The 113,716-nt window shown below is 73.2% G+C and carries 99 protein-coding genes (1 of these 99 cut by a window edge); 37 read left to right on the top strand and 62 right to left on the bottom strand.

The annotated features are described in order from the left end of the window. Positions 1–1,097, top strand: partial view of a GntP family permease gene (locus BF93_RS07360; protein WP_038371663.1) — the 3' portion only. It extends 304 nt beyond the left edge of the window; only the last 1,097 of its 1,401 coding nucleotides appear in the window; the start codon falls outside the window, past its left edge; it ends in the stop codon at positions 1,095–1,097. 468 nt (positions 1,098–1,565) lie between these two features. Here BF93_RS07360 and BF93_RS07355 read toward each other — a convergent pair whose 3' ends face one another. Continuing rightward, positions 1,566–2,933 (bottom strand): MFS transporter, encoded by a 1,368-nt coding sequence (locus tag BF93_RS07355; RefSeq protein ID WP_038371662.1) that lies wholly within the window; start codon positions 2,931–2,933, stop codon positions 1,566–1,568. A 222-nt stretch (positions 2,934–3,155) separates the two neighbouring features. Between BF93_RS07355 and BF93_RS07350 the strand changes: the two genes are divergently transcribed. The 3 genes from BF93_RS07350 to BF93_RS19280 all read left to right on the top strand — a co-directional run bounded on the left by BF93_RS07350 (position 3,156) and on the right by BF93_RS19280 (position 6,432). Beyond that, a complete protein-coding gene (locus BF93_RS07350; protein WP_051486660.1) occupies positions 3,156–4,484 on the top strand; it encodes a hemolysin family protein in 1,329 nt (442 codons plus the stop codon). 136 nt (positions 4,485–4,620) lie between these two features. Then, a complete protein-coding gene (locus tag BF93_RS07345; protein ID WP_198025378.1) occupies positions 4,621–5,955 on the top strand; it encodes an ABC transporter substrate-binding protein in 1,335 nt (444 codons plus the stop codon). Positions 5,956–6,066: 111 nt separating this feature from the next. Further along, positions 6,067–6,432, top strand: coding sequence for a helix-turn-helix domain-containing protein (locus BF93_RS19280; protein ID WP_084148351.1), 366 nt, complete (start codon positions 6,067–6,069; stop codon positions 6,430–6,432). A 91-nt stretch (positions 6,433–6,523) separates the two neighbouring features. Here BF93_RS19280 and BF93_RS07335 read toward each other — a convergent pair whose 3' ends face one another. Together BF93_RS07335 and BF93_RS07330 are read right to left on the bottom strand one after the other, a co-directional pair. Beyond that, a complete protein-coding gene (locus tag BF93_RS07335; RefSeq protein ID WP_038371661.1) occupies positions 6,524–7,123 on the bottom strand; it encodes a ClpP family protease in 600 nt (199 codons plus the stop codon). Continuing rightward, on the bottom strand, positions 7,120–7,737 hold the full coding sequence (locus tag BF93_RS07330) for a ClpP family protease (protein ID WP_038371660.1): 618 nt from the start codon (positions 7,735–7,737) through the stop codon (positions 7,120–7,122). The genes BF93_RS07335 and BF93_RS07330 overlap by 4 nt, the downstream gene beginning before the upstream one ends. Before the next feature lie 114 nt (positions 7,738–7,851). On the opposite strand from BF93_RS07330, the gene BF93_RS19530 reads away from it, so the two are divergent. Next, positions 7,852–8,955, top strand: coding sequence for a hypothetical protein (locus BF93_RS19530; protein ID WP_156954077.1), 1,104 nt, complete (start codon positions 7,852–7,854; stop codon positions 8,953–8,955). A gap of 25 nt (positions 8,956–8,980) precedes the next feature. On the opposite strand, the gene dnaB is transcribed toward BF93_RS19530, so the two are convergent. Next, entirely contained in the window at positions 8,981–10,381 is a 1,401-nt protein-coding gene (dnaB, locus tag BF93_RS07325; protein ID WP_038371659.1) for a replicative DNA helicase, read from the bottom strand. A gap of 158 nt (positions 10,382–10,539) precedes the next feature. On the opposite strand from dnaB, the gene BF93_RS07320 reads away from it, so the two are divergent. The 4 genes from BF93_RS07320 (at position 10,540) to BF93_RS07305 (ending at position 13,657) form a co-directional block, all read left to right on the top strand. Then, a complete protein-coding gene (locus tag BF93_RS07320) occupies positions 10,540–11,001 on the top strand; it encodes a hypothetical protein (protein ID WP_038371658.1) in 462 nt (153 codons plus the stop codon). Continuing rightward, positions 10,998–11,411 carry a helix-turn-helix domain-containing protein gene (locus BF93_RS07315; RefSeq protein ID WP_051486659.1) on the top strand — a complete coding sequence of 138 codons (414 nt, stop codon included), beginning with the start codon at positions 10,998–11,000 and terminating at the stop codon, positions 11,409–11,411. The genes BF93_RS07320 and BF93_RS07315 overlap by 4 nt, the downstream gene beginning before the upstream one ends. A 92-nt stretch (positions 11,412–11,503) precedes the next feature. Continuing rightward, the gene (locus tag BF93_RS07310; RefSeq protein ID WP_051486658.1) at positions 11,504–11,977 is read left to right on the top strand and encodes a DoxX family protein; all 474 of its coding nucleotides are present in this window, start codon (positions 11,504–11,506) and stop codon (positions 11,975–11,977) included. 159 nt (positions 11,978–12,136) lie between these two features. After that, positions 12,137–13,657 carry a peptide MFS transporter gene (locus tag BF93_RS07305; RefSeq protein WP_051486657.1) on the top strand — a complete coding sequence of 507 codons (1,521 nt, stop codon included), beginning with the start codon at positions 12,137–12,139 and terminating at the stop codon, positions 13,655–13,657. Positions 13,658–13,659: 2 nt separating this feature from the next. Here BF93_RS07305 and BF93_RS07300 read toward each other — a convergent pair whose 3' ends face one another. From BF93_RS07300 to BF93_RS07270, 7 genes are all read right to left on the bottom strand, one after another. Then, positions 13,660–14,445, bottom strand: a complete 786-nt coding sequence (locus BF93_RS07300) for a MerR family transcriptional regulator (protein ID WP_038371655.1) — start codon at positions 14,443–14,445, stop codon at positions 13,660–13,662. A 7-nt stretch (positions 14,446–14,452) separates the two neighbouring features. Continuing rightward, positions 14,453–15,604, bottom strand: coding sequence for a serine hydrolase domain-containing protein (locus BF93_RS07295; RefSeq protein WP_084148350.1), 1,152 nt, complete (start codon positions 15,602–15,604; stop codon positions 14,453–14,455). Between the two features lie 117 nt (positions 15,605–15,721). Continuing rightward, a complete protein-coding gene (locus BF93_RS07290; protein WP_038371654.1) occupies positions 15,722–16,225 on the bottom strand; it encodes a mycothiol transferase in 504 nt (167 codons plus the stop codon). A 69-nt stretch (positions 16,226–16,294) separates the two neighbouring features. Next, the gene (locus BF93_RS07285; RefSeq protein WP_038371652.1) at positions 16,295–16,597 is read right to left on the bottom strand and encodes a GNAT family N-acetyltransferase; all 303 of its coding nucleotides are present in this window, start codon (positions 16,595–16,597) and stop codon (positions 16,295–16,297) included. A 73-nt stretch (positions 16,598–16,670) separates the two neighbouring features. Then, a complete protein-coding gene (locus BF93_RS07280) occupies positions 16,671–17,612 on the bottom strand; it encodes a DUF4097 family beta strand repeat-containing protein (protein WP_038371651.1) in 942 nt (313 codons plus the stop codon). A gap of 13 nt (positions 17,613–17,625) precedes the next feature. Next, positions 17,626–18,237 carry a hypothetical protein gene (locus BF93_RS07275; RefSeq protein ID WP_038371650.1) on the bottom strand — a complete coding sequence of 204 codons (612 nt, stop codon included), beginning with the start codon at positions 18,235–18,237 and terminating at the stop codon, positions 17,626–17,628. A gap of 212 nt (positions 18,238–18,449) precedes the next feature. Beyond that, complete coding sequence (locus tag BF93_RS07270; RefSeq protein ID WP_156954076.1) at positions 18,450–20,261, bottom strand: hypothetical protein; 1,812 nt, start codon at positions 20,259–20,261, stop codon at positions 18,450–18,452. Positions 20,262–20,406: 145 nt separating this feature from the next. Between BF93_RS07270 and BF93_RS07265 the strand changes: the two genes are divergently transcribed. Together BF93_RS07265 and BF93_RS07260 are read left to right on the top strand one after the other, a co-directional pair. Next, on the top strand, positions 20,407–21,414 hold the full coding sequence (locus BF93_RS07265) for a hypothetical protein (protein WP_051486655.1): 1,008 nt from the start codon (positions 20,407–20,409) through the stop codon (positions 21,412–21,414). 60 nt (positions 21,415–21,474) lie between these two features. Then, positions 21,475–22,260 carry a ferritin-like domain-containing protein gene (locus BF93_RS07260; protein WP_038371649.1) on the top strand — a complete coding sequence of 262 codons (786 nt, stop codon included), beginning with the start codon at positions 21,475–21,477 and terminating at the stop codon, positions 22,258–22,260. A gap of 96 nt (positions 22,261–22,356) precedes the next feature. Here the strand turns inward: BF93_RS07260 and BF93_RS07255 are convergent, their stop codons facing one another. Both BF93_RS07255 and BF93_RS20205 read right to left on the bottom strand, forming a co-directional pair. Further along, on the bottom strand, positions 22,357–23,193 hold the full coding sequence (locus BF93_RS07255; RefSeq protein WP_038371862.1) for an endonuclease/exonuclease/phosphatase family protein: 837 nt from the start codon (positions 23,191–23,193) through the stop codon (positions 22,357–22,359). A 301-nt stretch (positions 23,194–23,494) separates the two neighbouring features. Next, positions 23,495–25,081, bottom strand: coding sequence for a M48 family metallopeptidase (locus BF93_RS20205; protein ID WP_084148349.1), 1,587 nt, complete (start codon positions 25,079–25,081; stop codon positions 23,495–23,497). 256 nt (positions 25,082–25,337) lie between these two features. Between BF93_RS20205 and BF93_RS07245 the strand changes: the two genes are divergently transcribed. Further along, positions 25,338–26,642 carry an MATE family efflux transporter gene (locus BF93_RS07245; protein WP_156954092.1) on the top strand — a complete coding sequence of 435 codons (1,305 nt, stop codon included), beginning with the start codon at positions 25,338–25,340 and terminating at the stop codon, positions 26,640–26,642. A gap of 7 nt (positions 26,643–26,649) precedes the next feature. Here BF93_RS07245 and BF93_RS20200 read toward each other — a convergent pair whose 3' ends face one another. From BF93_RS20200 to BF93_RS07230, 3 genes are all read right to left on the bottom strand, one after another. Further along, complete coding sequence (locus BF93_RS20200) at positions 26,650–27,948, bottom strand: RNA polymerase sigma factor (protein WP_051486654.1); 1,299 nt, start codon at positions 27,946–27,948, stop codon at positions 26,650–26,652. Continuing rightward, entirely contained in the window at positions 27,927–28,289 is a 363-nt protein-coding gene (locus BF93_RS07235) for a YciI family protein (protein ID WP_232226245.1), read from the bottom strand. The genes BF93_RS20200 and BF93_RS07235 overlap by 22 nt, the downstream gene beginning before the upstream one ends. A gap of 163 nt (positions 28,290–28,452) precedes the next feature. Next, positions 28,453–29,391, bottom strand: a complete 939-nt coding sequence (locus tag BF93_RS07230; RefSeq protein WP_084148347.1) for a TetR/AcrR family transcriptional regulator — start codon at positions 29,389–29,391, stop codon at positions 28,453–28,455. Between the two features lie 110 nt (positions 29,392–29,501). Here BF93_RS07230 and BF93_RS07225 point away from each other — a divergent pair, with 110 nt between their 5' ends. Together BF93_RS07225 and BF93_RS07220 are read left to right on the top strand one after the other, a co-directional pair. Continuing rightward, the gene (locus BF93_RS07225) at positions 29,502–30,476 is read left to right on the top strand and encodes an NAD(P)H-binding protein (RefSeq protein WP_038371647.1); all 975 of its coding nucleotides are present in this window, start codon (positions 29,502–29,504) and stop codon (positions 30,474–30,476) included. A gap of 122 nt (positions 30,477–30,598) precedes the next feature. Beyond that, positions 30,599–31,201 carry a short chain dehydrogenase gene (locus tag BF93_RS07220; RefSeq protein WP_038371646.1) on the top strand — a complete coding sequence of 201 codons (603 nt, stop codon included), beginning with the start codon at positions 30,599–30,601 and terminating at the stop codon, positions 31,199–31,201. Positions 31,202–31,296: 95 nt separating this feature from the next. Here BF93_RS07220 and BF93_RS07215 read toward each other — a convergent pair whose 3' ends face one another. Then, positions 31,297–33,843 (bottom strand): threonine/serine exporter family protein, encoded by a 2,547-nt coding sequence (locus BF93_RS07215; RefSeq protein WP_038371644.1) that lies wholly within the window; start codon positions 33,841–33,843, stop codon positions 31,297–31,299. A gap of 442 nt (positions 33,844–34,285) precedes the next feature. Beyond that, positions 34,286–35,140 (bottom strand): PHP domain-containing protein, encoded by an 855-nt coding sequence (locus BF93_RS07210; RefSeq protein ID WP_038371643.1) that lies wholly within the window; start codon positions 35,138–35,140, stop codon positions 34,286–34,288. Between the two features lie 186 nt (positions 35,141–35,326). Here BF93_RS07210 and BF93_RS07205 point away from each other — a divergent pair, with 186 nt between their 5' ends. Then, positions 35,327–37,012 carry a glycoside hydrolase domain-containing protein gene (locus tag BF93_RS07205; RefSeq protein ID WP_038371642.1) on the top strand — a complete coding sequence of 562 codons (1,686 nt, stop codon included), beginning with the start codon at positions 35,327–35,329 and terminating at the stop codon, positions 37,010–37,012. Between the two features lie 176 nt (positions 37,013–37,188). After that, positions 37,189–37,380 (top strand): hypothetical protein, encoded by a 192-nt coding sequence (locus BF93_RS07200; protein WP_038371641.1) that lies wholly within the window; start codon positions 37,189–37,191, stop codon positions 37,378–37,380. A 111-nt stretch (positions 37,381–37,491) separates the two neighbouring features. On the opposite strand, the gene BF93_RS07195 is transcribed toward BF93_RS07200, so the two are convergent. The 4 genes from BF93_RS07195 to BF93_RS07180 all read right to left on the bottom strand — a co-directional run bounded on the left by BF93_RS07195 (position 37,492) and on the right by BF93_RS07180 (position 43,733). Further along, positions 37,492–38,829 (bottom strand): hypothetical protein, encoded by a 1,338-nt coding sequence (locus BF93_RS07195; RefSeq protein ID WP_038371640.1) that lies wholly within the window; start codon positions 38,827–38,829, stop codon positions 37,492–37,494. A gap of 321 nt (positions 38,830–39,150) precedes the next feature. Then, positions 39,151–41,478 carry a 5-methyltetrahydropteroyltriglutamate--homocysteine S-methyltransferase gene (gene metE, locus BF93_RS07190; RefSeq protein ID WP_038371638.1) on the bottom strand — a complete coding sequence of 776 codons (2,328 nt, stop codon included), beginning with the start codon at positions 41,476–41,478 and terminating at the stop codon, positions 39,151–39,153. A gap of 126 nt (positions 41,479–41,604) precedes the next feature. Further along, on the bottom strand, positions 41,605–42,582 hold the full coding sequence (locus BF93_RS07185; protein ID WP_084148346.1) for a methylenetetrahydrofolate reductase: 978 nt from the start codon (positions 42,580–42,582) through the stop codon (positions 41,605–41,607). A gap of 122 nt (positions 42,583–42,704) precedes the next feature. Then, positions 42,705–43,733 carry a hypothetical protein gene (locus BF93_RS07180; RefSeq protein WP_038371636.1) on the bottom strand — a complete coding sequence of 343 codons (1,029 nt, stop codon included), beginning with the start codon at positions 43,731–43,733 and terminating at the stop codon, positions 42,705–42,707. Between the two features lie 278 nt (positions 43,734–44,011). On the opposite strand from BF93_RS07180, the gene BF93_RS07175 reads away from it, so the two are divergent. Continuing rightward, the gene (locus BF93_RS07175; RefSeq protein ID WP_084148345.1) at positions 44,012–45,538 is read left to right on the top strand and encodes a DHA2 family efflux MFS transporter permease subunit; all 1,527 of its coding nucleotides are present in this window, start codon (positions 44,012–44,014) and stop codon (positions 45,536–45,538) included. 212 nt (positions 45,539–45,750) lie between these two features. Continuing rightward, positions 45,751–46,998 (top strand): ATP-binding protein, encoded by a 1,248-nt coding sequence (locus BF93_RS07170; RefSeq protein WP_038371635.1) that lies wholly within the window; start codon positions 45,751–45,753, stop codon positions 46,996–46,998. An 81-nt stretch (positions 46,999–47,079) separates the two neighbouring features. Here the strand turns inward: BF93_RS07170 and BF93_RS07165 are convergent, their stop codons facing one another. From BF93_RS07165 to BF93_RS07140, 6 genes are all read right to left on the bottom strand, one after another. After that, positions 47,080–49,050: a BCCT family transporter gene (locus tag BF93_RS07165; RefSeq protein WP_269519468.1), complete on the bottom strand. Its 1,971-nt coding sequence runs from the start codon at positions 49,048–49,050 to the stop codon at positions 47,080–47,082. 228 nt (positions 49,051–49,278) lie between these two features. After that, positions 49,279–50,010 carry a molybdenum cofactor guanylyltransferase gene (gene mobA / locus BF93_RS07160; RefSeq protein WP_051486653.1) on the bottom strand — a complete coding sequence of 244 codons (732 nt, stop codon included), beginning with the start codon at positions 50,008–50,010 and terminating at the stop codon, positions 49,279–49,281. A gap of 9 nt (positions 50,011–50,019) precedes the next feature. Beyond that, entirely contained in the window at positions 50,020–51,459 is a 1,440-nt protein-coding gene (locus BF93_RS07155; RefSeq protein ID WP_038371633.1) for an MFS transporter, read from the bottom strand. Positions 51,460–51,537: 78 nt separating this feature from the next. Then, positions 51,538–52,128, bottom strand: coding sequence for a hypothetical protein (locus tag BF93_RS07150; RefSeq protein WP_038371632.1), 591 nt, complete (start codon positions 52,126–52,128; stop codon positions 51,538–51,540). 166 nt (positions 52,129–52,294) lie between these two features. Beyond that, positions 52,295–53,716 (bottom strand): aldehyde dehydrogenase family protein, encoded by a 1,422-nt coding sequence (locus tag BF93_RS07145; RefSeq protein WP_038371631.1) that lies wholly within the window; start codon positions 53,714–53,716, stop codon positions 52,295–52,297. Between the two features lie 130 nt (positions 53,717–53,846). Further along, positions 53,847–55,460, bottom strand: coding sequence for a choice-of-anchor G family protein (locus tag BF93_RS07140; RefSeq protein ID WP_198025377.1), 1,614 nt, complete (start codon positions 55,458–55,460; stop codon positions 53,847–53,849). 456 nt (positions 55,461–55,916) lie between these two features. On the opposite strand from BF93_RS07140, the gene BF93_RS18905 reads away from it, so the two are divergent. Together BF93_RS18905 and BF93_RS07130 are read left to right on the top strand one after the other, a co-directional pair. Further along, positions 55,917–56,483, top strand: coding sequence for an arsenate reductase/protein-tyrosine-phosphatase family protein (locus BF93_RS18905; RefSeq protein ID WP_051486652.1), 567 nt, complete (start codon positions 55,917–55,919; stop codon positions 56,481–56,483). Further along, positions 56,480–57,547: a MauE/DoxX family redox-associated membrane protein gene (locus BF93_RS07130; protein WP_038371627.1), complete on the top strand. Its 1,068-nt coding sequence runs from the start codon at positions 56,480–56,482 to the stop codon at positions 57,545–57,547. Before BF93_RS18905 ends, BF93_RS07130 begins: the two co-directional genes overlap by 4 nt. A gap of 66 nt (positions 57,548–57,613) precedes the next feature. Here the strand turns inward: BF93_RS07130 and BF93_RS07125 are convergent, their stop codons facing one another. Genes BF93_RS07125 through manA form a run of 3 tightly spaced genes read right to left on the bottom strand, consistent with a single transcriptional unit; the run spans position 57,614 to position 60,302 of the window. Next, positions 57,614–58,804 carry a hypothetical protein gene (locus BF93_RS07125; protein ID WP_038371625.1) on the bottom strand — a complete coding sequence of 397 codons (1,191 nt, stop codon included), beginning with the start codon at positions 58,802–58,804 and terminating at the stop codon, positions 57,614–57,616. Beyond that, positions 58,801–59,103, bottom strand: a complete 303-nt coding sequence (locus tag BF93_RS07120; RefSeq protein ID WP_156954075.1) for a PqqD family peptide modification chaperone — start codon at positions 59,101–59,103, stop codon at positions 58,801–58,803. Before BF93_RS07120 ends, BF93_RS07125 begins: the two co-directional genes overlap by 4 nt. Continuing rightward, the gene (manA, locus tag BF93_RS07115) at positions 59,100–60,302 is read right to left on the bottom strand and encodes a mannose-6-phosphate isomerase, class I (RefSeq protein WP_038371623.1); all 1,203 of its coding nucleotides are present in this window, start codon (positions 60,300–60,302) and stop codon (positions 59,100–59,102) included. Before manA ends, BF93_RS07120 begins: the two co-directional genes overlap by 4 nt. An 89-nt stretch (positions 60,303–60,391) precedes the next feature. Here manA and BF93_RS07110 point away from each other — a divergent pair, with 89 nt between their 5' ends. Continuing rightward, the gene (locus BF93_RS07110; protein WP_084148344.1) at positions 60,392–61,231 is read left to right on the top strand and encodes a nucleotidyltransferase family protein; all 840 of its coding nucleotides are present in this window, start codon (positions 60,392–60,394) and stop codon (positions 61,229–61,231) included. Here BF93_RS07110 and BF93_RS07105 read toward each other — a convergent pair. Together BF93_RS07105 and BF93_RS07100 are read right to left on the bottom strand one after the other, a co-directional pair. Further along, positions 61,128–61,628 (bottom strand): VanZ family protein, encoded by a 501-nt coding sequence (locus BF93_RS07105; RefSeq protein ID WP_038371622.1) that lies wholly within the window; start codon positions 61,626–61,628, stop codon positions 61,128–61,130. The two genes, BF93_RS07110 and BF93_RS07105, sit on opposite strands and share 104 nt — an antisense overlap. Before the next feature lie 53 nt (positions 61,629–61,681). Continuing rightward, on the bottom strand, positions 61,682–63,064 hold the full coding sequence (locus tag BF93_RS07100) for a sugar transferase (RefSeq protein ID WP_038371620.1): 1,383 nt from the start codon (positions 63,062–63,064) through the stop codon (positions 61,682–61,684). On the opposite strand from BF93_RS07100, the gene BF93_RS20010 reads away from it, so the two are divergent. Continuing rightward, positions 63,021–63,425, top strand: coding sequence for a hypothetical protein (locus BF93_RS20010; protein ID WP_232226243.1), 405 nt, complete (start codon positions 63,021–63,023; stop codon positions 63,423–63,425). The two genes, BF93_RS07100 and BF93_RS20010, sit on opposite strands and share 44 nt — an antisense overlap. A 51-nt stretch (positions 63,426–63,476) precedes the next feature. On the opposite strand, the gene BF93_RS07090 is transcribed toward BF93_RS20010, so the two are convergent. Continuing rightward, a complete protein-coding gene (locus tag BF93_RS07090; RefSeq protein ID WP_198025376.1) occupies positions 63,477–65,060 on the bottom strand; it encodes a helix-turn-helix transcriptional regulator in 1,584 nt (527 codons plus the stop codon). 494 nt (positions 65,061–65,554) lie between these two features. On the opposite strand from BF93_RS07090, the gene BF93_RS07085 reads away from it, so the two are divergent. Continuing rightward, positions 65,555–65,848 carry a hypothetical protein gene (locus BF93_RS07085; protein ID WP_038371615.1) on the top strand — a complete coding sequence of 98 codons (294 nt, stop codon included), beginning with the start codon at positions 65,555–65,557 and terminating at the stop codon, positions 65,846–65,848. A 65-nt stretch (positions 65,849–65,913) separates the two neighbouring features. Here the strand turns inward: BF93_RS07085 and BF93_RS07080 are convergent, their stop codons facing one another. Beyond that, positions 65,914–67,059, bottom strand: coding sequence for a glycosyltransferase (locus tag BF93_RS07080; protein WP_038371613.1), 1,146 nt, complete (start codon positions 67,057–67,059; stop codon positions 65,914–65,916). 202 nt (positions 67,060–67,261) lie between these two features. Between BF93_RS07080 and BF93_RS07075 the strand changes: the two genes are divergently transcribed. The 4 genes from BF93_RS07075 to BF93_RS18900 all read left to right on the top strand — a co-directional run bounded on the left by BF93_RS07075 (position 67,262) and on the right by BF93_RS18900 (position 71,292). After that, positions 67,262–68,359: an acyltransferase family protein gene (locus BF93_RS07075; protein WP_038371612.1), complete on the top strand. Its 1,098-nt coding sequence runs from the start codon at positions 67,262–67,264 to the stop codon at positions 68,357–68,359. A 130-nt stretch (positions 68,360–68,489) separates the two neighbouring features. Then, positions 68,490–69,440 (top strand): glycosyltransferase family 2 protein, encoded by a 951-nt coding sequence (locus BF93_RS07070; protein WP_038371611.1) that lies wholly within the window; start codon positions 68,490–68,492, stop codon positions 69,438–69,440. Between the two features lie 194 nt (positions 69,441–69,634). Further along, positions 69,635–70,282: an alpha-1,2-fucosyltransferase gene (locus tag BF93_RS19750; RefSeq protein WP_198025375.1), complete on the top strand. Its 648-nt coding sequence runs from the start codon at positions 69,635–69,637 to the stop codon at positions 70,280–70,282. Further along, a complete protein-coding gene (locus BF93_RS18900) occupies positions 70,282–71,292 on the top strand; it encodes a glycosyltransferase family 2 protein (RefSeq protein WP_051486651.1) in 1,011 nt (336 codons plus the stop codon). Before BF93_RS19750 ends, BF93_RS18900 begins: the two co-directional genes overlap by 1 nt. Here the strand turns inward: BF93_RS18900 and BF93_RS18895 are convergent. From BF93_RS18895 to BF93_RS06960, 20 genes are all read right to left on the bottom strand, one after another. After that, positions 71,270–73,081, bottom strand: a complete 1,812-nt coding sequence (locus BF93_RS18895; protein ID WP_084148341.1) for an ABC transporter ATP-binding protein — start codon at positions 73,079–73,081, stop codon at positions 71,270–71,272. The two genes, BF93_RS18900 and BF93_RS18895, sit on opposite strands and share 23 nt — an antisense overlap. After that, positions 73,074–74,243, bottom strand: coding sequence for a glycosyltransferase (locus tag BF93_RS07055; RefSeq protein WP_084148340.1), 1,170 nt, complete (start codon positions 74,241–74,243; stop codon positions 73,074–73,076). Before BF93_RS07055 ends, BF93_RS18895 begins: the two co-directional genes overlap by 8 nt. Beyond that, a complete protein-coding gene (locus BF93_RS07050) occupies positions 74,243–75,193 on the bottom strand; it encodes a glycosyltransferase family 2 protein (protein WP_051486649.1) in 951 nt (316 codons plus the stop codon). Before BF93_RS07050 ends, BF93_RS07055 begins: the two co-directional genes overlap by 1 nt. After that, a complete protein-coding gene (locus tag BF93_RS07045) occupies positions 75,190–76,032 on the bottom strand; it encodes a hypothetical protein (RefSeq protein WP_038371609.1) in 843 nt (280 codons plus the stop codon). Before BF93_RS07045 ends, BF93_RS07050 begins: the two co-directional genes overlap by 4 nt. Then, positions 76,029–77,078, bottom strand: coding sequence for a glycosyltransferase family 4 protein (locus BF93_RS07040; RefSeq protein ID WP_051486648.1), 1,050 nt, complete (start codon positions 77,076–77,078; stop codon positions 76,029–76,031). The genes BF93_RS07045 and BF93_RS07040 overlap by 4 nt, the downstream gene beginning before the upstream one ends. Continuing rightward, on the bottom strand, positions 77,075–78,322 hold the full coding sequence (locus BF93_RS07035) for an ABC transporter permease (RefSeq protein WP_156954072.1): 1,248 nt from the start codon (positions 78,320–78,322) through the stop codon (positions 77,075–77,077). The genes BF93_RS07040 and BF93_RS07035 overlap by 4 nt, the downstream gene beginning before the upstream one ends. Positions 78,323–78,527: 205 nt before the next feature. Then, positions 78,528–79,664 carry a glycosyltransferase family 4 protein gene (locus BF93_RS07025; RefSeq protein WP_084148339.1) on the bottom strand — a complete coding sequence of 379 codons (1,137 nt, stop codon included), beginning with the start codon at positions 79,662–79,664 and terminating at the stop codon, positions 78,528–78,530. Next, positions 79,655–81,907, bottom strand: coding sequence for an N-acetylneuraminate synthase family protein (locus tag BF93_RS07020; RefSeq protein ID WP_038371607.1), 2,253 nt, complete (start codon positions 81,905–81,907; stop codon positions 79,655–79,657). The genes BF93_RS07025 and BF93_RS07020 overlap by 10 nt, the downstream gene beginning before the upstream one ends. Then, positions 81,904–82,617, bottom strand: coding sequence for an acylneuraminate cytidylyltransferase family protein (locus tag BF93_RS07015; protein WP_038371605.1), 714 nt, complete (start codon positions 82,615–82,617; stop codon positions 81,904–81,906). The genes BF93_RS07020 and BF93_RS07015 overlap by 4 nt, the downstream gene beginning before the upstream one ends. Continuing rightward, positions 82,614–83,735, bottom strand: coding sequence for a hypothetical protein (locus BF93_RS07010; RefSeq protein ID WP_038371604.1), 1,122 nt, complete (start codon positions 83,733–83,735; stop codon positions 82,614–82,616). Before BF93_RS07010 ends, BF93_RS07015 begins: the two co-directional genes overlap by 4 nt. Beyond that, a complete protein-coding gene (locus BF93_RS07005) occupies positions 83,726–84,745 on the bottom strand; it encodes a CgeB family protein (RefSeq protein ID WP_038371602.1) in 1,020 nt (339 codons plus the stop codon). The genes BF93_RS07010 and BF93_RS07005 overlap by 10 nt, the downstream gene beginning before the upstream one ends. Further along, positions 84,742–85,689, bottom strand: a complete 948-nt coding sequence (locus BF93_RS07000) for a glycosyltransferase family 2 protein (RefSeq protein ID WP_038371601.1) — start codon at positions 85,687–85,689, stop codon at positions 84,742–84,744. The genes BF93_RS07005 and BF93_RS07000 overlap by 4 nt, the downstream gene beginning before the upstream one ends. Continuing rightward, positions 85,686–87,422 carry a tyrosine-protein kinase domain-containing protein gene (locus BF93_RS06995; RefSeq protein ID WP_051486646.1) on the bottom strand — a complete coding sequence of 579 codons (1,737 nt, stop codon included), beginning with the start codon at positions 87,420–87,422 and terminating at the stop codon, positions 85,686–85,688. The genes BF93_RS07000 and BF93_RS06995 overlap by 4 nt, the downstream gene beginning before the upstream one ends. Positions 87,423–87,718: 296 nt before the next feature. Further along, positions 87,719–88,804: a transglycosylase family protein gene (locus tag BF93_RS06990; RefSeq protein WP_038371600.1), complete on the bottom strand. Its 1,086-nt coding sequence runs from the start codon at positions 88,802–88,804 to the stop codon at positions 87,719–87,721. A gap of 212 nt (positions 88,805–89,016) precedes the next feature. Further along, positions 89,017–90,663: a molybdopterin-dependent oxidoreductase gene (locus BF93_RS06985; protein ID WP_084148338.1), complete on the bottom strand. Its 1,647-nt coding sequence runs from the start codon at positions 90,661–90,663 to the stop codon at positions 89,017–89,019. Further along, on the bottom strand, positions 90,660–91,640 hold the full coding sequence (locus BF93_RS06980) for an anti-sigma factor (RefSeq protein ID WP_038371598.1): 981 nt from the start codon (positions 91,638–91,640) through the stop codon (positions 90,660–90,662). The genes BF93_RS06985 and BF93_RS06980 overlap by 4 nt, the downstream gene beginning before the upstream one ends. After that, the gene (sigK, locus tag BF93_RS06975) at positions 91,637–92,254 is read right to left on the bottom strand and encodes an ECF RNA polymerase sigma factor SigK (RefSeq protein ID WP_084148337.1); all 618 of its coding nucleotides are present in this window, start codon (positions 92,252–92,254) and stop codon (positions 91,637–91,639) included. The genes BF93_RS06980 and sigK overlap by 4 nt, the downstream gene beginning before the upstream one ends. A gap of 75 nt (positions 92,255–92,329) precedes the next feature. After that, entirely contained in the window at positions 92,330–93,034 is a 705-nt protein-coding gene (locus BF93_RS06970) for a fasciclin domain-containing protein (protein WP_038371596.1), read from the bottom strand. A gap of 153 nt (positions 93,035–93,187) precedes the next feature. Then, positions 93,188–94,930, bottom strand: coding sequence for a pyruvate dehydrogenase (locus BF93_RS06965; protein WP_038371594.1), 1,743 nt, complete (start codon positions 94,928–94,930; stop codon positions 93,188–93,190). Positions 94,931–95,206: 276 nt separating this feature from the next. Continuing rightward, the gene (locus tag BF93_RS06960) at positions 95,207–96,256 is read right to left on the bottom strand and encodes a serine hydrolase domain-containing protein (RefSeq protein ID WP_038371834.1); all 1,050 of its coding nucleotides are present in this window, start codon (positions 96,254–96,256) and stop codon (positions 95,207–95,209) included. A 130-nt stretch (positions 96,257–96,386) separates the two neighbouring features. On the opposite strand from BF93_RS06960, the gene BF93_RS06955 reads away from it, so the two are divergent. The 4 genes from BF93_RS06955 to BF93_RS06940 all read left to right on the top strand — a co-directional run bounded on the left by BF93_RS06955 (position 96,387) and on the right by BF93_RS06940 (position 100,223). Then, positions 96,387–97,508: an efflux RND transporter periplasmic adaptor subunit gene (locus tag BF93_RS06955; protein ID WP_038371592.1), complete on the top strand. Its 1,122-nt coding sequence runs from the start codon at positions 96,387–96,389 to the stop codon at positions 97,506–97,508. A gap of 14 nt (positions 97,509–97,522) precedes the next feature. Then, entirely contained in the window at positions 97,523–98,329 is an 807-nt protein-coding gene (locus tag BF93_RS06950) for an ABC transporter ATP-binding protein (protein ID WP_051486645.1), read from the top strand. Then, positions 98,326–99,537: an ABC transporter permease gene (locus tag BF93_RS06945; protein ID WP_038371591.1), complete on the top strand. Its 1,212-nt coding sequence runs from the start codon at positions 98,326–98,328 to the stop codon at positions 99,535–99,537. The genes BF93_RS06950 and BF93_RS06945 overlap by 4 nt, the downstream gene beginning before the upstream one ends. Positions 99,538–99,695: 158 nt before the next feature. Next, positions 99,696–100,223 carry a Dps family protein gene (locus BF93_RS06940; RefSeq protein WP_038371590.1) on the top strand — a complete coding sequence of 176 codons (528 nt, stop codon included), beginning with the start codon at positions 99,696–99,698 and terminating at the stop codon, positions 100,221–100,223. A gap of 113 nt (positions 100,224–100,336) precedes the next feature. On the opposite strand, the gene BF93_RS06935 is transcribed toward BF93_RS06940, so the two are convergent. Next, the gene (locus BF93_RS06935; protein ID WP_051486644.1) at positions 100,337–101,533 is read right to left on the bottom strand and encodes a cytochrome P450; all 1,197 of its coding nucleotides are present in this window, start codon (positions 101,531–101,533) and stop codon (positions 100,337–100,339) included. Between the two features lie 76 nt (positions 101,534–101,609). After that, positions 101,610–102,779, bottom strand: coding sequence for a polyprenyl synthetase family protein (locus tag BF93_RS06930; RefSeq protein ID WP_051486643.1), 1,170 nt, complete (start codon positions 102,777–102,779; stop codon positions 101,610–101,612). Between the two features lie 115 nt (positions 102,780–102,894). Between BF93_RS06930 and BF93_RS06925 the strand changes: the two genes are divergently transcribed. The 4 genes from BF93_RS06925 to BF93_RS06910 are packed head-to-tail and all read left to right on the top strand — an operon-like array spanning position 102,895 to position 105,727. After that, complete coding sequence (locus BF93_RS06925; protein WP_038371588.1) at positions 102,895–103,482, top strand: MarR family winged helix-turn-helix transcriptional regulator; 588 nt, start codon at positions 102,895–102,897, stop codon at positions 103,480–103,482. After that, entirely contained in the window at positions 103,472–103,852 is a 381-nt protein-coding gene (locus tag BF93_RS06920) for a lycopene cyclase domain-containing protein (protein WP_038371587.1), read from the top strand. Before BF93_RS06925 ends, BF93_RS06920 begins: the two co-directional genes overlap by 11 nt. Continuing rightward, positions 103,845–104,177: a lycopene cyclase domain-containing protein gene (locus BF93_RS06915; RefSeq protein WP_038371586.1), complete on the top strand. Its 333-nt coding sequence runs from the start codon at positions 103,845–103,847 to the stop codon at positions 104,175–104,177. The genes BF93_RS06920 and BF93_RS06915 overlap by 8 nt, the downstream gene beginning before the upstream one ends. Further along, positions 104,174–105,727 carry a hydroxysqualene dehydroxylase gene (locus BF93_RS06910; RefSeq protein WP_038371585.1) on the top strand — a complete coding sequence of 518 codons (1,554 nt, stop codon included), beginning with the start codon at positions 104,174–104,176 and terminating at the stop codon, positions 105,725–105,727. Before BF93_RS06915 ends, BF93_RS06910 begins: the two co-directional genes overlap by 4 nt. Here the strand turns inward: BF93_RS06910 and crtI are convergent. From crtI to BF93_RS06895, 3 genes are read right to left on the bottom strand one after another with little or no spacing between them, the layout of a single operon-like run. Then, positions 105,672–107,357, bottom strand: coding sequence for a phytoene desaturase family protein (gene crtI / locus BF93_RS06905; RefSeq protein ID WP_084148335.1), 1,686 nt, complete (start codon positions 107,355–107,357; stop codon positions 105,672–105,674). The genes BF93_RS06910 and crtI overlap by 56 nt on opposite strands. Then, a complete protein-coding gene (locus tag BF93_RS06900; RefSeq protein ID WP_038371584.1) occupies positions 107,357–108,247 on the bottom strand; it encodes a squalene/phytoene synthase family protein in 891 nt (296 codons plus the stop codon). The genes crtI and BF93_RS06900 overlap by 1 nt, the downstream gene beginning before the upstream one ends. Further along, complete coding sequence (locus tag BF93_RS06895; protein WP_038371583.1) at positions 108,244–108,756, bottom strand: MarR family winged helix-turn-helix transcriptional regulator; 513 nt, start codon at positions 108,754–108,756, stop codon at positions 108,244–108,246. Before BF93_RS06895 ends, BF93_RS06900 begins: the two co-directional genes overlap by 4 nt. A 120-nt stretch (positions 108,757–108,876) precedes the next feature. Between BF93_RS06895 and BF93_RS06890 the strand changes: the two genes are divergently transcribed. Both BF93_RS06890 and BF93_RS06885 read left to right on the top strand, forming a co-directional pair. Continuing rightward, positions 108,877–110,187: a ferrochelatase gene (locus tag BF93_RS06890; protein WP_051486642.1), complete on the top strand. Its 1,311-nt coding sequence runs from the start codon at positions 108,877–108,879 to the stop codon at positions 110,185–110,187. Beyond that, positions 110,184–111,674: an SDR family oxidoreductase gene (locus BF93_RS06885; protein ID WP_038371582.1), complete on the top strand. Its 1,491-nt coding sequence runs from the start codon at positions 110,184–110,186 to the stop codon at positions 111,672–111,674. Before BF93_RS06890 ends, BF93_RS06885 begins: the two co-directional genes overlap by 4 nt. A 115-nt stretch (positions 111,675–111,789) precedes the next feature. Here BF93_RS06885 and BF93_RS06880 read toward each other — a convergent pair whose 3' ends face one another. Further along, entirely contained in the window at positions 111,790–112,341 is a 552-nt protein-coding gene (locus BF93_RS06880; RefSeq protein ID WP_084148334.1) for a TspO/MBR family protein, read from the bottom strand. Beyond that, the coding region (locus BF93_RS20005) for an MMPL family transporter (protein WP_232226239.1) at positions 112,322–113,716 on the bottom strand (1,395 nt) is incomplete at its 5' end. The genes BF93_RS06880 and BF93_RS20005, both read right to left, overlap by 20 nt.

The following is a 113,716-nucleotide window of genomic DNA, read 5'->3' as shown; positions in this document are numbered from 1 at the left end:
ACACCTTCGGCGAGAAGAAGGCGCCGCTGGCGCTCGGCGTCGCCTCGATGTTCTACGCGTTCCCGATCTTCCTGGACGCCGGCTTCATCGTCATGCTGCCGATCATCTACACGGTCGCCCGGCGCCTGCGCGGCTCCTTCATGCTGTACGTGCTGCCCTCGATCGGCGCGTTCCTCACCATGCACGCCCTCACCCCGCCCCACCCCGGCCCGACCGCCGCGGCCACGGTCATGGGCGCCGACATCGGCGTGGTCACCATCGTCGCAATCCTCATCGCGATCCCGACGTTCTACCTCGCCGGCTACCGCCTGTCGCTGATCATCGCCAAGCGCTACCCGGACATGCCGGTCCCCACCCTGCTGGGCGAGCCGGCCGATGTCCCCGCCGCGCAGCGCCCCGCCTTCGGCACCGTCATCGTGACCCTGCTGCTGCCGCTGGTGCTGATCTGCTTCAACACCGTCATGTCCACCCTCGAGGCCGGCGGCACCGTCGATGCCGACAACGGGATCTACCAGCTCTCCCGCCTGGTGGGCACCACCTCGATGGCGCTGCTCATCTCCGCCCTGGCGGCGATGCTGCTGCTGTACATCCTGCCCCGCAAGGGCGAGAAGGCCGGCGCGGCCCTGTCCTCCCTGGTGGACGACGCCCTCGCCCCCGTCTGCTCGATCATCCTCATCACCGGTGCCGGCGGCGCCTTCGGCCGCGTGCTGACCGAGACGGGCATCGGCGACACCGTCGCCGGCGGCCTGGATGCGGTGGGCCTGCCCGTGATCGTCGCGGCGTTCCTCGTCGCCGCCGCCTTCCGCATCGCGCAGGGCTCGGCGACGGTCGCCGCCACCACGGCCGGCTCCATCATGGCCCCGGCGGTGATGGCCATGGACCTCAACCCCGTCGCCATCGCCGCGATCATCGTCGCCATCGGCGCCGGATCCATCGGCTTCTCCCACGTCAACGACTCCGGCTTCTGGCTGATCGGCCGGTTCTGCGGCTTCGACACCACGACCACGCTGAAGACCTGGTCCGTCGTCGGCACCGCGATCGCCCTGGTCGCCTTCGCGGTCTCGAGCATCGTCTACGTGGTGGCCTCCCAGATCTGATCCCGCCCCCACCCTCCCGGCCCGGTCCGGCCCCGCTTCGGCGCGGCCCGGACCGGGCCGTCTTGGTCTGGTCTGGTCTGGTCTGGTCTGGTCTGGCCCCGCCTGGCCTGGCCCGGCTCGACTCGGCCCGGCCCATCCCGGCCCGGCCCATCCCGGCCCGGTTCGACTCGGCTCGGCCCGGCTCGGCCCGCTCGGCCCGCTCGGCACCTACCCAGCGTCGTTCTGCCTGGCCCGGCCAATCGACCGGATTGATTCTGTCGCTTCCCCGTCGGGAAGCGACGGAATCAATCCGGTCGATGGCGTTGCGACGGAATCACTCCGGTCGATCGCGCTGCGACGGAATCACTCCGGTCGATCGCGCTGCGACGGAATCACTCCGGTCGATGGCGCGGCAACGGAGTCGCCCCGGTCGATCGCGGCGCGCTCGGGCCGTACCGCAGGACCCCACAGGGCGTCGCGGACGACTCCTCAGCGCCGCGGACGGCGGGGACGGCGTGCGGTCAGCACCAGGCCAGTCGCGGCGGCGAGCAGCACGATCCCCTGGGCGGCCAGCGCGACACGGTAGTCGTCCAGGCTCGGCGTGCCGACGCCGCCGGTGCGCAGGTCCAGCACGACGCCGACGATGAGCACGCACAGCAGCGCGCCGCCGAAGCCGCCGATGTTCACGAATCCGGAGGCCGTGCCGATCGCCGAGCGGTGCACCGACGTGCGGGCGAGGTCGAAGCCCACCGAGCAGGTCGCCGAGCCGAACGCCAGGCCGATCACCAGCGGGAGGAAGCCGAGCATGCCGTAGGGCGTCGGCACGGCGAGGCTTCCCGCCCACACCAGCGCGACGATGCCCCCGGCGATCAGGCCGAGCAGCGGCCGATGCTGCGGCACGAGCCCGGTCACGAAGCCGATGCACGGCCCGACCACCACCATGACCAGCACGTTCACCGTCAGGAGGACGGAGACGGCGCTGTGGTCCAGGCCGTGCCCGTTCTGCAGGAAAGGCACGCCCCACAAGTACAGGAAGCTGTTCACGCCGGCCAGGGTCAGGCAGTGCAGGAACAGGCCGGACCACACCCCGCGGGAGGTGACCACCTCGCGGAGGATCGCCGTCGCCGACGGTGCCGGCCGCGGCGCCGGGGCGACCGCCTCGCCGTCGTGCCCGGCGCGCAGCGCCTCCAGCTCCTCGTCGATCCCCCGCTCCCCCGGCGGATGGTCCGCGCCGGCGATAGCGCCGCCGGCCCCGTCCTCCTCGGCCGCGCCGCGGGCATCGGCGCCCTCGGCTCCGTCGGCCGGACCGTCGCGGACGACGGCCAGGGCGAGCAGGCCCGAGACCAGCAGCAGCGCCCCGAGGCTGAGGAAGCCCGCCGGCCAGCCGACGCCGATAACGATGCCGAGGAAGGGCACGGCGGCCACCGCCTGGCCGAGCTGTCCGACCATCGTGGCCAGCTGCGTGAACAGCGGCACCTGCCGGGAGGGGAACCACACCGCCGTCAGCCGCAGGATCGACACGAGGGTCGCGGCATCGCCGGCGCCGGTGAGCAGCCGGGCCAGCAGTGCGAGGGGGACGCCGTCGGCGACGGCCATGAGCAGCTGCCCGGATCCCATGGTCAGCGCCCCGAGGACCATCATCGTGCGCGGTCCCCAGCGGTCCAGCAGCAGCCCGGCGGGGATCTGGGCGGCGGCGTACGTGCCCAGCTGCACGACGCCGAACAGTCCCAGCACCGTCCCCTCGACGCCGAAGCGGACCGACGCCTCGACGCTGACGACGCCGAAGGAGGCGCGCGCGGCGACCGCGGAGAGATACGCCAGGACGCCGACGGCCCAGATCAGGTGGGCTCGGGTCACGCGCGGACCGGGACGGACCGCCCCAGCCGGTCCATCCTCGAAATCCTGCATGATCCCACTGTGCTCCGTCGTCCGGGTCACGGGTCGAGGCTTCCATCAGCTGGATGCAGGCAGGATTCCGTACACTTCTCCCATGCCCAGAACAGGTGAGCAAGACAGCCCCGGACACAGTCCCAGGACCCCCCTCCCGCGCCAGAGCGCCGAAGGGGGGTCGGTCCTCCGATGATCGGTGAGCTCGCGCTCAACATCGTCCTGGTCGTGCTGTTCGTGCTCATCGGCGGCGTCTTCGCGGCGACCGAGATGGCCCTGGTGACGCTGCGCGACGGCCAGGTCACCATGCTCGCCCAGCGCGGCGCCCGTGGGCGGAAGGTCGCCGACCTCGCCCGCAACCCCAACACCTTCCTCTCGGCCGTGCAGATCGGCGTGACCGTGGCCGGGTTCTTCTCCGCCGCCTACGGCGCCTCCTCGATCGCGCCGGCGGTCGTCCCCGTCCTGACCGGCTGGGGAGTCTCCGAGTCCTTCGCGAGCACCCTCGCCACGGTCGTGCTCACGCTGCTGATCGCCTACCTGTCGCTGGTGCTGGGCGAGCTCGCCCCGAAGCGGCTGGCGATCCAGCGCAACGAGTCCTTCGCCTACGTCGTCGCGCCGGTGCTGGCGGGCTTCGCCACGCTCATGCGACCGGTCATCTGGCTGCTCTCGGTGTCCACCAACACGGTGGTGCGGCTGCTGGGCGGGGACCCCGACAAGGCCTCCGAGCAGATGAGCGAGGAGGAGCTGCGCGACATGGTCTCCTCCCACGAGGGGCTGCCGGAGGACGAGCGCCGCATGCTCGACGACGTCCTCTCGCTGCGCGACCGCGAGATCAGCGAGGTCATGCGGCCGCGCCCCGAGGTGGTCAGCCTCGATGCCGAGGAGACGGTGCAGGCGGCCGCCGCGCGCGTCCGCGACCTCCCGTACTCCCGCTACCCGGTCACCGAGCGGTCCATCGACGACCTCCTCGGGTTCGTGCACGTGCGCGACCTGTTCGATGCGGAGCACGAACGGCCCACGGCCCCCATCTCGCAGATCGTCCGCGAGATCGCGTTCTACCCGGCCACCGCGCGGGTCCTGCCCACGCTCACCGACATGCGCGCCGAGGGCCACCACATCGCGGTGGTCGTGGACGAGTACGGCGGCACCGACGGCATCGTCACCCTCGAGGACATCATCGAGGAGGTCGTCGGCGAGATCTTCGACGAGCACGACGAGGAGACCCCGGTCGGGGCGATCGCCGAGTCCGGCGGGCGCGTGGACGGGCGGCTGAACCTGCAGGACTTCGAGGAGGCCACCGGCATCGCCCTGCCGCGCGGCACCTACGACACCGCCGCGGGCTTCTTCATCGAGCGCCTGGGCCGCCTGCCCGTCGAGGGCGACTCGATCGTCGTGGACGGGGTGAAGCTGCAGGTCGCCCGCATGGACCGGCGCCGCGTCGCGGAGATCGACGTCGCCCGCCTGCCCGCCCTCACGGCCGATGCGCCGCAGACCCCGGGGGCTGAGGACCCGGCCGGCTGAGCCGCCGGGACCACGCACCGGAAAGCGCTTGACCGCCTCGAGGGGCCGTCGTACCGTTCCCGCATCCCGGACGGTCCGCCGGCCCCTCGACGGTGAGGCGCCGCGCCGCCCTCTCGACGACGAGCAGGAGTCCGCCATGCCCACCCCCGGTCCCCTCCCCCGACGCCCTCGGTCCTCCGGGGGCGTCGCCCGCCGCACCCTGCTCGCCGGAGGCATCGGCGGCCTGATCGCCCCGGCGCTGCTCAGCGCCTGCGGCCCCTCCGCCGGCGGCGGCGCCGGCACGCCGGGCGGCGGCGTCTCCTTCACCTTCTGGGGCCCGGACTTCTACCAGCAGTTCACGACGAAGATGGTCGACGCGTTCACCGCCGCCCACCCCGAGGTCCCCGTCAGCCTGCAGCCCGCGGAGTGGGGCGGCTACTGGGACAAGCTCGCCATCTCCGTGGCCGGAGGCACCACGCCGGACGTCATCAACATGGACGGCAAGTACATCGCCGAGTACTCCGGGCGCGGCGTGCTCGCCGATCTCGAGGCGCTCGAGGGCCTGGACCTCTCCGGCATCGACGATGCGGACCTCGACGCCGGCCGCGTGGACGGCACCCTGACCGGCATCTCCACCGGATCCAACGCGTGGGTGGTCGTGGTCAACCCGCAGCTGTTCGCCGATGCAGGCGTGGAGATCCCCGACGACACGACCTGGACCTGGGACGACTACCTGCAGATCGCGACGCGGATCAGCGAGTCCGGGGTCGCCACCGGGGTCACCGGCGGCGGCAGCTACGCGGACCTCACCGTCTTCCTGCGCCAGCGCGGCGAGGACCTCTGGGCGGCCGATGGCATGGGCTGCCGCGAGGAGTCCCTGGCCGCCTGGTTCCAGCTGTACAAGGACCTGCAGGACTCCGGCGCGACCCTCGCCGCGGACGCCGCCGTCGAGGACGGCTCCGCGACCCTCGAGCAGCAGGCCTTCAGCACCGCGCGCTCGGCGATGAGCTGGACCTGGACCAACCAGCTCGCCGCCGTGCGCGACGCCGCCGGGAACCCGGAGATCGCCATGCTCCGCGCCCCCTCGGCCGCCGGCTCGGCGCAGGAGAACGGCATGTTCAAGAAGGCCTCCATGTACTGGTCGATCGCCGCGGACTCCGCGGACCCCGACGGCGCCGCCGCCCTCGTGGACTTCCTCCTCAACGCGCCGGAGGCGCAGGCGATCCAGCTGCTCAACCGCGGCGTCCCCTCGAACCCCGAGGCCATCGAGGCGATGGGCGAGGACCTCACCGACACCGACCGCGAGGTGATCGACTTCCTCGACGCCATCACCCCGGAGCTGGGCGCGGCGCCCGCAGTCCAGCCGATGGGCACCGCCGATGCGCAGAACACCTTCACGCGCCTGCTCACCGACGTCCGCTTCGGCAGCGCCACCCCGGCGGAGGCCGCCGCGGCGACCCTCGCCGAAGTCAACGGCATGGTCGAGGGCTGAGCAACGGCATGGTCGAGGCCTGAGCACCGGCGCCGGCCCCCGGCCGCCCCTGCGGTTCCGCTCACAGCGGAGGACGGCGCGGCGCCCGGGGCGGCGTCGTAGATTCGGCCCATGGAACGCTCCGGCCCCGCCCCTCTCGCCCCGCTCCTGCGCGAGCTGATCGGACAGGCGCTGCGCGAGGAGCGCCACGCGCAGGGCCGGACCCTCGCCGACGTCGCCGCCCGCAGCGGGGTGAGCATGCAGCACCTCTCCGAGGTGGAGCGCGGGCTCAAGGATCCCTCGAGCGAGGTGCTCGCCGCCGTGCTGGGCGCCCTGGGGCTGTCCGCCTGGGACCTGCCGGCCCTGCTCGCACCGCGGCCGGTGCTGCTGGACCTCACCGCGGACGGGCCGGACGAGCTCGACGCACGCCGCCATCGCAGCATCACCGCAGGCCACAGCGCTTCCGGCACGCGAGGCGTCTCGCTCCTCGCCGCCTGACCTGCGCCGCCCGACCCACCGCATCGGCCGGGACTCGGGCCGGCCGGGCCGCGAGCCCGACCACCCCGATCCCGCCCGGTCCGAGCTCGCGTCACCCGGCCCGGCGCCGCTCCAGGACGGTGTCGGCGAGGCCGTAGGCGATCGCGGCGCGGGCATCGAGGACCCGCTCCCGCTCGAGGTCGTGGCGCACCGCGGCGAGGTCCCGCCCGGAGTGCTCGGCCAGCAGGGACTCGATCTCGCGACGGATCCGCTCGACCTCCTCCGCGGCGAGGATCAGGTCCGGGATCGCCCCGCGCCCGCTCGCCTCGAGGGGCCGCAGCACGACCCGCGCATGCGGGAGCACGGCGCGCATGCCGGGGGTGCCGGCGGCCAGCAGCAGCACGGGCGCCGCCACCACCTGGCCGATCACCGTCACCGCCACCGGACAGCGCACGTAGGCGAGGGCGTCGTGGATCGCCAGGACGGACTGCACGTCCCCGCCCGCGGAGTTGATGTACAGCTGGATGGGCGACTCGGGGGCCTGGTTCTCGAGGTGGAGGACCTGGGCGATGATCGTGTTGGCGACGCCGTCGTCCACCGGCGTGCCGAGGTAGACGATGCGGTCGCTGAGCAGGCGGGAGAAGACGTCGGCCGTGCGCTCGGCCCCGGTGGAGGTGCGCTCGATGACGCTGGGGATCGTGTAGCTGCTCATCGCAGGCCTCCCGCCCGGCCGGTGGCCGCACCCAGCGGCAGGACGTCGGCCAGGGAGTCGACGGTGCGATCGCAGAAGCCGTAGGCGATCGCGTCCTGCGCGTCCCAGAAGCGGTCGCGCTCGGAGTCCACGGCGATGCGCTCGACGTCCTGGCCGGTGCGCTCGGCGGTGATGCGGATCAGCAGGTCGCGGTTCTTGCGCAGGTCCTCGGCCTGGATCTCGATGTCGGCGGCGCTGCCCCCGAAGCCCGCGGAGCCCTGGTGCATGAGCACCCGGCCGTGCGGGAGGATGAGCCGCTTGCCCGGGGTGCCGTGGGTGAGCAGGTACTGCCCGGCGCTGTAGGCCATGCCGAGGCACACGGTGCGCACGTCGCAGGGGATCAGGTCCATGAGGTCGCCGATGGCGAGCATCGCCGGGACCAGCCCGCCGGGAGAGTTGATGAGCAGGGTGATGTCCGCCGAGGGGTCCTCGGCGGCGAGCAGGAGGAGCCCGGCGCTGAGCTGCGCGCCGTTGTCCATGTCGAGCTCGCGGTCCAGGATCAGGACCCGCTGGTGCAGCAGGCCCAGTCCGGTGCGGTCCGCGAGGGCGGTTCCAGGTTGCGTGGTGGTGTTCATGCTCCGAGCCTGCCGCGGCCGGGGCTCCAAATAGGGCGACTCCACCCAGAGCAGATCAGCGTCGAGCGGAGCGGAGACGTTGCCTCGACCCCGCCGCTCGAGTTGACTTGAGGAATGAACGACGTGAACGACAACGGGGACCAGACGCAGCTCTCGCCCGGCGACTCAGAGAAGCGCAACACCCATCGCCGTTTGAAGCAACGACTGGACCCATCACTAGGCCTCACTTTGTCGCTGACCCTCGGAGCGATTTTTTGGCTGGCACTGGGGCCATTCATTAGAATCTACATGGCGATTGCGCCGCCCGGGGTGCCAAACATCCTGGACACCGATTATCCACTCGTCCATGACTCTCGAGGACTCACCCTCACCCTCGCCCCCATGCTTGTCGCCTTCGCAGTGGCGGTTGGCCTGCATCGATGGCAACCCAACATCGATGACTACCGCACAATAGGCACTCTCGGTACGGCCGTAATCCTGACGGAGTTCGCGTTAGCATTCCTGGTCGTCGACGCATCAGTCGGCGCACTCCAAGCGAGCAGCATCCGTCCCGCCGAAGTAGTGGTGCCGGCAGCGGTCGGCGCCATCGCGATCTATACAGCGAACGCCGCGCTGAGCGCCAGCGACATATTCGGCGAGATCCATTTTCCCCTGCAACTTAAGAGCCTCGAACGCACAGAACGAGAAATCCTCCGGCCATGGCTCGAGAGGCCCGCCCCTTCGGTCACTAAAGCTCGCCTGGCATTGCGTCTGCTCGCCTGGAATGCGATTCCTGGATTGATCTACGGGTTCGGACTGGGGGTGACCCTCAATGACACCGGGACACTCATCGCAATTCCCCTACTGACCACGCTTGCGTCCGTCGGAGCATGCCTGATCGTTTCATTGCCCGCCAGCGTCCCCAAGCGATCGGCGGGGGCCTATGCCGTTCTATCTTCGATAGTCTCAACACTCACCCCGACATTCTTGATCCTCCTGGGAGTTTCTCTATTCCCGCTTACCGAGGATGCAATGGACAAGGGTGCGTTGATCGTCGGAATTGCTGCCATTGGCGCACAGGGAATACTCTACGTTCTTGTGAGCTTTGAAAGGCCGGTCGCCGCCCGCACCACTGGACTCATTCTTCTCTGTAGAGCCTGGAATCACCGCTCCATCCGTCGCTATAAGAAGAACATAGCTTCACTACGGAAGAAGCTAGACGCCCTAGAACCTCAGTGAACCCGAAAGTGCTCGTAGAACCACCTCAGCCCGAGAACCCGCCCCCGCCGCCGGCGGGCATGTCCTTGAACCGGGAGTAGCGGCCCTCGAAGGCGACCGGGATGGTGGCGGTGGCGCCGTTGCGGTGCTTGGCGACGATGAGATCCGCCTCGCCGGCGCGGGGGGACTCCTTCTCGTAGTAGTCCTCGCGGTGGATCAGGATGATGAGGTCGGCGTCCTGCTCGATCGAGCCGGACTCGCGCAGGTCGCTCATCATCGGGGTCTTGTCGGTGCGCTGCTCGCTGCCACGGTTCAGCTGCGAGATGGCGATCACGGGGACCTCGATCTCCTTGGCCAGCAGCTTGAGGGCTCGCGAGAACTCGGAGACCTCCTGCTGGCGGGACTCGACCTTCTTGCCCGAGCTCATGAGCTGCAGGTAGTCGATGACCACGAGCTTGATGTCGTGCTTCTGCTTCAGGCGGCGGCACTTGGCGCGGATCTCCATCAGCGACATGTTCGCGGAGTCGTCCATGAACAGCGGGGCGTCGCCGATCCGGCTCATGGCGCGGGCCATGGCCTGCCAGTCGCGGTCGTCCATGGAGCCGTCGCGCATGCGGTTCATCGGGACCTGGGACTCGGCCGAGAGCAGACGCATGGTGATCTCGGTCTTGTCCATCTCCAGGGAGAAGATGACGCTGGCCATGCCGTTGTGGATCGAGGCGGAGCGCAGCACGTCCATGCCGAGGGTCGTCTTGCCCATGGCGGGACGGCCGGCGAAGATGATCATCTGCCCGGGGTGCAGGCCCTGGGTGAGCTCGTCGAACTCGTGGAAGCCCGTGGGCACGCCGGTGACCTGGCCGCCGCGGTTCTGGGTGGCCTCGATGGCGTTGAGGGTGTCGTCGATGACCTCGCCCAGCGGGAGGAAGTCCTCGCTGCGGCCGCGCTCGGTGACGGCGTACACCTGGGCCTGGGCCTCGTTGATGGCCTCCTCGATCTCGCCGCCGTCGGCCGCATAGCCGAGCTGGACGATGCGGGTGCCGGCCTCGACCAGGCGCCGCAGGGTCGCGCGCTCGACGACGATCTCCGCGTAGTAGCCGGCGTTCGCGGCGGTGGGGACCATGTCGATGAGGTCGGCGAGGTAGGCGCCGCCGCCCACGCGCTGCAGCTCGCCCTTCTTGGTCAGCTCGTCGGAGACGGTGACCAGGTCCGCGGGCTCACCGCGGGAGTACAGGCTCGTGATCGCATCGAAGATGATCTCGTGCGCGGGGCGGTAGAAGTCGTTGCTCTTGACGATCTCGATGACGTCCGCGATCGCGTCCTTGGACAGCATCATGCCGCCGAGCACTCCGCGCTCCGCGGCGAGGTCCTGCGGCGGGGTGCGCTCGAGCCCGCGGTCGGGCCCGGACTCGTACGCCTGGTTCTCGAAGGTCTCGCTCTGCGTGCTCACCGGTCCAGTGTAGGGACCGCGGAAGACCTCTCGGCACGGCCCACATCCGCTCCTCCTCCCCATCGGCCCCGCGACCGCCGCCCCTCTTGACAGCCGGTACTGCACCATAGGTACAGTACTGATGTCACAGACCGCTGGATCCGACGGAGGAGCCCGCCATGACCTCGACCTCCCACCCCCTGCCCTCCGATCCCCGCCCGGCGCGGCCGCCGGCCGGGTCGACCGACGCCGCCCTGCACAGCCTGCTGCCCTATCTCGGTGCGCTCGTCCTGGCCTGCCTCGCGCTGCAGGTCACGATCGCGCTCACCGGCGGGCGCATCGCCCTGCTGGCGGCCCTGCTCACCGCGGTGATCGCAGCCGGCGCCGCGATCTACCTCGGCACCCGGGGCCGGGCGCTGGGCCGCCTGCGCTTCGGGCTCCTGATCGCCCATGCCCTGCTCTACGTGAGCGTGAACGGGTCCTTCGCCCTGCATGCCTTCGTCCGCTCGGCCCTCGGCGAGGGGCTCGACCCCAGCTGGGGCGGGCCGATGCTCGCCATGCCCGGGATCTGGGCCCTGGGGTTCCTGGCCCACGCGGCCGGCTCCCTCGCCGGGCGCGGGTTCGAGGCGGGGCGCGCATGAGCCGCGAGCCCGCATCGGCCGAGGCGACCTCGGCCGATGCGGAGTGGGCGCGGGAGCTCACCGCGAGCTGGGTCGAGACGTACAAGAAGTCGGCGACGACGCTCGCCCTGCTGCGGATCGTCCGGGCGCACGGCCCGGTCCCCGCCGCCGAGGTCGCCGCCCGCCTCGAGGAGGCGACCGGATGGAGCGTCACCGAGCGCGGGCTGTACCGGACGCTGCGGCGTCTGGCGGAGGCGCAGGTGCTCGCCGTCCACCGGGTGGACGTGGCCCGCACCGGCATGAAGCGCCAGGACTTCACCCTGACCTCGATCGGGGCGGCCTATCTCGCCGGGATCGAGCAGGCCCACGCCCGCCTCGCCGCCGCCCCGGCCCCCGCGATCAGCCCGGACGCGCCGCCGGCCCCGGAGTGACCCGCGACTCCCGCGACGGAGCACCCCCTGGGCATTGGTTGAACTTTCCTCTACCGTGAGGGCAACGATCCCCTTCGACCCAGGAGTCACCCATGGCCCCCTCGACCCCCGCCGGCCGATCCGCCCTGAGCGATCTCGGCCTCCTCCTCGCCCGCGTCGCGCTCGGCGTCATCTTCGCCGCGCACGGCTACCAGAAGGTCTTCCAGTTCGGCATGCCCGGCGTGGCCGAGAGCTTCTCCGGCATGGGCGTGCCCTTCGCCCAGGTCGCGGCGCCCGTGGTCGCCTACGCCGAGCTCATCGGCGGCGTGCTGCTCGTGCTCGGCGCGTTCACGCCGATCGTCGGCCTCGTGCTCACGGTCGACATGCTCGTCGCCGCCCTGCTGGTCCACCTCCCCCAGGGCCTGTTCGTCGACCAGGGCGGCTGGGAGCTGGTCGGCGCGCTCGGCGCCGGCGCGCTCGCCCTCGCCGCCGTCGGCGCAGGACGCTACTCGGCCGATGCCACCGTGCTGGGCCGCCGCCGCTCCGCGCGCGGCCGCGCCCGCAGCTCCGCGGCCGCGGAGGTCTGACCCCGCACGGCCCGATCACCCCGGCGAGGGCGTCGACGCAGGTCTCCTGACCTGCCTCGACGCCCTCGTCGTCGGCCCCGCCGACGTGCTGCGGGGGCGTGATCGCGCCCCCGGACGGCGCGAGGAACTCGTCACAGGATCGGCCGCAGCGATGTACAGATGACGCCCCGCGGCGAACGATGTCTCTCCGTGAACGACTCAGGCCCCCTCCCGACGGCGCCCGCCGCTCCCCCGGCGGACGCGCACAACCCCTCCGGCAAGACCTTCTTCGGCCAGCCGCGGCCGCTCGCGAACCTGTTCAGCGTCGAGACGTGGGAGCGCTTCAGCTTCTACGGCATGCAGGGCATCCTCGCGATCTACATGTACTTCCAGGTCGCCGAGGGCGGCCTGGGCATCTCGAAGTCCGTCGCCACCGGCATCGTCGGCGCGTACGGCGGCGCGGTGTACGTGTTCTGCATCCTCGGCGCGCTGGTCTCGGACCGCCTCGTCGGCCCGGAGCGGACCCTCTTCTTCAGCGGCGCGCTGATCATGGTCGGGCACATCGCCCTGGCCCTGCTGCCCGGCGTGCCCGGCCTCGTCGTGGGCCTGCTGTGCGTGGCCATCGGCTCCGGCGGCCTCAAGGCCACCGCGGCGACGCTGGTCGGATCGCTGTACGAGGTCAACGACGCCCGCCGCGACGCCGGCTTCTCGATCTATTACATGGGCGTGAACATCGGCGGCCTGTTCGGTCCGCTGCTGACCGGCCTGCTGCAGAAGGAATGGGGCTTCCACCTGGGCTTCGGCCTCGCCGCCGTCGGCATGGCCATCGGCCTGACCCAGTACGCGCTGACCCGCCGGAACCTGCCGGCGACCGCCTCCCGCGTGCCGGACCCGCTGCCCGCCGGGAAGTACCCGCTGTGGATCTCGGTCGCCCTGTTCGCGGTGCTGCTGGTCGGCGGACTGGTCCTCACCGGCGCCATCACCCCGGCGAACCTCGCCGGCATCGTCGTGGGCATCTCCGCCGTCGGCGCGATCGTGCTGTTCGCCCTGCTGCTGACCTCCTCGAAGATCACCGCCGACGAGCGCTCCCGCGTCATCGCGTTCATCCCGATGTTCATCGGCACCGCCGCGTTCTTCGCCCTGTTCCAGCAGCAGTTCACGGTGATCACCCTGTACTCCGACACCCGCATGAACCGCAGCGTGCTGGGCTGGGAGATGCCGATCTCGTGGGTGCAGTCCTTCAACCCCTTCTTCATCATCGTCCTCGCCCCGATCTTCGCCGCGCTGTGGACGAAGCTGGGGCCGCGCCAGCCGACCACCCCGGCGAAGTTCGGGCTCGGCATCATCCTCATGGGCGCCGCCTTCGTGCTGTTCCTGCCGATGGTCCCCTTCGCCTCCGTGCCGGTGCTGTGGGTCGCGATGATCATGCTGGTCGCGACGATGGGCGAGCTGTCCATCTCCCCCGTGGGCCTGTCCCTGGCCACGCGCCTGGCCCCCTCGGCCTTCCCGGTGATGATGATGGCGCTGTACAACCTGTCCGTGGCCCTGGGCACCGCGCTGTCCGGCTCGCTGGCCGGCTTCTACTCCGCCGAGAACGAGGGCGCCTACTTCGGCACCCTCGGGGCGGTGACCATCGGCATCGGCGTGCTCATGCTGCTCATCGCCCGCCCCATCGGCCGCGGCATGCGCGGGGTGCGCTGAGCTCAGGCCTCCCGGGGACCGGGCACGCGCACGCCGGCGCGGCGCAGACCCGCCTCGACCAGCGCCTGCAGACGCTCCCCGGCCGATCCGGGAGCGACGCCCGCGTCCCGGACCACCTGGTACCGGGCCGCGGTGTCGCTGCGGGCCTGCATGCCGGTGACGATCGCGAGGTGCTCGGGCCGGGCCAGGTAGTGCGCCACGACCTCCTCCGCCAGGCCGGGCAGGCGCGGGTCCTCCGGCGACCAGGTGGCCGCCTCCGCGGCGCGACGGCTCAGCGCGACGAACTGCTCGTCGGCCAGGGCGTTCTCGACGTGCCCCAGGTGCGCCTCGAAGGCCTCGGGGACCATCGCCCGGGCCAGGACCAGGCCCTCCCGGGCGACGGCCACCTCGGCCTCCGAGAAGCCCAGGCCGGGCATCCGCGCCAGGAGGTCCGCCGCCCGATCGGGCAGCAGGGTCCGGTCGCCGTCCCGCAGGCGGCGCAGCACCGACCGTCGCGCCGTCAGCTCCCGGATCCGTGCGGTGACCTGGCGCTCCACCCCGTCGATCGCGCGGGAGAACTCGTCATCGTCGGCCGCGAGCAGCGGGCCGACCTCGGCCAGGGGCACCCCGGCGCCGGCGAGGGCGCGCACCTGGACCAGTCGCAGCAGCTCCGCCGGGCCGTAGCGCCGGTAGCCGGAGACGTCGCGCTCCGGCTCCGGCACCAGGCCCAGGCGGTGGTAGTGCCGCACCGTCTTGATGGTCACCCCGGCGAACGCCGCCGCCTGTCCGATCGTCACCCCGGTGCTCATCGGCCCATCATCCCTGCGCGGGAGCTTCCCCGGCGAAGACGGCCCGCACCAGCGACTGCGAGAGCCGCTGGAAGGGGACAGCCAGGGAGAGCCCGGCGTCGTCGACGTAGTTCATCGTCCCGGTCATCACCCGGCTCCCGTCCGGGGTGATGGCCATCAGCGCGCCGTGGCCGGCGGCGCCGCCGTGGTGGGTGACCACGGTGCCGTGGGCGCCGAGATCCTCGACGAAGACCCCGAGCCCGTACCCCGAGCCGGGGATCGGGGTGGGGCGCGGCGTGAGCATCTCCTCCCGCAGGGCCGGGGGCAGCAGCTGCCCGCCCATCAGGGCGCGCAGGAAGGTCTGCAGGTCGCGGGCGGTGGAGATCATGTCGCCGCCGCTGGAGATCCACGAGGGGTTCTGCCGGGTGACGTCGATGATCTGCTGCGCGCCGTCCTCCTCGATGCGGAAGCCGGCGCGGGCGTGCGGGGCGGGGACGTCCGTCTGGGTGGTCGGCTGCAGGGTCCCGGTGAGTCCGAGCGGGGAGATGATCCGGCGCTCCATCGCCGCGGCGACGGTCTCGCCGGTGAGCGCCTCGACGAGGAGGCGGGCGATCACGTAGTTGGTGTTGGAGTAGCTCCAGTCGGTGCCGGGCTCGAAGCGGGCGGGGCGGGACAGGGCCAGCCGGGCGAGGTCCCGCGGGTCGTGGTCGTCGAAGCGGTGCTCGACCCATTCCCGGCCGGCGGTGGTGGCGGGGATCCCGGGGACCACGCTCCCGTCGGGGTAGTACTCGCCCGTGTGGTTGAAGATGCCGCTGGTGTGCTGGAGCAGCATCCGCAGGCTCACGCGCGGGTCGAGCTCCAGGTCCGGCAGCACCGGGCCCACCGGGTCGTCCAGGGCGATGCGCCCCTCGGCGACGAGGCTCAGCGCGAGGGTCGCGATGAAGGTCTTCGTGCTGCTGCCGATGCGCACGTGGCCGTCGATCGGCGGGGCGCCCGTGGCCCCCTCCCAGTCGCCGTGGCCGGCGGCTCCGGTCCATGCGCCGTGCTCGTCCCGCACCCGCAGGGTGATGCCGGTGATGCCGGCCGCGACCGCGTCGTCGAGGATCTGCTGCAGGGCGTCGCGCCCGTCGTCGGCTGCGCGGGGCGCGGCGGGGGTGCGGTGGTGGTCGGTGGTCGTCATGGCGATCTGCTCCCTCGTGAGGTCCTGCCGCGGCCGGTTCCGTGCCGCGGAGGCGAGTGTGGACCCTGACCTCGGGTCAACCTCAAGGGGGCGATGCAGGATGCGCCGGGCCGATGCTCAGCGCCGGGCGCCGACGGCGTAGGCCGCCTGTCCCACGTGCTGCGCGGCATCGTCGATGATGCTGATCAGGCGCACGCCACGGGTCACGGGCGGCTCCCATGACGTGTCGATGACCGCGTCCAGATCGTCGGCATCGAGGGTGCGCAGGTAGCGGATCAGCTCGTCGGTGACGGCGGCGAGATGCTCGAGCAGCAGGTCCGCATCCGTGACCGAGACGGCCCGGGCCTGCTCGGGGGTGTGGCCGTAGCCGATCCCGTCGCCCAGCTCCCCCAGCGCGAACCGCTCGCGGAACCCCTGCGCCGTCCACACCTGCTCGGTGCCGGAGAGGTCCGCGCGCTGGGCGTCGATCTCCCGCGCGGTGTGCCACAGCAGCCAGGCCGGGGAGTTGTCGTGGCCGCCCGGATGCGCGGCGAGCACCTCCGGGGTGAGCTGCTCGCGCAGGGCGGTCGCCGCCTCCACGGGACGGGCGGCGGCATCGATCAGGACATCGAGGGCATCCATGCCCCGACTCTACGCGGCAGGTCCCCGCTGCGGCAGGCCCCCGCCGCGGCAGGGCCGGCACGTCGCCGATCAGTCGTCCAGGACGATGTCCGCATGCTCGGGGTGGCGGTCCAGCCAGCTCTCCACGAAGGGGCAGATGATCAGCACCTCGCTGCCGCGCGCCCGGGCGTCGGCGAAGGCCGCGCCGGCCAGGGCGGAGGCGACGCCCTGCCCGCGCCGGGCGGGGTCGGTGACCGTATGGATGATCTCGGTGCGCCGGCGCCGCCGCTCGTAGGTGAGGATCCCCCATTGCTCGTCGCCGACGTACGCCTCGAAGCGCGAAGCCCGCGGATTGTCGCGGACCTCGATGGTCACCGCGCGCTGTGCGCTCATCTCGATCACCTCCGACCCTGATTCTCCCACCCGGGCGGGCCGAGCGGCAGGGCCGATCCGGCCGCCGCGGCGCTCAGTCCCGCACGCGCTCGACGCGGATGCTCCCGGTCCCGGCGCGGGCCTCGATCTCGAGGGTGCGGCCGGCATCGGGCACGCCGTCCGTGGGCGTGAGGTCGACGCTGCGATCGCCCAGCCCGGTGGCGAGGTCCAGCCGCGTGGCCGTGCCCTCGAGGACCCGGATCTGGATGTCGCCGACCCCGGTGCGGGTGCGCAGGGTGCCCCGCTCGGCCCGGCTGATCCTCACCGATCCGGTGCCGGTGGTCGCGGTGGCCTGGCCGCGCAGGGCGCCGATGGTGACGCTCCCGGTCCCGGTGACGAGCTGGGCGGTGCCGTCGACGTCGGACAGCTCGACGTCCCCGGTGGCGCCCTTGAGGTCGGCGCGCCCGAAGCTGCCGTGGAGGCGGATGTCGCCGACACCCACCGAGACGACCGCGCGGCTGTCCACGGGCACGACGATGTCGAGGTCCAGGCCGCTGCCGATCTCCCCGGCCGTGCGCGTCAGGGTGCGCAGCGCCGCGCCGAGCCGGTCGGCGAAGGAGCCGCCCGATCCGCCGGGCTCCGCGTCGCCGCCGGAGCCGCGGAAGAGGTCGCCGACGGTCGCCGAGAGGTTCCCGGCCTCGTCGGCCGGGGCGTCCACGCGCAGGTGCCCGCCGGAGAAGTCGATGCGCATCCGCGCGGCGAGCTCGCGCCCGGCCTCGCCGCGCGGCCGCAGCTCGACCCGCACCGCATGGCCGTGCTCGGCCCGCACGCTCACGTTCCCGCGCACGTGCTGGACGTTCATGTCGATGGGGCCGTCGGCGGAGAAGGAATGCACCAGGGGCGGGGCCGGGGCGGGCTCCTCCGCCGGATGCGGCGGGGCCGATGCGGCCGGGGGCGGGGGCGGGGTCGGGGCTCCGCCCGGCGCGGAGCCGTGGCCAGGTCCGAACGAGGGTCCGGGATTCTCGGGGATGTTCATGGGGTCCTCCTGATCAGATGAACCAGCCGCTGGTGCGGCCGGTGCCTCGGGGGTCCTGCGACCCGGTGGCGGGGTAGGACTGCTGGGCGGCGCCGTCCAGGTGCGCGGTCAGAGCACGGACCAGGTAGGCGTTCAGGCTCAGGCCCTCACGGTTCGCGGCGTCCTCGAGCCGGGCCTTGAGGTGCTGGGGCGGGCGGAAGGAGACGCGGGTGGTGGAACCGTCGTCCTCGCCCTCGGGCGGTGCGGGCGGGACGGGGGGCACCGGCGGGACGGCGCCCTCAGGCGGAGGCGGGAAGCCCGGCGCAGGGACTCCCCCGGGCGGCGGGGCGAACCCGCCGGGCGCAGCCCCGAAGCCCCCGGGCGGCACCGCCGCCGAAGGCGGCGCCGGCGGGACCACGCGGACCTCGACCTCGCTGCCGCGCAGGCCGATGTCCACGCGCCCCGGGGCGATCTCGCGGGAGATCTCGGCGGCGAGGGCGCCGATGAGGTCCTGCATGGCCAGGCGGACGGCGGGCTCGACGGTGACGGCGAGCAGGCCCGCCGCCCGCCGCACGTCCTCGTCGCCCACCGCGGCGCTGGCGGCGAGCTGCTCGTGCACGGTGCGGGATGCATGTCGAAGATCCATGGCATCATGCTGGCGCCATCGTGGCGCCACGTCAAGGGGGTTCGGGAGCGGATCTGGCACCACTTCGCGGATCCCGCCCAGGATATGGCTGCTGCCTGCAGGTTCGATGCGGGGTTCCGGTCGGAAGAGATGCCACGGTGGCGCCACCGTCGCCTCGGATCGGCGCGGCGGCGCGCCCTCCTGCGGAGGGAGAGGCGGTCCCCGGAGGGCGCTCAGGCCTCGAGCGCGGCGATCTGCGCCCGCAGCCGGGCGGCGTCGTCCGTGCGACCCAGGTGCTCCCAGCCGGCGAGCGCCCGGCGCGCGGCGCGCAGCGCCCGCTCCGCCTCGCCGCGGGAGGCGAGCATGGTCGCGTGGCGATCGTCGAGATAGGCGGCCCAGTAGCGTGCCCGCTCCTCGTGGCCCGCCGGGACCTCGCCGATCACCCGGATGGCCTCGCGGCGCCGCTCCTCGTACAGCGCCTCGGTGACATCCTCGTCGCCTCGGGCGAGGCCTACCCCGGCGGCGATCACCCGGCCCACCCGGGCATCGACCCGGTAGTCCCACATGAGCGGGGCCGGCAGCTCCTCGGGTGCGGCGCCGGGCCGGGTGCGGCGCTCCATGGCGGCCGCGGCGGCATCGGCCACGCGCCGTTCCCCGAGGTCCACGGCGTGGCGCAGCACCAGCGCCTGCGCCTGGATCTCCTCCTGGATCAGGCGCGCCCGATCGGCGCCGCTGGTGTCGAGGTCGTCGGCGAGCCAGCGGGCATCGGCGGCCATCCGGCGCAGCTCCGCCATCGCCCCCTCGGCGTCGCCGGTGAGCTGATGGATCCGCGCGGACAGCCGCGAGGCCTCCATGGCGGCGCGGCGGTCGCGCCCCTCCTGGGCGATCCGGCGGACCTCCGCCACGGGGATCGCGGCGGCCTCGAAGCGCTGGGCGACGATCCGCTGGGTGGCGACCGCCAGCAGCGGCTGCACGCGGTGCGCGTCGCGCTGGATCCCGCGCTGCAGGGCGGCCAGGCGCCCGGAGACGAAGCCGGCATGATCGGCGAGCTCGGCCCGCATCAGGGCGCGCAGCAGGTCGGTGATGATGCCGATGCGCAGCACCGGATCGTCCACCCGGCGCAGGGAGCGCAGCGCCGCGAGCGCGTGGCGCACCGCCTCGAGCGGGCTCGGGCCGGCGAGGGTGCGGGCCAGCACCGCGTGGGCGGCGGTCTCCGCGCGCTGCGGGTCCAGCAGGGTGCGGCCCTCGACGGCGCCCGTCTGCGCGAGCTCGAGCACGTCCAGCGCCTGACGGGTGGCCCCGGCGCGGTCGCCCATGCCCTCGAGCGCCTGGGCGCTGCGCATGCGGAGGGTCATCTCGACCACGACCGGGTCGCCCAGCAGCTGGTCCTGCACCCGAGGGAGGGATTCGAGGGAGCGGCGCAGGTCCCGCGCCTCCCGCGCCGGGTCGGCCTGCTCGCCCAGCGGCACGATCTCCAGGGCGCGCACCACGCGCAGCAGATCCTCGGAGGCGACGGGCGCCTCGCCGCGACGCCGGCCGCCGCGGGCCGGGGAGCGTCCCGGCGCGCCGGCATCGGCCGCGGCGGCCGGGCCGGAGCCGCCCTCGCCCGGCCTGCCGCGACGGGCCGCACCGCGGTGCGGGGCCGCGGCCAGCGCCTCGGCGACCACGGAGGCGGCGGCCGCGGCATGAGCGGGATGCCCGCTGCGGCGCAGCAGGCCCACGAGCTCCGCGGCGGCATCGGCCCACTGGTCCACCAGCCCGGAGGCGGCCAGGGCCGCGATCCGGGCCTGCAGGAGAGAGGCGCGCTCCGCGGCGGGGGCGGGGACCTCCGCGAAGGAGTCGGCGATGTAGCGCGCCTCGAAGAACCGCTCGGCGTGGATCAGGTCGCGGACCCGATGCGCGGCCTCGGGCACGCTGCGCGGGGCCGGGAGGGGGATGTCCGGGGAGCGCAGCGCCGTGCGCACCTCCGCGAGGGAGGGGATCCGCGCCGGGTCGTCCGCGAGACCGGGCCCGGTCTCGTCGGGCACGGGCGGGGGCGCAGTCATGGAGGGAAGATACCAAGGCGCGCTGGCGGGACCCCGGGGGGAATCCTGCGGCCGAGGTGCGGCATACCCCCTGCCCGTTCGCAGGCGCAGGACCGTAGGATATGCAGGGGCCAGCAGAGGCGCCCGCGCGAGGAGAGGTGAGGGGATGGCGATGGCCACCGGTGCCGCGAGCACGCCGTCGGATCTCGTGGCCGACGCCCCCGCCGCGAGCCCCGACGCCGCCCCCGACGCCCCCGGCCTCGGCGCGCGAGCCGAGCGCCCCGGCGCCGCCGCAGGGAGCGGGAGGCCCGCCGCGGAGCTCCCGCCGCACCTGCGCCCCCACCTGCACGCCGACGGCACCGTCGCGCCCGTGCTGGTGACGGACTTCGACGTCGCCGAGTACACCCGCACCGCCCCCGGCCGTCTGCCGCTGGACCATGCCGCCCTCGCCGCGGATCCCGGCGGCCTGGACGAGGCGGATCTGCGCCGCGACCTCGCCTTCCTGCATCGGCTGCAGTCCTCGGCCCTGGCCGAGGCCCGCTCCATGCTGAGCACCTGGACCGGGAACGAGGCCCGCATCACCGCCTTCCTCGCGACCTGGCTGTACGAGCGGCACTGGGCGGCCGCGGCGCTGGCCGAGCTGCTGGAGGCGACCGGGCCGATGCCGGCCGTGCCGGCCTCCGACGGCGCGGCGCTGTCCGCCCGGCGCCTGGGCACCCGCGCCCGCGCCCTGTACGCGGCCCGGGCGCTGCCGGTGCTCGCGCCGCTGTGGACGGGCACCCTCGGCGAGAACGTCACCGCCGGCCACATGGCGCGGATGGCGATCCTGGAGTCCTCCCTCGCCGCCGCCCATCGGGCGCTGCTGCCCCGCACCCGCGGCGAGGCGCGCCGGGCCCTGGAGCAGCTGCTCGAGCGCACCGGTCCCGCCCGCCGGTTCTTCCGCCTGGAGGCCCACGCCCGCCTGACCCGCTCGCGGGCGGAGGCCCTGACCGCCCGTGCCATGCTCGCCCTGGCCGGGCCGGTGTGGCGTCCCGTCGGCGTGGCCGATCCGGCCGAGCACGCCGCCCTGACCAGCATCCTCTCCTCCCCCGAGTCCCGCGCCGAGGTGCGCCGGGCGCACGAGGACGTGACCCGGCTGCTGCCGGGGCCGCGCCCCCGCGTCCCGATGCGCTGAGACCCCTCCCGTCCCTCCCGTCCCCCGCTCTGCGCCCGCACGCCCCCGAAGGAGGCACCGTTGGCCTTCGACCTCGATCGCTTCGCCGAGTCCTCGCAGCCCGTGGCATGGGCGGACCTCGACTTCGACAGCTTCGACAGCCAGCCGCTGGACGAGCAGACCCTGCGCTCCCTGCGCTACATGTGCGACGTCGAGTACCACACCTCCTGCTTCCTGCGGGACATGCTCGTGACGCCCTCGCACCGGCAGGAGGACGTCGGCGGCTTCATGACCATGTGGAACCGTGAGGAGTTCTGGCACGGTGAGGCCCTCGCCGCGGTGCTGGCGCGCCACGGGATCCTCGTGGACTACGACGAGCTCAAGGCCAAGCGGGTGAAGCTGGGCTGGCAGTCCGCGCTCGGGCCGATGAAGCAGTCCGTGCTCACCAGCCTCGCCGGCACCGACTTCGTGGCCGTGCACATGGTGTGGGGCGCCGCCAACGAGCTCTCCGCCGTGGCCGCCTACCGCCGCCTGTCCCAGATGACCTCGCACCCGGCGCTCTCCCCGCTGCTGAAGCGGATCGCCCAGCAGGAGACCCGCCACGTCGCCTTCTACACCACGCAGGGCCGCGAGCGGCTCGAGGCCAGCGCGAAGGCCCGATCGATCGTCCGGCTGATCCTCTCGCGGGTGTGGCGCCCGGTGGGCTCGGGGATGATGGACGACTCCGAGGTCCGCCACGTGATGGGCCACCTCTTCGAGGGCCGCGCCGAGGACCTCGACAGCCTCGACCACCGGATCCAGAAGCTTCCGGGGCTGGAGGGGCTGACCATCTTCCGCAATGCCTTCGCCCGCATGGGCATCGCCTGAGCCGATCCGCCGGCCGCCGTGGAGCGCCCCGGGACCGGAGTCCAGAGCTACGGCCCCGGCGCCCCGCGCTGCGGGGACCGGGCACCGCCCGCCGGGTCAGGGAGCGAGGACCAGCTGGCTGAGGACCGGCAGGTGGTCGGAGGCCTCGGGGACGTCCGCCAGCACCATGGCCCGGACGGGACGGAAGCTCTCGGTGACGAAGATGTCGTCGATCCGCGCATCAGGGTCCTGGACCGGATAGGTCGCCCCGGTGCCGTGCCCGGCCGCGTCCCAGGTGTCGACGAGGACGTCGTCGATGATCTGGATCTCGGGGGTTCCCGGGCGGGCGTTGAGGTCGCCCATCAGGATCGTGGCCCCGTCCGTGTCGATCCGCTCGATGATCTGCCGCGCCTGCTCGAGGCGGTCGACGGCGGAGCTCGCGGCGAGGTGGGTGCAGCAGACGTCGACCGGGGTCCCGGCGACGTCGAGCGAGGCCCGCAGCAGGCCGCGCTGCTCCTGGTCCGGGGACCGGAACAGGGGGATGTTCTCGGACTCGAGGATCGGGTGCCGCGAGAGGATCGCGGTCCCGTACTGGATCCGCTGAACGCCGGAGACGGGCGGGTCCCGGTCGATGTTCGCCCCGAAGACCACGTGCATGCCCAGCAGATCGGCCAGCTCGGCGGGCTGATCCGCCCAGTCGCTGCGCTCGGAGTAGTGGCGGTCGACCTCCTGCAGGCCGATGACGTCCGCGCCGCTGTCGCGGATCACGGCGGCGATGCGCTCGAGGTCCAGCACGCCGTCGGAGCCCTCGCCGTGATGGATGTTGAAGGTCATGACGGTGAGCACCCGGGCTCCGGGACGGGCGGGGGCGGGCCCGGCCGCCCCGGCCGGCGCGACCGCCAGCGTGGACGATGCCAGGGCGAGGGGAACGGTCAGAAGGGTTCTGCGCAGCATGACGGTGTCGCCTCTCGGGAGATGCACGGCTCGGGGGAGCCCGATGTCCGATCCACCGTAGGGCGAGGGACCCCGCCTCGGAGAGGGCTGCGCGGGGATTCGGGCGACGTTCGGGAGCCGTTCACCCGGTCGTCCCGGCCCCCGCCGACCGCGCCGCACAGCGGGAGACGGCCCGGCCGGGCGCCTGCCGGCCGCCGGCCGGCCTCCCTCACACGAACAGTCACCCTGCGTGCCATCGGGGGTCCCGATCTGGCAGGCAGGGTGACTGTTCGTGGAGGGCGGGGTTCGCACCCCGGGCCGGTCAGGAGCGCGGCGGCATGCCCCAGGGGTTGTCGGCGGAGGCGGTGCCCTGCGGGCCCTGCGTGTAGGGGTCGGTGCCCGCAGGATCGGCCGCGCCGGAGGGACGCGCCGGCGGTGCCAGCGGGCTCGGACCCGCCGCGGACTGCGCTGACGCGCTGTAGCCGCCCTGCGGGGCGGAGCCGTAACCGCCCTGCGAGGCGGGGCTCCCGTAGCCGCTCTGCGGGGCGGGGCCCGCGGAACCGTAGCCGCCCTGCGGGGCGGGGCCCGCGGAGCCGCCGGAGCTCTTCGGCCCCATCGGACCGGCGGGACCGCGCGGCGGGCCGACCGGGCCGGACGGGGACGCGCCCGGGCCGGACGGACCCTGCGGCGGGCCTCCCACGGGCGTGGACAGCAGCGGCGGGGACAGCTGCAGCTGGCGCATGGGCATGCGGTCGGAGTAGTCGGCGCCGTTGAACCGGCCGAACTGCCCCAGGGTGCCGGCGGGCCGGACCGCATCGGCCGCATCCAGCATGGCCAGGACCTGCTCCGGCGTCGGGTACGGGCCCGAGAAGGTGCTGCCGGCCGGGAGCGGCCCGCGGTACCAGGCGCCGGGCGAGGTGTAGAGGCCGAAGATCGCGTCCCCGGGGCGGAACCACAGGTGTCCCCGGCGGCTGCGGTCGCGCAGCGCGTGGGCGCGCCAGGTGATGATCGGGTGGGAGGAGCGCCAGTTGACGATGTGGACCCACAGGCCCTTCTCCGTCGCGGCGCGGTCGGCGAGCTCGTGGACGTTGACCTCGGCGTTGAGGTACTTGCCGCCGGAGAGCACGCCCATCGCCCCGAGGGAGCCGCCGGGGCAGTAGGAGTGGCCGAAGTTGTCCGCCGTGTACTCCTGGGAGCGGGAGAACGCGCTGCCCAGCAGCGGCACGTAGGAGATGAGGTTGGCCAGCACCAGACGGAAGTAGGACACGTGGCCGGCGGCGATGTGCCCGACCTCGTGGCCGATCACGAAGCGCAGCGCCTCCGGGTCGCGCGGGGCGCCGCCGACCTCGAACATGTCGGAGTACAGCACCACCGAGCGGCGGAAGCCGTGTCCGAAGGCGAAGGCGTTGATGACGCCGTTGCCGGAGGCGACGTAGGCATCGGGCACGCGCCGCAGCCCGAACTGCGAGGCGGCCTCGGCCACGATCCGGTATCCCTCGGGGAACTGGGTGGGGCTCATGCGCAGCGCGGTGGCCCGCTGCTGCGCATACATCAGCGCGCGGGCGATCCAGATGATGAGGGGGAAGACCAGCAGGATCACGAACAGCTGCACCAGGTAGGAGCCGATCAGGGTGTCGCCCAGCGTGAAGATCGTCGGGCCGGTGCCGCGGATCAGGTTGACGATCGTCATGATCACGAAGATCAGCCAGATCAGGTAGCCGATCCCGGTGACGGCGACGCCCACGCCCAGCAGCGGCAGCTCCCACGGGTGGCGGATCCGCTTCTGCCCCAGGATCCCGTGACGCGTCGCGCCGTTGATGAGGTTCGGCGCCTCGTCCCTGCGGGCGGGCGGAGCGGCGGGGCCCGAGGGCGGGCCGACCGGCCCCGGGTGCGGCGACGGATGGGTCATGGGGGTGCTCCTCGGTCCTGCGGTTCGAGCTGTGCAGGGCCGACGCTACCGCCTTGCGCTCTACGCGCCCTCCGGATATCCACAAAGCCCGCCCGGCGCGTCGGCGCGGACCCGCCGTCGCGGACCGTCCCTCGCGGACCCGCCGGCGCGACCCGGACCGCGCCCGAGGGCGGTTCTCGACCACAATGGGCAGGTGCCCTCCTCCCCTGCCTCGCCGACCGCATCCGGCTCCCCCGTCCCCTCCGCGCGCCGCCTGGTGGACCGCGACATCCTCCGCCTGGCGGTGCCGAGCCTCGGGGCGCTGATCGCCGAGCCGCTGTTCCTGCTGGCGGACTCCGCCTTCGTGGCCCGGGTGGGCACCACCTCGCTCGCCGGTCTCGGGCTGGCCTCCGCGATCCTCACCACCGTGGTGGGGCTGTCGATCTTCCTGGCGTACTCCACGACGGCAGCCGTGGCCCGGGCCGTCGGCGCCGGCCGCATGCGCGAGGCGATCGCCCGCGGGGTGGACGCCTGCTGGCTGGCGCTGCTGATCGGCGCCGGCAGCGTGGTGCTGCTGCTGGTGGGCGGCCGATGGCTGCCGGGGCTGTTCGGCCCCTCCCCCGAGGTCCTCGCCGAGGCGACCGTCTACCTGCGCATCAGCGCCTTCGGGGTGCCGGCGATGCTGCTGGTGCAGGCGGCGACGGGGCTGGTGCGCGGCCTGCAGGACGCCCGCCTGCCGCTGTACGTCGCCGTCGGCGGGGCGGTCGCGAACATCCCGCTGAACGCGACGCTGATCTTCGTGCTGGACCTCGGGATCGCCGGCAGCGCGATCGGCACCGTGATCGCCCAGTGGGGCATGGCCCTGGTGCTGCTGGCGGTGGTGGTGCGCGGCGCCCGCGCCCATCGGGTGCCGCTGCGCCTGCACGGCGGGCAGGTCGCCACCGCCGGGCGCGATGCGCTGCCGATGCTGGTGCGCACCCTGTCCCTGCGCGTGGTGCTGCTGGCGGGGACGCTGGTGGCCACCCGGCTGGGCGATGTGCAGCTGGCCGCCCACCAGATCGCCATGACCGTGTTCACCCTGCTCTCGCTGGCGCTGGACGCCCTGGCGATCGCGGGCCAGGCCCTCACCGGCCGCTTCCTCGGCGCGCGCGACGCGGCGAGCGTGCATGCGGTGACCCGCCGCCTGATGGTGTGGGGCGTCGGCGGCGGCATGGTGACCGGGGTGCTGCTGCTCGCGGCGAGCTACGTGATCCCGGCGGTCTTCACGCCCGATGCCGCGGTGCAGGAGTCGCTGCGGGCGGCGCTGTGGGTGCTGATGATCGCCCAGCCGATCGCGGGGTACGTGTTCGTGCTGGACGGGGTGCTGATGGGGGCGGGCGATGCCCCGTACCTCGCCCGCGCCGGGATCATCAACGCCCTGGTCACCCTGCCGTGCGCGGCGGTCGTGTGGTTCTCGCCCTGGCAGGGGCCGATGGGCCTGGCGGCGCTGTGGGTGGCGTGCACGCTGATCTTCCTCGTGGCGCGGTCGGTGACGCTGGGGCTGCGGGTGCGCGGGGACGCCTGGATGCGCCTGGGCGGCTGAGCGCAGGTCAGGGCGCCGGGGGCGTCTGCTCCTCGAGCTCGGCGAGGCGGCGCTGCAGGTGGCGGCGCGCGGCGGCGCCGGGAGTGGCCTGCAGAGCGCGGCGGTGGGCGGCGATCGCCGCGGGCACGTCCCCGGCGCGGCGCAGGAGATCCGCCTCGATCGCCGTCACCTCCGGGACCTGCCCGGCGCGCGGGTCCTCCCGCGCGGCGGCGAGCGCCGCGAGGCCCGCCCGCGGACCGTCCCGCTGGCCGATGGCGACCGCCCGGTTCACGGCGACCGCCGGGGACCCGCCCGCCGCGTACAGGGCGTCGTACCAGGTGACGATGCCGTCCCAGTCGGTCTGCGCCACGGAGGCGGCGCGCGCGTGCCGGGCGGCGATCTCGGCCTGCGCACGGTAGGGGCCGACCTCCCCGTCACGGGAGTCGGGGGCGCGGCGCGCGGCGGCGAGCGCCTGCAGGCCCTCGGCGATCAGCGCCCGGTCCCATCGGCCGCGGTCCTGCTCCTCGAGGGGGACCAGGTCGCCCGCGCCGTCGCGCCGGGCGGGGCTGCGGGCGTGCGTGAGCGTCAGCAGGGCCCGCAGCGCCTGCGCCTCGCCGTGATCGGGGAGCACGGCGCTGACCAGCCGCGACAGCTCGATCGCCTCGCGGGCGGGCGGCTCGCGCGGGCCGTCCTCGCCGGTCGCGCCGTAGCCGTGGGTGAAGATCAGGAAGACCACCCCGAGCACCGCGGCCGCCCGCGGGGCGATCTGCTCGGGCGGGGGCGCCTGCAGGCGCAGGTCCTCGCGGCGGATCCGCTCCCGGGCGCGCTGCAGGCGTTTGCCGAGCGTCCCCTCCGGCACCAGCAGCAGCGCGGCGATCTCCCGGACGGACAGCCCGCCGACGGCCTTCAGGGTCAGCGCCACCTGGTCCTGCAGCGGAAGATCGGGATGGGCGCAGGCCAGCAGCAGGCGCAGCCGATCATCGAGCTCGCCGTCCTCGGCCGGCGGCCCCGGGGCGGGCATCGCCGCGATCCGCGCGAGGATCTCCGCCTCCCGCCCGCCGCGGCGCAGGACGTCGACCGCGCGGCGGCGGGCCACCGTCATCAGCCAGGCGGCCGGGTTCGCGGGCACGCCGTCGCGCTCCCAGGCGAGCAGGGCCCGCTCGGCGGCGTCCTGCGCGCAGTCCTCGGCGAGCTCCCACTCCCCCGTGGCGCGGATCAGCGCCGCGACGATGCGCGGGCGCTGCTCGCGCAGCGCCCCGGCGAGCGCCTCCGCCGCGGAGGCGGCCGGGTCCCGGGGCGCGCCGATCAGCCCTCGCCCATCGGCCACAGCGCCCGCAGCTCGAGCACGCCCTCGTGGGCCATCGGGTGCCCGGTCGCGATGCGGACGGCCTCCTCCGCGCTCTCGCACTCGAGCACGTCGAAGCCGAGCACCAGCTCGCCGCCCTCGGCGAAGGGGCCCTGGCTGACCAGGGTCTCCCCGCCGCGCACCCGCACGGCCATCGCCTCACCCGGAGGGCGCAGCCGGTCGCCCATCACGTAGTTCCCGGACGCGTTCGCGGCGTTCCACCAGGCCTCGACGTCGGGGGCGCCGTCCCGGTCGGCCTGCGTGGGCGGCGTCGCCGAGTCCTGCACGTCCTCGCACACCAGCATCAGATACCTCATCGTCATCCCTCTCCTGCATCCGGTTCTCTGTCATCCTCGCCGCCGAACGCCGGCGAGTCACCCCTACGACGAACGGGAGGACGCGGATCGGACATCCGCGGCGAAGGAATCCGGCGACTCCCGGCCTCGGGGTCCAGGATCGCGCGGATCGGGGCGCTGCGGCAGGGGCTCAGCGCGGGCAGATCAGATCGGCCACGATCTGCGCCTGCAGGCCGATGAGCTCCTCGCCGACGGCCACGGCATCCGGCCCGAGCTGGCCGAACACGTGCGCGCTGATGATCCCGACCAGCGCGCTCCAGGCGGCCACGGCCCGCAGGGCCACCTCCGGCGGGACGTCCACGCCGAGCTCGGCGGCCGCGTCCTCGAGGAGGCGAACCGCCTCGGCCGGGAGGGGCTGCGGCGCGTCGGCGCCGGCACCCGTCGCGGCGTCGGCACCCGTCGCGGCGTCGGCACCCGTCGCGGCGTCGGCACCCGTCGCGGCGTCGGCACCCGTCGCGGCGTCGTCCAGGCGGGCATCGGCCGCATCGGCGGCGTCGGCGGCGTCGGCGGCGTCGGCGGCGATCTCCAGCAGCCGCGCCATCACCCGGGTGCCGGGGGCGGTGGTGGACTCCGCGGGCGCCGCGTAGCCCCGCACCGGCGTGCCGTAGAGCAGGGTCCAGCGCTCGGGATGGGCCAGCGCCCAGGCGGTCATCGTGCCGGCCAGGGCGAGGAACCGGGTGCGGGGGTCGGGGCTCGCCGGGCCAGGGCCCGCCGGGGCGGGGGCGTCCGGGTCGAGGCTCCCATGGTCGCGGTCTGCCTGGTCGAGGGCGGCGTCCACGCGGTCCGCGAGCTCGGTGAAGGCATCGGCGATCAGCAGGGTCAGCAGCGCGTCACGGCTGTCGACGTAGCGGTAGATCGCGGAGGAGACCATGCCCAGGCCGCGGGCGATCTCGCGGACGCTGAGCTCCGCCGGGCCGCGCTCGACGAGCTGCGCGCGGCCCAGCGCGAGGATCCGGGCCATGGTGCGCTCGCGGGCCTGCGCCCTGCTCATGCCGGAGGGCTGCCGGGTCGAGCGGGACGGGGCGGAGCCCTCGGGCGGGTCGGCGGGCGGGTCGGCGGGAGCGGTCATCGCCCCATCGTGCCACACACCGAGAGCAGTGCTCTTGACTCCGCAGCGAGAGCGGTGTTCACTGAACCCGTCACAACCGAGAGCACTGCTCACAGTTTCTGGAGGCTCCCATGCACCACCTCGTCATCGGCGAAGGCCAGATCGGCCGCGCGATCATCGAGCACGCCCTCGCAGACGGCGACCAGGTCACCATCCTGCGACGCCGCGACGCCGCCCCCGAGCCGCCGCTGCGCCGGGTGCGCGGCGATGTGCAGGACCCGGCGGCGCTGTCCGCCGCGCTCGAGGGCGTCGAGGCGATCCACGCCTGCTTCCACGCCCCCTACGACGCCCGCATCTGGCGGCGCGACCTGCCGCCGCGCGAGCTCGCCGTGCTCGACGCCGCCGCCGAGCGCGGCATCCCCGTCGTCTTCCCCGAGTCGATGTACGGCTTCCAGGGCGCGGCGCGGCGGCTGTCCGAGGGGGCCGCGTACAGCCCGCAGGACGCCAAGGGCGAGGTGCGGGTCGCGCTGATGGAGCAGCGGCGCCGGCACCCGGCGCGCACGCTGAGCATCGTCGCCGCGGACCTCCTCGGCCCCACGGCGGTGGGGACCGGCGCCGCGGTGGTGTGCACCCTGCTCATCGAGCGCATGGTCGCCGGGGCGCGGCCGATCGTCTTCGGCGACCCGGCGGCGCCGCACGTGCTGACCTTCATCCCCGACCTGGCCGTGGCGATGCTGCACGCCGCGCGCCATGCCGAGCGCCTGGCCGGCGCCGCGGGCGACGCGGTGCTGCATGCACCCTCCGCCCCGGCCCGCTCGCAGGCGGAGCTCATCGCGGCGACCGCCGCGCAGCTCGGGACGCCCGCGCGGTGGGCCCTGCGGATCCCCCGCACCGCCCTGCGCGCCGCCGCCCCGGTCAGCACCTTCGCGCGCGAGCTCGCCGGGATCTCGGGCCTCTGGTACGCGCCGTGCACCCTCGAGCCCGGGATCCTCCAGGAGCAGGAGGGGCTGCGGCCCACGAGCTGGGAGGAGGCACTGCGCCGGACCGTCGCCGCCGCCGTTGCCCCGGCGGGCGCCGAGGCCGGGCCGGTCCCCGCGGCGCGCTGATCCCGGCGGGCCCCACGCCGGCCGGGGCCTGCCGGCACGGCCCGTGCCCGGATGCGGCATGCTGGGAGGCGGGCCCGTCCCGCTCGGACCCGCCCCGCAGCCCGCTCGGAAGGAATCCCGCCATGTCCCGTTCCCGCGTCCTCGTCGTCGGAGCCAGCGGCCTGATCGGCTCCACCGTCGCCGATCTCCTGGACCAGCGCGGCCACGAGGTCGTGCGCTCGTCCCGGTCCTCGGGCGAGCGCGCGGACCTCACCGACCCCGCCTCGATCGAGGCGCTGTTCGAGCGCATCGGCCCGGTGGACGCCGTGATCGCCGCGACCGGCTCCGTGCCGTTCAAGCCCCTCCCGGAGCTGGGCGTGGAGGACTTCCGGGCCGGGATCCTGGACAAGGCGCTCGGGCAGATCGCCCTGGTCACCCTCGGTGCGCCCCGGCTGCGTCCGGGCGCGTCGTTCACGCTGACCAGCGGAATCCTGGCACAGAGCCCCGTGGCCACGGGCGCAGTGGCCTCCGCCGCCAACGGGGCGATCGACGCCTTCGTGCGCGCCGCGGCGACGACCCTCCCCGGCGGCGCCCGCATCAACGCGGTCAGCCCGACCGTGCTCGCCGAGGCCGAGGGCTATCACGCGAGCTTCCCCGGCTTCGTGCCGGTGCCCGCCGCCACGGTCGCCCAGGCCTTCGTCCGCTCCGTGGAGGGCGTGGAGACGGGTCAGGTCTTCGCGGTCTGAGCGCTCGGCCGGACGCCGACGGGCTCACCACGATGGCCGACGGGCCCTGACGATCTGCCTCGCGGCGACCGCCAGGGCCCGACGGCACGAGCGGATCACATGTAGTCGATCGCGATGGACCCGTCCGCCGCGAAGACGACGGACGCCGAGATCGAGAAGGACGTCGTGCGCGTCTCCTCCGTCGTCGTCCCGTCCCACTGCTCGTACTGATAGGTGAAGACGGCCTCGCCCGATCCGTACTCGGATTCCGCGTAGAAGTACCCCTCGCCCATGTTCGTGAGCGTGACCTCCGGATAGGTGGTGATGCTCCAGGTCCCCGAGTCCGCGCCGTAGACATAGGTGCTGAACGGGCACCCGTCGGGCTCGGTGACCTCCTGCTGCGCGCACTCGTCGAGATCGGCGACGACCTGGGCGGAGACCGCCTTCTCGCCCTCCGCGTTGACCTCGTAGCTGGGGAACGCGTAGGCGGGCTCGACCGGATCCCCGCCGGCCGAGATCGAGAACTCGATGGGCATCTGGTCGAGGTAGGGGCTGTCGTTCGGGTACGTGACGGTGTAGCGGCCGGGGAGGACGGGCAGCCGTGCCATCTCGAAGCCCTCCTCGTCGATCTCCGTCGGAACGTCCTGGAGATCGACGCTCACCCCGTTGACCTCGATGACGCGCGACCCGTCCATCGGGAGGTAGGTGTAGACCTCCGCGAGCTGCACGTCCTCGAGCTCCCAGTGCGGGAAGAGCAGGAACGAGCGCCCGGTCCGCTCCAGGACGAAGACCTGCTCGGAGCGCACACCGTCCTGCTCGAGCGTCGCGGTCACCGTGGCGATCTCCCCCTCGGTCTCGACGCTGTCGATCGTGTACCCGCTGATCCCGCCCTCGGTCGCAGCCCCGATCTGATCGGAGAGCAGCACGCGCTGGCCGTGGGACACGTTGGGCGGCGAGATCGAGACGGCCTGGCCGTAGTCGCCATCCTGCACGGCGCCGAGATAGGCCTCGACCTGCTTGCCCGGGCTGAAGAACATCGAGCTCACGACACCGATCGCGATGGTCGCCGCCACGGCGAGGACAGCGAGCGTCCCCACCGCGATACCCCCGGCGAGCACGCGCCGCCGTGCCTTCGCAGACAGCGGACGGGCGACGGCGGCGGGCGCCGGGACGGGAGCGGCGACCGGGACGGCCGCTCGCTGATGCGGTGCCGCAGACGCAGGGGTCGCAGGATCTGCAGCCGGACCTGCGTCGCCCGGCATGATCCCGTACTGCCCCGGCGCCGGCGGCTCGGTCTCCGGGACGGGCACGGGACCGCTCGGGGCCGTCGCCGCGGACGCGGCGGGACGGCGGAACCAGGACAGCATCGCCGCCGGGACGAAGGGGGCGAGGATCGGAGCGAGGAATCGTGAGGAGACCTCGACGACTGCTCCGGCGATCCCGAACAGCACCGGGGTCCAGGGCGCGAGCGAGAGGGCGGCGCGGCCGTCCCCGACGGTGCTCGCCTGGACGGAGATGCCGACGTGTGCGAGGACCAGCGCGATGATGCCGCCGACGAAGAACACGACGGGCAGCGCGGTCCACGAGATGAGGAGGGCCGCAACGCTTCCGGGCACGATGCTGCGGGCGTGGTTCCAGAGGACGGAGACGCCGACGACCACGGCCAGGCTCAGCAGCAGCGTCGGAAGCCACACGTACCACTCCAGGTCGAAGACGGTGAACCACTCCGTCGCTGCGCCGCCGCCGACGAGGTCCACCACGCTGCCGGAGATTCCGGCCGAACCGCTGGAGAGCGCGCTGAGCCCGGTGGCGTAGGCGAGGAGATGGCCGAGCAGGAGCGGCACGGCGAAGAGAGGCGCGAAGACGGCGCCGATCTCTCCGTCGGCGATCGAGGTCACGGCGTGGGCGAGCCAGATCCAGATCCCGACGACGACCATCAGCGCGAGGGCGTGCACGGCCATGAGGCGGGCCCCTGCGGAGAGATCGGCGACCACGGGCCACCAGGCCGGCCTGGGGGCCCCGCGCAGCTGCCCGAGCAGGAGCGACGCCGACCCCAGCAGCCATGCACCGAAGAACGCGTCCGGGCCGGCGGCATGGACGCTGAAGTCGCCGATCCCCCCGGTCGGGATGGGCTGCGCCGCGATTCGGGCCGCGACGAGGACGACCAGCGCCAGGACCAGGCCCCCGAGGACCGAGTTCACTGCGACCCCCAGCAGGCGCGAGGCCGGCTGGCGCCTGCGGACGAAGCTGCCGCCCAGGAGGCACGTGACGACGAGCGCCGCGGTGACCAGGAACGGCAGGAACCGCAGGCTCATGGACACCTCGCCGGCGAACGGAATCATGGCGTCGAGGCCGTAGGAGCCGAAGGTCCCCAGCGCGACGACCTGGAACGGGAGGCGGATGAGCGCCCCGATGCCGGTGAACGCCTCCTCCGCGCCGAGGACCTCCTGGCCGAGGTCGCCGGTCGCCTCGCCGCCTCCGACGATCGCGACACCGATCCCCGCGGAGAGGAGAGCGAACACGGCGGCGATGAAGGCCACCAGATACCCGACCCCGGCGACGGCGAGCGACGGCAGGGGGTTGACCAGCCCGATCGCGCTCAGCTGGCGACCCAGCTGTGCGGCGGCATCGGCGGCCTGTCTGCTGGCATCCGCTCCCGTCACGCCGGGTCCGGAGGCGGGGGTCCCCGCGGCGCCGGCGACTCCGACCGCGGGAGCGGGGGCCGGGCCCGTCGTCGGCCCCGGCGGCCCGGGCGGCCCAGGCATCGCAGCAGGCGCGGGACCCGGTGCCGGAGCCGGCGTCGGTGCGGATGCGCCGGCGTCCGGCTGTCCGCTGCCGGGCGAGGACCAGTCGTACGGATCGTCGGGCCCCGTGCGGCCTCCTGGACCAGGCTCGGCGCGTTCGGGCATGTTGTGGTCGTCGTTCATCGTCTCCCTTTCCCACCAGGGTCCCCTGAGCATCCGATTCCCCCGGATGCCTCGCCGTGTCGGCGTGTTCGCAGGGCGCTCCCTGCTCGTCACCAAGTACCTCACAGGAACGGCGGCGAAGGGAAGTCGCGACGACGGATGTGGACGGGCGCCGGCCCGCCGCGCTGAGAGCCCCGGCTCAGCGCCGCCAGAGGTCCCAGGGCTGCGCGCCGGGCCGGAAGCCGAAGGCCTCGACCATGGCCATCGCCTCGGGGAAGCCGTGGGCCAGGGTGCGCGCCTCGTGGGAGTCGCTGCCGATGCTCACGGCGCGGCCGCCCTCCTCGCTCCACCACTGCGGCATCCACGGCTGCAGGCGGCGGGTGTTCATCTCCAGCGCCCGGCCGCTCGCCGCGATGGCCCGCATGGCCGTGCGGAACTCCTCCTCGAAGCGGCGCGGGTCGAAGGGGCCGGCCTCCTCCTCGGGCCAGTACCGCACCGCGTAGTCGAGGTGGGTGACGATCTCGAAGGGCTCGTCCCCGGCGACGAGGGCGGGGACCTCGGCGAGGTAGCGGCGCATCACCGCATCGGCCGGCATCCGGCGGTAGAGCGTGTTGGGCTCGGCGCGCAGGCCGTCGAACTCCAGGGTGTGCAGGGAGCCGATGATCCGGTCGAACATGTCCAGGTCCAGCTGCGCCCGGGCGGCCTGGATGCGCAGATGCGGCTGCCCGAACTCGAGGCCGGTGCCGATGCGCAGCTGCGGGAACGCGGCGCGGCAGCGCTCGATGCTCTCGAGATAGCCGTCGACGTCGAAGCGGGGGACGGCGACGATTCCGTCGGCGCCCAGCAGGTGGCGCTCGTGGTCGCCGAAGTCCTCCGCGTCGCTCATCCACGCATCCTCGAGGTCGAGGTGCTCGGTGAAGAACAGGGCGGGCAGGCCGATGCGCACGGCGCGGGCGCACGTCGCCTCCATCGTCCCGCGGGCGGCGGAGCCGGGACCGCCGGTGTCCCAGGAGAACTCGCTGTGGACGTGGCTGTCGGCGCTCAGGCTGGTCATCGCCCCAGCGTGCCACAGCGCGGGGCGGGCTCCCGGGCACGGGCCCGCGCGCGGACGGAAGTTCGCCGAGCGCCCGCGCACCGCGGTGACTGCCGGTTCGTGAGCAGATCTTGATCCTCCGCTCATTTTCGCCCAGGATTGTCGGACTGCCCGCCCGCCCCCTTCCCCCCCTCCAGGAGCGACCCCGTGCTCTCCCGTCTCGCCGACTCCCTCGAGAAGGTGCTGGGTCCGGACGCCCCGCGCCCCGCCGCCGCCCCCGCCGGTTTCCACGCCTCCGGCTTCCTCGGGGAGACCCTGTCCTTCCAGATCGCCCTGCAGCTCGAGGACGGCGACCCGGCCGACGGCGCCCTGCGCCTCGAGCTGGACGGCCCGCTGGCCGAGCATGCGCAGATCAGCGTGGTGCGGCGGGTGCCGGTCTCCTTCCCCGCCCCCGCCCCCGAGCGGGCCGATGAGCACTACCTCGTCACCGAGCCCGGCGAGTACCCCGACCTGCTGGAGCCGGTGGAGGACGGCCGGGTCCGCGTGGGCACCGGCGTCTGGGAGGCGCTGTGGATCGATGTGCGCGTCGAGGACGAGGCCGCGGCGGGCGAGCACGAGCTGGCCGTGCATCTGCATGCCGCGGACGCATCGGCCGCGCAGCCGCTCGCGTCCCATCGGGCGCGGATCCAGATCCATCCGCACCGCCTGCCGGAGCTGTCGATCCTCAACACCCACTGGCTGCACGCGGACAGCCTCGCGGTGCGCTACGGCGTCGAGGTGCTCTCCGAGGAGCACTGGCGGCTGCTGGAGGCCTACCTCGCCGCGGCGCGCGCGATGGACGTGAACTCGGTGCTCACGCCGGTGTGGACGCCGCCGCTGGACACCGCCGTCGGGCACACCCGGCCCACCGTGCAGCTGGTGGGGATCCGCGAGGACGCCCCCGGGCAGTACTCCTTCGACCTCTCGCAGCTGGACCGCTGGCTGCAGATCTGCGCCGATGCCGGATTCCGGGCGCTGGAGATGGCGCACCTGTTCACCCAGTGGGGCGCCCGATGCACCCCGAAGATCGTCGTCCAGACGCCGCAGGGCCCGCAGGAGCGCTTCGGCTGGCACGTCGAGGCGACCGATCCCGCGTACCGGCAGCTGCTCGAGCAGCTCCTGCCCGCGCTGCGCGCCCACCTGGACGCCCGATGGGACGGGCAGGTGCTGTGGCACATCAGCGACGAGCCTGGCGAGGAGGATCTCGCCCCCTACGAGGCGGCGCGGGCGCAGGTCACCGACCTCCTCGAGGGGGCGCAGGTGGTCGACGCGCTGAGCTCCTTCGAGTACGCCTCGCGCGGACTGGTCGACACGCCGATCGTCGCGACGAACCACGTCGAGCCGTTCCTCGCCGCCGGTCGCCGCCCGTGGGTGTACTACTGCGTCTCGCAGGGGAAGGACGTCTCCAACCGCTTCATCGCCCTGCCCTCCGTGCGCAACCGCGTGCTGGGGCGGCAGCTGTTCGTGCACGGCGCGCCCGGATTCCTGCACTGGGGCTTCAACTTCTGGTGGGCCCAGCACTCCCTGCACGCCATCGACCCGTTCGAGGACACCTGCGCCGGCGGCGCCTTCCCCGGCGGCGACCCCTTCGCCGTGTACCCGGGCCCCGACGGCACGCCCTGGCTCTCGATCCGCTACCGGGTCCTCGCCCAGGCCATGGCCGATCACCGCGCGCTGAGCCTGCTCGCCTCCCTCGCCGGGGCCGATGTCGCCACCCGGCTCGTCGACGAGGGCGGCACGCTCACCTACTCCTCCTTCTCCTACGACGTCGACGCACACCTGGCGGCACGACGGGCCGTCGACGAGGAGATCGTGGCGCGCCTCGCCATCGCCGGGAGCGAGAACGGCCGCTGAGGAAGGGGGCAGGATGGGCGTCTCGCGCGAGTCCGCCTCTTTCCGGGCGACGCTCGAGAGACGGAAGACCCTGGCGCTCGGGATCCTGGCGATCGTGGCCGTCGGCGCGTGCGTGATCAGCCCCGTGACGGACAGACGCGCCTACCTGCCGCGACAGCGATCATGGGGGCTGCGAGATGAGCACGGCGCGCGAGGGCTTCGGAAGGTCTCTTCTGCTCACAGCCATCAGCTACCCCCTGTTCGCACTGGGGCTGGTCATCCTGTTCGCCGGCCCGGAGGTCGCCGGAGCGGTGCTGACGGCGTGCGGGACCTTTCTGATCGCCACCACAGAGGTCTGCTACAGCATTCAGAAGCTCCGCGCGACATAGCGCGTGCGGCGAAGGCGCACCGGGCGGAGTGCGGACCGAATCGGGGGAAGTGCGGACAGAGAGGTTCCCGGGTTCTTCCGAGCCGCCGTCGCACCCATGAGGTCCTCCGGCTCAGCTCCCGCCCAGCAGCAGGGCCATCTCCCCGGTGTCGCTCCACTGGATCGTCCCGGTGACGGTGAATGGAACCGTCACCGAGATGCGCGGGTCGTAGAGCCCGGAGGTCGTGTCGAGATACGTGAAGGTCGCGCTGCCGGCCTCGGGCTGGGAGCGCACGGTGAGCAGGCCGTCCAGGTTCTTCTCGATCTCCACCTCCGGGACCACGTCCACCGTCCAGCTGCCCTCGGTGACGTGCGCTGGGACATCGGCGGCGAAGGGGCAGCCCAGCGGCGCCGGGGAGGTCGATGCCGCGCAGGCGTCGAGCTTCTCGGCGAGCTTCACGCGCGCCTGATCCTGCCCCTGCTCGCTGAGCTCCCACTCCGGCCAGGTGTCGTAGGGCAGCCCCGCCCACTCCCCCGTGGCGTGGACCGTGGTGGGCAGGGACGTGATCAGCTCGCTGTCCTCGATGTCGTACAGGATCTCGTAGTCGCCGGGGAAGACCGGCAGCAGGGCGACGTCGAGCTGGTACTCGACGTCGGTCTGCGTCACCAGCCCGGCCAGGCCCACGCTCACCCCGTTGACGGTGAGGCTGTCGACCTCGCTGCTGATGAAGACCTTCAGCATGTCGTGGGCCGGCGGCTCCAGCACCCAGCGGGGGAAGAACGCCACCGCCGAGCGGAGGCGATGCAGCGTGAACTCGTGGATCGTGACCACCCCGTCCTGCTCGACGCGCGCGGTGACCTGGGCGTCGTCGCCGCTGCGATCGACCTCGAGGATCTCGTGGCCGCTCAGGCGGTGGCTGGTCGAGGCACCGATCGCATCGGTCAGCAGCAGGCCGTTGGTGACCCCGTCGGGCCCGGCGAGATGCGCTGCGGCGTCCGAGAACCTGCCCTCCTCCAGAGCGGTCAGGTACGCCGCGACCTGGGCGCGCGGGCTGTGCAGGCCGCGGTTGAGCGCGCCGAGCGCGAGGGCGGCGCCGGCGACCAGCACGATCGCCATGCCCAGCACCGCGACGCGCAGCAGCAGGCGCGGGCCGCGGGGCTCCGTCGCGGACGGGTCGGCGCGGACCTCCGGTGCGCGGCCCTCGGGTGCGCGGGCCGAGCCCGGAGGATGAGCGCCGGGCAGGTCGCCGTGCGGATCGCCGGGCAGGGCGAGGCGACGATCGCCGGGCGGGGCGGCGAGGGGAGCCCCCGGCAGCGCGTGGGGTGCGCCCGATCCGATGATCGGATCCGGGGATATCGGGGTGCCCGGGTCCCACGGGTAGGCATGCGTGGCCTCCGGGGCCGAGGAACCAGCCTGTCCCGGGCGGTCGCTCGTCCCGTCCGCATCCGTGCCCGGCTCCTGATCTGTCATCGCACCCCCTGCGCGGACGCCCCCGCTCCCCTCCGGCCATCGTGCCCGCTGCCCGCGCGCCCGACAAGGGACGCAACCGGATCGTGAACGAAGGTCGGCCCTGCCGGGTCCTGCGGCATCGCTGCAGGCAGACCGCGAACGCACGGCCCATCGGCGACGGCCGGGAGCATGGCTGCCCGTCCGCGACGACGCGGCGGGGTGCCGCGCGCGCGACGATGCGGCCTGCACGGCACGCCCCGGGTGACCGGGGCGATGCCGCACAGGCCGCATCGTCTTGGGCGTCGTTCACGCCCCCTCCGCCATCGGCGGAAGGATCCTGCGTCAGACGAGCGCCGGCTCCTGGGCGGCCGCGCGGACCTGGAGGGTGGCCTCGACGAGGTTCTTCAGGCTGGCCTCGGTCTCGGCGTAGCCGCGGGTCTTCAGGCCGCAGTCGGGGTTGACCCACAGGCGCTCGGCGCCCACGGCCGCGCGGGCGCGGGTGAGCTGCTCGGCGATCTCCTCGACCGAGGGCACGCGCGGGGAGTGGATGTCCCACACGCCCGGGCCGATGCCGCGGGGGAAGGCCTCCGGGTCCAGCGCCTCGACGATCTCGCCGCGCGAGCGCGCCGACTCGATCGAGGTGACGTCCGCGTTCAGGGCGTCGATCGCGTCGACGACGACGTTGAACTCCGAGTAGCACAGGTGGGTATGGATCTGCGTGGCCTCGGCGACCCCGGAGGTGGCCAGGCGGAACGAGGCCACCGACCAGTCCAGGTAGGCGTCGTGGTCGCGCGTGCGCAGCGGCAGCAGCTCGCGCAGGGCGGGCTCGTCCACCTGGACGATGCCGATGCCGGCGGCCTCGAGGTCGTTCACCTCGTCGCGCAGGGCCAGGCCCACCTGGGCGGCGGTGTCGCCGAGGGGCTGGTCGTCGCGCACGAAGGACCAGGCGAGGATGGTCACCGGGCCGGTGAGCATGCCCTTGACGGGGCGCTGCGTGAGGGACTGCGCATAGGTCGCCCAGTCCACCGTGATCGGGGCGGCGCGGTGCACGTCGCCGAACAGGATCGACGGGCGGGTGCAGCGCGAGCCGTAGGACTGGACCCAGCCGTGCTCGGTGGTGGCGAAGCCCTCGAGGTTCTCGGCGAAGTACTGGACCATGTCGTTGCGCTCGGGCTCGCCGTGGACGAGGACGTCCAGGCCCAGCTCCTCCTGCAGCGCGATGACGCGGGCGATCTCGTCCTTCATCGCCTGCGTGTAGGCGGCGTCGTCGATCTGGCCCTTCCGGTGGGCGGCGCGGGCCTTGCGGACCTCGCCGACCTGCGGGAAGGAGCCGATGGTCGTCGTCGGCAGCTCCGGCAGGCCGAGGGCCTCCTGCTGTGCGGCGGCGCGGACGGAGAACGCGGCGCGCTCGGTGTCGGCGGCGGTGACGGCGGCGGCGCGCTCGCGCACGGCCGGGACCTGCACGCCCGCGAAGGTCCGGGCCACGGACAGCGGGCCGTCCACCGACCCGGCCGCGACCGAGCCGGAGGCGAGCTCGACGACCTCGGTGACCTTCTGGTCGGCGAAGGCGAGGGTCTCGCGCAGCTCGGCGGGGAGCTTCGTCTCGAGGGTGACGTCGTGGGGGACGTGCTGGAGGCTGGTGGAGGTGCCGACCACGACGCCGCCGGTGCCGCCCGCCTGCTCGAGGCGGGAGGCGAGCTCGGCCACGCGGGCCGCGGCGGTGCCCAGCTCCGCGCGCCAGATGTTGCGGCCGTTGATCACGCCCGCGACGAGCTGGGTGGCGCCGGCGCCGGCGAGGTCCTCCACCGCGGGCAGCTGTCCCTTGACGAGGTCGAGGTGCAGGGCCTCGACGCCGGAGGCCAGCAGCGCCGGCAGCACGCCCTCGGGGTGGCCGTAGCCGGTGGTCACGAGGATCGCGGGACGGTCCGCGGCGGCCGCGAGGACCGCGGTGGACTGTGCGACCAGCTCGGACAGCTCGGCCGGGGTCAGACGCTGATCGGCCGAGAGCGCGGGCTCGTCGATCTGGACCCAGGCGGCGCCGGCCGCGCGCAGGGCGGCCAGCAGCTCGACGTACACGGGCACGAGGTCCGCGAGGCGGGTGATCGGGTCGAAGCCCTCGGGGGCGTCATCGGCCGCCTTGGCCAGCAGCAGGAGGGTCAGCGGGCCCACGATCACGGGGCGCACGGAGTCGCCGGCCGCGGCGGCCTCGCGCACCCAGCGCACCAGCTGGTCGCCGGCGAGATCGAAGGCGGTGTCGGGGCCGATCTCCGGCACCAGGTAGTGGTAGTTCGTGTCGAACCACTTGGTCATCTCCAGCGGCGGGCGCTGCTCGTCGCCGCGGGCGAGGACGAAGGTGGAGGCCAGGGAGATGCTGCCGTCCTCTCCCTGGAGGTCGGCGAAGCGGGAGGGGAGGGCGCCGACGGTGACCGCGGCATCGAGCACCTGGTCGTACCAGGAGAAGGACTCGGGGATCGCGCCCTCGCCGGCGAGTCCCAGCTCGGCCAGGCGGGCACGGGTGGCGGCGCGCAGGGTGCGGCCGGTCTCCTCGAGGGCGGCGAGGTCGCTGCGGCCGGCCCAGTAGGACTCCTCGGCCTTCTTCAGCTCGCGGTTCGGGCCGATCCGCGGGTAGCCGAGGATGGTCGCTGCGGGCAGGGCAGGGGTGCTGGTCATCGGGGGTTTCCTTCGGTGGGGTCGATCGGACGCGCGGTCCGGGGGTGGACGTGCCGGCCCGCCCTCACGACCGGGCGGCCGTGCGGGTGGGGACGGGAGCAGATGCGGCGGGGGCCGCCGGGAGGGTCAGACGCCGACGGGCTCGCGGGCCCATCGGCCCAGGTCCAGCCGGTCGAGCACGCCCAGGGCGTCGACGTGCTCGTTGAAGGTGAACAGGTGGACGCCGGGGGCGCCGTCGTCGAGGACGGCACGGATCAGGTCGACGCTCGCAGCGATGCCGATCCGCCGCCGCTCCTCGGGGCCGGAGGCCGTCTCCAGGGCGTGCAGGTGCTCGGCCGGGGCGTGGACACCGGAGAGCTCGGCGAAGCGGGTGAGGCGGCGCACCGAGGTCATCGGCACGAAGCCGGGGATGATCGGGATGGTCACGCCGGCGCGGCGGGCGCGGCGCACCAGGTCGCTGTACTCGGCGGGATCGAAGAACGCCTGCGTGATGGCGAAGTCCGCGCCGGAGCGCTCCTTGGTCAGCAGCACCTCGATGTCGTGCTGGTGGGTGGGCGACTCGGGGTGGCGCTGGGCGTAGGTCGCCACGCCCACCGCGAGGCGGCCGGCGGCGAGCGTCGCCGTCTCCTCCCGCTCGATGCGGCGGATCAGCTCCACCAGGTAGCGGGCGAAGGGGAACTCGTCGTCCCGGGTGTCGTAGCCCGGGGGGATGTCGCCGCGCAGGGCGAGGATCCCGCGCACCCCGAGCTGCATCAGGGTGCGGATGGACACGGAGAGATCCGCGGCGCTCGAGCCGACGCTGGTCAGGTGCACCAGCGGCCGCAGCCCGGTCTCGGAGAGGATGTGGTCGGTCAGCTCGAGCACCCGCGGGAAGTTGGTGCGCGCGGACGCGCAGGTGACCGACACGTAGTCGGGCTGGGTGCATTCGAGGGCGGCGACGGTGCGCCGGACCTTCTCGAGCGAGGCGTCCCCGCGGGCGGGGAACAGCTCGTAGCTGAGCGCAGGACGGCGCGACCGGGGGGCGGGGGCCTCGGCGCGCGATGCGGCCGGGGCGGCCCCGGCGCCGGCGGCGGCGTCGTGGGGGACCTGCGGAGCGATGGACATGTCGGCGACGATATGCGGAAGGCGCGCCGCAGCACACCCATCATGACGGACCGTGAACCTGACCGGTGTCATCCGGCCCGGGCATCAGCTGTCCCGTCGCCACTGCCCGGGGGCGGCTGCTCTCAGGAGGTGTGGACGTCGTGCGGGATCGGCCGCGTGTCGTCCTCGAGGTGGACCCAGGCGCAGGGGGTGTACCCGCCCTCGATGACCTCCGGGCCGCCGACGGGGTTGTCGAAGCCCACGTGGACCAGCATCCAGTGCGGACGGAACAGCCACGGCGTGCCCCACACGTCCACCTCGCCGAAGGTCAGCGGCGGAGGATCGGTGAGCGCGGCGCCGCCCTCCGCCGGGGCGTCCTGCAGCACGTAGTCCTCGACCGGGAACTGGGCGTCCGTGCCGTCGCGCTGCGGGCAGATCCCACCGTGCCCCTGCATCCCCCCGGTCAGCACCGGCCATCCGTCCACGACCGTGACCTGTCGCGTGACCTGCACCGGCCCGTCGGAGGCGCAATCCTGCTCCAGGCCGTCCTGGAGACGCAGCGACTCGGTGACGACGAACGCCCCCTCCGCGGAGGAGATCTCATGGATGCTGTCGCCGCAGCGGGCCATCCGGGCGATGGGGTTCTCCACCTGGACGGGCTCCTCGGCCTCCGGATCCCACAGCCAGATGTACCAGATCTGCTCGAACCCCTGGCCGTCGGTGATCTCGAGAGCGGCGAAAGCGTCCTCGTGCCCGTCGCCGTCGACGTCCGTGTACTCGATCTGCGGGGCGACGACGATGGTGCGCAGCCCCTCGTGGGTCGCCGGCGTCAGCACCATCTCGTGCACGCTCTCCCGCCACGGGACGGAGGCCAGGTCGGCGTCGCGGATGGTCGGGCCGTCCGGGCTCTCGGCCGGGGAGGACGCCGGATCGTCCGCGCCCGGCGACGTCGCATCCGGCTCGGCATCGGCCGGGGAGGACGTGGACCCGCCCGCGTCGGAGGACTCGGCCGCGATGATGCCCGGGGGCCCGGAGGAGCAGGCCGCGGCCGTCAGGCAGAGCGCCGCGAGCAGGGCGATGCCTCGCGGGGCGGAGCCTCGCGCTCGGGAGCGGCGTGCCCGGGCCCCGCGCGACCGGGGGCGGGCTGGTCGGGAACGGGACGAGCTGATCATGGCGGGTCCTCCCTGCGCCCCGGCATCCGCAGCCGCGACGTGCAGCCAGGATAGGGAGACGGCCCCGTCGCGACCCTCCGGTACGGGTCACCATCGGGCAACGATCGGCGCCGCCGGACGGGCATCGGCCGGCGGATCGGCGGGCCGGACGCCGGCGGGCCGCGGGCGACCGGTGCGGGGAATGCGGCGAGGACCGGTTCTATTCCCGCCTGTGCGGAGAGGGATACCACCGGGGAAATCCCTGGCCGGTCCCGCCCCGGCGTCCCTAGACTGCGGGCGTGCAGACCTCGCCCGCTCCCGCCCCGCAGGCCCTCGCCTCAGACACCATCTCCCCCCGTGACCGCAGCGTGATCGCCCTGCTGCTGATCAGCGCCTTCGTCGTGATCCTCAACGAGACGGTGCTGTCCGTCGCGCTGCCGCCGATCATGGACGACCTCGGCATCACCGAGACCACCGCCCAGTGGCTCACGACCGGGTTCATGCTGACGATGGCCGTGGTCATCCCGATCACCGGCTTCCTCATGGGCCGCTTCTCGACCCGGCAGGTCTTCACCCTGGCGATGACGACGTTCAGCGTCGGCACCCTCATCTGCGCGATCTCCCCGACGTTCCTGCCGCTGCTGCTGGGCCGCATCGTGCAGGCCTCCGGCACCGCGATCATGATGCCGCTGCTCATGACCACCGTGATGAACCTGGTGCCGGCCTCCCAGCGCGGCCGCACCATGGGCAACATCTCGATCGTCATCGCCGTGGCCCCGGCCGTCGGCCCGACGATCTCCGGGCTGATCCTCTCCCTGGCCCCCTGGCGCTTCCTGTTCATCGCGGTGCTCCCCATCGCGCTGATCGCGCTGCTGCTGGGCCTGCGCCGCATCGAGAACGTCCAGGAGTCCACGGCGACCCGCGTCGACCCGCTGTCGGTGGTGCTCTCGGCGATCGGCTTCGGCCCCCTCGTCTACGGCCTGACGGGCATCAGCGGCGGCGGGCACGGCGCCACCGAGGCGGCCACCGCGGGCGGCCCGCCCGTCGCGGCGATCGTGGCCCTGGTGATCGGCGTCGTCTCGCTGCTCCTGTTCGTGCTGCGCCAGCGGAGCCTCCAGCAGGCCGATCGCGCCCTGCTGGACCTGCGCACCTTCGCCTCGCGCAACTTCACCGTCGCGATCGCGCTGATGGTCGTCATGATGGGCGCCATGTTCGGCACCATCGTGCTGCTGCCGATCTTCCTGCAGCGCGTGCAGGAGCTGAACACCCTGACCGTGGGCCTCATGCTGCTGCCCGGCGGCCTGCTGCAGGGCCTCGCCGCCCCGTTCGTGGGACGCCTCTTCGACAAGGTCGGCCCGCGCCCGCTGCTGATCCCGGGCCTGGCCGCGGTGACCGTCGGCATCCTCGTGCTCTCCCGCGTGCCCGAGCAGATCTGGATGATCGTGGCCGGACACATCATCATGTCCGTCGGCCTGGCCTTCGTGTTCACGCCGCTGTTCACCACCGCGCTGGGCTCGCTGCCGCGCCACCTGTACCCGCACGGCTCCGCGATCGTCGGCACCGTGCAGCAGGTCGCCGGTGCGGCGGGTGCGGCGCTGATGGTCTCCGTCATGGCGCGCATCTCCGCGGGGACGATCTCCGACGGCGGCACCGCCCTCGAGGGCATCTCCGCGGGGACGTCCTTCGCCTTCACCATCTCGGCGGTGCTGGCCGTGATCACGGTGGTCATCGCGTTCTTCGTGCGCCGCGCGCCGGAGGAGGCCCCCGCCTCCCCCGCGGCCCATGCCGAGGACGTGGAGCTCGCCGGGCCTGCCGACCAGGGCTGACCTCCCTCACCGCCGGCCTCCGCAGCTCGTCGCTCGCGCGAGATCGACCCCCGCTCCCCTCGGGGCGCGCCACATCGACCAGAGCTTCCCGTCGCGGGAAGCTCTGGTCGATCTCGCGTGGTGCGAAGAGCAGCGAGGAAATCATGCGGATGGTAGCGCACAAGGCATGCGAATGGTAGTGCAGGAAGCTTGCGAATGGTAGCGTAGCCGCCATGGAATACCTTCCTCGAGCAGTGGACCGGGTGCTGGACGAGCTCATGGAGGATGCTGCAGCGATCTCCCTCGACGGGGCCAAGGGCGTCGGGAAGTCCGGCACCGCCCTTCGGCGCGCAGACCACGCGTGGTTCCTCGACGACCCGGACCAGGCGATGCAGCTCCAGGCGGACCCGCGGTTCATCTCGGCGCCGGAGGGCACCCTCCTCCTCGACGAATGGCAGCTGGACCCGCCCATCTGGGACTCCGTCCGGCGACGCGTGGACGAGGGAGCCCCTGCCGGCCGATTCCTCCTCACCGGGAGCGCGTCCCCCGCGTCCGCACGAGGCACCCACAGCGGCGCAGGGCGGATCCTCTCGCTGCACATGCGGCCGATGGCCCTGCACGAGCGTCGCGGCGCCGCGACGACCGTCCGGCTCGCGGATCTGATGGCCGGCGACGCCGAGATCGCCGGTCGCTCCTCCTGGTCCCTCGCGGACTATGTCGACGCGATCGTGGCGAGCGGGTTCCCCGGCATCGCCTCGGGGCCCGCGCGCAGCATCGGGCGCCAGCTCGACTCGTACCTCGCCCGCATCATCGACCGCGGGATCCCCGACCTGGGGGCATCGGTGAGGCGACCGCAGACCTTCCGGAGGTGGCTCGCGGCATACGCGGCGGCATCCTCGACCACGACGAGCCACGCGAAGATCCTGGAGACGGCAGCGAGCGAGGACGGGTCACGGCCCGCCAAGACCACCGCGATCGCCTACCGGGATCATCTCGCGCAGCTGTGGGTGCTGGACGAGGTCCCGGCCTGGGAGCCCTTCCGGGTGTCCCTCGGCCGCATCTCGCAGAGCCCCAAGCATCAGCTCGTCGATCCCGCGCTGGCGGCACGAGCGCTGGGCCTCTCCTCGTCCGCGCTGCTGTCGGCGCGCGGGGCGCACATGATCGGACCGCTGTTCGAATCGCTCGCCACGCTCAGCGTGCGCGCGGCCGCGCAGGTCGTCGACGGGAGGGTCGGTCACCTGCGCAGCCGCAACGGGGACCGCGAGGTCGACCTGGTCGTGGAAGGGCCGGACGGCCGCGTGGTCGCGTTCGAGGTGAAGCTGTCGACGACGGTCCGTGATGACGACGTGCGCCACCTGCTCTGGCTCCGCCGGCAGCTCAGGGACGATGTCGCCGATCTGGTCGTCCTCACGACGGGCGAAGCCGCCTATCGCCGGCCCGATGGCGTCGCGGTCATCCCCCTGGCGCTCCTCGGACACTGATGCCCCCGGGCCCGACCTGGTGCCGCCGACCGGACGGCTGGCCGGTCGGCGGCGGGACGGGACGGACCGTCGGGCGCGGGCTCAGACCTCGGGGCCGGCGCCGTCCCGGTGATGGCGCTCGCGGCGCTCCTCCCCCACGGTGAGGGAGGCGTCGCCGGAGGCGGTGTGGTGGGGGTCGCCGGGCCCCTTGGGCTGGATGTGCCCGGGGTCGAGGGTGCGCGTGACGTCCTCGGCCGTGAGGGCCGGGATCTGCCCGGTGGCGGTCTCGTACCAGTCGGACAGCGCCGGGTCCTCGCTGTCGATGCCGGCGCCGGCGCCCTCCTCGGCCGCGACCTCGGTGGCCTCGAAGACGAAGTCGTCCCCGTGCTCGGCGATGCCGCGCCGCACGCCCTGGGCGATGGCGGCCCGGGCGTAGCGCTGGCGCAGCATGTACGGGTCCGAGTTCAGCTCCTTGGCCCAGGAGACCATAATGCCGATGACCACCAGCGCGAACGGCAGGGCGGAGACGACCATGATCGACTGCAGCCCGGACAGGGCGGTCTCCCCGCCGGCCAGCAGCAGGGCGAGGGCGGCGGCGCCCAGCAGCACGCCCCACGTGATGGTGACCCAGGTGGAGGGCTCCGGGCGGCCGCGCTGGCTCATCGAGCCCATGACGATCGCGGCGGAATCGGCCGAGGTCACGAAGAACAGGATGATCGAGATCATCGCCAGGACGGAGAAGATGATCCCGAAGGGCAGGTTCGAGAACACCGCGAAGAGGATCGCCTCGGACCCGCCGGCGTCGCTGATCCCGCGCCCCTGGGACTCGAACAGCATGGTGGTGCCGCCCATGACGCCGAACCACACGACGCACACGGCCGAGGGCACCATGATCACGACGGTCACGAACTCGCGCAGGGTGCGGCCGCGGGAGATCTTCGCGATGAACATGCCCACGAACGGCGTCCAGGAGATCCACCACGCCCAGTAGTAGTTGGTCCACGAGGCGAGGAAGGAGGCGGCCTCGTCTCCCTGGGACGGGTTGCGCATGAGCATCAGCCACAGGTCGCCGAGGAAGGCGGAGATGCTGGCCGGGATCATGTTCAGCAGGAACAGGGTGGGGCCGGCGACGAAGACGAACACGCCGATCACGGCGGCGATGACCATGTTGATGTTGGACAGCGCCCGGATCCCGCGCTTGATGCCGGAGACGGCCGAGGCGACGAAGGCGATGGTCAGGACCGTGATGATGACGATCAGCGCGCCGTTGCCCAGCGGGCCGATGCCGGAGACGTGCTCGACGCCGCTGGCGATCTGCAGGGCGCCCATGCCCAGGGTGACGCCGGTGCCGAAGAGGGTCACGATAATGGCGAAGACGTCGATCACCGCGCCCAGCCAGCCCTCGGTCCGCTCGCCGAAGATCGGACGGAAGATCGCCGAGATCAGCGGGGCGCGGCCGCGGCGGTAGGCGGCGTAGGCGATGGCGCCGCCGACCAGGGCATAGAACGCCCAGGCCATCGGCCCCCAGTGGAGGACGGACTGGGCCAGGGAGACGAGCATCGCGTCCCGCGTGCCGGCCTCGGCGTCGGCCCCCGGCGGGACGTCGTTGAAGTAGGTCAGCGGCTCGGCGGGGCCCCAGAACAGCAGGCCGATGCCCATGCCGGCGGAGAACAGCATGGCGATCCAGGAGACGGTGGAGAACTCCGGGGACTCGTCGTCCGCGCCCAGGCGGATCCCGCCGGTGCGCCCGTAGCCGGCCACCAGCATGAACACGATGGCGAGCACGGCCAGCAGCGAGAACAGCCAGCCGAAGTGCTCGGTGACCCAGGCGAGCGAGGCGGTGCCCGCGTCGCTGATGCTCTGCGGGGCCAGGAAGCCCCACAGCACGACGCCGAGGACCATGCCGCCGGCGATGCCGAAGACGGCCCAGTTGGTCCCGAAGACGCGCGGCGTGTCCTCCACCCCGATGCCGGGGATCAGGGCAGGGTGGGTGACCTCCTGGAGGATCTTCTTGGGGCCGGGGCCGTGCGGGTGCTCGCCCGGGGGCTGGGGCGGTTCGTCGAGGCGCGTCACAATGACCTTTCCTGGCGCCGCGCACCGTCGCCGGAGGCTCGAGCGGCAGCACGCTCGTGTCGATTCGGCGTCCCAACCTAGTCGCGCGCGGGCGCGCGGGAGGGCGTCCGGCCCCGCCCGGCCCCCTCGGGATCGGCGTCCGGCCTGGCCACGGGCATGCTGGGAGGCCGCTGACCGTCCGGTCACCTCGCGGGGGGATCCTCGGCGCCGGGCGCGCGGGAGGAGCGGCTACGGGCCTCCGTGCTCCCAGCGGGCGTGCTGCTCCCAGGTGTCGACGTCCTCGGTCGCGCGCGCCGGGACGGGGACCTCCGCGAGGTCGAGGCCGGCCAGGACGGAGCGGACGGACCGGTCCCGGTCCCCGCCGCGGCGCAGCTCCTCCTCGAGCGCCGTGCGGGCGACGAGGATCGCGAGCATCTCCCGCCGCCCGTCGGGGCGGGCGGCGATCACGCCGTCGGGCGCCCCGCCCGTCCGCTCGCGGAGCCGCGGGGCGCCGCGGGCTGCGAGCAGGGGCGCGGCGAGCTCGGCGGCGCCGGGCAGGTCGCAGGCGAGGACGAGAACGTCGGGGACCTCGCGGGTCGAGGCCCGGCCGCGCAGGGCGGCCAGACCTGCGGCGATCCCCGCGACGGGCCCGCCGTGGGGCGGGTCCTCCAGGGTGCGCAGCACCCCGTCCGGGACGGCGACCGCCTCCGGGGCGACCACCACGCGCGGCGCGCACCGGGCCCCGGCCTCGAGGACGATGTCCAGCAGGCGACGGCCGTGCACGCGGACATCGGGCTTGGAGACCCCGCCCAGGCGCACCGCCCCTCCCCCGGCGAGGACGATCAGGGCGGTGGGCTCGCCCCCGGCCGCATCGACCTCGGCCGCACCGGCCCGTCCCGCACCGGACGGGCCCGCATCGATCGGGCCGGCATCGGCAGGGCCCCTCGGACCCGCCGGCCGGTTCGGCGCATTCCCGGGCATCGGCCGCTCCTACCGCGCCCCGGGAGCGGAGCGCTCGCGCGCACGATCCCGGACGCTGACCAGCATCGCGGCGAGGGTGAGCGCCATGATGATCACCAGGGCGATGATGAACGCCTCCTGCCAGGCGGTGCCGGACTCGGTGAGCGAGAAGATGACGCCGGGGATCAGCGCGGTGCCCACCGCCGCGCCCAGGCGCTGCCCCAGCTGCAGCACGCCGCCGGCGACGCCGCCGAAGCGCGGGTCCACGGAGTTGAGGGTGAGGGTCTGGTTCGGGGAGATGGTCATGCCCTGGCTGACGCCCATCAGCGTGAGCGGCACGGCGAGCACCCAGAACGGGACCGCCCCCGACTCGACGAAGCCCACCAGCAGCGCCACCCCCAGCAGCCCGGTGAAGGAGACCATGAAGCCATAGATGACCAGCCGCCGCCCCAGCGTGAGCACGTAGCGGCCGGCGATCTGGGAGGAGAAGGCGGCGGCGATCGAGGACGGCAGGCCCAGCAGCGAGGCCTCGAAGGCGGTGTGGTGCAGGTGCATCTGCAGGAACAGCGGGACGATGATCCACACGCTGGTCGCGCCGAGGAAGTACACCGAGACGATGATGATGCCGTTGCGGAAGGCGGCGCCGGCGAAGATCTCCGGGTCGACCATCGGCGGGCGGCCGGCGCGCTTGTAGCGGTGCTCCCAGGACCACCACAGCGCCAGGACCAGCAGACCGGCGGGGATGCACAGCCAGATCAGCGGGTTCACGCCGCGCTCGAGGAAGGGCAGCATCACCCCGAGGATCGCGAGGGTCAGCAGCACCGTGCCGACGGGGTCGAGGTCGACGCGCCGCCCGCGGACCCTGTCGTCCGGGATCCAGAGCAGGGCGCCGACCACGGCGATCACGCCGATGGGCACGTTCATGAAGAACATCCAGCGCCAGCCGACGTCCTCCCCGAGGACCTGGATCAGCAGGCCGCCGATCACGGGGCCGATGGCGGTGGCGACGGCGACGGTGGTCCCCAGCAGTGCGAAGGCCTTGGCGCGCGCCTGCCCGCGGAAGTGCTGCTGGATGAGGGCGACGGTCTGCGGGTTCAGCAGGCCGGAGCCGATGCCCTGCAGGACGCGGGCGGCGTTGAGGACCTCGACGCTCGGGGCGAGGCCGCTCAGCAGCGAGCCGAGGGTGAAGATCGAGACGCCGACGATGAGGATGCGCCGGCGTCCGGTCGCATCGCCGAGGCGGCCGGCGGGCACCAGCAGCACGCCGAAGGAGAGGGCGTACCCGGAGATCACCCACTGCAGGCCCTCGGACGTCGCGTCGAGGGAGTGGCCGATGGCCGTGAGAGCGACGTTGATGACGGACACCGCGATGAGGGCCATGAACAGCGGCACCAGCAGCACCAGCAGCAGGCGACGACGGTGGACGGTCCTCTCGGGGAAGTCGGCGGTGGCCGCGGGATCATCAGTCATTTGCCCAAGAGTAGGCCGGGAGCGCTCCCGGCCTCGGCGAGACATGCCGGGACCGCAGGCCCGACGGGGCGGCGGGGCTCAGGAGAGGGTCGAGGGACCGCGGCGCACGGAGTAGGCCTGGCCGCTGAGGGTCACCTGACGCTGCACGTAGATGGTCACGGGCGTCACGCACGTGCGCCCGGACCGCACCGCCTGGAAGTGGGGCCGCGCGGCGTTGTAGAAGCGCCGGTTCGGGGTGTCGTAGGTCCAGGCGCCGGAGTAGGTGGAGGAGTAGGCCGTGTACCCGCTGATCTGCGCAACGCTCGTATCGACGACCGGCACGGTCCAGGCCGGGCTGCCGGTCCCGAGGCGGGTCCAGGTCAGCGGGGCGAGGTCCGTCGGGTAGTACGCGGTCAGCGTCGCCGAGGTGGGGGCCGGGGCGGACGGGACGTTCGAGATCCAAGTCCCCTGCGAGGGGTAGCTACCCGTGCCGTTGATCGTGAGCGTCTGCGTCGTCCCGGAGCAGGACGACTGGAACTGGGTGGAGCCGCCGACCTCGGGCCCGAGCTGGGAGGCGGCGACGGCCGGGGCCGCCACGCTGACCGCGAGGGTCGGCACGGCCCATGCGACGCCTCGCATCAGGCGCCGCCGCGTCATCGCACGGTCGTCCCCATGGATCTGATCCACCATCACGTCTCCTCGCCCCCTGAGCGGAATCCTTCCGCCGGCGTCGAAGCCTATCCCCGGGCCGGGCGCGACGATACACATCCGGGCCGCATGGGACGACGAACACACCGCCAGGCGCTGCGCCCGGGAGGACGGCGGCCGCCATGACCGGCCGCCCTCCCCGGGGCGGTCACCGCTGCAGGATCCGTTGGACCATCCGGGCCCGCAGGCCCGTGTAGGGCGGCTGGACCAGGCGCAGGGTGTCCGGGCTCAGCGGCTTCTTCACCACGGGCTTGGCGTGCGTGAACGTCTCCAGTGAGGCGCGGCCGTGGTAGGCGCCGCTGCCGGAGGCGCCGACCCCGCCGAAGGGCATCTCTCGCGCGCCGAGGTGGGCGAGGGTGACGTCCAGCGCGAGCGACCCGGAGCGGGTCTCGCGCACGAAGCGCTCCTGGACCTGCGGATCGGGCGAGAAGACGTAGGCGGTCAGCGGCGCCTCTCCCGCCCCGATCCGGGCGATCGCCTCATCGGCCGAGGAGACCTCGAGCAGCGGGAGGATCGGCCCGAAGATCTCCTCGCCCATGCACGGGTCGGTAGGGCGGACGCCGTCCAGGACGGTCGGGGCGACGTAGCGGGACGGGACGTCGACCTGCCCGCCGATGACGACCTGGGCCGGGTCGATGAGCGCGGCCAGGCGCTCGGTCTGTCGCTGGTTCACGATGCGCCCGTAGGCGCGGCTGTGGCGGGGGTCGGCGCCGTGCTGGGCGCGGATCGCGTCGCGCAGGTGCGGCAGGAGGGCGTCGAGGGTGGCGCGGGTGGCCATCAGGTGGTCGGGGGCGACGCAGGTCTGGCCGGCGTTGGTGAGCTTGCCCCAGACGATCCGCCGGGCGGCGGCGGCGAGGTCGACGCCCTCGTCCACGAAGGCGGGGCTCTTGCCGCCCAGCTCGAGGACGGTCGGGGTGAGGTGCTCGGCCGCGGCGCGCGCGACGATGCGGGCGACGGGCCCGCCGCCGGTGTAGAAGATGAGGTCGAAGCGCTGCTCGAGCAGGGCGGTGGTCTCGGGGATGCCGCCCTCGACCACGCGCACCCAGCCGGGATCGAGATGCTCGCTCACCAGGGCGGCGAGGGCCGCGCTGGTCGCGGGGGCCGTCTCGCTGGGCGTGAGGATGGCCGTGTTCCCGCCGGCGATGGCGCCCACCAGCGGCATCAGCGAGAGGTTCACGGGGTAGTTCCACGGAGCGATGATCAGCACGGTGCCCAGCGGCTCGCGGTGCAGGCTGCCGCGGGCGGGTGTGAGCATCGCCCCCAGCGGGATCGGTTCGGGGCGCAGCCAGCGGTGCAGGCTGCGGCGCACGTGGGCGATCTCCGCCAGCACGGTGCCGATCTCGGTGACGTCCGATTCCACGGGATGCTTGCCGAGGTCCTCGCGCAGCGCCTCTCGCAGCGCGTCGCCGTGCGCCCGGATCCCGGCCGCGAGGGCGTCGAGGGCTGCGCGGCGGGCGGCGACGTCCCGTGTGATGCCCCGGGCGTAGGAGGCGCGCAGCGCGGCGACCTCCCCGGCGATGCGCTCGCGCAGCTGCGCGGTGGGCTCGTTCTGCGAGGGGGTTTCGCTCATGCGCTCACGCTACGCGGACTCCGCGGCCGATGCAGGCCCGGAAGCCCCGGCCCGGCGCCGCAGGAGCGCGGATGCGGAACGCCCCGGCGCTGCGCGCAGCAGCACCGGGGCGTTCCGAGATGGTCGCGGGTCAGCGGGGGGTGTTCTCCCCGACGGAGCCGCGCGCGAGGGAGAGGTTCAGCAGGTTCGCGATGCCGAGGATCTCCAGGTGCAGGGCGGCGACGTCGTACCGGCCGGCCGGAGTGATGGCCTGGTAGTACGACGGGATCGTGCCGCTCGCGTCGTTCTGGGCGTTGACCGTGATCGAGAGGACGCCCGAGAGCACGTCGAACAGCGCCGCCAGCAGCTCGTTGACTCCGCCGAGGGCGGTGTCCAGCAGGGCGCTGTCGTTCAGCAGGGTGTCGAGAGTGTCCTGGACCAGGTCGCCGATGCTGGCGAGCAGCGGGTTCAGCAGTGCGCCGAGGTTGATCGACGCTCCGAGCAGCCGGAAGGTCGCCGTCGCGCCGCCCTCGAGGAACTGGCGGAGGGTGCCTTCGATGAGCAGACCGGTCGCGCCGAGACCGGTCACGCTGCCCGCCCGGACGGACACGAAGACGAGGTCCTTCAGCCGCTCGATGAGGCCGTCGACCCAGCTGTCGGTGAGCGCCACGACGGCGCCACCGGGCAGCCCGGCGTCGACGAAGAGGCGCGTGTTCGGGGAGAGCTCGTTGAGGAACTCGGAGATGTCACCCGTGTACGCACCGCCCAGCAAGGATGCGACGTCGAGCGTGATGGTCCCGTCCTCGAAATCGATCCGCAGCGCGGAGTTGACGTCATCGGGGATGGGCTCGCCGGTCAGCTGCGCGAGGTCGACGGTGGCGGTGACCTCGAGGGCGCTCTGGCCGAGGGCGGACAGGAGACCGCCGAGCAGCGGGACGCCCTGGAGGATGCTCCACACGGCCGAGGTGGAGATCGTCAGCGTCGGCAGCACCTCGTTGAGGGTGGTGAGGAGCTGGCCGACGAGGTCCGACTCCACGACCAGCCGCAGGTAGGCGATGAGGTAGTCGCGCTCGACCTGGTCCACGTCGGGCTCGACGCACAGGGAGTCCATGTAGGCGCGACCCGCGAGGGCGCCGATGTTCAGGCGGAGGTCCGAGATGTAGGAGAGCAGCTGGGTGACGCTGTTGTCCCCGGCGACCTGCTGCAGGAGCGAGCGCAGGTCAATGCTGCCCAGCTCGGGCGGGTTCGAGGAGCCGGTGTCCAGAGTCAGCGCACCGCTCGCCTGGTTGACGGCGCCCGAGGCGCCGATCTCGCCGGTGTTAGTGCCCTCCGCGGCCTCGTTCGCGTAGGCGTACTGGTTCAGCACACCGGCGTCCTGAGCGGCCACGATGGTGAGGATGTCCGAGACGGCGCCGGTGAGGCCGCCCAGGCTCAGGTTCAGCGTGTTCAGGACGCTGACGTCCAGACCCGCGGACTCCTCGTCGATGGGGGTGCCGGCGACGGCCTGGGCGTGAGCGCCTTCGACGGCGGCCACGTTGTCGAGGTTCACGCCGCCGATCGCGCCGCTGAGGAAGCGGCCGCGTGCCTGCGCGTCGAACAGCGTGCCCACGGGGGCGCACTGGGTGGGGCTGGCGGCCATCGCGGGCGCGGCGACGGACGCTGCTGCGACCGGCGCGGCCCAGGCGGCGCCCTTGACGATCGCGCGACGCGACGGGTGGAGACGGGGAGTGGTCTCCCGAGTCTCGGGGGAAACTCCGGTGCTCATCTGAACCTCTTTCGAAAACCAAGGGAAATAGGGAAAGCCGTAATACAGGGCAGCGCGAGGCATACTGCTGAAATCACCCCTGTCGCGGACTCCGCGACTCCCTGCCCGTCGGCGCGACCACAGAACCCCTGGCGTCCGGCGGGCAGCGAGAGACCCGTGCCGATCCTCGCATGCCCAGCGCGGATGCACATCCTCTCAGGCGCACAAGAATCCATTCGTCACCGGTTCGTGACCTTACTGTCAGGTAGGCCGCTGCGGCGGCCTCCCGGCACGTTCCGAGCACTTCTCGGCCCGACGCGCCACCCCCCTTTTTCGGGGGTCCGTACCGGCGGCTCGATCGTCCCGCGATGCGGACATCGTGCCGATTCCCCGGCCTCCCTCACTCCCTGCCGCGGGGAAAGCCGCATCGCGGCCCGGGCCCAGCTCGCCACGATGCCCGCCGAGTAGCCTGGAGGCATGACCGAACCCCTCACGCCGCGCTCTGCGGACGATCCCGTGCGCTCGGTGCTGTTCGTCTGCACGGGCAACGTCTGCCGCTCCCCCTTCGCCGAGCTCCTGCTGCGCGATCGCGTGCCGGGGCTCGCGGTGAGCAGCCGCGGCACCTACGCGCTCGTCGGGCAGGGGATGGAGCGGCAGATGGCCGGGCAGCTCGCCCTGCTCGGAGTGGGCAGCGACGGCTTCCGCTCCCGGCAGCTGCAGGTCGAGGACCTCTCGGCCGATCTGGTCCTGGTCATGTCCGGGCGCCAGCGCAACCTGGTGCTCGAGGAGTCTCCCGCCGCCGCGCGCCGCACCGGTCTGCTGGGCCACCTGCCCGAGCTCACGGCGCAGGTCGGCGACAGGCCGCTGAACCGCGGAGCCGTCGCCGCCTGGACCCGGGCGTCCGCGCCGGCGGGGCGCGATATCCCCGATCCCTACCGCCGCTCGGAGCAGGCCGCGGCGCAGTCCGCGAGGATGATCCAGGAGCACGTGACGGCGCTGGCCGCTCTGCTGCGGCGGAGCGGGACGGAGGACACCGCCCGATGACCGTGCTGCTCGCCGCGCAGGCGCTGATCTCCCTCACGCTCCTGGTCAGCGGCCTGGCGAAGCTCTCCGACCGGACCGCCACGGCCGATGCGATGCTCTCGCTGCGCCTGCCCGCCCGCTCCCTGCACCCCGCCGCCGCGACCGCCCTGCCCCTCGCGGAGATCGTCCTCGCCCTGGCGGTGTGGATCCCGGTGCCGGGGCTGCAGGGCGTCCTCGCCGCCGCGACGCTGCTGCTGATGCTCGCCTATCTCGTCATCATCGCGCGGGCGCTGACCTTCGGGGAGGCCGTGACGTGCTCGTGCTTCGGCACGCTCGGCTCCCCCACCGTCTCGCGCACCACGCTGGGCCGCAACATCCTGCTGGTCGTCCTCGCCGCGCTGGCGCTGGGCTCCGCGGCCTCGGGCACGACCGCGCAGGCGCTGCGGGCCGAGGCTCCCTCCACCCTCGCTCTGCTGCTGGCGCTGTCCCTCGCGGTGCTGCTCACCGCTCTGACCCTCGGAGGATCGCGCCGCCCCGCCCCGGAGGGCGGCACCCCGGCCGACCAGGCCACCGGCGACGATCCGGCACTGCCCTCGGATCTCCCGGCCGATGCCGCCGCCATGGACGCCGAGCTCGACTACCAGCGCTCCTCCACGCCCTACGGCATGCTCCGCATGGCCGGACAGGAGCCGATCACGCTGAAGACCCTGACGCGCGAGCGGGCGGCCCTGCTGATCTGGGTGCAGCCCGGCTGCGGCCCCTGCGAGCGCGTGCTCTCCTCCGTCCCGGGATGGCTCGAGGAGATCGGGGATGTGATCACGATCCGCACCCTGTTCCGCGTGCCGCCGGAGGAGCTGCCCGCCTCCGTCCTGGAGCGCGCCGGGGAGACCGCCGCCCAGGACATCGACCGCAACCTCATGGACGTCTTCCGCGCCCGTCACTCCCCCTCGGCCGTCCTGCTGGGTGCCGATGGCATGCTCGCCGGCGGACCGGTGCGCGGCGGCAACGACGTGATCCGCTTCGTGGAGGAGATCATCGAGCAGCTCGCCGAGGCCCGCGAGACGGGTGACCTCCCCGCTGTCTGACCGGCCGCACGCGCCCAGGGCGCCCGGGGATCGCCCGCGCCCCGGTCGGGTCCTGGATGCTGACGCTCAGCCGCGGCGGATCCAGCCGTCCTCGACGAGGGTGTCGACGGCCGCGGCCAGCATGGCGGCGCTGTCGGGGTGGGGGCCGGCGAACGCGACGACCCGCTGCTCGAGCTCCTCGATGCCGAGGGAGCCGACGGCGGCGAGCTCCTCCCAGATGACGGCCCCGAGCCCGACCAGGTGCGTGGCGCGGCCCTCGGCGAGCAGCACCAGCCCGTCCTCCACGGCGAGCGCCTGCGCGAGCGGTGCCAGCGCGAGGGCTCCCTCGGTCGGCGCCTCGAGATCGGGCACCGGGATCTCCTCCCATGCCTCCTCGCAGGGCGGCGGAGGGTCGGCCAGGAGGGCGGCGAGCTGCGTGGCCTCCGCGTATCGGGCGCGCAGCGCGCCGCCGGCGCGGCGGAGGATCTCCGCGAGGGAGGCCAGGCCGTGCGGGACCGCCCAGAGGGACGAGGACTGCTCGACCAGCGCCAGCAGGGCCTCGGCCTGGGGCACGCGCTCGAGGCCCGGCGAGGCGTCCTCGGCCCGGTCCAGCAGCACGAGGACGTCGATGCCCGTGGCGCCGGGGGCCGGTTCCAGCCCCAGCGCGTCGAGGGCGTGATCCTGCTTCCGCCCGGAGGCGGCGGAGATCCGGGAGACGGGCTTGGCGTACGCGGTGACGGCGCGGCTCACCGGGTCGATGATCGCGAGCTCGTCGGTGAGATAGGCGCCCTCGCGTCCCAGCGTGAGCGTCGCGGTGGACTTCCCGGCGCCCGATGCCCCGACCATCGCCACGACGCCCCGCTGCGGGTGCGCGACGACGCCGGCGTGCAGCAGGATCCGGGTGCCGAGCAGCCGGCCGATGATCTCGCGCGTCACGTCGCCGGAGAGCGCGTAGGCCGCCCCGGGGCCGGGGGCGAGGATCACCGCGTCCGGGCGGGTGAGCAGCGGGCCGAGCGCCTCGACCCGCCCGTCGGCGATCCAGCGCGCCGCCTCGGCGCGGGCGTCCTCGGGCGGGACGAGGTAGGTGCGGCGGGTCGTCGGGACCTCGGGGCCGATCGGGACGGTCCCCGCCTCGGGGTCCGCGGCCAGGTGCGCCCACAGGCGCGCCGCCTCCTCCGCGAGGGCCTCGTGGCCGGGACCGAAGTCGAGCTGGAGCCCGAGACCGGCGATGCGCAGATGCAGGGTGTGCAGGTCGATCTCGGCGGGTGCCGGGGTCATGGGTTCTCCTGGTCGGGTGGGGCGTCGTCGACGGTCTCGACGAGGCCGAGGTCGGCGAGCTGGTCGAGGAAGCCGCGGATGACGTGCTCGGCGTCCTCGGGCATGCCCTCGACCTCCGCGCGCATCCGGTCGGCGATGCCGGCGGCGTCCAGGGCGTCCTCCTGCTCGGCGAGCACGGCCAGCAGCGGCGCCGCGGCCCCGCCGAGGCGGAGGATCGGGCCGTCGGGCAGGACGCCGGCCCACACCTCGCCGTCCTCGACCTCGTGGACCATCGGCCGCAGGCGGAAGCGTCGGCTCACGGGACGCACGCCTGGGCGAAGCGCCCCCGGCCGCCGGCGCGCAGGGCGCCGTCGGCCGCGGGGACGAACACGGCGCGCCCGGCGGGCAGCACGTGCCGGCCCGCGTCGGTCTCCAGCAGCACCTCGCCCTCCAGGCCCAGCACGATCCGCGGCCCGCTGCCGGGGACGGCGTGGCGGCGCCCGAAGACGCCGGGCGGATCCTCGAGGGTGGTCATCGACAGCTCGAAATCGTCCACCGGGGCGTAGTAGGCCACCGAGGTGGCGTTCTGGCGCTCGGGGGCGACGCGCAGCGGCGGGGCGGCGGCGACGCTCACGCACTGGAGCATCTCGTCGGCATCGACCCGCTTGGGGGTCAGCCCGGCGCGCAGCACGTTGTCGCTAGCCGCCATGATCTCCACCCCCACGCCGTGCAGGTAGGCGTGCAGCGCCCCGGCGGGCACGAACATGGCCTCGCCGGGCTGCAGGGTGACCGGGTTCAGCAGCAGCGCCGCGGCGACGCCGGGATCGCCCGGGTGGTGCTCGGCCAGCAGCGACACGATCCGGTCGATGCGCGGGGACGGGGACGCCCCGGCCTCGTGGCGTGCGCGGCACGCGGCGACGACCTCCTCGACGGCGCGGGCCGGCGGACGCATCGACGAGGAGACGAGGGTGCGGAACGCCGCGCGCATGCCGTGGGCGGTCGGGTTGCGCACCAGCAGGGAATGGAGGCGATCGGTGAGGTCGGTGCCCAGCCCCTCGAGGATCGCGGCGGCGCGGCGCGGGGTGCGGAAGCCGCACAGGGCGGTGAAGCGGGTCAGGGCCACCAGCATCTCGGGCTTGTGGTTGTCGTCGCGGTAGTTGCGGTGCGGGGAGTCCAGGGCCAGCCCGGCGGCGTTCTCCGCGGCGAAGGACTCGGCGGCGTGCTCGCGCGTGGGATGGACCTGCAGGGACAGCGGCCGTTCGGGGGCGATGATCTTCAGCAGGAAGGGCAGGCGGTCCTCGAAGGCCCGGGCGACGCCGTCGCCGAGGGTGCGCCGCGGGTCCGCGGCGATCGCCGCGTCCAGGTCCAGCCCTCCGGGCAGCTGCGAGGGCGCCAGGGGGTGCGCGCCGTACCAGACCTCCGCCCACGGCGTACCGTCCGCGTCGCGGCCCAGGAACTGGGGGATGGCGGTCGCCGATCCCCAGGCGTAGTGCTGGATCCGTCCGTCGAGCTCGTGCATCCCTCGTCCCCTCCTTCCTGGCCGTGCATCCTGTGGACCTGTTCCTCCCGACACCCCCGATCATGCCGTGAGTCTCTAGAGTGGGCCGCATGGAACCCTCCACGGCCCAGGTGCCGACGCTGACGCGTCTGCGGCTCGCGCACGGCGTCCTCGAGCACCTCGCCCGGGAGGCGCAGGTGCCCATCCTGCACGTCAAGGGCGTGGCCCTGCATCCCGTGCTCGCCGAGGGCCGCCGCCCGTCGACGGACTGCGATCTGCTGGTGCACCCGGCGCATGTGGACACGCTGGTCCCGGCGCTGGTGGCCGCCGGCTGGGGGCAGGTCACGAGCTTCCGCCACGGCAGCGTGTTCGCCCATGCGGCGACCTTCCACCATCCCGTCTGGGGCACGGTCGACGTGCACCGCTCCTTCCCGGGGCTGGACCGCGACCCGGAGGAGACCTTCGCACTGATGTGGGCGGGCGCGCATGCCGTCGACCTGGGCGGGGCCTCCTGCGCGGTGCCGGATCTGCTGGCCCAGCGCCTGCTGCTGCTCGTGCATGCGGCTCGCGACGCCTCCGGTCACGCCCGTCATGACGTGCGGGTCTGCTGGACGGAGGCCGATGCCGCGGAGCGGGAGCGGCTGGATGCGCTGGCCGCCCGCCTGGGGGCGACGGTGCCGCTGGTCATCGCGACCGGCCGTCCGGAGCTGGCCCGCGGGCTGCCGGGCGAGCACATCTGGAGCGCTCTGCATGCCCGGGCCGATTCCCGGGGGATCCGCCGGGCGCGCTGGCGCGACGCCGCGGGCGTGCGGGAGCGGGCGGCCCTGCTGCTGGATGCGGCGCGCGTCAATCCCGATCATCTGGCGCTCCGGCTGGGGCATCGGCCGAGCCGCGCGGAGATGCGGCGGGAGTGGTTCGACCGCCTGGGGCGGGCGCTGCGCCGCCGATGACCCGACGATGGATCGCCCGGCCCAGCCAGACGCCGAGCACCGCCCCGGCGGTATTGGCGAGGACGTCGAGCACATCGGCCTGCCGGGTGCCCAGGCCCAGCTGGTACAGCTCCACGCCGATGCTCAGCGCCGATGCCGGCAGCACCCACCACCAGCGGGGGACGAGAACGGCGAGCGCCGCCAGCAGCGGCACGAACAGGGCCACATTGGCCAGGACGGCGAAGACCTCGGGCGTGATCACGCTGCGGCCCCCGGTCACCGAGGTCACCGCGTACCAGATCCGCACGTTCGCCCGGTTCACGGCCCAGCCGTCGGCCGTGAGCAGGAGCGCGCCCGCGCCGATCGGGTAGAGGGCGAGGACGGACGCGGCGACCACGAGCAGGACGGGGCGGCGCACGCCCCTCCCCGATGCCGAGCCCCCGGGGGCGACGTCCGGGGACGCGGCGAGCATCAGTAGGCGCCGGAGGACGAGGCCACGGCCCGCAGGGTGCGGGCGAGGATCTGCACGTCCTGCGTGAAGGACCAGTTGTCCACGTAGTACAGGTCCAGGCGCACGGTGTCCTCCCAGGAGAGGTCGCTGCGCCCGGAGACCTGCCACAGGCCGGTGATCCCGGGCCGCACGCTGTGGCGGCGGTGGGCGTCCTCGGAGTAGCCGTGGACCTCCCGCGGGAGCGCGGGGCGCGGGCCGACCAGGCTCATGTCCCCGCGCAGCACGTTCCACAGCTGCGGCAGCTCGTCCAGGGAGTAGCGGCGCAGGAAGCGGCCGGGCCGGGTGATGCGCGGGTCGTGCTTCATCTTGAACATGACGGCGTTGCCGCGGTCCTGGACCGCGCGCTCGGTCATCTCCACGAGGATCGCCTCGGCGTCGGTGACCATGGTGCGGAACTTGAGGAACTCGAACTGCTCGCCGTCGCGTCCCACCCGCTGCTGGCGGAAGATCACGGGCCCGCCGTCGGCGGAGCGGACCGCCAGGGCGATCGCGGCCAGCAGCGGGGACAGCAGGATCAGCAGGGCGCCGGAGGCCAGCACGTCCACGGCGCGCTTGGTCCACTTCACGGCGTGGCGGGCGCGCGGCAGGTCCATGTGCACCAGCGGCAGGCCGGCCACGGGGCGCATGCGCACGCGGTCGGCGGAGATCTCCGTCAGCGCCGGCACGACGATCACCCGGACCTCGGCGTCCTCGAGCTTCCACGCCGTGCGCCGGAACTCCTCGGCGCTCGCGCTGGACCCGGCGGTGAACAGCAGCACGTGCGGGCGCACCTCGTCGGCGATGCTCAGCAGATCCGCCTCGGTGCCGAGGACCGGGATCCCCAGCGCGGAGGCCGTGGACCGATCACCGGGCGGCGTCACCGCGCCGACGATGTCGTAGCCCAGCCAGGTCTCGCGGCCGATGGTGCGGGCGATCCCGTCGACATGGCGCAGGTCCCCGACGGCGATGACGCCCTCGCGGAAGTGCCCGCGGGCCCGCACCGCGTTGAGGATGCGGCGCAGCAGCAGGCGGTTCAGCAGCAGCAGGAGGGGCCCGATCACGAAGAATGCCAGGAAGAACCCGCGGGAGAGCTCGATGCTCGCGAGGTAGACGACGCTGCCCACGATCCCGGCCGCGGCGAGGCTCGCGTGCAGCACGTTGCCGAACAGCTCGGGACCCGCCGGCAGCAGGCGCGGGTCGTACCCGCTGAACAGGACGATGGCGACCAGCCAGCCCAGGGCGATGAGGACGGCCGCGTCCCACAGGTTCTCGGTGAGGTCGCCGGCGCGGCCCAGCACCGCCTGGCGCAGCATGTAGGCCGTGAGCGCCGCGATCACCAGGCACAGCACGTCGGCGAGAACCATCGCCGCGATGCTGCCGCGTCGCAGGGTGCGGCTGGAGCCGGCGGAGGCGATGCTGCGACGCAGCGCGCTGCGCGCCTCGGTCGCTCTCGCGGCATGCGGCGTCGAGCCGGCGGTGCGCGCTGTCGAGCTCGCACTGCGCGGAGTCGATTTCGTGGTGCGCGGCGTCGCCGGCGCAGAGATGTCCGTGGTCAAGATGGTGGTCCCCCTGTGGTCCTTCCCGGCCTGCGCAAGCCTCCCCACATGCCCGCGCCCCGGTGCGGCGCTGTCCCGCCGACGATTCATGCTAGCCTCCCTCGCCCTGCCTGTCCCGGAGGACCGGCAGGTGATGGCCCTGCGCGTTGGAACTGTGACGACTTCGTGACGTGACGCGTCGGTAGGCTCACCTGCCGACGGTCGCGTCGGGACGGGGAGCTCAGGGCGGCGGGTGCAGGAGCGCGCCCCGATGCTCGAAGAGCTCCTCCTTGGAGTGCACGCCGAGCTTGCGGTAGATGTCGCGCAGGCGGGTCTTGACGGTGTGCGGGGACAGGTACATCCGCTGGGCGACCGAGGCGATGGTGTCGTCGGCCCGCAGGGTCGCCACCAGGTCGCGCTCGGCCCGGCTGAGATGCGCGGGGTCCGGACGGCTGAAGGGGCCGGACCCCACGGGGCGCGGAGTCTCCCCGTCGGGGGCGGAGGCCGCGGCGACCTCGGCCGGGAGCAGCGAGAGCTCGAGGTCGCCGGCGCGAGCCATGACCGCCCTCCACAGGTCGTGGTCCTCGGCGGCGGGGGCCTGCCGGGGCAGCCGGGCATGCCGCCGCAGCAGACGCAGGACGTCCAGCTGCGGCGAGCTCAGCGGATGGAAGCGGCCGGTCCTCTCGAGCAGCCGGTCCAGTCCGGCATCGTCGCCGGTCAGGTGCAGCAGGCGGGCCCGGGAGGCGAGGACCTGGGACGTCGGCACGCCGCGCTCCGCCTCGTCGAGCACGGCCGCTGCCTCGCTGTCGGCGTGGCAGGCCTGGAGGAGGTCCGCGAGGTCCGCCCGCAGCAGGCTGCCCGCGTAGGAGGTCGGGCCGACGGAGGGGAAGTGCTCTTCCAGCCCGCGCCGGAGCAGGTGGACCTCCCGGTCGCGGTCGCCGCGGCGCAGGGCGATCCCTGCCCGCAGGTGCAGCGGCACCCACCAGTACTGCCCGAGCGCGTCCACGTCCCCGCCCTCGGGACCGAGGCCGAGGCGCTCGAGGGATTCCTGGGCGGTGTGCAGGTCGCCCGCCGCCAGGGAGCGCAGGCCGCGGGCGAGCACGGCGACGCAGGACCAGATCCACAGCAGGGAGCTGCGGGCGCCGCGCGGATGCGCGGGGGCGATGCGCCGGCGCGCCTCGTGGGGGCAGCCGTCGGCCCGCAGCGCCCGGACGAGCTCGACGAAGGACTCGGCGTGCTCGTGGGCGGGATGGGAGCCGGCCTCCGCCAAGCGCGCGGCCGACCGGTAGGAGCCGACCGCGGCGTCCAGACCGCCGACCTGCAGGTGGGCCGAGCCCACGCCGATCAGCACGGCGGGCAGGAAGTCCTGGATCCCGGAGCGGTCGGGGGCGGAGTTCAGCTCCACCGTCAGCTCCTCCGCCGTGCGCACGGCGAGATCGTGGCGGCCATCGAAGGTCTGCTGCTGGAGCCGCAGCAGGAGCATCCCGAGCCGGTCCCGCAGCCCGGGCGAGGTGGTCTGTGCGTACCAGCGTCCGAACTGGACGGAGGCGTGCACGGGCACGGGCGCGTCCGCGTGCAGGAACGTCCGCGCGAGGGCATTGCGGGCGCCGAGCAGATCGGGCCGCGAGGGCATCGCGGCGAGGAGCTCCTCGAGGGCGTCGGGGACCAGCAGGCAGGCCGCGAAGTAGGAGGTGTCCAGGAAGCCGGCGAGGCGATCCTCGGCGGTGCTCTCGCGGATCTCCTCGATCTCGGCGAGGAGTCGTGCAGCCCGGCCCCGGGAGTCGTCCATGCCCAGGCCCGGGCTGCTATGGGTTCGGGTCTCCATGGGCTCCTCCGTGGTGCGTCGGGCGCGACCAGGAGCGCGGAAGGCGCCGCACCCCCACGGGGCACGGGACGTGCTGTGCAGCGTCCGTGCTGTGGTGATCCCGTCCCTGGTCCGTTCGAGGATCGTGCACGTGCGCTGCCATCTCCGGACCGAGGCCCGGTCTCGCGGACCGGGCGGTGTTCGCGGTCCCCCCACAGGACCACTCCCGGTGTCCGGTCCTCGCCTGCCGTGCGCTGCGCGTCTCCCCGCGGTGACCGGCATGGACGATGCACCCATTGAACCACCGCCACCCCCGGCGACACGGAGGAAACCGGAGAATCGGACACTCCGGAGGTCACGGTTCGGACACGGCCCGGCGGGTGCTCGGGGGGTACTTCGGGGGTACTTCTCCTGCAACGCAGGAGAGGCTGTCGCGGGCGGGCACGGGCGCGCTAATCTTCGGTGATTGAAATCTGCCGCACTGCGGCAGTGCAGTTCCATCCACGGACCAGGGGATGACCATGCTGTACACCACGACCATCATCACCAGCGCCGAGCAGGCGGAGGCTCTGCCGCTGGGGACCATCGCCGCATCCGACGAGCCGGTCGAGGACGCCTTCCTCGCCGTGCTGCGCTCCATCAAGGGCGCGCGCGTGTGGGAGTCCGTCGACGCGGGCATGCAGGGGGACGCCGACATGGTCGGCTGGATCGCGCTGATCCCGGCGCAGGAAGCCGCCCGCGCCGCCGGCAGGACGGTGCGCCACGCGCTGCAGTCCGTGGCCCAGGCGGCGTACCCGCAGGCGGGGTGATGGGCCGCGCGATCTGACGTCGCGCCAGGAGGTGCAGAGACACGCGCCCCGTTCCCGACGCGGGATCAGAGCTGCGCGACCTCCCGCAGGTGCGCGACCCGTCGGTCGAACTCGTCCTCGAAAGCGTGCTGGCGCATGAACTCGATGCCACGATGCCCGGCCAGCGCGACCTCGCCCGGTTCCTGCGCCAGCTCGACGAGCCTCTCGGCAAGGCGGCGGTCGTCCTTCATCGGAACTGTCCAGCCGATGCCGTGCTCGCGGACCAGCGCGGTGAGCGCAGCATTCGCGAATCCCAGCACGGGTACGCCGAGGGCTGCTGCCTCGAGGTAGGTCCCGGCCGGGTCGCCTTGGACGTGCGGCAGGACCATGAGATCGACGCCGTCCCGCACCGTCGGCACCCACTGGTCCGCGAACGGAACGCTGCCATGGAACGCGATGCACTCCCCCGCCGGCGCCGCGGCGGCACGCATCTGCTCCGTCTGGGCCCCCTGTCCGAAGACGTCCATGGTCACCGACGCGCCGGCCGCACGAGCGCGGACGACGGCGCGGATCGCGTGCAGAGGGCCCTTCGCCGCTTCGTGCCGACCGGAGAACGCCACTCGCAGCGACCGCTGCGCCTCACGCGGCCCCGGGGCGGGCATCGGGATCTCCGCTGGTTGCACCATGGCGCGCGAGACGCGCGTGTCGAAGAACAGCAGCGACGAACGAGCCAGAGACGCGTACGCTTCGAAAGCCGGGTAGCCGTTGGCCTGCAGCCCCCCGGCAGCGGCGACCATGCGCCGCAGCGCCGGGCGTCGACGCATCCAGCCCAGCGTGATCCGCGCACGCGTCACCGGCCCCGCGTCGGCAGAGGCCAGGCGGATCCGTTCTCGCACCGGGTTCTCCGCGGTCCAGACGAGACGTCTCGGATCCCGTTCCAGAAGACATGCATGGTCATGCTGATGCAGAGCGAGTGTCACGGCCGCGCCGTCGCGCGCCGGCGTTTGCGAAGGCACGTCCCGCAGATCGAGATCGAACGGGAGATCGCTGCGGCGTCGCCAGGTGAGGAGGGGATCGGACAGACCTGGAAGGACGCGGGCAGCGACCACGACGTCCCCGGGCCACCCGCGAGCGTAGTGCTCGAGCCCCTCGAGGGTCTTGACGGAGATGCCGATCGCATGACCCGCGACGCCCACCGGATCGTTCTGTATGACGACCAATCTCTGGACCATCGCAGTTCCCTTCTCCGCCCCGGTGCGCACCCTCGGCCGATCCTATTCCTCTGCTCCGGGCACCGGCTCGCGACGTGCACGGATCGTGAGACGAAACGGTGTCGACGATGCGGACCTTCCGTGGCGCTGGGAAGATGTTCGCGACGACGGATCGCGGCGAGATCAGCGCTTCCGGCGAGCACTCGCGCGAGAAAGAGGACACATGACACCCGTCGGCGGAACCCTGCGCGCCCGGTTGGAGACACGGGACAATGCCGTGGGCTTCGTCCGGCTAGCACTCGCCGGTCTGGTCATCCTCGGGCATGCCTTCCCGTTGGGAGGATTCGAGCCTGTGCGATGGGGGCCGTTCGTCCATGGCGGGCTGCACGGCGCCGCTGTCGAGGGGTTCTTCGTCCTCTCCGGTTACCTGGTGCTCGCCTCCGGCGTACGGTCGGGCCCTGCACCGTTTCTCTGGCGCCGATTCCTGCGCATCTATCCCGCGTATGTCGCCGCAGTCATCAGTACGGCATTCGTGTTCGCACCCTTGGGTGCAGCTCTCGAGTCAGGCGCACGATGGAACGCCGCTTCTGCGGCCTCCTACGTGTTCGGATCTCTGGACCTGAAGCCGTCCCAGGACGGCATCCGCGACACGCTGCTCTCCGTGCCGTGGTCCGGCGTGTGGAACGGTTCGCTGTGGACCCTGTTCTACGAAGCCTGCGCATATGCGGGGGTCGCGATCGTGTGCGCCATCCCCGCCGTCCGTGCGCGGCTTCGCAGCGTCGTCACCATCTCGACCTCATTGCTCACCCTCGCGTACGTGGTCCTTCCGGAAGGGGCGATCACTTCAGCTGTTCCCGGATCGGCCGGATCGATCGCGGACACCGGCCTGCGGCTGTGGACATGCTTCGCCTGGGGAATGCTCGCCTATGTGTGGGGCGATCGCATCCGGCTCACCCGTGCCGTCGGGGTCTCCGCGGCATCGGTCTTCCTCCTGGCAGTCCACGTCTCGGGAATGCCAGTGGGGATCGGTCACCTCGTAGCCGTGCCCTCGCTCGCCGTCACCGTCCTTGCTGCGGCCTGCCTGCTGACGACGAGAATCGGCTCCTCGACAGATCTCTCCTACGGCGTCTACCTGTTCGGGTTCCCCGTCCAGCAGATGCTCGTCATCATGGGAATCCACGAGCTCGGATGGGCACCGGCCGTGTTCGGGTGTCTTGCGGTGACGCTTCCGATCGCGTGGGCCTCGTGGCACCTCATCGAGCAGCCCGCCCTCAGGCTCCGGGGAGTAGTCCCCGCGGCAAAGATCGTCCGCGCCGCCTGAGAGGTCCGTCCCTCCGGTCCGACCTCCGCGCTACCGTAGGTCCCGGGGAGCGACCGGGGGAACAGCGCACGATCCTTCTCCAGCATCGGCCTCCTGTGGGCCTCCCATCCCGTCGCGAGAAGAGCAGATCATGCACGCAGAAGCACCCGAGGCAACAGCCGATGTCACGGTCCTGGTGGTCGCCTTTCGGCACGAGAAGTACGTCGAAGCCTGCCTCGAGAGCATCCGGACGCAGACCGTCTCCCCGGCGGCGGTGATCATCGCCGATGACTGCTCGCCGGACGGTACCGCTCAGGTGGTCGAGGACTATCTCGCACGGCATCCCGGGTTCGCGACATTCCTGCCCAACGCGGAGAACCGCGGACTGAACCCGACGCTGAACGAGCATCTGGACGGCGTCACCACCGAGTACTTCACCTACATCTCGGCGGACGACACCATGCTCCCTCAGCGCATCGCACGGCACGTCGAGCTCCTGGAGCGGCAGCCCGACGCCGTGCTCGGATACAGCGACGCGCACGTCATCGATGCGGCAGGAGCACTGCTGCACGACTCGTCGCGCCAGGAGTTCCCGTGGCCCGAGGACGCGAAGACGCGAGCCCACCCGTTCGCGGAGCTGATGTACCGCAACTGGATGCCTGCCGCCTCCCTCTTCTTCCGAACACGGCGTCTGCAGGATGCCGGCGGCTACCGTGGCGACCTCTTCTATGAAGATCTCGAACTCCTCGTCCGTCTGTCCAAGCACTCCCCCTTCGCATGGACCGACGAACCGCTCGTGTGCGTCCGACGACTGGAGACCTCACTGGGGGCCACGGGATTCGTGTCGGAGAATCCTCGATTCATCGAGGCACTTGATGCCACGCTGCGCCACTACGAGGATGCGCCGGCCGACCTCGCGCGTGATGCTCTCTCGAAGAGATGGGAGCTGGCCAAGAGATCGGTGCGCTCCACCATGGCACCACGCCGGTCCCTGCAGCTGCTCCGCGATGCCCGCGGGGGATCCTCCGGACTCCTGGCGCAGGCGAAGCAGGGTGCTCTGTGGACCCGGCGAGCCCTGTCCTGGAAGCAGGTGGACGGATGAGCCCGGATCGGTTCCCCGCCACTCTCACGGCTGCCCCCCGCCGCGTGCTCGACCGGCTGCGGGAGCGGCCCTCCGCCCCGTTGGTCCAGTTCACCCCGACAGCAGTGCGAGGCGGGAACATCCTGTACTTCTGGCAATGGGCTTACCTCGAACGAACCCGAGGGAGGCAGGCCCGCGTGCTCAGGACGGAGCACATGCCCGACTGGATCCTGGAGTTCCCTTCGCTCGGCTCCCTGACGGTCGACCGAGCCCAGGTGCGCCTCCTGGACCGGCGCGTCTTCGCGACCCGGCATCATGTGGGCCGAAGTTTCACCGTGGAGGAGAACGCGAAATTCTGCCGATGGCTCCTCGCATCGAGCCCGTCGTTCACGAGGCGGCTGGACCATGCCCGGGAGATCCTCGACGAGAACACCTGCGTGATCAATGTGCGTCGGGGAGACTACTACAGCGTTCCGGAGTTCCAGAGAGAGTTCGCGATCGACATCGCCGATCATGTGCACGGCGCCCTGGACGCCGTCCGCCGGAACGGACGCGGAACCGAGGACATCCTCATCGTCTCCGACGATCCGAGCTGGTGCCGCGAGAATCTCTCGTTCCCCCATGAGCCACGGTTTCTCGAACACCGCCTCACACCGTTCGACGATCTGGCGGCGCTCGCTGCGTCCAGAACCCTGATTCTCGCGAACTCCACGTTCTCCTACTGGGGCAGCCATCTCGCCCGAAGCATGGACGACGCTCATCTGGCGGTGGCTCCGCCCTACCACCAGCGCACCTGGGACGGCTCTCTGGTCGACGACCTCTTCGATCCCCGGTGGATCCGCCTCGACACCAGGGCCGCCTGATGAGACGTACCGACACGGGAGCTTCGCCGCTCATCAGCGTGATCATCCCCTGCCATCAGGCAGCTCAGGTGCTCGCGCTGCAGCTCGAGGCGCTCTCCACGCAGCGCGAGGCCCCATCCTTCGAGATCGTGGTCGTCGACAATCGGTCGACCGACTCGCTGGCCGCGGTCGTCGACGCTTTCCGGGGGACGCTCCTGGCGGCAGGGGCGGAGTCGGTGCGACTCATCGCGGCTCCGGAGGAGGCAGGGGCGTCCTACGCACGGAACGTCGGCGCCGCCGCGGCCCGCAGCTCGCGACTCCTGTTCTGCGACGCCGACGACTGCGTCTCCGCATGGTGGCTGTCAGACGCATCCGCACTGTTCGATCAGGCCAGCGTCTTCTCCGGCAGCGCACTGCCGGTTCTCGATGATGACTTCCCGTCCGATGTGGCTGCGGTGAGACATCGAATCGAGCCGAGGGGGAGGGTAACCCCAGAATTGCGTCCACAGGCACGGACCGCCATCCCCATCATCATGGGCGGCAATTTCGGGATCGAACGCGACCTCTTCTACTCCCTCGGAGGTTTCGACCAATCCCTGCCTTTTGCCGGCGAGGACAACGACCTCGCCGCAAGGGTTCGCGAAGCAGGCCTGCCGATCCTGGACTCCCCGGCGATGCGCATCGCCTACCGGACCCGCACGGACACGGCTGCGGCAGGGCGGATCGCGCGTCGTGCTGCCAGCACGCACGTCCTGCTGTGCGTCCGCTACGACCGAATCGCCAGCTCACCGTTCGTCGGCCGTGGGCGTCTCCTGAGCTCCACTGTCCGGCTCGGAGCCGCCGCCGTCGCCATGTGCCTGCGGCCGCGTCGCAGGGATCTGTCCGGGCTCACCATCCGGGCACAGGGCGTGCTCGGCTTCTGGCTCGGAACCCTGCGCCACAGGGTCCTGGGGCGGGTTCCCGAACGCCGCCTCGGGGTCGGTCTGCACGAACGGCCAGAGCCACCCCTCAGCCCAGGTCCCCCAGCTTGACCAGATGGGCGAAGTCCGCGTTCTCCTGCTGGAGCCGGGCGAAGCTCCCGCGACCGGCGATCCTTCCGTCCTTGAGGAACACGATCTCGTCCACGTCCTTGACCGTGGAGAGCCGGTGCGCGACCACGATCACGGTCACCTCCCCGTTCAGCGCGGCGATGGTGTCGGTGATGCGACGCTCCGTGTCGTTGTCCAGGGCGGAGGTCGCCTCGTCGAGCACGAGCAGGCGCGGCGCCAGATAGAGGGCGCGGGCGATGCCGACCCGCTGGCGCTGGCCGCCGGAGAGCCGGGATCCCCACTCGCCGGCGCTCGAGTCCAGTCCCTCGGGCAGCTGTGCGGCCACGTCCGCGAGCTGGGCCTTCTCCACAGCCGACTGCAGTCGATCCTCGTCGGCCTGCTCGGCAGGGACGTCGAACAGGATGTTCTGCCGCACGGACTCCTCGGTGAGGAAGACGTCCTGCGCGACCATGGCGACGTTGCGCTGCCAGGCGCGCAGGTCCGTCCCCACGTCGACGCCGTCCGCCCGGATGGTCCCGCTCCGGGGCTCCAGCAGACCGAGGATCAGGTCGACCAGCGTGGTCTTGCCCGCCCCCGAGCCCCCGACGAACGCGATGGATCGGCCGAAGGGGATCGTGAGATCGACTCCCCGTACGACGTCCTCCCGAGCGCCCGGGTACCGGAATCGGACGTCCTCGAGCTGCAGCTCCTTCTCGAACGGGAGACGCATCCCCGCGATCTCCGCAGGACGCGGGGGCAGCTCCTCGCGCAGCTCGTCCCGCACGATCGCCAGCGACTCCTGGCCCAGCTTGAAGCCGTTGACTGCCCCGACCACCTGGGACAGGTTCGGCAGGAGCCGGAACCCGGCGGCGACGAACAGGGCCAGCGAGCCGATCGAGTCCTGCTCCGCCCCCGTGGCGAAGCTGACCGCGAGCAGGATCCCGACGCCGACCACGAACACGATCTCGAGCAGGTACTTCGTGATCGAGCTGTAGAAGTTCCCCTCGCGCGAGGCGCGCTCCGTGAGGGTGATGCCGCGCGAGAACCGCTCCACGAAGTACTCGGAGGAGTCGCGGATCTTCGCCTCCTTGAAGCCGTTCAGCCCCTGGAGGCCGGCGATCGTCGATTCGACGGATCCCTGCATCATGAGCTCCCCGGCCTTCCGCATCCGCGGCCGGACCAGGTGGCTGTACGCGAGAGCGGCGGCACCGAAGTAGGCCAGCGCGATCCCCGCCTGCAGCGGTGCCGTGATCACCAGTGCCAGCACGATGGCCAGGACGGTCAGGCCGCCCGAGATCAGGGTGATGAGGCCGCCGACCATCGATCGGAAGACCTCGCCCACGGCGGCGGTCATCGTCCGGAATGCCTCACCCGAGGAGCGCCTGCGGAACTCCACGTACGGGGAGAGCATGATCCGCCGATAGATCCTCACCGACAGGGCGACCCGCTCCCGGGCCACGAACCCCGACTGCCACCACGTGAAGGCCATGGTGCACACGTCCTTGACGATGAAGAGCAGCACGACGGCCAGCACGAGCATCAGCCCGAAGGCCGCGCGGCCGGGCGATCCGAGCGCACGCCACAGCGTGCCGACGACTCCCTCGTCCAGCGGGGCTCCCGTCGCGATGTCGACCAGCGGGAGGACGGTGACCAGTGCTGCGGTCTCCAGCAGTGCGAGGGCGCCGGCGACGACGGCGGCCAGCGCGATCTTCGTCTTGGTGCGCGTGCCGAGCACGACCCCGAGGGAGCGCAACGGCCTCTCCGGGGACGGCGCGCCATCTCGCTCATCCATGTCGTCCTCCTTCGCGGCCGGAGATCGGCTCCGATGTGGGCTCGATCCCGAGGCCTGCCACCGCGCTGCGAAGACCGTCGATGAATCGGTCCTCCGCGAACGTCTCGGCCTGGGCACGGATCGCTGTCGCGTCCCAGGTGCTTGCCGCTGCCCGCTCGACGCATTCCCTGATCGCTGCGGCGGTCGGCTCCTCGAAGAACGCACCGTTCACGTTCTCCAGGACGGTGTCGAGGTAGCCGCCTGCACGTAGGGCCAGGGTGGGCACGCCGTGCGCTCCCGCTTCGAGCGGAGTGAGGCCGAAGTCCTCATGGCTGGCAGCGACGAGGGCGCGGGCATTGCCGTAGGCCCACCGCATCTGCGCGTCGTTGAGTCCTTCGACCAGCATGACGTTCGGCGGGGCGAGAGCACGCAGGCGTTCTCCCTCGGGGCCTCTGCCGATCACCAGGAGTCGCTGGTCGGGAAGGCTCCGGAAGGCTTCGATCACACGATCCACGTGCTTGTACGGCTGCAGCCGGGACACCACCAGATGATGCCCGCCCTCGGTGCCGTCCGCCCCCGCCCAGCCGGCGAGAGCAGGAATCGGCTCCTGGGCCCCCTCGGCGATATCAGGGCTGAACGGCGGGAACAGCGTCGTGGCGTCGAAGCCATATACCTTCCGGATCCGCTCCCGCACCACCGTGGAGTTCGCGAGGTATGCATCGGCCTGCCGGGCCGCTCGGCGATCCCACGGCGTGAGCAGGGGTGTAAGTGCACCCAGCAGCAGTCGCTTGGGGTCCAGCCTGCCGGCCTGCCCGAGATAATCGTGCGGGAGGTAGAGCCAGCGGGCCGGCGAGTGGCAGTACACGATGCGGCGTCCCCGAGTGGGGAACGCGTGCGCCCATCCGGACGAGCTCGCGATCACCACGTCGGCGTCGATCCGCATGCGCGAGGCGACCGGAGCGAGCAGCGGCAGGGCGAGTCGCGGGTCGCGGCGGAACGGCCCGATCCGGTTCAGGACGCTGGTGCGGATCCGATGGCCGCGATACTCGGGATACGTCTGGTCGGGCTCGTAGAAGAGGGTGTGGATCTCGGCCTCGGGGAATGCCCGGCAGATCGACAGCACCAGGCGCTCCGCTCCGCCGCGCTGGGTGAGGTAGTCATGGGCGATAGCGATCCGCGGCATCAGAAGACCTCCGTCGCGCGATTCGGGTGGCGGTACCCAGAGAGCGCTGATCCCTCGACGGCAAGCGCGACAAGCTTGCGTCCGATGCTCCGCGGGACATGCGGCAGAAGCTTGTCGATCGCAGCTCCGACTCGACGGGGTGCGATGAGCGTGGTGAGGTGCGAGACCACCCGGACACCGAGATTCCATGCGGACCAGGACGGCACAGCAGACGGGAGCACTCCGGTGCCGTGCTTTCTCTCGAAGATCCGGCGCGCTGCCGAGGAATGCGCAGCGCGACGCGCTCGGATCTCGGTTGTCACGGCAGCGACGCGGTGTCCGGTCTCCAGCTCGCGCACCAGGTCGACAGGGAATCCCGCAGCAGCGATGCGGAACCCGTAGTCCACGTCCTCCCAGCCGTAGAGCCGATAGTCGGGATCGTAAGCCCCCACGGTCTCCCACACTTGCCGAGGCACCGAGCAGTTCCCGGCCCAGTACCGCCAGGTCATGTCCGGGGGCGCTTGATAGGCGGCTCGACGGAATGCTGCGTCCGCGCTCCGGCCGTATGCCTCCGCGAATGCCGTCGGCTCATACTGGTTGAGGTAGAGCCCGACGACACCCCGAGGCCCGCTCCGGTGGGCATCGATGTGCGCCACGACGTAGTCGGGTTCCGGCAGGAGATCATCGTCGCACCGGATCAGAATCTCGCCCTGTGCGGCGTCGAAACCGGCGTTCAAGGCTGCGACCCTGCCCTGGTTCGTCGGGAAGAGGATCACGCGCGCGTCGAGGCGTTCTTCCCTCTCGACGATCTCCACCGATCCGTCGTCGATCCCGTCCACGACGACGATGACCTCGAAACGGGGACTCGCTGGCGCCTGCTCTGCGAGCCGATCGAGGAGCAGCGGCAGCCGTGCCGCTCCCTTGTAGGAGGGCACGATGATGCTCGCGGCAGGCACGGCCTCGGGGGTCACATCCCCTCCTTCCGGCGTGCTCTCTGCTCACGCACTGCAGTCACGATCGGCTTCAGATACGGCTTCGCCCGTCCGATGGCCTCCTGGCGAGCCGCGCGGGCGGCCAACTCGGCCCTTCCCATCGGACTGCGACGACGGACGCTGTAGCGGTCCAGAAGGTGGTCCGGGACGAGCTCATGACCGATCCCGAAGCGCTGCGCGAAGCGGGCGATCCCGAGCGCCTTGTCCCGGTGCCCGCAGAAGTGCATGACGGCGTTGTCGGTGAGCGAGGATTCGTAGTAGTGGCCGCGGGAGTTGAGGTCGCGGTGGGAGACGATCCGTGCTTCATGCAAGAGCCCGGACTCGTTGAGCGCCCACCACATCTGGTCCTGGTCTCCGCCGGTGAACACACCGTCACGGTCCTCGTCCCACCAGGAGCGCACCGTCTCGAGCGGAACCGAGGTCAGTCGTCGGAGAAGCTCCGTTCCGCGAGCATCGTTACGCAGCAGCACGACTCCGCTGTTGATCTTGGACCAGAATCCGTTCGGCTCGAGCGGTCCCTCGGCGATGACGAGGAACTCTCCGCTCTCCTCGGCCTGCCGCACCTGGTCACCGATCGTGTCCCTCTCGAAGTCGGTGAAGAATGCGTCGTCGTCGATCCACGCGATCCATGCGTACTTCGGGAGCACACGACGGAGGATCGCCGACTTGAAGAAGAACGGATTGGTGATGTCTCGGTCGAGACCGCACTCGAGCCGGTAGTCCAGCTGGTGCTCGTGCGCGAAGATCCGGTGGTTCACGTAGGACCGCAGCCGGATCTCGTCCGCGCCGGAGACGATGCAGATGTCCGAGTCGCTCATGCCTCACCTCGGTTGTCGGGAGTGTCAAGGGTGCGCAGGAGCGCGCGGACCCGCGCCGTGCCGGCCTGAGGGGAGAACTCACGTTCCCATCGACTGCGCGCGCGCTGCAACTGGGGCTCGGAGTGGTCGAGAACGTCGGCCGCCTCGGAGATCACCTGTGCGAGATGCTCGGGATCCCCCGCGCGTGCGATCCAGGGGTGGTCCGCACCGGCGACTTCGGGAAGCGCCCCGGCATCGCTGATGACGAAGGGACAGCCCACGGCCATGGCCTCAGCGACCACCAGTCCGAACGGCTCCGCCCAGACCGAGGGGAAGACGGCCAGATCGACGGCGTCGAAGAACGATCGCCTGTCGGTCCACCCGAGGTCCTCGACAGCCGGGCCGAGCCGTGCCAGCGAACTTCCGATCACCGCGTCGTCCTCCGCAGAGCCGAAGCGGTTCTCCCCCGCGAGGACGAGCGTCGCATCGAAGCCGGTGTCCCGCAGTCGCGCGATCGCGTCCGCGAGGATATGGACCCCTTTGTCGCGCGTCAGGCGGCCGAGGAATCCGACACGCAGCGAATTCTTCCTGCGCGGTCGGTCCCTAACCGCAAGAGACTCCGTCCAGTTCGCGAGCACGACGCTTCCTCGGATGCGCCGTGCCATGTCCCGAGAGGGCACGAGCACCCTTCGCGCCCCGAACCGCCCCGCCTCGGCCGCTATGCGATGAGCTCCGTGCGGTGCGATGTGCAGATGCACCAGTCGCGGCCCCATCCCCGCCGTGGCGAACGAGGGCACCAGGCCGTTGCACCACAGAGGAAACCGGGGGTGAGCACGGCGCCACCGTCGCAGCGAGGCCATATAGCTGCGCCGGTCGCGCGCCTCGAGCTCCTGGACCGAGAACCCTCGGTCCCGTGCCGCAGCGACCAGCTCGGCCGGCGCCGCTGGACCGAGGACCAACGGCTCGAGGCCGATCTCGCGGACGGCGCGGGCGATGTTCAGCAGCATGACCTCGCCGCCGCCGATGTCACCGTTGTTTGCCGCGATCGCGACCGGGAAGGAGTTCACGTCTTCCTCCCCACACCGCTCTGCTGCTCGCGGATCGCTCCGTCCGCGACAAGGCGTGCCTGCAGCGCGAACGCCATGATGATCGCCCACTGCATCGTGAACAAGACCTCCCCCAGTCGCCACGCGCAGATCAGTGTGGCGATGGTCGCCGCTTGCGCGATGACTTCGTGGGACGTGAGCTTTCCGGCGAACGGGCGCAGGCCGATGGCCACCGTCATCCCCACGAGGAGCACCGCCCAGGGCCAGCCGCCCTCGACGAGTGTGGTCCAGTACGAATTGTGGAAGTACCAGGTGCTCCTGTCGGCATCGAAGTACACGTAGGCCTCGCCGAGTCCGTTCCCGAAGAATCCCGCCTGGCCGACCTTGATCTCGGATGCCGCGTCGATCCGTGATCTCAGCAGGTCGGAGCCTTCTCGCTCGGAGAAACGGCCGATCCGTGAGAAGTCCTCGGAAGCGACCACGACCGCCACCCAGATTAGCCCGCCGAGAAGCCACCGGCCGAGCAGGGGAAGCCGGGGAGCGATCAGCATCCACAGCGCGGCTGCGGCGTACGCGGTCATGGAAGTCCGCGAGTCCGTGAGATAGACGAGGACTCCAAATCCCAGGAACAGGAGCACGCGCGGCACAGGGCGGCTACTGAGGCTGACCATCAGCACTCCCACGGCCGCATAGGCGAGACCCGCGACGTTCTTGTCCTCGAAGAACCCGGAGAGGACGCCCCCGTAGTGGTCCGGAGCGAATCCTGCATAGAAGGCCACCGCATTGACGGCCAGCCCCGCTCCGAACCCCGTGAGCGCCGAGCGCATGTGGATGCGTCCGGACGCCATGACGAACAGCAGGGCGGCAGTCAGCATCATCCGGATGATGCGACGTTTCCAGTCGGCGGCGAACTCCGTGGGATCGGAGAACATCGAGACCATGCCGATGTAGAACAGGCCGACCACCAGGAGAGGGATAAGGAACTGCATGCGCCCCAGGTCGAACTGCGGCTTGCGCGTCATCGCCAGGACCAGGATCGCGAGGATCACCAGGTAGTTGGCCGGGAGCGGCAGCCCGAACGAGGTCTCGAAGATCAGCGCGAAGAACAGCAGCAGCTCCGGGATCCGCAGCTGGCCCACACGGTGCAGCGAGGCGGACAGGCCGCCTGAAGCTGAGTCGGCACTCGGACCGCTGGTCGTTGCGGCCCGGCCGGGATGCCGCGATGGGCTTCCCCCACGGAGACGAGCGCGGTGCGGCGTGGTCATGGCATCTCCTCGAAGGGTCGAGCTCGCCACTGCAGCGCATCGCGCAGGGACACGAGCTGCCGGCTCAGTATCGTCTCGCCCGCGCTTGTGTGCGGGTGCGAATCGATGGCTCGCGTCGCGACGACTGCGAACGCCGCGATCGCTCGCAGACCGTCCAGCTCGCGGTGCCGTTCTCGGCCGGTCACGTCGATGCCCGATGGCCCGCTCATCCCGCCACCCCCTCGTATATCCGCGTCAGCCCCGCACACATCCGCGCCGGGTCACCCGCCCCGCCACGCTCCGGCCGCGATGCGAGATCCATCCCCTGCTGCACGATCACCCGTGCCACCCCCTCATGGTCCTCCGCCGGGACCAGGCATCGCTCCGGCACGATCTCCCGATTCCCGCCCACGTCCGTGGCGACCACGCCCAGCCCGTGGGCCGCGGCGTCCAGCAGCGTGTAGGAGAGGTTCTCCCACACGGACAGCTGGGCGACCACGTCGTGCTCGGCGAGCGCCGCGGCAGCTTCGACGTGGCCAGGGAAGCGGACGTGGTCGGCGATGCACAGCTCGCGGGCGAGGTCGCGCAGCGCCGATTCGAGCGGGCCGGTGCCGGCAATGGTGACCGTGGCCTCCGGGTGCTCGGCGATGACCAGCGCCATGGCGCGCAGCAGCTGGTCGATCCGCTTCTCGGGCGCCAGGCGGGCCAGCGACAGCACCCGCAGCCCGGGTCGGGGCTGCGGCGGCGTCGCGGGCGGGGCGACCTCGTTGCGGATGACGACCACGCGCGCGCCCCCGCCCCACTGGGCGAGGATCTGCTGGCGGGTCGAGTCGCTGACGGCGATCACCGCGTCGGTGCGCCGCAGCCGGCCGCGGTGCAGGGCCGTCTTGGCGGCGGCCTGCGGCCGGCCGGCCTGGAAGTATCCGCGCACGCCCGAGATGCCGTGCTCGGTCGAGACCAGGCGGATGCGTCGGCCCCGGCCGGAGCGCAGCCCGACGACGGCCGCCGCGCCGGTCAGATCGGCGAAGGCGAGGTGCGTGTGCAGCACGTCCGGCCGCAGGCGCTGCAGGACCCTGCGCTCCTCGGCCGTCGCCCGCGCGGCGCCGTCGGCCGGGGAGACCGGACCGGTCAGGACCGGGGCGCCCAGCGCACGCAGGGCCTCGGCCAGCGGTCCCTCGGGGCACAGCACCACGAGCCGCCAGCCGGGCAGCCCGGTGCGCACCACGTCGAGCACGTGCCGGGCGACGCCGCCGAGGTCGGGGACAGGGATCAGCCACAGGGCGCAGGGCAGCGCGCGCCCGGCGCCTGCGGGAGCCTCGGCGCCCGTGCGGCCGGGCCCATCGGCCCCCGCTCTCAGAACCATTCGCGCAGCCGATCCAGGGCCGTGAAGAAGCCCTCCCCCGCGTCCACGTGGCCCATCCAGATCTCGGGGATGAACGGGGCGTCCGGGGCCAGGCGGTCCATGCGCTCGGCGAGGTCCTGGAAGTCGACCTCTCCCTCGCCCACCTGCACGCCCTCGCCGTCCACGCCCACGGAGTCCACGATGTGCAGGTGCTCGGTGTACGGGCCCATCGCGTCGATGTACTCGCTGAAGGGGCGGTGGGCGAAGTTCGCGGCGAGCTTCGTGTGGGACACGTCGAAGGTGAGGCGGCGCCCGTAGGTCTCGCAGAACCAGACGGTGTCCTCCGGGTCCATGAACAGGTTGTGGTGCTGCTGGCCGCCCATCAGCCACGGGAACGGCGGCAGGGTCTGCGCGGTCAGGCGCACCCCGGACTCGTCGATCCGCTCCAGGCCCTGCTGGACCCGCTCGTACAGCGGGTACCTCTCCTCGGGGGCGAGGTGGCGGTCGGGCAGGAACCCGCCCATGGTGACGATGACGATCGGGTCCAGCTCGCAGGTGAAGTGCTCGCGCAGGTCCCGCGCGAGGTCCACGACGCGCTGCACCTCGAGGATGGAGCGCTCGAAGATCGCCTCGTCCGGGGAGGCGAGGTCGATGAGGAAGTCGCCGGGGTACAGGTCCGGGGCGTGCACGGTGACGAACTGCTCGAGCTTCTCCCCCGGGGCGAAGATCTCGCCGAGGGGCAGGTCCATGTCCTTCGCGCTCTGGTGGAACTCGAGGAAGTCGGGCCGGGAGATCTCCAGCAGGCTGCGGAAGTCGTGGAAGCGCACCGGCAGCCCCCACGGGCGGCGGAAGCTGTAGTCGCCGCGGGCCTGGGGCCGCCCGGCGAGGTCGCCGGGGTAGAAGAAGTCCCCGGCGGGCACGTCGCGGTGCAGGGTCGCCCCCAGCAGGGCGCCGCGCTGGTGGGGCTGCAGGCCGCGGCCGGGGCTCTTGACGTCGACGTCCGCGGCGGTGACCACCTCGCCGGAGCGCAGGTCGCGGGCGGCGACCAGGGACTTGGCGAGGTTCACGCGGTTCATCAGCTCGCCGGTGGACAGCTCGCGCGGGGCCGCCGAGCCGAGCGCGGACTCGACCTCGCGGATCTGGCGGACCATGGTCGCGAGCTCCTCGGGCAGCAGGGAGACCTTGTGGTCGTTGCCCTCGAGGCTGCGGTCCACGGTGACGTGCTTCTCGATGATCGCGGCGCCGCGGGCCACGGCCGCGACCGGCACGTGCCAGCCGCGCTCGTGGCCGGAGTAGCCCACGGGGCAGCCGCCGCCCAGCTCGGCGAGGCGGTCCATGTACCGCAGGTTGAGGTCCTTGAACGGGGCGGGGTAGGTCGACTGGGTCTGCAGCAGCGCGAACGGCGCCCCGTGGTGGCGCAGCACCTCCACCGCCCCGGTGATCTCCTGCTCGGTGCTCATCCCGGTGGAGACGATCATCGGCGCGCCGAGGTCCGCGACGTGGGCGAGCAGGTCGTGGTTGGTGAGATCGGCGGAGGCGATCTTGTAGCCGGGCAGGCCGTACGCGGCCAGGGCGTCGGCGGAGACCTGGTCCCAGGGGGTGCACAGCACGTCGACGTCCCGCTGCGCGCAGTGGTCGAACACGCGGTACATGTCCTCCACCGACAGCGAGTACTTGGCCAGCAGGTTCATCGTGTACTGCGGCCCCAGGTCCTCCCCGCCGGAGGCGGAGCCGCCGGAGCGGTACAGGCTCGCCATGTCCCGCAGCTGGAACTTCACGGCGTCCACCCCGGCCTCCACGCAGCGGTCCACCAGCTGCGCGGCGAGCTCGACGGAGCCCTGGTGGTTGTTGCCGATCTCGCCGATGACCAGGGCCGGGTGGCCCTCGCCGACGGTGCTGCGGCCGATGCTCAGCGTCACCGCCTTCGGCGAGGCCACCGCCACCAGGCGCCCGCGCTCGTCGACCACGGGGACACGGTCCACCCCGTCGCCGAACAGCGCCTCGATGCGCGCGGTGGGCGTGCCCTCGGGGACGGAGACGAAGCGCGGGTTCGCGGCCTCCATGGCGGGGGCGGCGAGGTCGGGGACCGCCTGGCCCACCAGCCAGCGGCGCACGTCGCCGTCGGTGAGGGCGCCGCGCACCAGGCCGTGGGCGTCCACGAGGAACACCACCCGGGCCTGGTTCTCGCTGATGCGCCGCAGCGCCTCGAGCACCGAGGCCTGGGGGTCGAGCGCGTAGGGGGCCGTGCGGCGGTCCAGGATCATGCGGTCCTCCATCCGAGTCGGGCGAGCATCGCCTCGGCGGCGGCGACGTCGGTGAGGGTGTCGATGTCCACGCCCTCCACCTCGTCCAGGACGAACAGGTCCGTCCGCCCGCCGATGCGGTTGTGCAGGGTGCGGTAGATGTGCGGCGCCGTCACGTACAGGCTGCCGTTCTCGAAGTAGTGCATCTGCGCGGGCTCCAGCTCCTGGCGCCGCGGGCGGGCCGCCGTGTCGTAGGCGGCCTGCGCGCTCTGTCCCGGGCCGGCGGGCAGCCGCCAGAAGAACGGCGACTGCGGCACGACGCCGACCAGGCTGTCGGCCCCGCCGGCGCGGAACTGGGCGAGCGCCCGGCCGATGGTGTCCGGGCGCCGCACCGGCGAGGTCGCCTGCAGCAGCACCACCGCGTCCAGCGTGATGCCGTCGGCCTCGACGACGTCCATCGCATGCTCGACGACGGGCTCGGTGGGGGCGGTGTCCACCGCCAGCTCCGCCGGACGGTCGATCACGCGGGCGCCGCGCTCCCGGGCGACCTGCGCAATCTCCGCGTCCTCGGTGGAGACGGCGACCACCAGGTCCTCCTCGGCATCGGCCCGCCCCTCGAGGGCCTGGGCGATGGTCCAGGCGATCAGGGGCCGCCCGCCCACAGGCAGCAGGTTCTTGCGGGGGATCCCCTTGGATCCGCCGCGGGCGGGGATGACGACGAGGGCGGTCACGCGGCACCGTCCAGGATCTCGGCGAGCGCGGCGGCCGGCTCCGCGGAGGGCAGCAGCGGCGAGGGGGTGGGGCGGGGCGCGCCGAAGCGGCGCATGCCGTAGCGGTCCCACAGCTCGGCCACCCAGTCCGGGGCCTTCGGGGCGAAGACGTAGCTGGGCACCCCGCGGGCGGCGGCCTCGAGCACCCCGGTGGAGAACACGGCGACCACGGGGCTGGTCACCTCCCGCAGCGGGACGTCCGCGGGCGCGAACTCGACGCCGCGGCGCCGCCACACCTCGTGGGTGGCGCGGGAGAGCTTGTCGGTCTCGCTGGGGTGGGGCCGGTACAGCCCGTCGTGCAGGCGGCAGAAGGTGTACGCCGCCCCGCCGGTCACCCGGCGCGGCAGCTCCGCCCCGTGCAGCTGGCCCAGGAAGACCGGCCGGGCCTGCGGGTCCGCCTCGGGCGCGGGCTGCGCCGCACCGGCCCCGGTCGTGCCGGCACCGGCGAGACCGGCCTCGTGGCGGGCCTGCCACAGCAGCTGGGAGCCGATGGTCCGCACCGTGATGTCCTCGCGGCCGGAGCGCCAGAACTCGCCGTCCGCATCGGACCAGGACAGCAGGGTCGTCTCCGGCGGCAGCGGCGGGGCGAAGGGCGTCAGCGCGCCGTGCTGGACGACGAAGGCGGCCGTCCCGGAGGCGGCGGCGTGCTCGTGGGCGATCCGCCCGGCGCCCAGGTGCTGGCCCAGCGACACGACGGCGGTGATGCCGCGGCCGGGCAGGGCCCGGGCGGCCTCCTCGGCGTCCATGCCGGCGGGGGCGCTGCCGCTCCAGCCGGCCCCGGCCGTCTCCGGCAGGTCCACGCCGACGGGCGCGAGGACGTCCACCGCCCCGCGCAGGTACGGCAGGGCGGTGAGCAGGCTGGCGCGCGAGGTCGGCGTCGCCGAGTCGACCGCGATCAGCAGCCGCGGCCCCTCTCCCCCGCGCGAGCGCAGCACGTACCGCGGGCCGGCGGCCGCGCCGTCGTCCCCGCGCTGCCGGCGCAGCGCCCCCGTCAGCGTGTGCTTGAGCAGACGCCCCCGATGCCGCGTGCGCTCCCATTCCTCCCAGCGCTCGAGACTCGTCGCGTGGATCAGCCCCATAGTGAATCCGCCTCCGTGATGCGGTGGTCGAAGGTGTGCTCTGCCAGGGTGCGCCGCCTGCCGGCCTCGCGCATCCCGTTCCCCCAGGCGGGATCGGCGATCGCCCGGCGGGCCAGGTCCTCGAGCTCCTCGGGGCTGTGCCACACCGCGACCTCCGTCCCCACGTCGTAGAACTGGTCGACGTCGTCGCGGTCGACCAGCTGGACCCCGCCCATGCCGGGGATCTCGAAGGTCCGCATGGCGTGGCCGTTCTGCAGGCCGTGGATGGCCACCGCGGCGGCCCCCTCGGCGTGGATCTGGTACGCCCGCTCCAGCGGCACGTCCCGCGAGGCGCGCACCGCCGGGCGGCGCCAGCTGAAGGTGCGCAGGCGGTCCACCGGGTGGCGGGAGAAGTCCCGGCCCCACGCGTGGACGGGCAGCCCGGACGCGGCCAGGCCCGCCAGCAGGCGCCGCCGGTTCTCGTACCCGGAGCCGATGAAGACGATCTCCCCGGTGCGCGCGCCGGTCGGCTCGACGCGGTGCGGGTCGAAGGCGTTGGGGATGAAGTGCGCGTCCACCCCGCGCCCGCGCAGCATCTCCGCCTCGGAGCGGGCGTAGGAGACCACCGGCCCGACCTGCGCGAGGAAGTCGTCCTCGTAGTCGTGGCGGTGCAGGTCGTCGTACAGCCAGAGGATCCGCGGCAGGTCGCCGAGCGCCTCCCAGAACCGTGCGTCCAGGCCGTCGCCCTTGATCACGACGACGCGATCGGGGCGGAACTCGCGCATCCGGGCGATCACGCGCTCGGTGAGGCGGCGGTTCTCGGCCCGGCGCACGTCCCCGGGCAGGTGCAGGCGCTCGGGCAGCTCGACGGTCGTCTTCAGGCGCAGCTTCTCCGCCGTGGTGTCGTAGGCGTCGTAGCGCACCGTGCGCACGGTGCAGCCGCGGCGGGCGAAGGCGTCGGCGATGCTCGACCAGTAGCCGTGGAAGGTCGGCGAGACCAGCAGCAGCCGGGGGAAGGTGGCCGGGCTCATCGCGGCAGCTCCCGCCCGGCGCGGTGGATCAGGTCCAGCTCCTCGCGGGCCACGGCCAGCGGGGCCACGTCCCGCCCGGCGGCGCGGCGCCCCGCGTTCCACAGGAGGTTCGCGCCGGTCGCGGCGGTCATCCCGGCGCGCAGCAGGTGCACGTGGCCGTGCTTGCGGGCGTAGCGCATGCGGGCGCCCACCAGCCAGCGGCGCCGCCGCTGCTCGCCGCCGGAGGATCCGCCGCCGACGTGCCGCACCTGCAGGTCCGCGTCCAGCAGGGACGGGATGCCCTCGCGGCGCAGGCGCAGCTGCAGGTCGACCTCCTCGGTGTACATGAAGTAGCCCTCGTCGAAGCCGCCGATGCGGCGCACCGCGTCCAGGGGCAGCAGCAGCACGGCGCCGGAGACCCAGTCCACCGCCGTCATGCCGTGCCCGCGCTCGGCGGCGAGGTCGTGGCCGACGGCGCGGTGCAGCAGGTCGCGGTGCCGCTGGGAGGCCAGCGGCACCAGCCACTCCACGACCTGGTGGCCGATGGTGGGGAAGCGCCGCGCGGCGTAGCCCGAGCGGCCCTCCTCGTCGACGCTGCGCACCCCGACCACGGCGGGCTGCCAGGGGGCGGCGTGGGCCAGCAGGTCGCGGGCGAAGCCCTCCGGCAGGCGCAGGTCGGAGTTCAGCACGAGCGCGAGATCGAGGCCGTCCTCGGCGGCGAGGGCCTCCAGTCCCGTGTTCACGGCGGCGCCGAAGCCGCCGTTGCGCGCGCGGCGCCGCAGGGCGACGCCTGCAGGCAGGCGCGATGCGTCGATCGGCTGCGGGGAGGCGTCGTCGACCAGGAGCACGCGCGCGGGCCGATGGGCCGCGGGCACGTGCTCCCCGACGAGGTCGTCCAGCAGCGGGAGCACCGGGTCGAGGGGCCCGTGGACGGGGACGACGACCCCGAGCCTCTCGAGGGTCATCCCCGGCCCTGGTCGTGTGCGGCGCGACGGCCGCGGGACCGCGTGTGGTGGACGCCGGAGGGCTTGGTGGACTGCACGGGACGCACGGTCTGCGCCGGGTCCTGCGCCCAGGCGGAGGGCTCGTCCTCGGCATCGGCCCCGGGAGCCGAGGCCGCGGGGGCCGACGTCGCGGGGGCCGTGGTCGCGGGGGCCGTGGTCGCGGAGGTCGCTGCGGCCGGGACGGCCCCGGAGCCGGCAGCGCCCGGGCGCGGCGCGAGGGGCTCGGGACCGCCGGCGGCCTCGACATCGACCGGCTCCGCATCGACGGGGGCGTCGCCGTAGCCGCCCTTGCCGGCGTAGCCGTAGCGCTCGTAGCCGCCGCCCCCGTAGCCGTACTCCGCATCGCCGTAGGCGAGGCGCGTGAAGCGGCTGGAGCTGATGCGGTTCAGGACGACGCCGTAGACCTTGCCGCCGATCGCGCGGATCGCCTCGACCGAGCGGTCCAGCCCGGCGGAGCGGGTGCGGCCGGAGACGGTCACCACGATGGCGCCGTCCACGTGCCGCGACAGCAGCTGGGCGTCGGTCACGGCGAGCACCGGCGGAGCGTCGACGATCACGAAGTACCGGCGGGAGAGCTCGTCGATCAGCTCGTGCATGCGGCGCGAGCCCAGCAGCTCCGAGGGGTTCGGGGGGACGTGCCCGGCCGGCAGCAGGGCGAGGCCGCGGGTGCCGGAGGTCTGCAGCGCGTCGTCCAGGGCCACCGCCCCGGCCAGGACCTGCGAGAGGCCCACCGCGCCGTCGATGCCGAACTCGTCGGCGACCATCGGCCGGCGCAGGTCCGCGTCGATCAGCAGGGTGGGCTGGCCGGCGCGCGCCATCACGCGGGCGAGGTTCGCCGAGACCGTCGACTTGCCCTCGCCCGGTGCGCTGGAGGTGACGACGATCGAGTGCGGCGGCGCGTCCACGTCGACGTAGCGCAGGTTGGTGCGCAGCTTGCGGATCGCCTCGCGCGAGGCGAAGCCGGAGGGATCGTGCAGGCGCCCGTCCTTCCCGCGGCCCAGGTCCTTGTCGTCCGGGAGGGTTCCCAGCAGCGGGGCGTCGGTCACCGCGGCGAGGTCGTCGGCCGTGCGGATGCGGGTGTCGTTGCGGTCGCGCAGCCAGGCGATGGCCAGGGCGATGAGCAGCCCTGCGGCCGCGCCCGCGGCGATGTACAGCTTGCGGTCCGGGGACAGCGGGGCGCCGGGGACCAGGGCGTTCTGGTAGGGCACCAGGGTGACCGAGACGTTCGCGGAGGAGTTGCCACCGGACTCGAGCTCGAGGGCCTCCGCGGCGGTCGCGGTGACGGCGGAGTTCGCGATGTCGGAGGCCTGCTGCGGGGTGGAGGCGAAGGCGGTGACCGTGATGATGGGGGCGTTGGGGTCCAGGGTCGTCTGCAGGGAGCCGGCGACCTGGTCGGCGCTCTGGGGCAGCCCCAGCTCCTCGACCACGCGCTCGCCCACCGCGCGGGTGGTGAACAGCGGCAGGTAGGACTGCGCCTTGGCGTACTGGAAGTCCATGTTCCCGCTCGCCTGCGAGATCGGGTTGCCGTCCTCATCCATCTGCGAGCTCGCCGAGACGTAGCCGAGGGCGCTCGCCGAGTACACCGGGGTCCGCGTGAAGGAGATGCCCAGACCGGCGGCGGCGCCCAGCACCGTGACGAGGATCAGCAGCAGCGCGTTGCGCAGGAGCAGTCGGAGGAAATCTTCAATCGTCACTGCGACACCGATCTGGAGAGGGAGAGAGCGCGGACCCTCCCATCCTACGGTCGCCCCGCTCGTTACCTGCGGGTACGCGCCAGCGGGCGACCCGGCACCGGAAGTTCATCGCCGCAGGTCAGAGGGGGTAGACACTCACAGGGGCAGCGGGACTGCGCATCCGTGACCGGATCGCAACCTCCCGTAGCCGCCCCGCACCGCCCCCGATGCGCGCACACCCCCGGAACCGGGGATCACCGGTTCCGGGGGTGTGCATCGGCGGCGGCGGCGGCGGAGGCCGCAGGCGCCGCCCGCGATCAGCGGGCGTTGAGGAACTGCTGGAGGGAGCGCACGGTCCCGGAGTCGTAGCGGAAGTCGCGCGAGCCGTCCTGGCTGGCGCCGATGGCGGCCTGCAGCTTGCGGGTGGTCTCCGGGCCGATCTTCCCGTCGACCTCCGCGCCGATCTTCTTCTGGAGGACCTTCACGTCCGCGGTGGACAGCGAGCCGTCCTGGCTCACGCCGATCCAGCCCTGCAGGGCGCCGGTGGTCTTCGGGCCGAACTTCCCGTCCACGACGAGATCCGCGGAGGAGCTCGAGCCGCCGGCGCTCGTCCCGCCGCCGACGATCCCGGTCGCCCCGGTGTTGAGGTAGGTCTGCAGGGACTTCACGGTGCCGGAGTCGTAGCGGAAGTCGCGCGAGCCGTCCTGGCTGGCGCCGATGGCGATCTGCAGCTTGCGGGTGGTCTCCGGGCCGATGTACCCGTCGACCTTCGCGCCGATCTTGCTCTGGAGGGCCTTCACGTCCGCGCGGGAGAGGGAGCCGTCCTGGCTCACGCCCACCCAGCCCTGCAGGGCGCGGGTGGTGGCCGGCCCGAACTTGCCGTCGACCACGAGCGCCGAGGAGCTCGAGCCGCCGGAGCCGGAGCCGGCGTCCGAGCCGCCCCCGGAGCCGGCGGGCTGCGCGTTCGGGTCCGCGCCGCCGTTGGCCTTGGTCAGGCCCGCGCGCTGGCCGCAGGTGGGCCAGGCGCCGGGGCCCTGGGTGTACAGGGTGCGCTGGGCGACGGCGATCTGCTCCGCCTTGGAGGCCTTGTCGGCGGTGGTCGCGTACTCGGTGCCGCCGAAGGCCTGCCAGGTCGAGCGGGAGAACTGCAGGCCGCCGTAGTAGCCGTTGCCGGTGTTGATGGACCAGTTGCCGCTGGACTCGCACTGGGCGACCTCGTCCCAGACGGTGCCCTCGGCGCTCGCGGAGGTCGTGCCGGCCACGCCGATGCCGGCGGCGACGACGGCGCCGCCGGTCATGGCGACGATCTTGGAGAAGAGGCGGGCGCCGCGGAACAGCACGGCTCCCCCTTCGGCGCGGTGGGAGTTGCGGGGCGCGGAGGCGCGACGGGTGGCGGTGGCCATGGGGACTCCTGGGTCGGGCGGGCGGGGAAGTGCGGGGAAGGACGGCGCGCGAGCGCACGTGCACCTGCCACGGTGCCAAGGCCCGCGGCGCAGGTCACGCCGGGCGAGGAAGTCCGGGCACCCGCTTTGCCGAATCTTTACGAAATCCTGCGGCGTGTCGCGTTCTCATGGCGCGATCATGGCGCGTCGCCCGGTCCGGGGTCCGGGGCAGGTCATGCCACCTCGAAGCGGATCTCATGCCATCCGCTCGCGCCGTCCGGCACGGGATCGGCCCGCTCGGCCGTCTGCTCCTGCCCGTCGCCGTCCACGGCCCGGACGGTCACCGCATGCCTCCCGGCATCGGCCCCGTCCCAGCGCAGGGACCACTGCGTCCAGCAGTCCTCGCTCACGGAGGCGGCGAGCTCGGCATCGCGCCACGGCCCCTCGTCGATGCGCACCTGCACCGCCGAGATCCCCCGCTGCTGCGCCCAGGCGGTGCCGCCGAGCATCACCGCCCCCTGCGCGTCGCGCTCGAGCACCGCGAAGGCGCGCGGGACGTCGATCCGGGAGGCGATCTTGATCGGCCCCCGCTCGGACCACCCGCGATCGGTCCAGTAGGCGCGGTCGTCGGCGAAGCGCGTCACCGTCAGCTCCGTGAGCCACTTCGTGGCCGAGACGTAGCCGTACAGCCCCGGGACCACCATCCGCACCGGGAACCCGTGCTCCGGCGGCAGCGGGGCGCCGTTCATGCCCACGGCGATGAGGGCGTCGCGGCCGTCCCGCAGCGCCTCCAGCGGCGTGGAGGCGGTGAAGCCGTCGACCGAGCGGGAGAGGACCATGTCCGCGCCCTCGCGCACCCCGGCCATCTCCAGGATCGTGCTCACCGGCACGCCCAGCCAGGTGGCGTTGCCGGCGAGGTCCCCGCCCACCGGGTTGGAGACGCAGGTCAGCGTGATGTGCCGCTCGAGCATCGGCAGCGCGAGGAGCTGGGCGAGATCGAGCACCACCTCCCGGCGCACCAGCCCGCCCACGCGCAGGCGCCAGGTCTGCGGATCGACCCGCGGCACGGCCAGCGCGGTGTCGATCCGGTAGAACTCCGCGGTCGGCGTGAGGAACGGGGGCATCCCCGCGACCTGCGACTGCGCCTGCTCCGGGATGGCCGGCGCACTGCTGCGGGGAGAGGGCAGGGCGAAGGCGCGCGCCGCACGCCCGGCCGCATCGCGCGAGGCGTGCAGCGCCCGCGCCCCGACGCCGAGCGCCCCGAAGACCAGGCCCGCCCCCGCCGTCACCAGCAGCGGACGGCGGCGCACACCCGCCGCCTCGGGCCCGGCCCCGGGCGCGGCCGGCGCCGGACGCATCATCCGGCCGAGCACCCGCAGCACCACGATCCCCGCGGCGGTGCCCAGCAGGACCGGCAGCGCATCGGCCGGGCCGGTGCCCGCCCGGGTGAGCACGATTCCCGCCGCCGCGAGGCCCAGGCCGCCCACCCCGAGCATCGCGGCCCGCGGCCGATGCGCCCCGAGGATCCCGAGCAGAGCCATCACGGCCCCGTAGACAGCGAGCATCGACGCGAACAGCGCGGCCTTGTCGTAGGTGCCGAACAGGGCGATCGCCGCGTCCTTCACCCACGGCGGGATGACGTCGATGAACGCGCCGCCGATCGCCACCAGGGGCGCCGAGGCGGCGCTCAGGGGCAGCGAGGCCAGCTCCGCCACGGCGAGCAGCGCGGCCCCCGCGACGAGGCCGACCAGCGCCGACCCCCAGGGCAGCCGCCGCAGCCTCGCGCCCGACGGCGCCCGCCGCGCGGCCGGGCCGGACGGCGGGCGCCCCGGGGTCGGGCCCGACGGCGAGCTCCGCGGGCCCTCGCCGTCGGAGCTCACAGCTGCCCCTGGGCGACGATCGCGTCCGGCGTCGGCGAGACCGAGCCGCCGGCGGGCTCCACGGAGACGGCGAGCGTGGTCACGCCCTCCATCCCCCGGGTGAGCACCAGCGTCGAGTCGTCGGCGGACATGGTCGCCACGCTCTCGGGGTGCTGCGGATCCTCGATCAGCCACATCTGGTACTCCTTGCCCTCCGGGAGCGCCGGCAGACCGGAGGTGGTGACCACCATGGCCCCGTCCTCGACGGAGTACAGCAGGTCGAGGGCGCCCCCGCCGTCGACCGGCACGGAGGTGCTCGCCGTGTCATCGGCCGCGAGGATCGTCGAGACGACCGCCTGCTGGCGCGCCGTCTCCGCCTGCGCGGATTCCAGCGCCTCGATCCGCATCTCGGCATCGCGCTGCTGGGACCTCTCGGCCGTCCACAGCGCCGCGCCGCCGATGCTCGTGGCCAGCAGCCCGACCGCCGCCACCGCGAGCCAGCGCGAGCGCCGCACGCTCGCCCGGTAGCGGTCCAGCGGCACGACCTGCCCGGGCCGGTCCTCCCGGCGCGGGGTGCTCTCCGGCATCGGGCCTGCCCGGTGCCGACCGCCGTCGCTGCGGACGCTGTCGCCTCGGGTGCCGTCGCCGCGGACGCCGTCGCCCGTCGCGGGGCCGCGGCCGGCGCCGCCCCGGCCTTCGGGGGTGCCGGCGTCGTCCGGCACCGTGCGTGCGGCCGGAGCCTGCGGCGCATCGGCCGCATCCTCGGGGGGCAGCTGGCGGGTCCGGGCGATCCGCGAGAGCACATCGTCCTTGAGACCGGCCGGCGGGGCGATGGGATCCAGGGAGAGGGCCAGGGCCGCGGCGGTCTCCCGGAAGGAGCGCGCCTCCGCCGCCGCCTCGGGGTCGCTCTCGAGGTACTCCTCGATGTCGGCCCGCTCCGCGTCGTCGACGGCGTCCAGCGCCCAGGCGCCCGTGAGCTGATGCCTGTTCTCGGTCACGAGGTCACCCCCAATCTGTCCCGCAGGACGATCATGCCGTCCCGGATGCGTGTCTTGGCCGTTCCCACCGGGATCCCCAGCAGGTTCGCCACCTCCCGATGGCTGTATCCGCCGAAGTAGGCCAGGCCGATGGCGTCGCGCTGCAGCTGCGTCAGCGACCGCATGGCCTGCTCGACGCGCCGCACCTCGACGCGGCGGACCCCTTCCTCCTGCACGTCGACCACCGTCTCCTCGACCCGGTGCAGCCCCTCGGCGGAGTCCCGCCGGCGGGACGCCTCCTGCGAGCGCACCGCGTCGACGGCCCGCCGATGGGCGATCGTGGACAGCCACCCGCTGGCCGAGCCGCGCGCCGCATCGAAGCGGGTCGCCTGGCGCCACACCTCCACGAAGACCTCCTGGAGGACCTCCTCGCTCATCGGCACGTCCCGCACCACCCGTCGCACCAGGGCGAACAGGCGCGGGCTCACCGCGTCGTAGAGCGCGGAGAACGCGGCCTCGTCCCCGAGCGCGGTGCGGCGCACCAGCTCGACGAGACGGGCCTCGGGGTCCTCCTCCGCGCGCGGCAGCGGCCGCGGGCGGTCGGTGGGACCCCGCTCGGACGAGTTCACGGACATGCCCCCTCCTTCATCGGACCGAGGGCGGACGGGCCCGCAGGCTCCGTCCGTCCCCGGCGCTCGGCCATCGGTCCGTCAGCTCGCGTCCGCCATCGACGGCGGCATCAGCACCGTGTCGACGAGGTAGACGGTAGCGTTCTGCGTCTTCACGCCGCCGCAGATCACCGCGGCGCCGCCGACCATGAGCTCGTCGCCGCCGCCGGTCACCTCGACGTCCTCGCCCTGGACCGTGGTGTGCGTGCCGACGATCTCGTCAGGGGAGATCTGCCCGGGGACCACGTGGTACGTGAGCACCGTGGTGAGGGCGTCGGAGTCCCCGGCGAGCGCCGTGAGGTCCGCCTCGGGGACGGCCTCGAAGGCGGTGTCCACCGGGGCGAAGACGGTGAACTCGTCGCTGTCCAGGGTGCTGGCCAGGTTCACGTCGGGGTTCAGCTCGCCGGAGACGGCCGCGGTCAGCGTCGTCAGCAGCGGGTTGTTGGACGCGGCGACGCTCACCGGGTCCAGCGCCATCCCGGCCACCGACCCGGCTCCGTCGGGGACCTGCGCGGCGTAGTCCGCACAGCCCGGGCCGACGAGATCCGCCGCCGGGTCCGCCATGTCGGAGCCGCCGTCGGAGGCGGCCATGCCCTCGCCCGACTCCTCCTGCGTCGTCTCCTCCTGCGCCGCGGGGGTCGCCTCCCCGTTCCCGGACTCCTCCATCGCACCGCCCGAGCAGGCGGTGAAGACCACCATCGAGGCGGCGAGCATGCCGATCGCCGGCAGCAGCTTTCGCGTGTTCATCCCAGGCTCCTTCGTGACTCTTCCTCGGATCACGCCCGGGGACCGAGCGCGATGCCGCCCGTGCGGGCGGTGTCTCGCACGGAGTTCGGAGCCGAGGGCCGGATCGGATGGGTCGAATTCCGCCCGATCCGGCCCCGCCGGCGATGCCGCAGGTCAGCGCGGGATGTTGCGCAGGTTCGAGGCGGCCATGTCGAGCATCCGGCCCACTCCCCCGGCGAGCACGACCTTCGTGGAGGCCGTGGCGAAGCCGCGGATCTGCTGGGCGGTGATCTTCGGCGGCATCGACAGGGCGTCGGGGTCGGTGACCACGTCGATCAGCATCGGCCCCGAGGACTCCAGTGCCGCCTGCAGCTGCGCACGCAGGCGCTTGGGGTCGGTGATGCGCACCGAGGGGATGCCGGCGCCCTGGGCGATCGCGGCGTAGTCGACCGGGGCATGATCGGTCTCGTGGTCGGGGATTCCCTCGACCAGCATCTCCAGCTTCACCATGCCGAGGCTCGAGTTGTTGAACACGACGATCTTCGTGTTCAGGTCGTGCAGGCGCACCGTGAGCAGCTCGCCCATCAGCATGCCCAGCCCGCCGTCCCCGGACAGGGAGATCACCTGGCGGCCCGGGTGCGAGGCCGAGGCCCCGATCGCCTGCGGCAGGGCGTTGGCCATCGTGCCGTGGTGCCAGGAGCCGAACACGCGGCGCTTCCCGTTGGGCGTGATGTAGCGGGCCGCCCACACGTTGCACATGCCGGTGTCCACGGTGAAGACGGCGTCCTCGGCGGCGAGGTCGTCGAGCGTCGCGGCGACGAACTCCGGGTGGATCGGCTTCATGCGCTCCACCTTCTTCGTGTACGCGGAGACCACGCCGCTCAGCGCCTTGTGGTGGGCCTTCAGCATGCGGGTCAGGAAGCGGTTGTCCTTCTTCGCCGAGATCTGCGGCAGCAGGGCGCGCAGCGTGAGCGCGGTGTCGCCGTGCACGGCGAGGTCCAGCGGGACGCGCCGTCCCAGGCGCGAGGCGTCGGCATCGATCTGGACGACCTTCACGTCCCGGCCGCTGGGCAGGAACTCGCTGTAGGGGAAGTCGGTGCCCAGCAGGATCACCAGATCCGCCTCGTGCATCGCCTCGTAGCAGGCGCCGTAGCCCAGCAGCCCGCTCATCCCCACGTCGAAGGGGTTGTCGTACTGGATCCACTCCTTGCCGCCGAAGGCATGGCCGATGGGGGCCTTGATCTTCTCCGCGAGCGCGAGCGTCTCCTCCCGGGCGCCGGCCACCCCGGCGCCCGCGAACAGCGTCACCGTCCGGGCGGCGTCGATGAGCCCGGCGAGCTCGCGCACGGGCCCGTCGGCCGGCTGGACCGCGCCCAGCTCCGTGGCCAGGGCCTTGGTCAGCGGCCCGTCGACCTCCTCGTCAGCGATGTCGCCGGGCAGCACCATCACCGAGACGCCCCGCTTCGCGATCGCCGTCTGGATCGCGATGTGCAGCAGCGTCGCCCCGTGCTCGCCGGAGGTCACCAGCTCGCAGAAGTGGGAGCACTCCTGGAACAGCGCCTCGGGATGGGTCTCCTGGAAGAACCCGGTGCCGATCTTCCCGCTGGGGATGTGGCTGGCGATCGCCAACACCGGGGCGCCGTCCCGATGCGCGTCGTACAGCCCCTGGATCAGGTGCGTGTTCCCCGGCCCGCAGGAGCCCGCGCACACGGCGAGCTTCCCGGTCAGGCGGGCCTCGGCGCCGGCGGCGAACGCCGCGGCCTCCTCGTTGCGCACGTGCACCCACTCGATGCCCTCGGTGGTCCGCACCGCATCGACCACGGGATTGAGCGAATCACCGACCAGGCCGTAGATGCGCTCCACCCCCATGTCCCGCAGCTGGGTGACGAGCAGTCTCGCGAAGGTGTTCTGGGCCATGGATCTCTCCTCGAACGCAGATGTCGACGCGCACCCCTCGGACGCAGCGCCCGTGCATGCCTCCACGCTATGCCTGCTCGCAGCGCTCCGGGGAGTCCCCGCCCCACCTGCGATGCACCAGACACCGGCGGGGGCGCGGGACCACGAGGGGCTGGGTCGCGCCGGCGGCGAGCACGAACGGCGGTCTCAGGGCCGCGAGCCAGGCGATTGACAGGCTCGCGGCCCTCAGACCGCCGTTCATGTCCGGCCGGCGTCCCGACTCCGCGCCCTGGCGGGTCAGAGCTGGGGGACGACGTGGCGCCACAGGGCGCGGAGGATCTCCTGGCTGGGGCTGCCCTCGTGGCGGGAGGTGACGGTGATGACGGCCTCCTGCTGCGGGAGGACGACGATGAACTGGCCGTAGGCGCCGTCCGCGCGCCAGGCGCCCTCGGGGGTGCAGCGCCAGACCCCGAAGCCGTACTGGACGTTCTCGGGGTCCGCGTCGCCGGTCTCGACCCAGGCATGGTCGCTGTGGAGCGCATCGATCCAGGCCTCGGGCACGAGCTGCGGGGAGTCCGCGGAGGCGGAGGAGGCATCGGCCGAGGCGTCGGAAACGTCCGAGTCCGGGGAGACCGCATCCGCGTCGACGCCGCGGACGTCGTCGGCGCCGGTCCATCGGCCGCGGTCCAGGAGGAGGCGGCCGATGCGGGCGACCTCGCCGCTGCGCAGGTTCAGGCCGGTCGCCGCCCAGGTGCTGCCGCCGCGGTCGGTGAACCACTGCGGGTTGAGGATGCCCAGCGGCTCGAACAGGCGCGGCATGAGGTAGTCGCGCAGGCTGATGCCGGCGCGGGCGGCGACGACGCGGCCCAGCATGTAGACGCCGCCGTTGGAGTACTCGAACTGCGCGCCGGGCTCGCGGACGAGGTCGGTGCCGAGGTAGAGGGCCGCCGGGTCGGGGTCCATCCGCTCGGCCTCCTCGAACATGAGCACGGGGCTGCCGGAGGTCATGGTGATCAGGTGGCGCAGGCGGATCCGCTCGACGCCCTCGCCGAGCGCCTCGCGCGGCAGGTCGCTGATCCCCTCGAGATGGTCGACCAGCAGGTCGTCGAGGTCCAGCAGCCCCTCGGCGCGGGCGATGCCGACGGCGAGCGCGGTGACGGTCTTGGAGATCGAGTAGACCTGCTCGATGGTGTCCTCGACGCGGCGGTGGACGACGTCCTCGGACTCGCGGGTGCCGGCACGGTGCACGTGGACGGCCCGCACCCCCAGGCGCTCCTCCTCGATGGCGCTGAGCAGGGGCGCCAGGTCGATGTCGGGGGTCCGGGCGGTCGTCGACGATCCGTTCATGTCCATCAGACTATGGGCGGATGCCGCGCCGCACATCCCCCGGATAGGGTCTGATCGGCCCGTGGGGGGATTCTCGGGCTTCGCAAGCCGCCGCGCCCGCCCCTCCTGCGGGCGCCGATGAAGGGGTCCCATGGAATCCGTCCGACGCTACGTCTTCCCCCTGGTGTGGATGGTGATCTTCGCGATCATCGCCCTCGCGCTGGCCAAGCTGGCCTTCTTCCCCGCCGGCGCGGGCACGGGCGAGGACCCGGGGGCCGATGTCATCCCGGGCGTCTCGTACGACGAGTACGCCGTCGTCCCCGCGCAGCTGGGCGACATCTCCTCGGTGCTGGAGCTGAGCGCGACCGTGGAGGCCGATGCCTCCGAGCCCGTCACCGCCGATCGCGCCGGGGAGATCACCGCGATCTGGGTGAAGGACGGCGATCGGATCGAGAAGGGCGCCCGGATCCTCGAGGTCCGCGTCGAGCAGCAGCCCGAGCCGGCGGCCCCGGCGGTCCCCGCCGTCGACGAGAACGGCCAGCCGGTCGAGGCGCCCGCCCCGCAGGAGCGGGACGAGGAGCCCACCTACCGCTACTACACCCTCGAGGCCGAGCACACCGGCTACGTGCGCAACCTCGCCGTCGAGAAGTGGGACGACATCGCCGAGGACGCGCAGATCCTGGACCTGTCCCCGGGGACGTACTCCGTGGTCGCGCCGCTCACCCCGGAGCAGCAGCTGGACCTGATGGACGCGCCGGTCGCGGCCACCATGACCCTGCCCACCAGCCCCGATCCGATCACCTGCGAGGACTCCGCGATCGAGGAGTCCGATCCCTCCGAGGGCGGCTCCGGAGGGTCCGGCGGCGGCGAGGTCGGCGGCGGGGCCGTCGACCCGATGACGGGCGAGCCGCTGGAGATCCCCGGCTCCGGCGGGGGCTCCGGCACCTCGCAGGCGGAGCTGCGCTGCGCGGTCCCGGCCGATGCGAAGGTCGTCCCCGGCCTGGCCGTGGACGTGCACGTGGACCTCGGCTCGGCCACCGGCGTGGTCACCGTCCCCACCACCGCGGTCGAGGGGGAGCTGGCCGACGGCGCGGTGTACGTCCTGGACGAGGCCACCGGCGAGCCGGTGCGCCAGGAGGTCACCCTGGGCCTGCGCGGCGACGGCATCGTCGAGATCACCGGCGGGCTCTCCGAGGGCGACGAGATCCTCGAGTTCGTGCCCGGCGTGGACAACCCCGAGGACGGCATGTTCATGGAGGGGGAGGTCTGGTGACGGGCCGGCCGCCGATGCTCGAGCTGCGCGGCGTCACCCGCACCGTCCGCCTCCCCAGCCGCGAGGACCTGCACATCCTGCAGGGCGTGGACCTCACCGTCGACGTCGGCGAGCACGTCGCCGTGGTGGGCCGCTCCGGCTCCGGCAAGTCGACGCTGCTGAACCTGCTGGGCCTGATCGACCGCCAGACCTCCGGCGAGCTGCTGTTCGACGGGCGCGAGACGATCCGCCTGTCCGACCGCCGGCGGGCCCGGCTGCGCGGCTCCTCCATCGGCTTCGTGTTCCAGCAGTTCAACCTGCTGGAACGGCGCACCGCGCTGGAGAACGTGATGATGCCGCTGCTGTACGGCACCGCCGGGCAGTTCTGGAAGCGGGAGCGGACCGCGCTGGAGATGCTGGACCGGGTGGGTCTGGCCGATCGAGCGCACCAGACGCCCGGCCGTCTCTCCGGCGGCGAGCAGCAGCGCGTCGCGGTGGCGCGCGCCCTGGTGCGCCGGCCCCGCCTGATCCTGGCCGATGAGCCGACCGGCGCCCTGGACGTCACCACCGGCGAGGCCGTGATGGGCCTGCTCGACGAGATCGCGCAGGACTCCGAGGCCGCGCTGGTGACCATCACCCACGACCTGCAGGTCGCGGCCCTGTCCCAGCGCGCCTACCTGCTGGACAGCGGCACCCTGCACGACGTCGACTCCGCCCATGCCCGCGAGGCGTTGCTGGCCACCAGCGGGATCCGCGCCGGCCGGGAGGCCGTCGCCGGCTCCGGCCCCGCGGCCGATGCCCCCGGGCGTCGCACCGCATCGGACGCAGGAGCTCGCGCATGACCGGGCTGGTCGCCTCGATCGTCGAGGCCTACGGGGAGCTGCGCGTCAACAAGGGCCGCATCATGCTCTCGCTGATCGGCGTGGCCTTCAGCGTCTTCGCCCTCACCGCGACGCTGGGCGCCGGCGGCATGCTCTCCAGCGCCCTCGAGCAGTCCGTCGAGACGTTCTCGGGCCGCCCGACGGTCCTCACGGTGATGCAGTCCGAGCCCCCGACCGGCGAGATCCACCCGGAGCAGCGGGACGAGGTCGTGCTGCGCGAGATCGACCGCCTCGGCATCGACCAGCGCACCCGCTACAGCCCGCTGTCGCTGCGCTACCAGACGGGATCCGGGGTGCGCACCGCCCAGGTCACGGCCGTCGACCCGGCGTATGCGGACATGTTCCGCCTGCGCCCGGAGCAGGGCCGGTGGCTCGCGGACTCCGATGCGCGGCGCCTGGCCCCGGCGGTCGTGGTCAACTCCGAGATGTGGGAGCTGATGGGCCGGCCCGAGGTGGGCCGCGACACCGTCACCCTCTATGCGGTCGACGAGCAGACCTCCGGCCAGGCGCTCCTGGTGGGCGTGCTGCCGAAGGACCCGGCGAACGCCGGGATGGGCGCGATGGCCTACACGCCGATGGCCTCCGTCCAGGAGCTGCCCGGCGTCGAGGACACCGACCTCTCCTACGCCGAGTACCGGGTGTGGGTCCCGCCGGAGGAGGCCGATGCGGTCACCGGCCGGCTGAACTCCGCGCTGCGGGAGACGGATGCGGGCCGCTTCGAGACGTACAGCGGCGGCTTCTCCTTCGAGGACTCGGGCTTCGGGACGCTGCGCACGGCGATCATCGTCATCGCGGTGGTGATCCTGCTGCTGGGCGCCCTGGGGCTGGTGAACATCTCCCTGGTCACGGTGCGCTACCGGGTGCGCGAGATCGGCATCCGCCGGTCCTACGGGGCGACGGGCGGGCGCATCTTCACGGGCGTGATGATGGAGTCCGTGGTCGCGACGGTCCTGTCCGGGGCGGTGGGCGTCGCGGGGGCGGTGGCGCTGGTGCGTGCGCCGTTCACCCAGAACGCCTTCCGGGACATGGGCCTGGTGGACCTGCCGCCGTTCCCCGTCTCCGCGGTGCTGATCGGGCTGCTCGCGGCGACGGCGGTGGGGATCCTGGCCGGCGCGCTGCCCGCGCTGATCGCCACCCGCATCAAGGTCATCGACGCGATCCGCTCCTGACCCCGACCGACCGGTCCGAAAGGCGAGGTCGGGGCCGGGGTGGGCTTGCGGGGCCGATGCGCGCTCGTTAACGTGCTGAGCAGTTGGTGCATTCCGTTCCGCCGGCCGCACCGACGCCCATCGGGGCGTCGCGGCCGGCACGACGAAGGAGGAGACCCATGAATGAGTCCGTCACCGTCCCGGAGCCCTCGGGCGCTGCGACCACCCGTCCGGAGAACGCCGAGTCCGGTTTCCTCGCCAGCGACGCCCTGGCCAAGAACCTGCAGGCCGTGCTCGCTGATCTCACGGCGCTGCAGCTGGTGGGCAAGCAGGCCCACTGGAACATCGTCGGCCCGAACTTCCGCGACCTGCACCTGAACCTGGACGAGGTGGTGGACATCGCCCGCGCCAGCGGCGACGACGTGGCCGAGCGCATGCGCGCCCTGCACGCCACCCCCGACGGCCGGCCCGCGGTGGTCGCCGAGCAGTCCTCGCTGGCCGAGTTCCCCGAGGGCGAGATCCTCACGCACGACGCCATCGACCTGATGACCGCGGCGATCGAGGCCACCGTCGGCACCATGCGCAGCGTCCACGACGAGGTCGACGAGGCCGATCCGACCTCCGCGGACATCCTCCACGGCATCATCGAGAAGCTCGAGCAGCAGGCCTGGTTCATCAGCGCCGAGACGCGCACTCCGCAGCGCTGAGCCGGTTTCCGGGGCGCTCGCCGGGGGAACGGGGCATCCGCCTCGGGCTCCCTGCGGGCGCCCTGTCCTATGGGCGCCCTGTCCTGTGGGCGCCTGGTCCTGCGGGCGCCCTCTCAGCCTTTCGCGCCGCGCGGGAAGACGAGCTCCGCGCCGCGCAGCCGATAGCCGGCGACCAGGTCCTCCCAGGCGACCTGCGGCGGTCGGCGCAGCCGCGGGTGCTCGCGCAGGATGCGCTCGAGCAGCACGGCGGTCTCCGCGATGGCCAGGTGCTCGCCGGGGCAGCGATGCTCCCCCGCGCCGAAGCTGAGGCCGGCCGGCCCCACCCCGCGCGGCAGCTCCCGGCCCGGCCTCAGCGCCCGCGGGTCCTCCCCCACGATGCGCGGATCCGTGTTCGCCTCCTGCACGCACACGTCCACCAGGTCCCCGGGGGCGAGATCCGGGGCACCGGGCACCTCGAGCGGCGTGTGCACGCGCCGGTAGAGATGCCCGACGACGGGCTCGAGGCGGATGATCTCGTGCAGGATCGCGAAGCGCTCGGCCCGCTCCCCGGCCAGGAACCGCTCGGCGAGCATCGGCCGATCCAGCAGGTGCCACAGGGCCATGACGATGAACTCGCGCGTCGTGATCATCCCGGCCGTCGCATAGGTGACGCACTCGACGAGGATGTCCGGCACGGTGTAGCCCTCCGCCAGCAGGTGGCTGACCAGGTCGCCGCGGGGCCGGCGCCGCCGTGCCCGGACGGCCGGCAGCACGTCGCGGAGGTGGAAGCCCAGCAGGGGGCCGAGGCCGCGGGCCGCGGCGAGCGCCCACTGCCGGCGGGTGCGCCCCAGCCCGGGCCGGGACAGGTCGAAGGGCGGCTGGCGCATGAACCTCTCCAGGCGGCGGGCCATCTGCTCCAGCGGGGCGTGCGTGAGGCCGACGGCCTCCCGGGTCACGCCCACCGCGTAGAGCAGGGCGAGATGGTCCGGCGCGCAGGCGCCCTCGCGCACGGCGGCACCCACCAGGCGATCCGCGAGGACCTCCATGGTGCCGGTGTACTCGGCGTCCACGAACGCCGGGGCGAAGCGGCGGCCCGCGGCGCGGCGCTGCTCGTCGTGCTGCGGGCCGTCGGACAGCAGGATCGGATGGTGCCGGAGGGCTCCGCGGGGGATCGCCTCGGCGGTGAAGCCGGCCTGGGTGGTCGCCCCGCGGGCCCGCAGCACGCCGCGGGCCGCGTCGTAGCCGCCCACGTGCCGCAGCCCCGGCGGGGCGTCCTCGCCCGCCCACGGGCAGGCTCCGGGCCGCCGGGCGCGGCGCTCGTCCTCGCTCATGCCGTCCTCCCTCGCTGCCGGGTGCGTCCTCGTCCCACCGGGCCCGTCCTCCCCGTCCGCCGGATGCGTCGCCCCGTCACCGGGTGCGGCCCTCCAGTCTCCGCATCTGCTGCTCGATGACCTCGACGACGGCCGCGGGGATCCGGGCGGGGCCGTCGTGCAGGATGCGCCGGGCCTCGTCCAGCAGCGCCTCGATCTCCTCCGCGACCCGGTCCCGGGCCCCGCAGTCCACGAGCAGCCCCCGCAGGCGCAGCCCCTGCGCATCGGTGAGGTCGCTCCGCCCGAGCAGCTCGGCGACGGCCGGCCACGAGGCCGTCGACCGTGCCGCGTCCATGATGCGGGTCTGCTTGCCCTCGCGGAAGTCGGACCACGGGTCCTTCCCGTGGTGGTGCTCGGCGCCGAAGGCGGAGAGGGCGTCGTCCTGCAGCTGGAAGGCGATGCCGATGCAGCGCCCGGCGTCCTCGAGGGCGGCGCGGACCTCCGCCCCGGCGCCGGCCAGCACGCAGGCCATCCCCAGCGGCAGCTCGACGCTGTAGACGGCGGTCTTGGACCGGGTCATGGTGTCGATCTCGCGGCGGGCGGGCGGGATCATCCCATCGGCCAGGCCGACGTCCAGGAACTCGCCCGCGGCCGATTCGGTGACCGCGTGGTCCAGCAGGTCCAGCAGCTCGGCCCGCATCGGGGCGGGGACGTCGACGCGGGCGAGGAGCTGGTGGGCGCGCGAGAGCAGCAGGTCCCCCATGAGGATCCCCGCGCTGCGCGCCCAGTGCAGGCTCGCCCCGTCGTCGCCGCCGGCGCGGCCGTGCCGGTGCAGGGCGCCGACGAGGTTGTCGTCCCCGCGCCGGACAAGGTCGTGATCGATCACGTCGTCGTGCAGCAGGAAGGCGTAGTGCAGGATCTCCAGCGCCGCCGCGCAGCGCAGCGCGACGGCATCGCCCGCCCCGGACCCAGGGTCCGACCCGTGTGCAGCGTCCGACCAGCGTGCAGCGTCCGACCCGCGCGAAGCATCGGACCCGGCCGGGCCTGCCGAGCCCTCGGCCCGGAAGGCGTCGAGGACCTCGAGCAGGAGCATCGGCCGCATGAGCTTGCCGCCGCCGATGTGCTGCGCCGTCCGGCGCCACAGGTCCTGCACGTGCGGGCCGTGCCGCTGCGCCCGCAGGGTCTCCCCCTCCAGCACCTCGTGCAGCTCGGCCAGCACGGATGCCCTGGCACGGTCCAGCCGGCACATCTCATCGATCTCCGCCACGACCCCTCCGTTCCTCGACATCCTGTCCCGTGCGGCGGTCCCGCCACGGCCCCACATTTCGCCTTGCTCGGAAAGAATATAGCCGAGCGAGTATCAAGCCGGGTACAGTGCTCGCATGCACGACGCGACCGAACACCGGCAGGCCCCGCCGTGGACGGCGTTCGACATCGATTCGAATGACCCCCACGGCGAGCTCGTGGACCGATCCGCCCTCACCCCGGAGGACGTCGCCCAGATCGACGCGGTGATGGCGGCGCTGGTGGCCCTGCGCCGCGTGGAGGAGGAGCTCTCGCGCGCCTCGCAGGAGTACATGCGGCTGAACTCGACCGACATGCGCGCCCTCCACTTCCTCATCATCTGCGCCCACCGCGGGGAGATCGCGACCGCCGGCGCCCTCGGCGCCCACCTCGGGCTCTCCTCGGGCGCGACGACCAAGATGCTGGACCGCCTCGCGGCGGCCGGTCACGTCGAGCGGCACCCCCACCCCCATGACCGGCGCAGCGTCTGCCTCACCGTGGACCCGGCGACCCGGGACGCCGCCATGTCCACCATGGGCCGCCAGCAGGCGGGTCGGTTCCGCGCCGCCGCCCGCCTGACCCCCCAGGAGCGCGAGATCGTCGAGCGCTTCCTGACCGACATGGCCCGCGAGATCTCCCCCGAGGGCCTGGAATGGGTCGGATCCCGGAGCGACGATGCCCGCTGAGTACCTGATCGTGCTGGGCCTGTGCCTGCTCATCACGCTTCCTCTCGAATTCGTGCTCGGGGCGCGCGTGTACCGCCGCCCGCGGCGCCTGCTGCGCGCCCTCGCCCCGGTGGTCGTCGTGTTCGTCGCCTGGGACCTGCTGGGGATCCACCGCGGCCACTGGTGGTACGCGCCCGACAAGATCACCGGCATCATGCTCCCGGGGCGCCTCCCCCTCGAGGAGCTGCTGTTCTTCCTGGTCATCCCCATCTGCGGCCTGCTCACCCTCGAGGGTGTGCGCGCCGTGCTCACCCGGGCGGCGGCCCTCCGCGCCGGCCTGCGCGAGCGCGCCGGGACGAGAACCGACCCCACGGAGGGCGACGATGCCTGAGTACACCGTCCTCACCGTCGCCTCGATCGTGCTGGTCGTCCTCCTCGAGCTGTGCGTGCTGCGCACGGGGATCTTCCGCAGCGGCGTGTACTGGATCTCGATGGGGATCGTCATGGGCTTCCAGGTCCTCGTGGACGGCTGGCTGACCAAGCTCTCCGATCCGATCGTGCTGTACGAGGCGTCGATGACCACCGGCCTCCGCGTCCCGTGGGACATCCCCGTCGAGGACTTCGGCTTCGGCTTCTCGATGGTGACCCTGACGATGATGCTGTGGCTGCGCGCTCGCCCCCGCCCCGGGGACCGGTCCCCGCAGGAGGAGCCGTGATCGTCCGCCCGGGCCGGGACCGCCGCGCCGTGCTGCACCGCGGGCCGTCCGGCGCCTCGCGCGCCCCGGGCCGCGAGGTGATTGTGATCGGCGGCGGCATCGCCGGGCTCAGCGCCGCCCTCTGCCTCGCCGAGCGGGGCGTGTCCGTGAGGCTGCTCGAGCGCGAGCGGACCTGGGGCGGGCGCGCCCGCTCCTGGGACCTGGGCGAGGGACGCTCCATGAGCCGCGGGTTCCACGCCTTCTTCCGCCAGTACTACACGCTGCGCTCCCTGCTGCGCCGGACCGACCCCGCGCTGGGGATGCTCGAGGACATCGGCGACTACCCGCTGCAGCGGGCCGGAGGAGCCCGCGACAGCTTCCGCGGGATCCCCCGCACGCCGCCGTGGAGCGTGGCGGCCTTCGCGCTGCGCAGCGAGAGCTTCCCGCTGCGCGAGCTCGCCGGGGTGGACGTGCCGGCGGCCCTGGCGCTGCTGCGCGCCGAGTTCCCGGCGTCCTTCTCCGCGCACGACGGCGAGGACGCCGCGTCCTTCCTGGACCGCCTGCGCTTCCCCGACCAGGCGCGGCACCTCGCCCTGGAGGTGTTCGCGCGGTCCTTCTTCGCCGATCCCTCGCAGTTCTCCGCCGGCGAGCTGGTGGGCATGTTCCACACCTACTTCATGGGCTCCGCGGAGGGCCTGATCTTCGACGTCCCCTCCGATTCCTACTCCCCCACGCTGTGGGACCCGCTGGTGCGGGCCCTGCGCTCGCACGGCGGCGAGGCCCGCACCGGCACCGCCGTGGACGGCGTGCACGAGGCCGGGGACGGCCGCCTGCTGGTGCGCACGGCATCGGAGGAGCTCACGGCCGATGCGGTCGTGGTCGCCGCCGATCCGCGGACCGCGCGCCGACTCATCGCGGGGATGGACCGCCCCCGCCGGGCGGCGGGCCCGGAGGACGGCTGGGCGGCATCGGTCGCCGCGCAGCGCAACGCCCCGCCCTTCGCCGTCCAGCGCCTGTGGTGGGACCGGCCCGTCGCGGCCGAGGCCCCGGCCTTCCTCGGCACCAGCGGCTTCGGCCCGCTGGACAACGTCACCGTCCTGGACCGCTTCGAGGGGACCGCGCGGCGCTGGTCCGCCGCCCACGGCGGCAGCGTCGTCGAGCTGCACGCCTACGCGCTGACCGGCCACACCCCGGCGCAGGACGACGCCGTGCGCCGGGAGCTGCGCGCCCAGCTCGAGCGGCTGCACCCGGAGCTGCGCGGCGCCGTCCCCGTGCACGAGGAATGGCTCGTGCAGGAGGACTGCCCGCTGATCGGCACGGGCGAGTGGGCGCGGCGCCCCACCGTCACCACCCCGGACCGGCGCGTGGTGCTGGCCGGGGACTGGCTGCGCACCGACGAGCCCGTCGCCCTCATGGAGCGGGCGGCGCTCACCGGGCTGCAGGCCGCCAACGCGCTGCTCGAGGGCTGGGGCGCCGCCGGTCATGACTGGTGGTCCGTGCCCATGTCCGGGGTGCTCAGGTCCCCGGCACGGGCAGCGGCCCGTCGGTCCGGTCGCCGCGCACGAGCTTGAGCACGTTCTCCGCGCTGATCAGGCACATCGGCAGGCCGACGCCGGGCACGGTGGTGCCGCCGGCGTAGTACAGGCCCTCCACGCGCCGGCTGCGCTGGGAGCCGCGCAGGAAGGCGGACTGCCGCAGCGTGTGCGCGGGCCCGAGGGCGTTGCCGCGCCAGGAGTGCAGGTCCCGGGCGAAGTCGCCGGGGCCCACAGTGCGGCGCACCGTGATCCGTGCAGCGAGGTCCTCGATCCCGGCCCACGCGGCGATCTGCGCGATCGCCCGATCCGCCGCCTCCTCCACGGGGGCGTCGCCGCCGCCGTCGAGGCCGCCGCGGCCCAGCCCTGTGCCGTCCGGGGCGTCGGGGGGCACGGGGATGAGCACGAACAGGTTCTCGTGCCCGGGCGGGGCGACCGACGGGTCGGTGGCCGAGGGCCGGCACACGTACAGGCTCGCCGGGTCCGGCGCCTGCGGCGGGCCGTCGAGGATGTGCGCGAAGTTGGCGTCCCAGTCCTCGGTGAACAGCAGGGTGTGGTGGGCCAGCTGGGGAAGGCCGCCGCGCACCCCGAGCAGGGCGAGCACGGCGCCGGGGCCCGAGGTGCGGCGGTCCCAGTACGGCTGCGGGTAGGTCTGCGCCTCCGCGGGGAGCAGGGCGGTCTCGGTGTGGTGGAGGTCCGCGGCGGAGACCACGAGGTCCGCGGGGAGGACCTCCTCGGGGCCGGCCGGGGCGTCGGCATCGGCCGGGACCGCGCGGACGGTGATCCCGGTGACCTGCAGCCGGCGGCGGCCGGGCACCCGGCCGGGGCGCGGCGCGGTGCGGATCGCGGTGACCTCGGTTCCGGTGCGCAGCACCACCCCGCGCTCGAGGGCGAGGCGCCGCAGCGCCTGGACCAGCCGGGAGAAGCCGCCGAGGGGGTAGCGCACCCCGTCCTCGAGGTCCATCGCGCTCATCAGGTGGTAGATGCTGGGGGCGGTGCGCGGGGTCGCCCCGAGGAACACCGCCGGGTACCCCAGGACCTGCCGCAGCCGGGTGTCCGTCACCGTCCGCGCGACGCGGTCGTGGAGGCTCTCGAGCAGCAGCCGCGCCAGGGTGCCCGCCCGCGGCAGCACCGAGGCGACGGTGCGGGCGGAGACGCGCGAGAAGGTGGTGTAGAGGAAGGAGTCCGTGGCCAGGTCATAGGCCTCGCGGGCGGAGTCCAGGTAGGCGGCCAGCGCCGCCCCCGCGCCCGGCTCCTCCCGCTCGAACGCGGCGATCGCGTCGGCGCGGCCGCCGCGCAGGTCCAGCGGCTCGGGGTACCGCTCGCCGAGCACCCGGTACCCGGGGTCCAGCCGCACCAGGTCGAGGTGGTCCTCCAGGCGCTCCCCGAGCAGGGCGAAGAAGTGCTCGAAGCACTCGGGCATCAGCCACCAGGACGGTCCCGTGTCGAAGGCGAACCCCTCGCTCTCCCATCGGCCGGCCCGCCCGCCGAGGTCCTGGGACCGTTCGACGACGGTGACGGCGTGGCCGTCGGCCGCGAGCAGGGCGGCGCTCGCCAGTCCCGCCACGCCGCCGCCGATGATCGCGATGCGCCGCGGCTCCGGGGCGGGAGGCTGCGGGGCGCGCGGGCCGCTCCGAGGTCGGGGCCCGGGCGTCGGGGTCGAGGGCATCAGACCCTCACCCGCCGGGCGACGGCGACGGCGCGGGCCGCGATGCACGCCTTGCGCAGGTCCGGCACGCGGACGCGCCGGGTGCGCAGGCGTGCGGCCGGGGTGGCGCGCAGCCGCGCGGAGAGCTCTGCGAAGAGGTCGTGGGCGGCGAGCACGGCGGCGCGGCTGGAGGCGGGCAGATGCACGATGGCCGCCCGGGCGGCGGCGAGATCGGCGTCGACGTCGTCCAGCAGGAGGTCGCGCTGCGCATCGGTGAGCCGCGCCGGGTCGATGCCGGGGAAGTAGGCGCGACCGCGGGCGTCGGCATCGGCGTGCAGGTCGCGCAGGAAGTTCACCTTCTGGAACGCGGCGCCGAGCCGCCGGGCGCCCTCGACCAGCCGGGCATCGGGCTCCACCGGGGTCGGGGACCGGTCGGTGGCGAACACGCGCAGGCACATCAGGCCCACCACCTCCGCGGAGCCGTGCACGTAGCGGGCGAAGGTCTCCGGGGTGTGGTCGCTGCGCTCGAGGTCCATCCGCATGGAGGCGAAGAAGGGAGCCGTCAGCTCGGGGCCGATCCCGGTCTCCCGGGCGGTGCGGGCGAAGGCATGGATCACCAGGTCGGTGCTGAACCCCGTCTCGCGGGCCGCCTCGACGGCGGCCTCGTAGGCGTCCAGACTGGCCGCGATCTGCTCGGCGCCCAGTCCGCTGCCGCGGGCCGCGCCGTCGACGATCTCGTCGGCGACCCGCACCAGGGCGTAGATGCACCGCACCCGGGTGCGGACGGGCTCGCGCAGCAGCCGGGCCGACAGCGCGAAGGACGTCGAGTAGCGGCCGATGACCGCGGCGGCCGCCGAGCTGGCGGCGGAGCGGTAGGCGGCCGCGGCCTGCGCGTCCAGCGGGGAGATCATCGTTCTCCCTCGCCGGCGGCGTCGTGGTTCAGGCGGCGCAGGAAGCCGGTGACGACCTCCCGCTCCTCGGGGCTGAGGGCGCGGGCGACCGCGAACATCCGCTCGTGCATGTCGGCGAGCGTGGCGCGCACCTCCTCGTCCCCGTGGCGGGTGGGGACCACGGCGATGGAGCGCCGGTCCTCCGGGTGGGGCATGCGCTCGGCGTGCCCGTCGCGGACCAGGCGGTCCACGAGGGCGCTGGCCGAGGCGGGACGGATGTCGAGCATCCGGGCGAGGTCCCGCTGGCGCAGCACCCGGCCCTCCGCCTGCGCCTCGAGCAGGGCGCGCAGGGCCAGGAGGTCCTTCTCCCCCATGTCCATGTCATCGCCCACCCGCGATCGCATGCGGGTGTTGGAGGAGCGGTACCGCCGCAGCTCGTTGAGCAGCTCCACGGTCGAGGCGGTCTCGGGCTCGTCGGGCGGGAACCAGTAGCCGCTCGAGGGGTGGGGCTCTGCGGGCAGATCTGCCATCGGACTCTCCGGGATCGGGTGCGCTGGACAGGGCCCGCACACACATGTAGCGTCTCTAACTGTTCGGAATTCTAACTCAATGGTGCGCCGGCCGCCATGCCCGCCCGCCTCGGAGGACCCATGACCGCATCGCCCGCCCCCGCCGATCTCTGCGCCCCGCTCGAGGAGTCGACCGTCTCCTCGCCCCGCGAGCGGCGCGCCCTGCCCCGACCCTACGACGCGATCCTCCTCGCCTCCTTCGGCGGGCCCGAGCGCGAGGAGGACGTCCTGCCGTTCCTGCGCAACGTCACCCGCGGCCGCGGGATCCCCGACGAGCGCCTCGAGGAGGTCGGGGCGCACTACCGGGCCCTGGGCGGGCGCTCCCCCATCAACGACCAGAATCGCGCCCTGATCCGGGCGCTGCGGGCGGAGCTCGACGAGCGCGGCATCGACCTGCCGATCCACTGGGGCAACCGCAACTGGCAGCCGACCATGGCCGAGGCGGTCCGCGGGCTGCACGCCGACGGGCACCGCGAGGTCCTCGCCATCGCCACCAGCGCGTACTCCTCCTACTCCTCGTGCCGGCAGTACCGCGAGGACTTCGGGCGGGCGCTCGTGGAGACCGGCCTGCTGGGCACGGTGCGCCTCGACAAGGTGCGCCCCTACTTCTCCCACCCCGGCTTCCTCGCGCCGATGGCCGACGGGATCCTCGATGCGCTCGCGCAGCTGCAGGAGGAGGGCCACGACGGCGCGCGGGTCCGGATCCTGTTCTCCACCCACTCGATCCCGACCGCGATGGCCGACGCCTCCGGCCCGGCCGAGGAGCGCACCGGCGGCCCCGCGCGCTGGTACGTCCGCCAGCACGAGGCGGCCTGCCGGTACCTCATGGACGCCGTCGCGCAGCGGCGCGCGGCCGAGGGCGCCGGGACGGAGCTGCCCGGCTGGGAGCTGGTCTACCAGTCCCGCTCCGGCGCCCCGCACACCCCGTGGCTCGAGCCGGACGTCAACGACGTGATCGCCCGGATCGCCGAGGAGGGCGAGCACGACGCGGTGGTGGTGGTCCCCGTGGGCTTCGTCAGCGATCATGTGGAGGTGATCTGGGACCTGGACACCGAGGCGCGCGAGAGCGCCGAGCAGCACTCCCTCGCCTTCCGCCGCGTGGCCACGCCGGGCACGGACCCGCGCTTCGTGGCGGCGCTCGCGGACCTCGTCGAGGAGCGGATCCGGCCCGATGCCCCGCGCCGCGCGGTCACCGAGTTCGGCCCCACCGCGGACGTCTGCGGCACCGCCTGCTGCGTCTCCGGGTCGCCGCGGGCGCGCATCGTGCCGACCACCTCGGCGCTGGACTCCGGGGAGGACCTGCGCGCCGCACGTACGCAGGCCGCCCGGGACGAGGGCGGGAGCACCCGCCCCGCGGGCGCCGGCACCACCGGGGAGGCGGGCGGCCGATGAGCGCGCAGCCCGCACCGCAGCCCCCGCACGTGCTGGTCACGGGCGCGACCGGCTACGTCGGCGGGCGCCTGGTGCCGCAGCTGGTCGACCGCGGCGCCCGGGTGCGCGTGTGCGGGCGCAGCCGCGAGCGGCTCGAGGCCCAGCCGTGGGCCGACCGGGTGGAGGCCGCCCCCGCCGACCTGGCGGACCGGATGGCAGTGCGCCGCGCCCTCGAGGGCATCGAGGTGGTGGTGTTCCTCGTCCATGCGATGGCCGGCGGCTCCGGGTTCGAGGAGCGGGAGGCCCGCATGGCGCGGATCATGGCGGAGGAGGCCGAGCGCGCCGAGGTCCGGCGCATCGTCTACCTCTCCGGACTGCACCCGCAGTCCGGGGAGCTCAGCGCCCACATGGCCTCGCGCCGACGGGTCGGGGAGATCCTGCGCGAGGGCGCGGTGCCGACGACGATCCTGGAGGCGGCCACGGTGATCGGCGCCGGGTCGGCGAGCTTCGAGATCATCCGCCATCTCGCCGAGCGGCTGCCGGTGATGCCCGCCCCGCGCTGGGTGCGCAATCGGATCGAGCCGGTCGCGGTGCGCGACGTGCTCCACTACCTCGCCGCGGCGGTGCTCGCCCCCGGGGACGTCTCGGGCACCTACGGGGTGGGCAGCGGCGAGTCCGATCTGCGCTTCGCCGACCTGCTCACCGGTTACGCAGAGGTCGCCGGCCTGCCGCGGCGCCGCGTGCTGAGCCTGCCGATCCCGGCGCCGCGCCTGTCGGGGCTGTGGATCGGCGTGGTCACGCCGGTGCCGCTGTCCATCGCGCGGCCGCTGGCGGAGTCGATGCAGCACGACGCCGTGACCCGCGCGCCGCTGGCGCAGGAGGTACTGCCCGCGCCCGCGGACGGGCCGATGCGCTACCGCGACGCCGTGCGGGCCGCGCTCGCCGCCCAGCGGCGCGGCGATCTCGCCTCGCGCTGGGACGACGACGCCTCGCTGCACCGCGCTCCCGAGGAGCCCCTGCCGGAGGACCCGGACTGGGCCGGCCACACCCTGCACACCGACGAGCGGGAGCTCACCGCGGCCGATGTCGACCCCGCTGCGGTGTGGCGGGTCATCGAGGGCATCGGCGGCTCCGCGGGCTGGTACTCGACGCCGCTGCTGTGGGCGCTCCGCGGCGCCGTGGACCTCGTGGTCGGCGGTCCGGGCCTGCGGCGCGGACGCCGCGACCCGCAGGCGCTGCGGGTGGGCGATGCGGTGGACTGGTGGCGCGTCGAGCGGATCGAGCCGGGGCGCTGCCTCACCCTGCGGGCGGAGATGCGCACGGGCGGCCGCGCCTGGCTGCAGCTCTCGGTCGAGCCGGCCGAGGGCGGCGGCAGCTGCTACCGCCAGCGGGCCGTGTTCCTCCCCGACGGGCTGCTGGGCCGCCTGTACTGGCGGGCGATCTCCCCGTTCCACGCCCTCGTCTTCCCGGCGATGGCCCGGAACATCCTGGACGCCGCCCGCCGCTGAGCGCTGCCCCGTCCGGCCGTGCTGCGCGGGACGCCGTGGCGCGCAGGCCGCTGTGGTGCACGGGAAGCCGTGGCCCGGGGAGCCATGCCGCGCGCGGAGCCGTGGCGCGTGGGGGTCAGTTCAGCAGCGCGATCCCCAGGTTCAGGGCCCCGGCGTAGCTGACCCAGGCGAGGTAGGGCACCAGCAGCAGCGCCGCCATCGGCCGCCGGGCGCGGAAGGCGACCAGGCAGGCGAGGATGGCGATCCACAGCAGCACGATCTCCGCGAAGGCGAGCCAGTACAGGTCCGCGCCGAAGAACAGCGGGGTCCAGAGGGCGTTGAGCACGAGCTGGGCGCACCACAGGGCGAGGGCGCGGTCCGCCCCGGCGCGGCGCCACACGAGCCAGCCGGCCACGGCGATCAGCACGTACAGCACCGTCCACGCGGGGCCGAACAGCCAGGCCGGCGGGGCGAAGGCCGGCAGCCGCAGCGCGGCGTAGGTCTCCTGCGAGCCGGCGGCCGCCATCCCGCCGATGCCGGCGGCGATCGCCGTCGCCCCGACGAAGGCCAGCAGCATGAGCAGCGAGCGGCCGCGGGACGGCCCGTCGGCAGCGCGGGACGGCTCGCCGGGGGCGCGCCGCGGCGTCCCGGGCGAGGGGCGGCGGGGGTCAGCGGGCGGGTGCGGCATCGGAGGCGTCCTTCCGGTGGGTGGGGGCGGCGCGGCGGCCCCGGGAGATCGCGGCGGGCCACCAGATGCGGTCGCCGATCGCCACGGCGAGCGCGGGGACCAGGAACGTCCGCACGACCAGGGCGTCCATCAGCACGCCGAGGGCGACGATGATCGCCAGCTGCAGCAGGAACTGGATGGGGATCACCAGCAGCGCCGCGAAGGTCGCCGCGAGGACGACGCCGGCGCTGGTGATGACGCCGCCGGTGATCGACAGTCCCCGCAGCGTGCCCTCGCGGGTGCCGTGGACCAGGGCCTCCTCCCGCACCCGGGTCATGAGGAAGATGTTGTAGTCGATGCCCAGCGCCACGAGGAACACGAAGGCGTACAGCGGCACCGAGGGATCCGAGCGGGGCTGGTCGATGAGGCGGAAGATCACCGCGCTCACCCCGAGGGCCGTGCCGAAGCTCAGCACCGTCGTCGCCAGCAGCACCAGCGGCGCCAGCAGGGAGCGCAGCAGCAGCGCCAGCATGATCGTGATCGCGACGAGGACCAGGGGGATGATCAGCGTGCGGTCGTGGGCGGAGGTCTCGTTGGTGTCGAGGTCCACCGCGGTCGAGCCGCCGACGGCCGCATCCAGCGGGCCGACCGCCTCGCGCAGCGCCCTCACCGTCTGCTCGGCCTCGAGGGAGTCGGCGGGGTCCTCGAGGGTCACCGAGAACAGCAGCTGCCCGTCGACCTCGGTGGGCCGGGCGTCCGCGAACGGCCCGGCCGATGCCTCGGCCGCCACCTCGCCGGAGGCGTCCACCGGCAGGCTCCCGGACGGGGAGTCCTGGGAGACCAGGGCGAGGCCCTCCACCCCGTCGGCCCCGGCGACGGCCGCGGCGACCTCGGCGCGCTGATCGGCCGGGGCGAGCACGTAGGTCGGGGTGCCGGAGCCGCCGGGGAAGTGGCGGTCCAGCGCCGCCTGGCCGTCGCGGGCCTGGCTGGCCCCGAGCACGAACTCGCTCTGCGGGACGCCGTCGGCCTGCAGCAGGGTGAGCCCGCCGCATCCGGCGACCAGCAGCACGACCACCGTGGCGGCCACGCGCTTGGGGGCGGCGGCGACGAGCCGGCCCACCCGCGCCCACGGGCCGGTCGCATCGGCCCCGGTCAGCGCGACCGGTGCGGAGCCGCGGCGCGGGGCGCGCGGCCAGAACGCCGCCCGGCCGACGAGGGCGAGCATCGCCGGCAGGAAGGTGAGGGAGGTGAGCATCGCGCAGACGATGCCGACCGCGGCGACGGGGCCCAGCGCAGCGGTGGAGCCGAGGTCGGAGAGCATGAGGCACAGCAGCCCGACGATCACCGTGCCGCCCGAGGCCAGGATCGGCTCCAGCACCCCCCGCAGCGCGAGCCA

It is taken from the genome of Brachybacterium phenoliresistens (assembly GCF_000576425.1).
GTDB classification, from domain to species: Bacteria; Actinomycetota; Actinomycetes; order Actinomycetales; family Dermabacteraceae; genus Brachybacterium; species Brachybacterium phenoliresistens.
Note: the sequence above shows the minus strand (reverse complement) of the source record. Positions and strands in the feature narration are given on the sequence as shown.

Bases quoted from the DNA above. Each gene is read 5' to 3' on its own strand.
- BF93_RS07090 (WP_198025376.1), bottom strand. From the start codon at position 65,060: ATGGAGACCCGAACCCATAGCAGCCCGGGCCTGGGCATGGACGACTCC.
- BF93_RS06895 (WP_038371583.1), bottom strand. From the start codon at position 108,756: ATGGCAGATCTGCCCGCAGAGCCCCACCCCTCGAGCGGCTACTGGTTC.
- BF93_RS06885 (WP_038371582.1), top strand. From the start codon at position 110,184: ATGAGCGCGCAGCCCGCACCGCAGCCCCCGCACGTGCTGGTCACGGGC.
- BF93_RS07035 (WP_156954072.1), bottom strand. From the start codon at position 78,322: ATGACCACGCCGCACCGCGCTCGTCTCCGTGGGGGAAGCCCATCGCGG.
- BF93_RS06925 (WP_038371588.1), top strand. From the start codon at position 102,895: ATGCACGACGCGACCGAACACCGGCAGGCCCCGCCGTGGACGGCGTTC.
- BF93_RS07290 (WP_038371654.1), bottom strand. From the start codon at position 16,225: ATGGATGCCCTCGATGTCCTGATCGATGCCGCCGCCCGTCCCGTGGAG.
- BF93_RS07080 (WP_038371613.1), bottom strand. From the start codon at position 67,059: ATGGTCCAGAGATTGGTCGTCATACAGAACGATCCGGTGGGCGTCGCG.
- BF93_RS06945 (WP_038371591.1), top strand. From the start codon at position 98,326: ATGACCGGGCTGGTCGCCTCGATCGTCGAGGCCTACGGGGAGCTGCGC.
- BF93_RS07070 (WP_038371611.1), top strand. From the start codon at position 68,490: ATGCACGCAGAAGCACCCGAGGCAACAGCCGATGTCACGGTCCTGGTG.
- BF93_RS06950 (WP_051486645.1), top strand. From the start codon at position 97,523: ATGCTCGAGCTGCGCGGCGTCACCCGCACCGTCCGCCTCCCCAGCCGC.
- sigK (WP_084148337.1), bottom strand. From the start codon at position 92,254: ATGTCCGTGAACTCGTCCGAGCGGGGTCCCACCGACCGCCCGCGGCCG.
- BF93_RS07210 (WP_038371643.1), bottom strand. From the start codon at position 35,140: ATGACCAGCCTGAGCGCCGACAGCCACGTCCACAGCGAGTTCTCCTGG.
- manA (WP_038371623.1), bottom strand. From the start codon at position 60,302: ATGCACGAGCTCGACGGACGGATCCAGCACTACGCCTGGGGATCGGCG.
- BF93_RS07235 (WP_232226245.1), bottom strand. From the start codon at position 28,289: ATGACGATGAGGTATCTGATGCTGGTGTGCGAGGACGTGCAGGACTCG.
- BF93_RS06965 (WP_038371594.1), bottom strand. From the start codon at position 94,930: ATGGCCCAGAACACCTTCGCGAGACTGCTCGTCACCCAGCTGCGGGAC.
- BF93_RS07075 (WP_038371612.1), top strand. From the start codon at position 67,262: ATGACACCCGTCGGCGGAACCCTGCGCGCCCGGTTGGAGACACGGGAC.
- BF93_RS06890 (WP_051486642.1), top strand. From the start codon at position 108,877: ATGACCGCATCGCCCGCCCCCGCCGATCTCTGCGCCCCGCTCGAGGAG.
- BF93_RS07005 (WP_038371602.1), bottom strand. From the start codon at position 84,745: ATGAGCCCGGCCACCTTCCCCCGGCTGCTGCTGGTCTCGCCGACCTTC.
- BF93_RS07020 (WP_038371607.1), bottom strand. From the start codon at position 81,907: ATGATCCTGGACCGCCGCACGGCCCCCTACGCGCTCGACCCCCAGGCC.
- BF93_RS18895 (WP_084148341.1), bottom strand. From the start codon at position 73,081: ATGGATGAGCGAGATGGCGCGCCGTCCCCGGAGAGGCCGTTGCGCTCC.
- BF93_RS07125 (WP_038371625.1), bottom strand. From the start codon at position 58,804: ATGACCCCGGCACCCGCCGAGATCGACCTGCACACCCTGCATCTGCGC.
- BF93_RS07225 (WP_038371647.1), top strand. From the start codon at position 29,502: ATGCACCACCTCGTCATCGGCGAAGGCCAGATCGGCCGCGCGATCATC.
- BF93_RS07045 (WP_038371609.1), bottom strand. From the start codon at position 76,032: ATGAGCGACTCGGACATCTGCATCGTCTCCGGCGCGGACGAGATCCGG.
- BF93_RS06920 (WP_038371587.1), top strand. From the start codon at position 103,472: ATGCCCGCTGAGTACCTGATCGTGCTGGGCCTGTGCCTGCTCATCACG.
- BF93_RS06900 (WP_038371584.1), bottom strand. From the start codon at position 108,247: ATGATCTCCCCGCTGGACGCGCAGGCCGCGGCCGCCTACCGCTCCGCC.
- BF93_RS07025 (WP_084148339.1), bottom strand. From the start codon at position 79,664: ATGGTTCTGAGAGCGGGGGCCGATGGGCCCGGCCGCACGGGCGCCGAG.
- BF93_RS07130 (WP_038371627.1), top strand. From the start codon at position 56,480: ATGACCGTGCTGCTCGCCGCGCAGGCGCTGATCTCCCTCACGCTCCTG.
- metE (WP_038371638.1), bottom strand. From the start codon at position 41,478: ATGACCAGCACCCCTGCCCTGCCCGCAGCGACCATCCTCGGCTACCCG.
- BF93_RS07195 (WP_038371640.1), bottom strand. From the start codon at position 38,829: ATGACAGATCAGGAGCCGGGCACGGATGCGGACGGGACGAGCGACCGC.
- BF93_RS06990 (WP_038371600.1), bottom strand. From the start codon at position 88,804: ATGGCCACCGCCACCCGTCGCGCCTCCGCGCCCCGCAACTCCCACCGC.
- BF93_RS06935 (WP_051486644.1), bottom strand. From the start codon at position 101,533: ATGAGCGAGGACGAGCGCCGCGCCCGGCGGCCCGGAGCCTGCCCGTGG.
- BF93_RS07140 (WP_198025377.1), bottom strand. From the start codon at position 55,460: ATGAGCACCGGAGTTTCCCCCGAGACTCGGGAGACCACTCCCCGTCTC.
- BF93_RS07345 (WP_198025378.1), top strand. From the start codon at position 4,621: ATGCCCACCCCCGGTCCCCTCCCCCGACGCCCTCGGTCCTCCGGGGGC.
- BF93_RS07255 (WP_038371862.1), bottom strand. From the start codon at position 23,193: ATGCTGCGCAGAACCCTTCTGACCGTTCCCCTCGCCCTGGCATCGTCC.
- BF93_RS06970 (WP_038371596.1), bottom strand. From the start codon at position 93,034: ATGAACACGCGAAAGCTGCTGCCGGCGATCGGCATGCTCGCCGCCTCG.
- BF93_RS07265 (WP_051486655.1), top strand. From the start codon at position 20,407: ATGGCGATGGCCACCGGTGCCGCGAGCACGCCGTCGGATCTCGTGGCC.
- BF93_RS07110 (WP_084148344.1), top strand. From the start codon at position 60,392: ATGGAACCCTCCACGGCCCAGGTGCCGACGCTGACGCGTCTGCGGCTC.
- BF93_RS06940 (WP_038371590.1), top strand. From the start codon at position 99,696: ATGAATGAGTCCGTCACCGTCCCGGAGCCCTCGGGCGCTGCGACCACC.
- BF93_RS06960 (WP_038371834.1), bottom strand. From the start codon at position 96,256: ATGAACGGATCGTCGACGACCGCCCGGACCCCCGACATCGACCTGGCG.
- BF93_RS07155 (WP_038371633.1), bottom strand. From the start codon at position 51,459: ATGACTGATGATCCCGCGGCCACCGCCGACTTCCCCGAGAGGACCGTC.
- BF93_RS07330 (WP_038371660.1), bottom strand. From the start codon at position 7,737: ATGAACACCACCACGCAACCTGGAACCGCCCTCGCGGACCGCACCGGA.
- crtI (WP_084148335.1), bottom strand. From the start codon at position 107,357: ATGCCCTCGACCCCGACGCCCGGGCCCCGACCTCGGAGCGGCCCGCGC.
- BF93_RS07200 (WP_038371641.1), top strand. From the start codon at position 37,189: ATGAGCACGGCGCGCGAGGGCTTCGGAAGGTCTCTTCTGCTCACAGCC.
- mobA (WP_051486653.1), bottom strand. From the start codon at position 50,010: ATGCCCGGGAATGCGCCGAACCGGCCGGCGGGTCCGAGGGGCCCTGCC.
- BF93_RS07000 (WP_038371601.1), bottom strand. From the start codon at position 85,689: ATGACCCTCGAGAGGCTCGGGGTCGTCGTCCCCGTCCACGGGCCCCTC.
- BF93_RS07085 (WP_038371615.1), top strand. From the start codon at position 65,555: ATGACCATGCTGTACACCACGACCATCATCACCAGCGCCGAGCAGGCG.
- BF93_RS07010 (WP_038371604.1), bottom strand. From the start codon at position 83,735: ATGGGGCTGATCCACGCGACGAGTCTCGAGCGCTGGGAGGAATGGGAG.
- BF93_RS07170 (WP_038371635.1), top strand. From the start codon at position 45,751: ATGGAATACCTTCCTCGAGCAGTGGACCGGGTGCTGGACGAGCTCATG.
- BF93_RS07220 (WP_038371646.1), top strand. From the start codon at position 30,599: ATGTCCCGTTCCCGCGTCCTCGTCGTCGGAGCCAGCGGCCTGATCGGC.
- BF93_RS06915 (WP_038371586.1), top strand. From the start codon at position 103,845: ATGCCTGAGTACACCGTCCTCACCGTCGCCTCGATCGTGCTGGTCGTC.
- BF93_RS18900 (WP_051486651.1), top strand. From the start codon at position 70,282: ATGAGACGTACCGACACGGGAGCTTCGCCGCTCATCAGCGTGATCATC.
- BF93_RS18905 (WP_051486652.1), top strand. From the start codon at position 55,917: ATGACCGAACCCCTCACGCCGCGCTCTGCGGACGATCCCGTGCGCTCG.
- BF93_RS07295 (WP_084148350.1), bottom strand. From the start codon at position 15,604: ATGACGACCACCGACCACCACCGCACCCCCGCCGCGCCCCGCGCAGCC.
- BF93_RS07305 (WP_051486657.1), top strand. From the start codon at position 12,137: ATGACGCCCCGCGGCGAACGATGTCTCTCCGTGAACGACTCAGGCCCC.
- BF93_RS07285 (WP_038371652.1), bottom strand. From the start codon at position 16,597: ATGAGCGCACAGCGCGCGGTGACCATCGAGGTCCGCGACAATCCGCGG.
- BF93_RS07100 (WP_038371620.1), bottom strand. From the start codon at position 63,064: ATGGTTCTCGCCGACGTGCTGTGCCTGGTGATCGCGGCGCTCACGGCC.
- BF93_RS07185 (WP_084148346.1), bottom strand. From the start codon at position 42,582: ATGTCCATCGCTCCGCAGGTCCCCCACGACGCCGCCGCCGGCGCCGGG.
- BF93_RS07320 (WP_038371658.1), top strand. From the start codon at position 10,540: ATGACCTCGACCTCCCACCCCCTGCCCTCCGATCCCCGCCCGGCGCGG.
- BF93_RS20205 (WP_084148349.1), bottom strand. From the start codon at position 25,081: ATGACCCATCCGTCGCCGCACCCGGGGCCGGTCGGCCCGCCCTCGGGC.
- BF93_RS07300 (WP_038371655.1), bottom strand. From the start codon at position 14,445: ATGAGCACCGGGGTGACGATCGGACAGGCGGCGGCGTTCGCCGGGGTG.
- BF93_RS07335 (WP_038371661.1), bottom strand. From the start codon at position 7,123: ATGAGCAGCTACACGATCCCCAGCGTCATCGAGCGCACCTCCACCGGG.
- BF93_RS07315 (WP_051486659.1), top strand. From the start codon at position 10,998: ATGAGCCGCGAGCCCGCATCGGCCGAGGCGACCTCGGCCGATGCGGAG.
- BF93_RS07145 (WP_038371631.1), bottom strand. From the start codon at position 53,716: ATGAGCGAAACCCCCTCGCAGAACGAGCCCACCGCGCAGCTGCGCGAG.
- BF93_RS07180 (WP_038371636.1), bottom strand. From the start codon at position 43,733: ATGATCAGCTCGTCCCGTTCCCGACCAGCCCGCCCCCGGTCGCGCGGG.
- BF93_RS07310 (WP_051486658.1), top strand. From the start codon at position 11,504: ATGGCCCCCTCGACCCCCGCCGGCCGATCCGCCCTGAGCGATCTCGGC.
- BF93_RS19750 (WP_198025375.1), top strand. From the start codon at position 69,635: ATGCCCGACTGGATCCTGGAGTTCCCTTCGCTCGGCTCCCTGACGGTC.
- BF93_RS07275 (WP_038371650.1), bottom strand. From the start codon at position 18,237: ATGGATCTTCGACATGCATCCCGCACCGTGCACGAGCAGCTCGCCGCC.
- BF93_RS07230 (WP_084148347.1), bottom strand. From the start codon at position 29,391: ATGACCGCTCCCGCCGACCCGCCCGCCGACCCGCCCGAGGGCTCCGCC.
- BF93_RS07150 (WP_038371632.1), bottom strand. From the start codon at position 52,128: ATGGTGGATCAGATCCATGGGGACGACCGTGCGATGACGCGGCGGCGC.
- BF93_RS19530 (WP_156954077.1), top strand. From the start codon at position 7,852: ATGAACGACGTGAACGACAACGGGGACCAGACGCAGCTCTCGCCCGGC.
- BF93_RS07055 (WP_084148340.1), bottom strand. From the start codon at position 74,243: ATGCCGCGGATCGCTATCGCCCATGACTACCTCACCCAGCGCGGCGGA.
- BF93_RS07350 (WP_051486660.1), top strand. From the start codon at position 3,156: ATGATCGGTGAGCTCGCGCTCAACATCGTCCTGGTCGTGCTGTTCGTG.
- BF93_RS06955 (WP_038371592.1), top strand. From the start codon at position 96,387: ATGGAATCCGTCCGACGCTACGTCTTCCCCCTGGTGTGGATGGTGATC.
- BF93_RS07270 (WP_156954076.1), bottom strand. From the start codon at position 20,261: ATGACTGCGCCCCCGCCCGTGCCCGACGAGACCGGGCCCGGTCTCGCG.
- BF93_RS07280 (WP_038371651.1), bottom strand. From the start codon at position 17,612: ATGAACATCCCCGAGAATCCCGGACCCTCGTTCGGACCTGGCCACGGC.
- BF93_RS06880 (WP_084148334.1), bottom strand. From the start codon at position 112,341: ATGCCGCACCCGCCCGCTGACCCCCGCCGCCCCTCGCCCGGGACGCCG.
- BF93_RS19280 (WP_084148351.1), top strand. From the start codon at position 6,067: ATGGAACGCTCCGGCCCCGCCCCTCTCGCCCCGCTCCTGCGCGAGCTG.